Annotated in this window: 118 protein-coding genes and 11 pseudogenes (1 of these 129 running past the window's edge); 53 read left to right on the plus strand and 76 right to left on the minus strand. The window is 44.5% G+C overall.

Going from position 1 to position 111,990, the window contains the following annotated elements:
* Positions 1–823 carry the 3' portion of a methyl-accepting chemotaxis protein gene (locus tag ONZ52_RS17055; RefSeq protein WP_265219894.1) on the plus strand. The gene continues 290 nt to the left of window position 1, outside the view, so the window shows 823 of its 1,113 coding nt (coding positions 291–1,113); its start codon lies beyond the left edge, outside the window; it ends in the stop codon at positions 821–823.
* A 12-nt stretch (positions 824–835) separates the two neighbouring features.
* Here ONZ52_RS17055 and ONZ52_RS17060 read toward each other — a convergent pair whose 3' ends face one another.
* The 7 genes and pseudogenes from ONZ52_RS17060 to ONZ52_RS17090 all read right to left on the minus strand — a co-directional run bounded on the left by ONZ52_RS17060 (position 836) and on the right by ONZ52_RS17090 (position 4,815).
* On the minus strand, positions 836–1,309 hold the full coding sequence (locus tag ONZ52_RS17060; RefSeq protein ID WP_265219895.1) for a DoxX family protein: 474 nt from the start codon (positions 1,307–1,309) through the stop codon (positions 836–838).
* Positions 1,310–1,335: 26 nt separating this feature from the next.
* The gene (locus ONZ52_RS17065) at positions 1,336–2,091 is read right to left on the minus strand and encodes an HvfC/BufC N-terminal domain-containing protein (RefSeq protein ID WP_265219896.1); all 756 of its coding nucleotides are present in this window, start codon (positions 2,089–2,091) and stop codon (positions 1,336–1,338) included.
* Positions 2,084–2,971, minus strand: coding sequence for an MNIO family bufferin maturase (gene bufB / locus ONZ52_RS17070; RefSeq protein WP_265219897.1), 888 nt, complete (start codon positions 2,969–2,971; stop codon positions 2,084–2,086). The genes ONZ52_RS17065 and bufB overlap by 8 nt, the downstream gene beginning before the upstream one ends.
* 15 nt (positions 2,972–2,986) lie before the next feature.
* Positions 2,987–3,268 carry a BufA1 family periplasmic bufferin-type metallophore gene (locus ONZ52_RS17075; RefSeq protein ID WP_265219898.1) on the minus strand — a complete coding sequence of 94 codons (282 nt, stop codon included), beginning with the start codon at positions 3,266–3,268 and terminating at the stop codon, positions 2,987–2,989.
* A gap of 47 nt (positions 3,269–3,315) precedes the next feature.
* Positions 3,316–3,561: a zf-HC2 domain-containing protein gene (locus ONZ52_RS17080; protein WP_321160361.1), complete on the minus strand. Its 246-nt coding sequence runs from the start codon at positions 3,559–3,561 to the stop codon at positions 3,316–3,318.
* Positions 3,562–4,191 carry an RNA polymerase factor sigma-70 gene (locus ONZ52_RS17085; protein WP_265219899.1) on the minus strand — a complete coding sequence of 210 codons (630 nt, stop codon included), beginning with the start codon at positions 4,189–4,191 and terminating at the stop codon, positions 3,562–3,564.
* A 70-nt stretch (positions 4,192–4,261) separates the two neighbouring features.
* A pseudogene (locus ONZ52_RS17090) lies at positions 4,262–4,815 on the minus strand (gamma carbonic anhydrase family protein).
* Between the two features lie 169 nt (positions 4,816–4,984).
* On the opposite strand from ONZ52_RS17090, the gene prlC reads away from it, so the two are divergent.
* The 4 genes from prlC to ONZ52_RS17110 all read left to right on the plus strand — a co-directional run bounded on the left by prlC (position 4,985) and on the right by ONZ52_RS17110 (position 8,938).
* Positions 4,985–7,015: an oligopeptidase A gene (gene prlC, locus ONZ52_RS17095; RefSeq protein WP_265219900.1), complete on the plus strand. Its 2,031-nt coding sequence runs from the start codon at positions 4,985–4,987 to the stop codon at positions 7,013–7,015.
* Between the two features lie 105 nt (positions 7,016–7,120).
* Entirely contained in the window at positions 7,121–7,381 is a 261-nt protein-coding gene (locus ONZ52_RS17100; protein ID WP_111637275.1) for a YheV family putative zinc ribbon protein, read from the plus strand.
* Positions 7,382–7,415: 34 nt separating this feature from the next.
* Positions 7,416–8,126, plus strand: coding sequence for a HipA family kinase (locus tag ONZ52_RS17105; RefSeq protein WP_321160377.1), 711 nt, complete (start codon positions 7,416–7,418; stop codon positions 8,124–8,126).
* On the plus strand, positions 8,123–8,938 hold the full coding sequence (locus ONZ52_RS17110) for a DUF3037 domain-containing protein (RefSeq protein ID WP_265219902.1): 816 nt from the start codon (positions 8,123–8,125) through the stop codon (positions 8,936–8,938). The genes ONZ52_RS17105 and ONZ52_RS17110 overlap by 4 nt, the downstream gene beginning before the upstream one ends.
* Positions 8,939–9,035: 97 nt before the next feature.
* Here ONZ52_RS17110 and ONZ52_RS17115 read toward each other — a convergent pair whose 3' ends face one another.
* The 3 genes from ONZ52_RS17115 to ONZ52_RS17125 form a co-directional block, all read right to left on the minus strand.
* Positions 9,036–10,955 (minus strand): alpha-amylase family protein, encoded by a 1,920-nt coding sequence (locus ONZ52_RS17115; protein WP_265219903.1) that lies wholly within the window; start codon positions 10,953–10,955, stop codon positions 9,036–9,038.
* A gap of 211 nt (positions 10,956–11,166) precedes the next feature.
* Positions 11,167–11,706: a DUF3750 domain-containing protein gene (locus ONZ52_RS17120; RefSeq protein ID WP_265219904.1), complete on the minus strand. Its 540-nt coding sequence runs from the start codon at positions 11,704–11,706 to the stop codon at positions 11,167–11,169.
* Between the two features lie 177 nt (positions 11,707–11,883).
* Positions 11,884–12,522 carry an NAD(P)H-dependent oxidoreductase gene (locus ONZ52_RS17125; protein ID WP_265219905.1) on the minus strand — a complete coding sequence of 213 codons (639 nt, stop codon included), beginning with the start codon at positions 12,520–12,522 and terminating at the stop codon, positions 11,884–11,886.
* A gap of 222 nt (positions 12,523–12,744) precedes the next feature.
* Between ONZ52_RS17125 and sstT the strand changes: the two genes are divergently transcribed.
* Entirely contained in the window at positions 12,745–13,965 is a 1,221-nt protein-coding gene (gene sstT, locus ONZ52_RS17130) for a serine/threonine transporter SstT (RefSeq protein WP_265219906.1), read from the plus strand.
* 80 nt (positions 13,966–14,045) lie between these two features.
* Here the strand turns inward: sstT and ONZ52_RS17135 are convergent, their stop codons facing one another.
* A complete protein-coding gene (locus ONZ52_RS17135) occupies positions 14,046–15,695 on the minus strand; it encodes a methyl-accepting chemotaxis protein (RefSeq protein WP_265219907.1) in 1,650 nt (549 codons plus the stop codon).
* 220 nt (positions 15,696–15,915) lie between these two features.
* Between ONZ52_RS17135 and ONZ52_RS17140 the strand changes: the two genes are divergently transcribed.
* The 3 genes from ONZ52_RS17140 (at position 15,916) to ONZ52_RS17150 (ending at position 17,764) form a co-directional block, all read left to right on the plus strand.
* The gene (locus ONZ52_RS17140) at positions 15,916–17,127 is read left to right on the plus strand and encodes an MFS transporter (protein WP_265219908.1); all 1,212 of its coding nucleotides are present in this window, start codon (positions 15,916–15,918) and stop codon (positions 17,125–17,127) included.
* Positions 17,128–17,244: 117 nt separating this feature from the next.
* Entirely contained in the window at positions 17,245–17,616 is a 372-nt protein-coding gene (locus tag ONZ52_RS17145; protein WP_265219909.1) for a glycine cleavage system transcriptional repressor, read from the plus strand.
* Positions 17,617–17,638: 22 nt separating this feature from the next.
* A complete protein-coding gene (locus ONZ52_RS17150; RefSeq protein ID WP_265219910.1) occupies positions 17,639–17,764 on the plus strand; it encodes an ACT domain-containing protein in 126 nt (41 codons plus the stop codon).
* Here ONZ52_RS17150 and ONZ52_RS17155 read toward each other — a convergent pair.
* Positions 17,761–18,660, minus strand: a complete 900-nt coding sequence (locus tag ONZ52_RS17155) for a LysR family transcriptional regulator (protein WP_265219911.1) — start codon at positions 18,658–18,660, stop codon at positions 17,761–17,763. The two genes, ONZ52_RS17150 and ONZ52_RS17155, sit on opposite strands and share 4 nt — an antisense overlap.
* 98 nt (positions 18,661–18,758) lie before the next feature.
* Here ONZ52_RS17155 and ONZ52_RS17160 point away from each other — a divergent pair, with 98 nt between their 5' ends.
* Positions 18,759–19,703: a DMT family transporter gene (locus ONZ52_RS17160; protein ID WP_265219912.1), complete on the plus strand. Its 945-nt coding sequence runs from the start codon at positions 18,759–18,761 to the stop codon at positions 19,701–19,703.
* Between the two features lie 15 nt (positions 19,704–19,718).
* Here ONZ52_RS17160 and ONZ52_RS17165 read toward each other — a convergent pair whose 3' ends face one another.
* From ONZ52_RS17165 to ONZ52_RS25445, 4 genes and pseudogenes are all read right to left on the minus strand, one after another.
* Positions 19,719–21,272 (minus strand): cryptochrome/photolyase family protein, encoded by a 1,554-nt coding sequence (locus ONZ52_RS17165; protein WP_265219913.1) that lies wholly within the window; start codon positions 21,270–21,272, stop codon positions 19,719–19,721.
* Positions 21,269–22,758 (minus strand): annotated as a pseudogene (locus ONZ52_RS17175) (cryptochrome/deoxyribodipyrimidine photo-lyase family protein). The gene ONZ52_RS17165 and the pseudogene ONZ52_RS17175 overlap by 4 nt, the downstream one beginning before the upstream one ends.
* Positions 22,758–23,972: a DASH family cryptochrome gene (locus ONZ52_RS17180; protein ID WP_265219916.1), complete on the minus strand. Its 1,215-nt coding sequence runs from the start codon at positions 23,970–23,972 to the stop codon at positions 22,758–22,760. The pseudogene ONZ52_RS17175 and the gene ONZ52_RS17180 overlap by 1 nt, the downstream one beginning before the upstream one ends.
* A complete protein-coding gene (locus ONZ52_RS25445; RefSeq protein ID WP_418138506.1) occupies positions 23,959–24,078 on the minus strand; it encodes a deoxyribodipyrimidine photo-lyase in 120 nt (39 codons plus the stop codon). The genes ONZ52_RS17180 and ONZ52_RS25445 overlap by 14 nt, the downstream gene beginning before the upstream one ends.
* Positions 24,079–24,282: 204 nt before the next feature.
* Between ONZ52_RS25445 and ONZ52_RS17185 the strand changes: the two genes are divergently transcribed.
* The 3 genes from ONZ52_RS17185 (at position 24,283) to ONZ52_RS17195 (ending at position 26,521) form a co-directional block, all read left to right on the plus strand.
* Entirely contained in the window at positions 24,283–24,624 is a 342-nt protein-coding gene (locus tag ONZ52_RS17185; protein ID WP_111607451.1) for a zinc ribbon domain-containing protein YjdM, read from the plus strand.
* A gap of 263 nt (positions 24,625–24,887) precedes the next feature.
* Entirely contained in the window at positions 24,888–25,238 is a 351-nt protein-coding gene (locus ONZ52_RS17190; protein ID WP_265219917.1) for an MCP four helix bundle domain-containing protein, read from the plus strand.
* 47 nt (positions 25,239–25,285) lie between these two features.
* Positions 25,286–26,521 carry a methyl-accepting chemotaxis protein gene (locus ONZ52_RS17195; protein WP_265219918.1) on the plus strand — a complete coding sequence of 412 codons (1,236 nt, stop codon included), beginning with the start codon at positions 25,286–25,288 and terminating at the stop codon, positions 26,519–26,521.
* 86 nt (positions 26,522–26,607) lie between these two features.
* On the opposite strand, the gene ONZ52_RS17200 is transcribed toward ONZ52_RS17195, so the two are convergent.
* Both ONZ52_RS17200 and ONZ52_RS17205 read right to left on the minus strand, forming a co-directional pair.
* On the minus strand, positions 26,608–26,883 hold the full coding sequence (locus ONZ52_RS17200) for a DUF3817 domain-containing protein (protein WP_111607449.1): 276 nt from the start codon (positions 26,881–26,883) through the stop codon (positions 26,608–26,610).
* Positions 26,884–27,027: 144 nt separating this feature from the next.
* Positions 27,028–27,498 (minus strand): GNAT family N-acetyltransferase, encoded by a 471-nt coding sequence (locus tag ONZ52_RS17205; RefSeq protein WP_265219919.1) that lies wholly within the window; start codon positions 27,496–27,498, stop codon positions 27,028–27,030.
* A 363-nt stretch (positions 27,499–27,861) separates the two neighbouring features.
* Here ONZ52_RS17205 and ONZ52_RS17210 point away from each other — a divergent pair, with 363 nt between their 5' ends.
* Positions 27,862–28,620, plus strand: coding sequence for a 5'-nucleotidase, lipoprotein e(P4) family (locus ONZ52_RS17210; protein WP_265219920.1), 759 nt, complete (start codon positions 27,862–27,864; stop codon positions 28,618–28,620).
* A 57-nt stretch (positions 28,621–28,677) separates the two neighbouring features.
* Here the strand turns inward: ONZ52_RS17210 and ONZ52_RS17215 are convergent.
* From ONZ52_RS17215 to ONZ52_RS17225, 3 genes and pseudogenes are all read right to left on the minus strand, one after another.
* Positions 28,678–28,914: pseudogene (locus tag ONZ52_RS17215) on the minus strand (Txe/YoeB family addiction module toxin); the annotation flags it as partial.
* A gap of 13 nt (positions 28,915–28,927) precedes the next feature.
* Positions 28,928–29,182: a type II toxin-antitoxin system Phd/YefM family antitoxin gene (locus tag ONZ52_RS17220; RefSeq protein WP_137168958.1), complete on the minus strand. Its 255-nt coding sequence runs from the start codon at positions 29,180–29,182 to the stop codon at positions 28,928–28,930.
* Between the two features lie 73 nt (positions 29,183–29,255).
* Positions 29,256–29,717, minus strand: coding sequence for a DUF3237 domain-containing protein (locus ONZ52_RS17225; RefSeq protein ID WP_265219921.1), 462 nt, complete (start codon positions 29,715–29,717; stop codon positions 29,256–29,258).
* 99 nt (positions 29,718–29,816) lie between these two features.
* Between ONZ52_RS17225 and ONZ52_RS17230 the strand changes: the two genes are divergently transcribed.
* Positions 29,817–30,752, plus strand: a complete 936-nt coding sequence (locus ONZ52_RS17230) for a LysR substrate-binding domain-containing protein (protein WP_265219922.1) — start codon at positions 29,817–29,819, stop codon at positions 30,750–30,752.
* A gap of 11 nt (positions 30,753–30,763) precedes the next feature.
* Here the strand turns inward: ONZ52_RS17230 and ONZ52_RS17235 are convergent, their stop codons facing one another.
* The 19 genes and pseudogenes from ONZ52_RS17235 to ONZ52_RS17330 all read right to left on the minus strand — a co-directional run bounded on the left by ONZ52_RS17235 (position 30,764) and on the right by ONZ52_RS17330 (position 49,986).
* Positions 30,764–31,618 carry an alpha/beta hydrolase gene (locus tag ONZ52_RS17235; RefSeq protein ID WP_265219923.1) on the minus strand — a complete coding sequence of 285 codons (855 nt, stop codon included), beginning with the start codon at positions 31,616–31,618 and terminating at the stop codon, positions 30,764–30,766.
* Between the two features lie 62 nt (positions 31,619–31,680).
* Positions 31,681–32,475: a type 2 periplasmic-binding domain-containing protein gene (locus ONZ52_RS17240; protein ID WP_265219924.1), complete on the minus strand. Its 795-nt coding sequence runs from the start codon at positions 32,473–32,475 to the stop codon at positions 31,681–31,683.
* A gap of 31 nt (positions 32,476–32,506) precedes the next feature.
* Complete coding sequence (locus ONZ52_RS17245) at positions 32,507–32,752, minus strand: hypothetical protein (protein WP_265219925.1); 246 nt, start codon at positions 32,750–32,752, stop codon at positions 32,507–32,509.
* A gap of 14 nt (positions 32,753–32,766) precedes the next feature.
* Positions 32,767–34,283: pseudogene (locus ONZ52_RS25450) on the minus strand (tripartite tricarboxylate transporter permease).
* 7 nt (positions 34,284–34,290) lie between these two features.
* A complete protein-coding gene (locus ONZ52_RS17260; protein WP_265219928.1) occupies positions 34,291–34,710 on the minus strand; it encodes a tripartite tricarboxylate transporter permease in 420 nt (139 codons plus the stop codon).
* 272 nt (positions 34,711–34,982) lie between these two features.
* A complete protein-coding gene (gene ahpF / locus ONZ52_RS17265) occupies positions 34,983–36,530 on the minus strand; it encodes an alkyl hydroperoxide reductase subunit F (RefSeq protein WP_265219929.1) in 1,548 nt (515 codons plus the stop codon).
* Between the two features lie 189 nt (positions 36,531–36,719).
* Positions 36,720–37,277, minus strand: coding sequence for an alkyl hydroperoxide reductase subunit C (gene ahpC / locus ONZ52_RS17270; RefSeq protein WP_265219930.1), 558 nt, complete (start codon positions 37,275–37,277; stop codon positions 36,720–36,722).
* A 117-nt stretch (positions 37,278–37,394) separates the two neighbouring features.
* A complete protein-coding gene (locus ONZ52_RS17275; RefSeq protein WP_265219931.1) occupies positions 37,395–38,429 on the minus strand; it encodes a response regulator in 1,035 nt (344 codons plus the stop codon).
* A gap of 14 nt (positions 38,430–38,443) precedes the next feature.
* A complete protein-coding gene (locus ONZ52_RS17280) occupies positions 38,444–39,031 on the minus strand; it encodes an Hpt domain-containing protein (RefSeq protein ID WP_265219932.1) in 588 nt (195 codons plus the stop codon).
* Positions 38,955–42,314, minus strand: coding sequence for a hybrid sensor histidine kinase/response regulator (locus ONZ52_RS17285; protein WP_265219933.1), 3,360 nt, complete (start codon positions 42,312–42,314; stop codon positions 38,955–38,957). Before ONZ52_RS17285 ends, ONZ52_RS17280 begins: the two co-directional genes overlap by 77 nt.
* The gene (locus ONZ52_RS17290) at positions 42,311–43,531 is read right to left on the minus strand and encodes an ABC transporter substrate-binding protein (RefSeq protein ID WP_265219934.1); all 1,221 of its coding nucleotides are present in this window, start codon (positions 43,529–43,531) and stop codon (positions 42,311–42,313) included. Before ONZ52_RS17290 ends, ONZ52_RS17285 begins: the two co-directional genes overlap by 4 nt.
* Positions 43,532–43,754: 223 nt before the next feature.
* A complete protein-coding gene (locus ONZ52_RS17295) occupies positions 43,755–44,279 on the minus strand; it encodes a 5-oxoprolinase subunit C family protein (RefSeq protein ID WP_265219935.1) in 525 nt (174 codons plus the stop codon).
* Positions 44,200–44,679, minus strand: a complete 480-nt coding sequence (locus ONZ52_RS17300) for a 5-oxoprolinase subunit C family protein (protein ID WP_265219936.1) — start codon at positions 44,677–44,679, stop codon at positions 44,200–44,202. Before ONZ52_RS17300 ends, ONZ52_RS17295 begins: the two co-directional genes overlap by 80 nt.
* The gene (pxpB, locus tag ONZ52_RS17305) at positions 44,669–45,373 is read right to left on the minus strand and encodes a 5-oxoprolinase subunit PxpB (RefSeq protein WP_265219937.1); all 705 of its coding nucleotides are present in this window, start codon (positions 45,371–45,373) and stop codon (positions 44,669–44,671) included. Before pxpB ends, ONZ52_RS17300 begins: the two co-directional genes overlap by 11 nt.
* Before the next feature lie 3 nt (positions 45,374–45,376).
* On the minus strand, positions 45,377–46,144 hold the full coding sequence (locus ONZ52_RS17310) for a 5-oxoprolinase subunit PxpA (RefSeq protein ID WP_265219938.1): 768 nt from the start codon (positions 46,142–46,144) through the stop codon (positions 45,377–45,379).
* Between the two features lie 20 nt (positions 46,145–46,164).
* On the minus strand, positions 46,165–47,472 hold the full coding sequence (locus tag ONZ52_RS17315) for a TRAP transporter large permease (RefSeq protein ID WP_265219939.1): 1,308 nt from the start codon (positions 47,470–47,472) through the stop codon (positions 46,165–46,167).
* Entirely contained in the window at positions 47,472–47,990 is a 519-nt protein-coding gene (locus tag ONZ52_RS17320) for a TRAP transporter small permease (protein WP_265219940.1), read from the minus strand. The genes ONZ52_RS17315 and ONZ52_RS17320 overlap by 1 nt, the downstream gene beginning before the upstream one ends.
* A 127-nt stretch (positions 47,991–48,117) precedes the next feature.
* On the minus strand, positions 48,118–49,095 hold the full coding sequence (locus ONZ52_RS17325; RefSeq protein WP_265219941.1) for a TRAP transporter substrate-binding protein: 978 nt from the start codon (positions 49,093–49,095) through the stop codon (positions 48,118–48,120).
* A gap of 90 nt (positions 49,096–49,185) precedes the next feature.
* Positions 49,186–49,986: a putative hydro-lyase gene (locus ONZ52_RS17330; RefSeq protein WP_265219942.1), complete on the minus strand. Its 801-nt coding sequence runs from the start codon at positions 49,984–49,986 to the stop codon at positions 49,186–49,188.
* Between the two features lie 240 nt (positions 49,987–50,226).
* Between ONZ52_RS17330 and ONZ52_RS17335 the strand changes: the two genes are divergently transcribed.
* Entirely contained in the window at positions 50,227–51,444 is a 1,218-nt protein-coding gene (locus ONZ52_RS17335; protein WP_265219943.1) for an amidase family protein, read from the plus strand.
* A 55-nt stretch (positions 51,445–51,499) separates the two neighbouring features.
* Here the strand turns inward: ONZ52_RS17335 and ONZ52_RS17340 are convergent, their stop codons facing one another.
* On the minus strand, positions 51,500–51,805 hold the full coding sequence (locus tag ONZ52_RS17340; RefSeq protein ID WP_265219944.1) for a type 2 periplasmic-binding domain-containing protein: 306 nt from the start codon (positions 51,803–51,805) through the stop codon (positions 51,500–51,502).
* Positions 51,806–51,873: 68 nt separating this feature from the next.
* Positions 51,874–52,407 (minus strand): LysR family transcriptional regulator, encoded by a 534-nt coding sequence (locus ONZ52_RS17345; RefSeq protein ID WP_265219945.1) that lies wholly within the window; start codon positions 52,405–52,407, stop codon positions 51,874–51,876.
* Between the two features lie 166 nt (positions 52,408–52,573).
* Between ONZ52_RS17345 and ONZ52_RS17350 the strand changes: the two are divergent.
* Both ONZ52_RS17350 and ONZ52_RS17355 read left to right on the plus strand, forming a co-directional pair.
* Positions 52,574–53,153, plus strand: a pseudogene (locus ONZ52_RS17350) (DUF502 domain-containing protein).
* A 158-nt stretch (positions 53,154–53,311) separates the two neighbouring features.
* A pseudogene (locus tag ONZ52_RS17355) lies at positions 53,312–54,483 on the plus strand (TIGR03862 family flavoprotein).
* A 140-nt stretch (positions 54,484–54,623) separates the two neighbouring features.
* On the opposite strand, the gene ONZ52_RS17360 reads toward ONZ52_RS17355, so the two are convergent.
* The 3 genes from ONZ52_RS17360 to ONZ52_RS17370 form a co-directional block, all read right to left on the minus strand.
* Positions 54,624–55,103, minus strand: a complete 480-nt coding sequence (locus ONZ52_RS17360) for an outer membrane beta-barrel protein (protein WP_428981184.1) — start codon at positions 55,101–55,103, stop codon at positions 54,624–54,626.
* 472 nt (positions 55,104–55,575) lie between these two features.
* Positions 55,576–56,640, minus strand: a complete 1,065-nt coding sequence (locus tag ONZ52_RS17365) for an OmpA family protein (RefSeq protein ID WP_265219946.1) — start codon at positions 56,638–56,640, stop codon at positions 55,576–55,578.
* Positions 56,641–56,972: 332 nt separating this feature from the next.
* Positions 56,973–57,869 carry an NAD(P)/FAD-dependent oxidoreductase gene (locus ONZ52_RS17370; protein ID WP_265219947.1) on the minus strand — a complete coding sequence of 299 codons (897 nt, stop codon included), beginning with the start codon at positions 57,867–57,869 and terminating at the stop codon, positions 56,973–56,975.
* 146 nt (positions 57,870–58,015) lie between these two features.
* On the opposite strand from ONZ52_RS17370, the gene ONZ52_RS17375 reads away from it, so the two are divergent.
* The 4 genes from ONZ52_RS17375 to ONZ52_RS17390 all read left to right on the plus strand — a co-directional run bounded on the left by ONZ52_RS17375 (position 58,016) and on the right by ONZ52_RS17390 (position 60,703).
* Complete coding sequence (locus ONZ52_RS17375) at positions 58,016–58,462, plus strand: Rrf2 family transcriptional regulator (protein WP_265219948.1); 447 nt, start codon at positions 58,016–58,018, stop codon at positions 58,460–58,462.
* 4 nt (positions 58,463–58,466) lie between these two features.
* Positions 58,467–59,162, plus strand: coding sequence for a helix-turn-helix transcriptional regulator (locus tag ONZ52_RS17380; protein ID WP_265219950.1), 696 nt, complete (start codon positions 58,467–58,469; stop codon positions 59,160–59,162).
* 134 nt (positions 59,163–59,296) lie between these two features.
* Entirely contained in the window at positions 59,297–59,686 is a 390-nt protein-coding gene (locus tag ONZ52_RS17385) for a VOC family protein (RefSeq protein ID WP_265219951.1), read from the plus strand.
* Between the two features lie 225 nt (positions 59,687–59,911).
* Positions 59,912–60,703 (plus strand): DODA-type extradiol aromatic ring-opening family dioxygenase, encoded by a 792-nt coding sequence (locus ONZ52_RS17390; protein ID WP_265219952.1) that lies wholly within the window; start codon positions 59,912–59,914, stop codon positions 60,701–60,703.
* Here the strand turns inward: ONZ52_RS17390 and ONZ52_RS17395 are convergent.
* The 5 genes and pseudogenes from ONZ52_RS17395 to ONZ52_RS17415 all read right to left on the minus strand — a co-directional run bounded on the left by ONZ52_RS17395 (position 60,700) and on the right by ONZ52_RS17415 (position 63,427).
* The gene (locus ONZ52_RS17395) at positions 60,700–61,035 is read right to left on the minus strand and encodes a hypothetical protein (RefSeq protein WP_265219953.1); all 336 of its coding nucleotides are present in this window, start codon (positions 61,033–61,035) and stop codon (positions 60,700–60,702) included. The genes ONZ52_RS17390 and ONZ52_RS17395 overlap by 4 nt on opposite strands.
* A gap of 115 nt (positions 61,036–61,150) precedes the next feature.
* Positions 61,151–61,780: a phytanoyl-CoA dioxygenase family protein gene (locus ONZ52_RS17400; RefSeq protein ID WP_346433251.1), complete on the minus strand. Its 630-nt coding sequence runs from the start codon at positions 61,778–61,780 to the stop codon at positions 61,151–61,153.
* Positions 61,752–62,036: a hypothetical protein gene (locus ONZ52_RS17405; RefSeq protein WP_265219956.1), complete on the minus strand. Its 285-nt coding sequence runs from the start codon at positions 62,034–62,036 to the stop codon at positions 61,752–61,754. Before ONZ52_RS17405 ends, ONZ52_RS17400 begins: the two co-directional genes overlap by 29 nt.
* 138 nt (positions 62,037–62,174) lie before the next feature.
* On the minus strand, positions 62,175–62,828 hold the full coding sequence (locus ONZ52_RS17410) for a glutathione S-transferase family protein (RefSeq protein ID WP_265219957.1): 654 nt from the start codon (positions 62,826–62,828) through the stop codon (positions 62,175–62,177).
* A 75-nt stretch (positions 62,829–62,903) separates the two neighbouring features.
* Positions 62,904–63,427 (minus strand): annotated as a pseudogene (locus ONZ52_RS17415) (RBBP9/YdeN family alpha/beta hydrolase).
* A 108-nt stretch (positions 63,428–63,535) separates the two neighbouring features.
* Between ONZ52_RS17415 and ONZ52_RS17420 the strand changes: the two are divergent.
* Entirely contained in the window at positions 63,536–64,396 is an 861-nt protein-coding gene (locus tag ONZ52_RS17420; RefSeq protein ID WP_265219958.1) for a LysR family transcriptional regulator, read from the plus strand.
* Positions 64,397–64,522: 126 nt separating this feature from the next.
* Here ONZ52_RS17420 and ONZ52_RS17425 read toward each other — a convergent pair whose 3' ends face one another.
* A complete protein-coding gene (locus tag ONZ52_RS17425; protein WP_265219959.1) occupies positions 64,523–64,975 on the minus strand; it encodes a malonic semialdehyde reductase in 453 nt (150 codons plus the stop codon).
* Positions 64,972–65,112 (minus strand): nitroreductase family protein, encoded by a 141-nt coding sequence (locus ONZ52_RS17430; protein ID WP_265219960.1) that lies wholly within the window; start codon positions 65,110–65,112, stop codon positions 64,972–64,974. The genes ONZ52_RS17425 and ONZ52_RS17430 overlap by 4 nt, the downstream gene beginning before the upstream one ends.
* Before the next feature lie 322 nt (positions 65,113–65,434).
* Between ONZ52_RS17430 and ONZ52_RS17435 the strand changes: the two genes are divergently transcribed.
* Positions 65,435–65,617, plus strand: a complete 183-nt coding sequence (locus ONZ52_RS17435) for a hypothetical protein (RefSeq protein WP_111607408.1) — start codon at positions 65,435–65,437, stop codon at positions 65,615–65,617.
* A gap of 127 nt (positions 65,618–65,744) precedes the next feature.
* On the opposite strand, the gene ONZ52_RS17440 is transcribed toward ONZ52_RS17435, so the two are convergent.
* From ONZ52_RS17440 to ONZ52_RS17465, 6 genes are all read right to left on the minus strand, one after another.
* Positions 65,745–67,469: an ABC transporter substrate-binding protein gene (locus ONZ52_RS17440; RefSeq protein WP_265219961.1), complete on the minus strand. Its 1,725-nt coding sequence runs from the start codon at positions 67,467–67,469 to the stop codon at positions 65,745–65,747.
* A gap of 81 nt (positions 67,470–67,550) precedes the next feature.
* Positions 67,551–67,823 (minus strand): DUF2160 domain-containing protein, encoded by a 273-nt coding sequence (locus ONZ52_RS17445; protein WP_111607406.1) that lies wholly within the window; start codon positions 67,821–67,823, stop codon positions 67,551–67,553.
* A gap of 11 nt (positions 67,824–67,834) precedes the next feature.
* On the minus strand, positions 67,835–68,731 hold the full coding sequence (locus ONZ52_RS17450; protein WP_265219962.1) for a carbohydrate ABC transporter permease: 897 nt from the start codon (positions 68,729–68,731) through the stop codon (positions 67,835–67,837).
* Between the two features lie 9 nt (positions 68,732–68,740).
* Positions 68,741–69,610: a carbohydrate ABC transporter permease gene (locus tag ONZ52_RS17455; RefSeq protein WP_265219963.1), complete on the minus strand. Its 870-nt coding sequence runs from the start codon at positions 69,608–69,610 to the stop codon at positions 68,741–68,743.
* Positions 69,600–70,754 (minus strand): ABC transporter ATP-binding protein, encoded by a 1,155-nt coding sequence (locus ONZ52_RS17460; RefSeq protein ID WP_265219964.1) that lies wholly within the window; start codon positions 70,752–70,754, stop codon positions 69,600–69,602. The genes ONZ52_RS17455 and ONZ52_RS17460 overlap by 11 nt, the downstream gene beginning before the upstream one ends.
* 2 nt (positions 70,755–70,756) lie before the next feature.
* A complete protein-coding gene (locus ONZ52_RS17465; protein ID WP_111607403.1) occupies positions 70,757–71,845 on the minus strand; it encodes an ABC transporter ATP-binding protein in 1,089 nt (362 codons plus the stop codon).
* Between the two features lie 308 nt (positions 71,846–72,153).
* Here ONZ52_RS17465 and ONZ52_RS17470 point away from each other — a divergent pair.
* Positions 72,154–74,158, plus strand: a pseudogene (locus tag ONZ52_RS17470) (sigma-54-dependent Fis family transcriptional regulator).
* A 53-nt stretch (positions 74,159–74,211) separates the two neighbouring features.
* On the opposite strand, the gene ONZ52_RS17480 reads toward ONZ52_RS17470, so the two are convergent.
* Together ONZ52_RS17480 and ONZ52_RS17485 are read right to left on the minus strand one after the other, a co-directional pair.
* Positions 74,212–74,613, minus strand: a complete 402-nt coding sequence (locus tag ONZ52_RS17480) for a RidA family protein (protein WP_265219967.1) — start codon at positions 74,611–74,613, stop codon at positions 74,212–74,214.
* A gap of 99 nt (positions 74,614–74,712) precedes the next feature.
* Positions 74,713–75,600, minus strand: a complete 888-nt coding sequence (locus ONZ52_RS17485) for a LysR family transcriptional regulator (protein WP_265219968.1) — start codon at positions 75,598–75,600, stop codon at positions 74,713–74,715.
* 111 nt (positions 75,601–75,711) lie between these two features.
* On the opposite strand from ONZ52_RS17485, the gene ONZ52_RS17490 reads away from it, so the two are divergent.
* From ONZ52_RS17490 to ONZ52_RS17500, 3 genes and pseudogenes are all read left to right on the plus strand, one after another.
* Positions 75,712–76,254 (plus strand): DUF7482 domain-containing protein, encoded by a 543-nt coding sequence (locus tag ONZ52_RS17490; RefSeq protein ID WP_265219969.1) that lies wholly within the window; start codon positions 75,712–75,714, stop codon positions 76,252–76,254.
* 257 nt (positions 76,255–76,511) lie between these two features.
* Positions 76,512–77,486 carry a DUF1852 domain-containing protein gene (locus ONZ52_RS17495; RefSeq protein WP_265219970.1) on the plus strand — a complete coding sequence of 325 codons (975 nt, stop codon included), beginning with the start codon at positions 76,512–76,514 and terminating at the stop codon, positions 77,484–77,486.
* 57 nt (positions 77,487–77,543) lie between these two features.
* Positions 77,544–78,588 (plus strand): annotated as a pseudogene (locus tag ONZ52_RS17500) (methionine synthase).
* Positions 78,589–78,694: 106 nt separating this feature from the next.
* Here ONZ52_RS17500 and ONZ52_RS17505 read toward each other — a convergent pair.
* Positions 78,695–79,744: a zinc-binding metallopeptidase family protein gene (locus ONZ52_RS17505; RefSeq protein ID WP_265219971.1), complete on the minus strand. Its 1,050-nt coding sequence runs from the start codon at positions 79,742–79,744 to the stop codon at positions 78,695–78,697.
* An 81-nt stretch (positions 79,745–79,825) separates the two neighbouring features.
* Complete coding sequence (locus ONZ52_RS17510; protein ID WP_265219972.1) at positions 79,826–80,776, minus strand: helix-turn-helix transcriptional regulator; 951 nt, start codon at positions 80,774–80,776, stop codon at positions 79,826–79,828.
* Between the two features lie 146 nt (positions 80,777–80,922).
* Between ONZ52_RS17510 and ONZ52_RS17515 the strand changes: the two genes are divergently transcribed.
* From ONZ52_RS17515 to ONZ52_RS17545, 7 genes and pseudogenes are all read left to right on the plus strand, one after another.
* Positions 80,923–82,389, plus strand: coding sequence for a TonB-dependent receptor (locus ONZ52_RS17515; protein WP_265219973.1), 1,467 nt, complete (start codon positions 80,923–80,925; stop codon positions 82,387–82,389).
* A 31-nt stretch (positions 82,390–82,420) separates the two neighbouring features.
* The gene (locus ONZ52_RS17520) at positions 82,421–82,936 is read left to right on the plus strand and encodes a TonB-dependent receptor domain-containing protein (protein ID WP_265219974.1); all 516 of its coding nucleotides are present in this window, start codon (positions 82,421–82,423) and stop codon (positions 82,934–82,936) included.
* 13 nt (positions 82,937–82,949) lie between these two features.
* Entirely contained in the window at positions 82,950–83,978 is a 1,029-nt protein-coding gene (locus ONZ52_RS17525; protein ID WP_265219975.1) for a class I SAM-dependent methyltransferase, read from the plus strand.
* Positions 83,978–84,502: an MFS transporter gene (locus ONZ52_RS17530; RefSeq protein ID WP_346433252.1), complete on the plus strand. Its 525-nt coding sequence runs from the start codon at positions 83,978–83,980 to the stop codon at positions 84,500–84,502. The genes ONZ52_RS17525 and ONZ52_RS17530 overlap by 1 nt, the downstream gene beginning before the upstream one ends.
* Entirely contained in the window at positions 84,450–85,211 is a 762-nt protein-coding gene (locus tag ONZ52_RS17535) for an MFS transporter (protein WP_265219977.1), read from the plus strand. Before ONZ52_RS17530 ends, ONZ52_RS17535 begins: the two co-directional genes overlap by 53 nt.
* Positions 85,208–85,486, plus strand: coding sequence for a putative antibiotic biosynthesis monooxygenase (locus ONZ52_RS17540; protein ID WP_265219978.1), 279 nt, complete (start codon positions 85,208–85,210; stop codon positions 85,484–85,486). Before ONZ52_RS17535 ends, ONZ52_RS17540 begins: the two co-directional genes overlap by 4 nt.
* A gap of 163 nt (positions 85,487–85,649) precedes the next feature.
* Positions 85,650–86,967, plus strand: a pseudogene (locus ONZ52_RS17545) (methyl-accepting chemotaxis protein).
* Between the two features lie 86 nt (positions 86,968–87,053).
* Here ONZ52_RS17545 and ONZ52_RS17555 read toward each other — a convergent pair.
* Positions 87,054–88,172: a PA0069 family radical SAM protein gene (locus tag ONZ52_RS17555; protein WP_265219981.1), complete on the minus strand. Its 1,119-nt coding sequence runs from the start codon at positions 88,170–88,172 to the stop codon at positions 87,054–87,056.
* Positions 88,173–88,338: 166 nt separating this feature from the next.
* Here ONZ52_RS17555 and ONZ52_RS17560 point away from each other — a divergent pair, with 166 nt between their 5' ends.
* Together ONZ52_RS17560 and ONZ52_RS17565 are read left to right on the plus strand one after the other, a co-directional pair.
* Positions 88,339–88,812, plus strand: coding sequence for an AraC family ligand binding domain-containing protein (locus tag ONZ52_RS17560; protein WP_265219982.1), 474 nt, complete (start codon positions 88,339–88,341; stop codon positions 88,810–88,812).
* Positions 88,769–89,101, plus strand: a complete 333-nt coding sequence (locus ONZ52_RS17565) for a helix-turn-helix transcriptional regulator (RefSeq protein ID WP_265219983.1) — start codon at positions 88,769–88,771, stop codon at positions 89,099–89,101. The genes ONZ52_RS17560 and ONZ52_RS17565 overlap by 44 nt, the downstream gene beginning before the upstream one ends.
* A 23-nt stretch (positions 89,102–89,124) precedes the next feature.
* Here the strand turns inward: ONZ52_RS17565 and leuA are convergent, their stop codons facing one another.
* The 6 genes from leuA to pspF all read right to left on the minus strand — a co-directional run bounded on the left by leuA (position 89,125) and on the right by pspF (position 95,069).
* The gene (gene leuA / locus ONZ52_RS17570; protein ID WP_265219984.1) at positions 89,125–90,801 is read right to left on the minus strand and encodes a 2-isopropylmalate synthase; all 1,677 of its coding nucleotides are present in this window, start codon (positions 90,799–90,801) and stop codon (positions 89,125–89,127) included.
* A 120-nt stretch (positions 90,802–90,921) separates the two neighbouring features.
* The gene (locus ONZ52_RS17575; protein ID WP_265219985.1) at positions 90,922–91,692 is read right to left on the minus strand and encodes a FecCD family ABC transporter permease; all 771 of its coding nucleotides are present in this window, start codon (positions 91,690–91,692) and stop codon (positions 90,922–90,924) included.
* Positions 91,673–91,981: an iron ABC transporter permease gene (locus ONZ52_RS17580; protein WP_265219986.1), complete on the minus strand. Its 309-nt coding sequence runs from the start codon at positions 91,979–91,981 to the stop codon at positions 91,673–91,675. The genes ONZ52_RS17575 and ONZ52_RS17580 overlap by 20 nt, the downstream gene beginning before the upstream one ends.
* Positions 91,978–92,961, minus strand: a complete 984-nt coding sequence (locus ONZ52_RS17585) for an ABC transporter substrate-binding protein (protein ID WP_265219987.1) — start codon at positions 92,959–92,961, stop codon at positions 91,978–91,980. Before ONZ52_RS17585 ends, ONZ52_RS17580 begins: the two co-directional genes overlap by 4 nt.
* Before the next feature lie 12 nt (positions 92,962–92,973).
* Positions 92,974–93,825 (minus strand): ABC transporter ATP-binding protein, encoded by an 852-nt coding sequence (locus ONZ52_RS17590; RefSeq protein ID WP_265219988.1) that lies wholly within the window; start codon positions 93,823–93,825, stop codon positions 92,974–92,976.
* 233 nt (positions 93,826–94,058) lie between these two features.
* On the minus strand, positions 94,059–95,069 hold the full coding sequence (gene pspF, locus ONZ52_RS17595; RefSeq protein ID WP_265219989.1) for a phage shock protein operon transcriptional activator: 1,011 nt from the start codon (positions 95,067–95,069) through the stop codon (positions 94,059–94,061).
* Positions 95,070–95,284: 215 nt separating this feature from the next.
* On the opposite strand from pspF, the gene pspA reads away from it, so the two are divergent.
* The 5 genes and pseudogenes from pspA to ONZ52_RS17620 all read left to right on the plus strand — a co-directional run bounded on the left by pspA (position 95,285) and on the right by ONZ52_RS17620 (position 98,084).
* Complete coding sequence (gene pspA / locus ONZ52_RS17600) at positions 95,285–95,956, plus strand: phage shock protein PspA (protein ID WP_265219990.1); 672 nt, start codon at positions 95,285–95,287, stop codon at positions 95,954–95,956.
* Between the two features lie 37 nt (positions 95,957–95,993).
* Entirely contained in the window at positions 95,994–96,242 is a 249-nt protein-coding gene (gene pspB / locus ONZ52_RS17605; protein ID WP_265219991.1) for an envelope stress response membrane protein PspB, read from the plus strand.
* Positions 96,243–96,293: 51 nt separating this feature from the next.
* A pseudogene (locus tag ONZ52_RS17610) lies at positions 96,294–96,407 on the plus strand (PspC domain-containing protein); the annotation flags it as partial.
* Between the two features lie 7 nt (positions 96,408–96,414).
* On the plus strand, positions 96,415–96,738 hold the full coding sequence (locus ONZ52_RS17615) for a hypothetical protein (RefSeq protein WP_265220329.1): 324 nt from the start codon (positions 96,415–96,417) through the stop codon (positions 96,736–96,738).
* Positions 96,739–97,094: 356 nt separating this feature from the next.
* Positions 97,095–98,084: an MbnH family di-heme enzyme gene (locus tag ONZ52_RS17620; RefSeq protein ID WP_265219992.1), complete on the plus strand. Its 990-nt coding sequence runs from the start codon at positions 97,095–97,097 to the stop codon at positions 98,082–98,084.
* A gap of 82 nt (positions 98,085–98,166) precedes the next feature.
* Here ONZ52_RS17620 and ONZ52_RS17625 read toward each other — a convergent pair whose 3' ends face one another.
* From ONZ52_RS17625 to ONZ52_RS17635, 3 genes are all read right to left on the minus strand, one after another.
* Entirely contained in the window at positions 98,167–98,964 is a 798-nt protein-coding gene (locus ONZ52_RS17625) for a methyl-accepting chemotaxis protein (protein WP_265219993.1), read from the minus strand.
* Between the two features lie 46 nt (positions 98,965–99,010).
* Positions 99,011–99,763, minus strand: a complete 753-nt coding sequence (locus ONZ52_RS17630; RefSeq protein ID WP_265219994.1) for a methyl-accepting chemotaxis protein — start codon at positions 99,761–99,763, stop codon at positions 99,011–99,013.
* Between the two features lie 276 nt (positions 99,764–100,039).
* Entirely contained in the window at positions 100,040–100,651 is a 612-nt protein-coding gene (locus ONZ52_RS17635; protein ID WP_265219995.1) for a glutathione S-transferase family protein, read from the minus strand.
* 217 nt (positions 100,652–100,868) lie between these two features.
* On the opposite strand from ONZ52_RS17635, the gene ONZ52_RS17640 reads away from it, so the two are divergent.
* The 3 genes from ONZ52_RS17640 to ONZ52_RS25460 all read left to right on the plus strand — a co-directional run bounded on the left by ONZ52_RS17640 (position 100,869) and on the right by ONZ52_RS25460 (position 102,212).
* Positions 100,869–101,456, plus strand: coding sequence for a DJ-1/PfpI family protein (locus ONZ52_RS17640; protein WP_265219996.1), 588 nt, complete (start codon positions 100,869–100,871; stop codon positions 101,454–101,456).
* A 284-nt stretch (positions 101,457–101,740) separates the two neighbouring features.
* Positions 101,741–102,016 carry a Dps family protein gene (locus ONZ52_RS25455; RefSeq protein WP_428981185.1) on the plus strand — a complete coding sequence of 92 codons (276 nt, stop codon included), beginning with the start codon at positions 101,741–101,743 and terminating at the stop codon, positions 102,014–102,016.
* Positions 102,017–102,029: 13 nt separating this feature from the next.
* Complete coding sequence (locus ONZ52_RS25460) at positions 102,030–102,212, plus strand: ferritin-like domain-containing protein (protein ID WP_428981186.1); 183 nt, start codon at positions 102,030–102,032, stop codon at positions 102,210–102,212.
* Positions 102,213–102,300: 88 nt separating this feature from the next.
* On the opposite strand, the gene ONZ52_RS17650 is transcribed toward ONZ52_RS25460, so the two are convergent.
* Both ONZ52_RS17650 and ONZ52_RS17655 read right to left on the minus strand, forming a co-directional pair.
* The gene (locus ONZ52_RS17650) at positions 102,301–102,591 is read right to left on the minus strand and encodes a putative quinol monooxygenase (protein ID WP_265219997.1); all 291 of its coding nucleotides are present in this window, start codon (positions 102,589–102,591) and stop codon (positions 102,301–102,303) included.
* A gap of 9 nt (positions 102,592–102,600) precedes the next feature.
* Positions 102,601–103,479, minus strand: a complete 879-nt coding sequence (locus tag ONZ52_RS17655; RefSeq protein WP_265219998.1) for a DMT family transporter — start codon at positions 103,477–103,479, stop codon at positions 102,601–102,603.
* Positions 103,480–103,686: 207 nt separating this feature from the next.
* Between ONZ52_RS17655 and ONZ52_RS17660 the strand changes: the two genes are divergently transcribed.
* From ONZ52_RS17660 to ONZ52_RS17690, 7 genes are all read left to right on the plus strand, one after another.
* Complete coding sequence (locus tag ONZ52_RS17660; RefSeq protein WP_265219999.1) at positions 103,687–104,148, plus strand: Lrp/AsnC family transcriptional regulator; 462 nt, start codon at positions 103,687–103,689, stop codon at positions 104,146–104,148.
* 82 nt (positions 104,149–104,230) lie between these two features.
* A complete protein-coding gene (locus ONZ52_RS17665) occupies positions 104,231–104,665 on the plus strand; it encodes a MarR family winged helix-turn-helix transcriptional regulator (RefSeq protein ID WP_265220000.1) in 435 nt (144 codons plus the stop codon).
* Between the two features lie 138 nt (positions 104,666–104,803).
* A complete protein-coding gene (locus tag ONZ52_RS17670) occupies positions 104,804–105,226 on the plus strand; it encodes an organic hydroperoxide resistance protein (RefSeq protein WP_265220001.1) in 423 nt (140 codons plus the stop codon).
* Between the two features lie 387 nt (positions 105,227–105,613).
* Positions 105,614–107,500, plus strand: a complete 1,887-nt coding sequence (locus tag ONZ52_RS17675) for a methyl-accepting chemotaxis protein (RefSeq protein WP_265220002.1) — start codon at positions 105,614–105,616, stop codon at positions 107,498–107,500.
* A 68-nt stretch (positions 107,501–107,568) separates the two neighbouring features.
* Positions 107,569–108,513 carry an SMP-30/gluconolactonase/LRE family protein gene (locus ONZ52_RS17680; RefSeq protein ID WP_265220003.1) on the plus strand — a complete coding sequence of 315 codons (945 nt, stop codon included), beginning with the start codon at positions 107,569–107,571 and terminating at the stop codon, positions 108,511–108,513.
* The gene (locus tag ONZ52_RS17685; protein WP_265220004.1) at positions 108,503–108,664 is read left to right on the plus strand and encodes an SMP-30/gluconolactonase/LRE family protein; all 162 of its coding nucleotides are present in this window, start codon (positions 108,503–108,505) and stop codon (positions 108,662–108,664) included. The genes ONZ52_RS17680 and ONZ52_RS17685 overlap by 11 nt, the downstream gene beginning before the upstream one ends.
* 76 nt (positions 108,665–108,740) lie before the next feature.
* Positions 108,741–109,049 (plus strand): 4a-hydroxytetrahydrobiopterin dehydratase, encoded by a 309-nt coding sequence (locus ONZ52_RS17690; RefSeq protein WP_265220005.1) that lies wholly within the window; start codon positions 108,741–108,743, stop codon positions 109,047–109,049.
* Positions 109,050–109,088: 39 nt separating this feature from the next.
* Here ONZ52_RS17690 and ONZ52_RS17695 read toward each other — a convergent pair whose 3' ends face one another.
* A complete protein-coding gene (locus ONZ52_RS17695) occupies positions 109,089–109,652 on the minus strand; it encodes a helix-turn-helix transcriptional regulator (protein WP_265220006.1) in 564 nt (187 codons plus the stop codon).
* Positions 109,653–109,875: 223 nt separating this feature from the next.
* Between ONZ52_RS17695 and ONZ52_RS17700 the strand changes: the two genes are divergently transcribed.
* Positions 109,876–110,892, plus strand: a complete 1,017-nt coding sequence (locus ONZ52_RS17700) for an alpha/beta hydrolase family protein (protein ID WP_265220007.1) — start codon at positions 109,876–109,878, stop codon at positions 110,890–110,892.
* Here ONZ52_RS17700 and ONZ52_RS17705 read toward each other — a convergent pair.
* Entirely contained in the window at positions 110,889–111,938 is a 1,050-nt protein-coding gene (locus ONZ52_RS17705; RefSeq protein ID WP_265220008.1) for a helix-turn-helix domain-containing protein, read from the minus strand. The genes ONZ52_RS17700 and ONZ52_RS17705 overlap by 4 nt on opposite strands.
* Positions 111,939–111,990: the final 52 nt, after the last annotated feature.

Genomic DNA, 111,990 nt, shown 5'->3' on the forward strand with positions numbered 1-111,990 from the left:
CAGAACGGTTGTTGATGCCGTTGGTGCCATTCGTATGAATGTGGCGGATGTGAATCAGGGATCCAATACTCAGACCTCTATGGCCGGTGAGATTCAATTGTCTGTTAGCGAGCTATCGAATGCCGCGAATGTAATGGCTGATCATGTCAGTGTGTCGCGCAATCAAGCGGAAGCGGCTCATGATTTAGCCAAACATGGCAAAAAGGTGATTACTTCTGCGGCGAAAGACATTACAGCGGTTGCCGCTTATATTGAAGAGACGTCTCATGCTGTGGCGGAATTGAATAAAAGTGCAGCGACCGTCACAGAGTTTGTAAACAGCATTCGTAGTGTGGCTGAGCAAACCAATTTGTTGGCGCTGAATGCGTCTATCGAAGCGGCTCGTGCTGGGGAAAGTGGTCGAGGTTTTGCTGTGGTGGCGGACGAGGTGCGTAACTTGGCGACTAATACCGCACAAGTCACGGCGTCTATTGATAAGGTAATTACCACTATTAGCAGTTTGTCTATGCAGATTGCTAATGAAATGGTTGAAGGGCAGGAGAAGATGCGTCACGGTGTGGCGCAAATTGAAGCGGTGGTGGCGCCTCTTAGCCAATTAGAAGCCGATTCAGCCAATTCGCTGAAAAGCCTTGATGGTCTTTCACAATTGGCTCAGCAACAGGCAAGAGAAGCGCAAGATATGGCGGCGCACATTACTCGTATTGTTGACGTTACGACGAGCAATGAGCAAACATCAAAACGCTTGAGCAAGCTTACCGACGCGTTATCGGGTGCAGCCGAGCAAACCCATGACGCAACGTCTACGTTTACCTTGCCCGCGTAACGGGTGAACTTTTTATTTGTGTTTGGATAAGACATGGTCCAAAGAAAAAACACCTGCGCCACGGTACATAAGCAAAAGCGTGATGGCTAGCCATGTGGCGTGGGTTGGGTAGGCATCAGGATAGACAAACAGTTGAATCACCAATGTCATGCCCGCTAAACCAAATGCAGCGAAGCGGGTCAACAGGCCCGTTAAGATGAGGATGGGTAAAACATGTTCGGCCAACGTGGCCAATAAAGCGGCGACCATAGGAGGAATCAGCGGCAAGTTATATTCGTATTCAAACAGAAACAAGGTTGTTTCTTTGAGATGAGGCCAGCCTAATTGGGCTTGCATAGCGATAATATCTAAGGAAAAACCCTCTATTTTGGTTTGTCCTGACTGCCAAAAGACGGCCGCAATGGCGAACCGTGCGATAAACAAGACCATCGACTCGGGGATTTTGTTAAATAAGCGCTCACTGATTTGTAACATAGACGACACCATAATTTTCTCCTTGAGCCTGTTTGCTTTTAGGCATCGGCTTCCGACACGTTAGTGATTAATTTCCATTGAATGAGTTTTGCCAAACTGCTTCCAGTATCAAACGTCGCGTCATCCGGAATGGCTTGTTCAAGTGTTTTATTTTGCATAAGGCGTTGAATAAAAACCGCTTCGTTTTCACTGATAATATACACCTCACCATAAATAGAAGGCTTTGATAGAAGTAAGTACTCGCTATTATACGGCTGGATTTGGGCTAAATTTTGTTCGTGAGGTTGCTTATGGGCTAAATACAACGAACCAATTGCATAGCAAGAAGACATCACACTCGTGTTTGGTGATAAACCCAGCAACAATCTCGTTGGGTCTGAGGTGTTATTAAATGCCGCTGATATTTGCTCATGTTCAAGCGTTGGGTATTCTTGTGCATGAGTCAGTGTTAAGAGTTTGTGTTCTAGGTCAGCAAGATCGCCTAAAAATGGCACGCTTTTCGACGGTTCAAATGCACGAATGAAATCAGCAAACGTGGCCCCGTATTCTCCGATAATTGGGGTTTTAGGGAGGTTGTCTTGAAGGTATTCCCGTGCCATCGCGCGGAAAAATGCGTTTCCAACAAGCGTTTGCGAGACCGGAAAAATATCGGCTAACGCGTCGATTAAAGACACATAAACATTGTTGCGATAGACGTTGAAACGAATGGCTTTTTCCTCATCAGAATGGCCTTTGATTTCTTCATAAAAAGCCATATCTTGATGAAATAATGCGTCTCTAAAAGCCTTATTCATGACGGCTTTCCTGTCTTAAGTTTGTTCGTATGTGGTCCGCTTGTCGTGCTTCGGCCAGTAAAACCGACAGCGTGGGCAAATGGCCATCGCGTTCGATTAACGTCGGACGGTCACCCATTATAGTTAAGGTATGTTGATATAAGTCCCAAACTTCATGGGAAACTGGGGTGTCATGGCTGTCGATTTTTAGTGGTATTGTGGTGTTTTCATCCAAGCTATGACCTGCAAGGTGAATTTGCCCCACCGCGCTACTTGGAAAGCGATTAATGTAATCGAATGGGTTACTTCTATGATTAAAACAAGACACTTCGACGTTGTTAATGTCTAGCAGCAGCCCACAGCCTGTTCGATGAGCCATTTCAGCAATGAAATCAATTTCACTGCGATCACTGCGGTGGAACTCAAAATAGGTAGACGGGTTTTCAATTAAGACTTGGCGTTTTAGTGTCGATTGCAGTTGATCTATGTGTTCACATACACGGTTCAATGTGGCTTGGTTATAAGCCACGGGTAATAGATCGTTTAAAAAAACATTATCGTGGGTCGACCACGCGAGATGCTCAGAAAACACCTCGGGCTGCACCTCATCAACAAGCCGAGCGATGCGCTGTAAATGGGACGGATCTAACGGCATGTCTGCGCCAATAGACAAGCCGACACCGTGTATGGTGAACGCATAATGCTCTCTGATTTTTTGCAAATAGTAGCGTGCTGGTCCACCTAAGCTTAGATAATTTTCCGCATGGATCTCGAAAAAGCCAAGTTCTGGACGACGGTCTAAAATGTCATGGTAATAGGAAGGTTTTAGGCTGATGCCAGTGGTTTCAATAAAGCTCGAAGGCGCTGACGCGCCTTGGCTTTGTTTTGGCGTAAATACCATGGTGTACCAGTCGCCTTAGAAGGCGTTCAATTGGCCATGGCCAGTTGAAGAAGTTTTAGATTCCATCTCCACGCAAGTGCCGGCAGGGACTAATTTCCATGCATTAGATTGGTAGTCTGTTTTCGACGTGCCAGCGCAAGAAGTGCCTGGACCTGCAGCACAGTCGTTTTGACCTGCAAGCGCCACACCGTAACATTTTTCTTTACTGGCGGCTTCGGCAGGAGAGGTTACCGCCACAGCCGAAAGGGCAATCGCTGAACCAAGAGCTAGAGACAAAGATAATTTAGTACTTTTCATGGGTCGATCCTCGGTGTTGTATAAAGGGAAACGCGCATAGCTTGTTATTACATTGTCTTTGACGTGAGAGATCTTGGCTTTATTACACAAAAAATGAAAATTATTTTTCTTCGGGACTCTTTTGTTTTTGTATAAGCTTGCGACAGCGCTCGTAATGTCTCCATTTGTTGGCCAAATTGGCGACAAGGTGAGCAGATGGCGGTATGCATGGCCAAATTTATTTTTTCTTTGGTGCTGAGTGGGCGATCTAGCTTTTCAGAGAGCATTTGGGTTGCTTGTTTGCACTTCATCATTTACGACGTCTCCTTTTGAAACCAGTGATCTTCTAGGCACTCGCGTAAGCGCAGACGGGCGCGGTATAAAGTGACATTAAGACTACTGATCGATACCGCTTCGATGTGACAAATTTCTGGCGTTTCCATTTCGAGAAATTCACGCATCATAAACAGCCGACCATATTTTGCGGGTAAGACTTCCAAACACGCATCAAAAATACGCCAGAAGTCTTCATTCTCAACCTCATGGTCTGGTTGATCCCATTTTTTTGGGCGTTCATCTTTCTGCCAGTGACCATTTTCTTCAAATAGGTATTCGATCAAGGCATCACCACTTAGGTTTGGGCCTTCTTCTAGTTGACTGGCGGCGGTATGACGCTTTTCTTTGCGTAGTAGATCAATCAATTTGTTCTTTAAAATAGACAATACCCAAGTCTTAAAAGCGGCTTGGCGCGCGAAACGGTCAATGTGCTGATAAGCGGACAACATGGCTTCTTGCACAGCGTCTTCCGCTAATTGACTATCTCGCACTTGTAGCTTAGCAAACTTCAGCATCTGAACACGTAATGCTTCTATAAACGCTATATCTTGAAAGAGGCTTTCTGCCTCTGAATGGTCCCTATCAATAGAAAGATGTGCGTTAGTCATTTCAGTCTCGCGGTATTTGTCATGTTTGGACGCTGTGAGTGTGGTTTTTATTACGTTTCAAATGTGTTTTTTATGTATTTTTTGAGTCTGCTTTTGCTTCTGCTAAGTATTCATCTTTTAATTTGACGTAATTCAGTCCAGCGTACTGAAAGTATTCTATTTCTTTCTCGTTGAGTGGCCGGATTTGTTTCACTGGAGATCCCATGTACATAAAGCCTGTTTCTAAACGCTTGCCGGTGGCACCAAAGAGCCCGCACCGATGATGACTTCGTCTTCAATCACAGCGCCATCCAGAATGGTGGTTCCCATGCCAACCAAGACTCGGCTGCCAATCGTACAGCCATGTAACATGGCCATGTGACCCACTGTGACGTCGTCGCCAATGTCTAGAGGATGACCTTCTGGCTTGTAAGCGCTAGCGTGGGTAATGTGCAGACAAGAATTATCTTGGATGCTGGTGCGCGCACCAATGCGAATGCGGTGCATATCTCCGCGTATAGCGACCAACGGCCAGACAGAGCTGTCTTCGCCTATGGTGACATCGCCAATAACCACCGCGCTGTCATCGACCCAAACTCGGTCGCCTAATTGTGGTGTTTTACCACGGAAAGATTTCATCACCATAAATTCTCTCTTATAAGGGGGATTGCTAGTAAAATGTGTTAATAAATGATGGAACTATTAGCACAATAGGGTTTTATGCATTGAAAAAGTATTAAGACAACCTATCTTAGTAAGCATAGTATTGACCAATGCAATACAGCGTTCAATTAATATAAAAGGATATCATGATATGTCACAGTCTGTATGGGACGCGACCAGCTTACCGAATTTTACCGATGTCGATGTTGCTAACATTGAAGCGGATCTAGAGAAACTGCTAAAGCGCAATCAAGAAGCCATCGACGCTTGTGTTAGGGAAAATACCCATCCAACATGGGCAAGCCTGGTTTTGCCATTGGATCAATTGCACGATGACTTAAACAATTTTTGGTCGCCGATTGGTCATTTGAATTCAGTCAAAAATACGCCTGAATTGCGAGCTGCTTATAATGCCTGCTTGCCAAAACTGACTCAGTACTACACTGACCTTGGGCAAAACAAAGCCTTGTACCAAGCCTATAAAACCCTTGCCCAAAGCGATGCGGCCAAGAGTCTGACAACAGCACAAAGCGAAGCCTTAACACAAACCATTCGGGATTTTGAATTATCGGGCGTAGGTTTAGAAGGCGAGAGTAAAAAACGTTATGGCGAGATCAGCCAACGTTTGTCTGAGCTGGGTAGTCAGTTTGGTGAAAACGTGTTGGATGCGACACAAGCGTGGAGTAAGTTAATCACCGACGAAAGCGAGCTGTCTGGTCTACCTGAATCGGCCCTAGCACAAGCGAAGCAAATGGCCGAAGCCAAAGAAAAGGATGGTTGGTTATTCACTCTAGACTTCCCATCCTATATGCCAGTGATGAGTTACGCTGACAACGCCGCTTTGAGGGAAGAAATGTATCGCGCTTTCGCCACTCGCGCCTCAGACCAAGGTGGCGACATCAAATTCAATAACGCGCCTTTGATCGACGAGATTTTGGCATTGCGTCATGAGATGGCTCATATTCTCGGTTTTGAAAACTACGCTGAATTGTCCGTCGCGACAAAAATGGCAGACAACGGACAGCAAGTTATCGACTTCTTGGAAGATCTTGCTAAAAAATCAAAAAGCTCGGCAGAACAAGATCTTGCACAGCTAACAGCGTTTGCGAAAGACGAAAATGGCGTGGAAACATTAAATGCTTGGGACATGACTTACTACGCAGAAAAATTGCGTCAGCATAAGTACAGCATTTCCCAAGAAGAGCTGCGCCCTTATTTCCCAATGAACAAGGTTTTGTCTGGATTGTTTCACGTGGCACAAACCTTATTTGGTGTGGATATTCGTGAAGAAAAAGAATTTGATAGCTATAACAAGGATTTACAGCTTTTCACTATCAGCAAAGACGGTGAGGACATCGCTCGCTTTTATCTAGATCCTTACGCGCGCGAAGCAAAACGCGGTGGCGCATGGATGGATTCTTGTCGTACTCGTCGTCGCTTGAGCGACAACCGTTTACAGTTACCCATTGCGTATTTGGTATGTAACTTTACGCCACCTATCGGTAACAAACCGGCTTTGTTAACCCATGATGAAGTCACTACTTTATTCCATGAGTTTGGCCATGGCTTGCATCATATGTTGACCCAAGTCGATGTTTCATCCGTATCAGGTATTAACGGTGTCGCGTGGGATGCGGTGGAATTGCCAAGTCAATTTATGGAAAACTGGTGCTATGAGCCAGAGGCGCTTGCCCATATCGCAGGTCATTACGAAACGGGCGAACCGTTGCCACAAGACTTGTTAGACAAGATGCTGGCGGCGAAGAATTTCCAATCCGGCATGCAGATGATGCGTCAGCTTGAGTTTTCTTTGTTCGATTTCCGTTTGCACATGGAATACCAAAAAGGCATTTCTGTGCAATCCGTTATTAACGATGTGCGTCGCAAAGTGGCAGTAACCACACCGCCTGAGTTTAACCGTTTCCAAAATAGCTTCTCGCATATTTTTGCTGGTGGTTACGCGGCGGGCTACTACAGCTATAAATGGGCGGAAGTCTTGTCGGCCGATGCCTTCTCGAAATTCGAAGAGGACGGTATCTTCAATAGGGATACCGGTGCACGCTTCCGTGATACCATATTGGCCAATGGCGGCTCTCGTCCAGCCGCAGAATTATTCGCGGAATTCCGTGGTCGTGAGCCAAGTACTGATGCCTTATTGAGACACAGCGGCATCGCGGCGTAGGTTTTGTTTTTGCAAGGAAGCAGCGTCTCACTTGATGGCTATCAGGTGAGACGCTGCTTTTTTATGACGTTGTTTAGGGCGTCACTTTTTAAAGGTAGTTGGGTTATGACTGTAAAACGCTTTATCGCAGGGGCAGTGTGCCCTCGTTGTAGTGAGATGGATAAGATTCGTGCATGGCGTGATGATGAGGTTGAAAAACAGTATCGCGAATGCATAGTGTGTGGTTACACGGATGAGCAGTCGACTGTGGTGCAAGCACAGCCAACCGAGATTCCGACTCGCGTAAATAAACCGCACAGCAGTGCGCCGCAAGCGGAAGAAATGGTGATTAACTTTATACCGAATCCGGGTTCGACTAAGCACTAGATTATTACAAGCTAGAGGGATCTTTATTGTGAAAATGATAGTGGAAGTGATTGGAAAGGTTGAACAAGGTTATAGCAATCCATATGAGTGTTTAGATGAGGATGGGAATTCTTTTATTGTTAAAGGCTTGCCTCGATCCAGTCAAATTAATGAGTGGATATGTGCTAATTTAGCAACGGATTTTGGTCTTCCTATTGCAGAATACGAGCTGGTTGAAATACCTGAAGAGCTATATTTTGAATTAGATTTTAATACTCAGTTTGACCTAGGTTGCGGCCCTATTTTTGGTTCGAAGAAGATCCAGTTAGCGCAGTGGTTTGAGCCTAAAACGATGCAGCATATCGTCACTGAAGAGGAAAAGTTAAAGATTTTCCTTTTTGATTATTGGGTGAAAAATGCTGATAGAAATAGTGATAACACGAACCTTTTGGTTAGTGATAAGCGTATTAGAGTAATCGATCACAATAATGCTTTTGATAAAAAATACACGAGAAGTGATGTTTTAAATCATCTTTTTTATGATCAGATTAACAAAAAATGGCTCAATGATTTGGTGTTTAGAGCTGAGTTTATTGGACAGATTGAAGATATTTTTCTTAATTTAAATAACATTATTGGTTCTCTGCCAGAAGAGTGGCAGTATAGTGATTCACCTATCAACACCCTTAAAGCAGATATTGATCTTGTTGCAATAGAGAACACTTTAAGCCGTTATACTGACGATGATTTTTGGTTTTTTGTATGAAAAAATATGCTTGCAAATACGTTGTTCTGCGCTTTGCTCCCTACAGTGAAACTGGTGAGTTTGCCAATGTGGGCGTACTTCTTTATTCAAAAAGCCATAATTTCTTTGTATTCAAGGTAGATACATCTGATATTGGTGCTAGGGTATCAAGGTTTTTTCATATTGATGATAAGCAAGTGTTCAAGTTTGCAATGGCTTCTTATCAGAAAGAATTAGCTTTTATTCAAGAACAAGTAGCTCACCATTACATGACCGCACAAGAGGCTTTTGATTTCTTGGTGAAGCCTCGTGCAACCTTGCTGCGTTTTAGCGAAGTTCGAACCGTTATAACGGACTCAATTGACGGAACACTTGATAGTATATTTGCTCGTATGGTTAGCCACAGCTCAAGTTCTCAGGCTAAAAGTAGGCAAAAACTCAGCGGCCTTTTAAGGTCTCAATTAGACTTATTGCACCTAGAAAGACCGTTTAGGCAGCATAGGTTTGCAAAAAGTGGGTTCGAAGCAACTTATAACTTTACGCAATTAGGAGAAAAAGGCGAACCATTAAAGCTAATTCAACCTATTGAGCTAAGTGATCGACTTACTCCAAAAGAAATTTTTGAAGTGGTTGATGGTAATGAAGTACGTTTAAATCGTATGGCTAGCTTAGAATTGCTTCCCAAGAAAGTCCTTCTCCCGTTTTCTTTGAGCGAAAATAGGACGAAAGAAGCTGATGAGGCTTGGTCTATTGTTAAAAGTGAGTTGAGCAATATTGGTGAATTAGTCGATATTCAGAATAAAGCAGCTATTGAGAAATTTGCGAAGCACTGATTGCGTGATGTTGAACACAAAAAAGCGGACCCACTTCACCGTCGGTCCGTTTTTTTTGCTTTTTACATGTTAAATCAAGCTTACAGTAAATATAACGTTAAGCCTTGGTTAACCAAAGTACATCTAGTGGCTCGATAAGGTTCAGGGATGGTAAATCAATCAACGCCTTGTCGAGTAAATTAATGGCGGTGTCTTGCCCCATTAATTCGCTGAGTGATTGACCAAGAGGAAGGCGCTCCAGCGGTATTAGGTGTTCGCTCATGTTGGCGATGACGACGAGTGTTTTGTCCCCTTGTTGTCGCTTAAAAGCGAATAAATGTTCGCTGCCAAGAGAAACCAGCTCAAACTCTTGCGCAGCAAAAAGTGGATTGGCTTTGCGGATTTGAATCATTTCTCGGATTAACTGAGCAATTTTGCCCTGAGGGGTACTAGTGTCTGCAGCCAACGCGAGATCGTCGTTGGTGAGCTTCTTACGATGTACCCAGCGGCTGTCATCGACTTTCGTTGGATCATTCAAATAATCATTGTTGTTAAGCACGCCAAGGTCGTCGCCTTGGTACAACAATGGAATGCCGGGCATGGCGAAGTTAATACCGTTTAGTACTCGAATACGCTTGATGGCATGATCCAGTAGCAACGGATCGTCTGCGGCGATAGCGGTTTCTACACCAGCCAGTGACGCCAGTGTACCACACACTCGGCAGTCGCCATTGACTGGGTTTTCTTGAAAGGGGACGCCGGCCGCAAAAGAGCCTTCAAACTGTCCCGTATAGAATTGGTTTAAGAAGCGACGATGGCCGATGCCATCAATGCCAAGACGATCAGAAATGGCGTCATCCCATAACCAGCCAATATCGTCATGACAGCGAATATAGTTAATCCAAGTAGTATGCTCTGGAATTGCAAAGCTGCGCTCAAGAGATTGGTATAACAAGTTGGTTTGACGTGTCGCTAGGCTTTCCCACAATAATGCCATCATCAAGGGATTGTAAGACAGGGTGCATTCGTCGGCACCAATGTATTTGTTCACTTCGTCCGGGTGGACAATGGCTTCGGATTTAAACACCACTTGTGGTGCGGCAATGTCTAAGCAGGCTTTGAATGCTTTGATTAAATTGTGGGCCTTCGGTAAGTTCTCGCATACTGTGCCTTTTTCTTTCCAAACAAAGGCTAAGGCATCGAGTCGCAAGACATCACAGCCGTTTAAAATAAGATGCAGCATTTCTTCTACGACGGCGACAAACACCGCTGGGTTGGAATAGTTTAAATCCCATTGGAACGAGTTAAAAGTCGTCCAAACATGGCGGTCTAATTCGGGCAAATAGGTAAAACTACCGCGGCGAATTTGTGGGAAAATTTCGCGCACGGTTTGGTTGTATTCCATGGCGTCTTGTTCGCCCATGAAGTAATAATATTCTTGATACTCTTTATCGCCAGATTTGGCGGCTTCGGCCCAACGATGCTCATCGGAAGTGTGGTTGAACACAAAGTCCAACACCATGCGAATGCCTTTCTTGTGCAGCGCGGCAGCGAGATCTTTTAAGTCTTTGTTGGTGCCTAAATTAGGAGACACAGTACGATAATCTGAAATCGCATAACCGCCGTCACTGTTACCTTCTGGTGATAGATACAGTGGCATTAAATGGACATAATTGATGCCTAACGATTCAAAATACGGAATCTTGTCGATTAAGGAGCTCAGATCATCCGCTAATAGATCTACATACACGGCAATACCAACATTCTGATTCGACTCGAACCAAAATTCTGATTTGTCTTTGATTTGTGCTGGGCGTTTTTTCTTTTGAAAATCGATGAAAGACTGCAGTAATACTTTGAGATGAAAGTGCAGGTCGAAACAGTGCTGGTAGAGCGGAAAAAGTTGCTCAAACAATGGTTGAAAATTCGTTTCTAAGCGAGAGATGAAAGTGGTTTTTTGTTGCGAAGTGAGCGGACTAAAATCCAATTCGGATAACAGGCGTTGCTGTGTTTTTTGCGCTTCGAAAGAGAAATCCATGACCATATAGTTGCCTTTTGAGAGAGGCTCGCACCGTTAAGTTCGAGTTAAGTTGTTATTTTGGTTGGATCGTTGAACAGACTTGTGTTCCTCGTTTGCCACTGGAAAACGTAGCGTAAGGACTGGGGCGGGTCAATATGCGGACTTTCTAAAAACGGACTTAATTTCCGAGACAGTCAGCGCCTCGGAAATCAAAGGTGAAAATGCAGGATTACTCGTTATCGGCGTAGCCACTGCCAATGGCACTGAAAGGCATATCAAGGTCTAATTCAGGGACTTGTAATCCAATCCAAGCGGGAAAGGTATTGCTGTTTGGTCCCGGAAAAACCGTGTATTCATTGGCCCAAGGGTAGCGCTTTACCGCTTCTTCTATTTTAGGAATCAATGTTTCCGCTTTTGGGCCAATAATAGAAAGTACTTTCTCTGGTTTTGCACCAAACCAGTAACGATCCGGTGTGGCCGTTTGGTATTCGTACAGTGCTGGTAAGCCCCGTTCTACACGCCATCCGACGACTTCATGAACAGTGTATTCAGACGCGTTCTTTTCTTTGGTTGCGACCCATGTATGAACGGCAAACCAGCCGCGCCAGCTAAACGCATCGGCCGCGTAAAATTCGATGACGGCCTCTTTTTCTGTTTCTGGCGATGGCGCGATACCGGCGGGTTCGCGGCTGGCGGTACGCCAATTATCGTTTGAAGAGCAGGCGCTTAAAAATAGCGTGATAAAAAGGAGTCCTAGAAACCTTGTCATGCTTTGTCCTTGTACGGTTAAAATGTTTTGTGTGAATTAAGATACGCAATTTTGAGTGTCCTTGGGTCATTATTTTTTGCTTAGCGAGTGGATGCCACGATTTTTGCGCAGTTCAACCAAGCAATAAAAAACGCCAGTAAACTGGCGTTTTAGAGGTTATTTGAGCTGAATAACACATTAGTTCATTTCAATGATGAAGTCTTCTTTAGCTCGGCGCACTTTTTTCAGATTTTTTAGCCAGTCGCCTTCCTCGGCACGGTAACCCAAAGGAAGCAGAATCACAGAGCGCAGACCGCGTTCAGTTAGACCGAGAATTTCGTCAACTTTAGCAGGGTCGAAGCCTTCCATTGGTGTGCTGTCTACGCCTTCTTCTGCAGCAGCAATCAATGCGGTGCCAAGACCAATGTAAGCTTGACGAGCTGCGTGCTGGTAATTCACCTCTGCGTCACGTGGAGGGTAAGCGCCTAAGATCATTTGGCGATAGTTTTCCCAACCTTCGTTTTTAAAGCCTCGTTCGTCGTTTACTAAGTCGAACATCTTGTTGATGCGTTCTTCCGTGTAGTTGTCCCACGCGGCAAACACCAACAGATGAGAGCAGTCGGTGATTTGAGCTTGGTTCCAAGCATGAGGCACGATGGCTTCACGCAACGCTTTGTTTTTCACCACGATGACTTCATATGGTTGTAGACCGCTTGAGGTTGCGGTTAGGCGAATGGCCTCTAAAATTCGATCTACTTTTTCTTGCTCAACGGCTTTGCTTGAGTCCATTTTTTTGGTGGCATAACGCCAGTTTAATTTTGCTAACAAATTCGACATTTTTAATCCTTAGTAAAGCATGTTTATACCAGTAATATGAGGCCAATGTCAGTGCAGAACAAGTCTTGATTTCAGCAATTAATGAGAAAGTTGAATGATTGGTTAAAGGCTAACTTGGTTGATATAGGGCGATATTTTCTTTAAAAACGCCCTAAAATGGTTCATTTTTGTGCTGGTATGCAGTAAGGTGCGATCTCGAAAATTTCAATGGACCCCCTTCTAATGACATTTGCTCAAAAACCATCGTTGTTACAGCGTTATTTACGCGGCAGTTTGGTACTACACATTGCCATCGGTATTCTTTGTGGCGTGGTATTGGCCTACGTTTCACCCAGTACCGCCTTGTCCACCAGTTTGTTGGGCGATTTCTTTGTAAAAGCCTTAAAAGCCATTGCCCCCATTTTAGTTTTTTTATTGGTAATGGCCTCGATTGCGAATCACAAACAGGCTCAGCAAAGTCATATTCGACCTGTGCTAGTGCTTTATATTGCGGGAACATTTGTTGCCGCATTAACCGCCGTTATGTTTAGCTTTATTTTTCCGACCCATTTGAACTTGGTGTCTCCAGATTTGAGCCAGAGTGCGCCTCAAGGTATTGATGAGGTATTGCATACGCTGGTCTTCAAAATGGTTGATAACCCTGTCAATGCGCTGGTTCAAGGCAATTATGTGGGTATTTTAACCTGGGCCATTGGTTTTGGCTTGGGTTTACGCCACGCTTCTGACGCGACAAAAGCCTTGCTGCAACATCTAGCGAGCAGTGTGACAAATATTGTGTCGGTGATTATTCGCTTAGCCCCGTTTGGTATTTTTGGTCTGGTTGCCAGCACTATTGCTGCAACGGGTTTTGATGCTTTGTTTGGCTATTCGCATTTGTTAGCTGTGCTTATAGGCGCGATGTTATTTATTGCCTTTATTACTAACCCCTTATTGGTATTTTGGAAGATTCGCCGCAACCCTTACCCTTTGGTGTTTAAGTGCCTCAAAGAGAGCGGCGTTACGGCCTTTTTCACTCGCAGTTCAGCGGCCAATATTCCCGTCAATTTAGATTTATGTAAGCGTTTGGATTTGGATGAAGACACTTATTCTGTGTCGATTCCGCTGGGGGCGACGATTAACATGGCGGGCGCCGCGATTACCATCACGGTGTTAACGTTAGCGGCGGTAAACACGCTAGGTATTTCGTTGGATTTTGGAACGGCTGTGTTGTTAAGTGTTATAGCGGCCGTGTCGGCGTGTGGCGCGTCAGGCGTGGCGGGTGGTTCGTTATTATTGATTCCATTGGCGTGTAGTTTATTCAATATTCCCAATGAGATTGCCATGCAAGTGGTGGCGGTTGGTTTCATTATTGGTGTATTGCAGGACTCTGCTGAAACGGCGTTAAATAGCTCGACAGATGTGTTGTTTACGGCGGCCGCTTGTCTTGCTAATGATAAGAACTAGTTAGCTTAATATCAGCGGTAGAGCAAAAACAAGAAGGGGAAGCACTTGGCTTCCCCTTCTTGTTTCTATGGTTTTCTAGTTTAAAGCTTAAACTGGGTCACCAATTTATCCAGTTGGACAGAGAGTTTTTGTAAATTGTTGCTGGACGCTGTTAGCTCATCGGCAATTTCTGAGGTTTCCGTGGTGAGCTGATTAATCTCTTCGACGTTTTTACTCATGTCATTTACCACAAGCGCTTGCTCTTCAGTGGCTGTTGCCACCTGTATATTCATGTCACTGATTTGACCAATATGCTTGGTGATTTGCTCAAGTGAGGTGTTTGCCTCATTGGCTTGTCCTACCACGGTATTGCTTTGGTCTTGGCCGGTTTTGATCGTGGAAACGGTTTTGGCCGATTGTTCCTGTAGCTGATCGATCATTTTTTGTATTTCATCCGTAGAAGCAGCAGAACGACTGGCTAGGTTGCGTACTTCATCGGCAACCACAGCAAAACCGCGTCCTTGTTCACCGGCACGGGCGGCCTCTATGGCGGCATTTAAAGCCAATAAATTGGTTTGCTCTGAAATACTGCGGATGGTATCGAGGATGCTACCAATAGAGTCTGTTTGTGTTGCCAATGAGCCAATGTCAGAGCTGATGTGCTGAATTTCTGTGGATAGAGCAGCGACACCTTGGCGAGCACGAGCGACTAATTCAGCCCCTTGGTGCGCTTGTTTGTCCGCTTCTTGAGCGGCTTTTGCGGCTTGAGAGGCATTTTCTGCAATATTCTCAACTGTGGCGCCCATTTCATGAATCGCTGTAGCAATCTGAGTGGTTCGGTCACGTTCATTTAAACAGTTAGTATGTGTCGCCTTGGCTTTGGCTGCGACATCGTTTGCCGTACGAGCGAGCTGGCGAGAGTTTTCAGCCACATTTTCAATTGCGGCACGCACTTTGGCGATAAATTGATTGAAGTGTTGAGCGATGTCGCTCAGTTCATCTTTGCCATCCAGTGTGATGACTGTGCCAAGATCCAGCTTGTCACTAGCACTGGAAATATGTTGTTGTAAGTAGGAGACACGTTGATTAAGACGTCGTAACATTAACCAAGCTAAGACAATCGACGCCGATAAGGCAATAATGATTAATATAATCATGTTATTGCGACTTGCTTCGTAGTTAATTTGGCTCTGCGTGTAACCCTGTTTGCCTTGCTCTAATAATTCATCCAAAATTTTATTGACGGCTTTGCGCATGACACCGTAGCTATCAGCGTATTTGGTTTTGTATATTTCTTGCGCTGTGGTTAGGTCGTTATTTTCCATGGCGGTTAACATGGGAGCGAGTTCATCGCTTTTGACCTTAGCAAAAATATCGATAATCTTTTGTACTTCAGCACGCATGAGAGGGTTTACTTGCGCCTCTAGTGCTTGTTTTAAAGCCATGTCCATTTCAGGAATGTCTTCAGTACGCGTTTCTTTTATGCGAGTTAGGACACCTTTTTTATCCTGCATGGCGGGGATTTCTTGCAACAAAATAATGTCGATACCGACACGCATGCGAGGAATACGAGAGGCCACTTCGGCAAGTGAGCGCATTGGGGCGCTGGTGTTTTGAGCGAGTTGTTTGGTTTGCTCTTGCACGTTAGAAAGGCCTTGTAATCCAGCCCAACTGACGAGAAATAGAGCAAGACAAGGTAGGGCAATCACAAGAGCAAATTGCACTTTTAGAGACATTTTATTAAAAATCACGATGTATTACCTGCTATTGTTTTTTGATCATGCAATTAATGTGAAAGCTTCAATGCTTATTTTTTTAGAGAATAGAATGTACCTCTCCAATTATACAAGGAACTTCCTATAATAAATGTGTTTTTTGTATAGTGTTGTGAATCTGTGATGTTAAGACTAATAAATGACACTTTTTAGTGAGTAGGGAGACATTTTTCATGAATCATCAAAGGAGCTTATATTGAGTAAGACGTTTCGGTCTCTTGCCAATCCGAATTATCGTATTTGGTTTGGTGGCGCTGTCATTTCTAATATTGGTACTTGGTTACAGCGTACTGCTCAGGATTGGATTGTTATTGCCGAGTTATCTGATAAGAATGCCTCAGCCGTTGGGTTGGTGGTGTTTTTGCAATTCGCACCACAAATATTGCTGTTGCCTATTACGGGGTGGGCGGCGGATCGGCTGGATCGCCGTAAACTCTTGTTTACGACGCAATGTTTGATGGCCGGGTTGGCCTTGATATTAGGTTTGTTGGTCTTGAGTGGGCATGTGGTGCTTTGGCAGGTGTGCGTTTGTGCGTTTGCCTTAGGATGTGTGGCGGCCTTTGATGCTCCTGCAAGACACGCATTCGTTTCAGATATTGTCAGTGAGAAAGAGTTGTCCAATGCCGTTGGGCTTAATTCTGTGTCGTTTAATTCGGCTCGCCTCGTTGGCCCTGCTATTGCGGGTCTGTTAATTGCGTCGGTTGGCAGTGGTTGGGTATTTATGATCAATGTGCTGTCTTTTGTACCGTTGTTAATCGCGTTGCACCTGTTTAAACACCGATTGCCGAAAGTCGAAGCAGATAACAGTAAGAAAACGCCGGATGTGGCGAAGTTCTTAGACGGTTTTCGCTATATTTGGCAACATCGAGAAATGGCCGTGATTTTAGTGATGTCGTTTTTGATTTGCAGTTTGGGAATGAACTTCTCGGTGTACTTGTCCGCTATGACGGTGCATGTTTTCCAAGGGCACGCAGACCAATATGGTTTTTTGATTTCAATGATGGCAATTGGCTCTATTTCGGGCGCCATGGTGACCGCCAGTCGCCGCTCTTCACCGACTTTTCGCTTTATGATTTATGTGGCTGCTATGTTTTCTGTCAGCTGTCTTTTGGTCGCTATTAGTCCGTCGTTTTGGTCTTTTGCTGTATTGCTGATTTTCCTTGGCCTTAGTTTGCAATTGTTTACCACGTCCACCGCATCATATATGCAGGTGGCAACGCAGAAGCGTTACCGTGGTCGAGTGATGGCGGTGGTGTTGGCGACGGCATTAGGAAGTACCGCGTTGGGCGCGCCTTTGGTTGGTTGGGTGGCCGATGTATTTGGGGACTCGGTGGGCAATCGGGATGGGCAGTTTATCGGGTATGGTAGCGGCAATGTTAGGTTTTTGGTTTTTGCGTCAACAAGCTAAAGCACCATTGAAGATGGAGTCCCACGATAAATTGCAGTAGTCTAAGTAACTCAAGATGCCATTGCTAAAAACGGTATATTCTTTTGCATAAGTCTAAAAAAAACGAAGGAGAAATCTATGTCACAGCATTTGGTATTAAGTTTTATTGGTGAAGATCGTCCCGGTATTGTTGAGCGTTTGTCTGACACGATTGCTCGGCATCATGGTAACTGGTTAGAAAGCCGCATGGCGCATCTGGCAGATAAGTTTGCTGGTATTTTAACGGTGACTGTTCCCTTGGAGCACCAAGAATCACTAGTTAACGCATTGCGTAACTTTGAGCAACTGGGCTTGCGTGTCACGGTCGAAATGGCGAAACAGAACGTCACCGAAGGGTCGACTTTGTCGCTGTCTGTGGTCGGCAACGATCGTCCAGGGATTGTTAAAGAAGTATCGCAAGTGCTGCATTCCTTGATGGTCAACGTCAAAGAGTCTCACCACCACTTGTGAGCCTGCGCCGATGAGTTCCGAGATGCTGTTTAAAACCGACATGGTATTGGTTGTGCCAAAGGGGTTGCCATTATCTGAATTGGAAGCTGCTCTCGAGAAAATAAGCAGCGACTTAATCGTTGAATTATCCGTTGATCGTTTAGTTTAACGTCGGTGGGTATCAAAACGCTTGAGCATAAAGTCAATCAAGAGGCGTAGCCGAAAAGGCATATTATCTCGGTCACGGTAGAGCATCTGGCAGCCTCGAGGTTGATTGCTCCATTCAGGTAAAACTTGTCGAAGTTCTCCCGAGTCAATCAAGGGTTGCGCGTGATAATCAGGTATGAATCCGATGCCTAAGCCGTCTTGAATCGCGCGAGTGAGCAAACTCATGTCGTCTACTTTTAGGCGAATGTTGCTGTTTGGCTTGTGGTCTTGCATCTCTCCAGAGACAGTGTTTTGCAGCTTCCATGTAGACATAGGCGAACACAAGACCGTGGGAAAGCCGTCTAAGTCGTAGGGCGTTTTTATGCTAAACAGGTCTAAATTCACTGAGCCACAGATGACAAAGCGGATATTAGTTAAATGCCTGCCAATCCAATGGTCGGCATTATGATCGCCGACGCGAAATGCAATGTCGATGGCTTCTTCCTCAATATCGATAGTTTGATTCGATAGACGTAAATCTAAATGGATATCAGGGTATTGATTTAAAAAGGCATTAAAGTGCTGAGCTAAAACGTGAACACCGAAATTCACTGGTGCCGATATTCTAATGGTGCCTTTGGCTTGGGTGTTGTCCTGTAAAAGACATACGGCGACGTCGTTCAACTCTTCAAACAGAGGTAAGCTTCTTTCGTAATAGCGTTGTCCTGAGTGAGTAAGCTGTACTCTGTGTGCATCTCGATTTAATAATCTAATGGCCAAGTCTGCTTCGAGTTTGGCAATACGTCGACTCAATGTGGACAGCGGTATTTCTAACGCAATGGAAGCTTGTTTAAAGCTGCCATGTTGTGCAACCGCGCAAAAACAACGCATGTCATCAAGGGAATAATTAAATTTCATATCTGGAATTTACTATCTCATTTTTGTCTATTTATGCCGAATTTAAAATCTATACACTAAGGATCATATTTTCAAGTGTCCTTTTAGTGGAGAAAGGTATGAATCGTTCGGCGAATATGAATGCCGTCTTGTTATTATTACTGTGTACATTTTTTTGGGGAGCGTGTTTCCCTGTGGGTAAACATGCGTTGGGAGAAGTACACGCGCTTACCTTGGTTATTTGGCGTTTTGCTATCGCTGCTATTTGTCTGTTTATTTATGCTAAGTGGAAAAACATTCCAATGCCTAGTCTTACGACCAAACAATGGACGTGGGCGATTGGCATTTCTATTGTTGGGGTGGGCGGCTTAAACCTTGGTTTGTTTACTGGTTTAGCTCATACCGATGCAAGTAATGGTGCCCTTATTATGGCGCTTAGCCCATTGGCTACATCTTTGATTGGTTCTTTGTTGCAACGCAAATTGCCTGCTCGCGGCGCCGTGTTTAGTTTGGTGGTTTGTTTGTCTGGTGTCTTGCTGGTGTTAACCAATGGTGAACTAAAACGCTTGTTGGGTTTTGAGTTCAATCACGGTGATCAAATGATTTTTCTAGGCATGTTGTGCTGGAGCCTTTATACCTATTTAACTCAGGGTGTGAGCCGTTGGATGCCGATGATTCCATATACTTTAGTTGGCATGTTATCGGGATTAGGGGTGATTTCTTTGGTCACGGTGTTTAGTGCTGAGGTTCATCCTCTGCAAGAAAGTTTGGCGATCAGTGGCAATGTTTTGGGTGACTTATTGTTCATCGGTGTGTTTGGCACTGTGGGTGGTTACTTGTTGTGGATTTCTGGGGTGACGCAACTCGGTGCAGCCAACGCATCTTTGTTCTTCAATTTCGTTCCTGTTTTTGCCGCGCTTACCGCTTTTGCTTACGGACAGAATGTGACTGAACTGCAGCTGCTTGGTGTGGCGATTGTGATTGCTGGCTTGTTGCTGCCAAGACTTGCTAAATGGCAGCAACAAAGACGCGTTAATCGACAAGAGGCCACATCGATTGGTTAAGCATTACAATGAAATTCAAAGTGCTTCGATGTTTTTCAAGCACCATTCTGCTCTATGTAACACGGCGTGCTTTTGCGCGTCGTTTTGCTTATCCCAATTGCCATAAATCATGCCGATGCGTGGATTGGTTGCGAGACGTTCTCTATGCTTGACCATAAAGCGCCAATACAAACTGTTGAGTGGGCAAGATTCCTCACTGGTTTTTTCTTTCACCTTGTAATGACAATCGCTGCAGTAGTCGCTCATTTTTTGCATATAACTGCCACTGGCGGCATAGGGTTTGGACGCGATCCAGCCACCGTCAGCAAATTGACTCATGCCACGTGTGTTAGGTAGCTCTACCCATTCTAAGGCGTCTACATAAATCCCTAAATACCATTCGTCGACTTGTTGTGGTTCAATCTCTGTTAACATGCAAAAGTTCCCTGTCACCATCAGTCGCTGAATATGGTGGGCGTATGCATAATCGAGTGATTGCCCAATGGCGCTGGCAAGGCACTTCATTTTCGTCTGTCCATGCCAGAAGTAGTTGGGTAAATTTCGCTGGGCTTGTAACGCATTCTGTTCTTGATAATCTGGCATATTGATCCAATACATGCCGCGGACATATTCGCGCCAGCCGAGAATTTGCCGCACGAAACCTTCGATTTGCGCAATGTCGATGGTGTCGTTTTCTTGATAGGCCGTAATCGCGGCTTTGATGACATGCTTTGGGCTGATCAATTTCGCGTTAAGCGCAAAAGACAAACGTGAATGGTACAAGCTCCAACTATGGGGTGTTTGGTTTGTCATCGCGTCTTGAAAGCGGCCAAAGTTCGGTAGCAAGTGCTTACAGAAAAAATCGAGCAAATTCAATGCGTCTTGGCTGGTCACAGGCCAAAGTAGACGAGAGTCTATTTTTCCAAGAAACGGAATCTCGTGACGCTGAATGCGTTCAAGCAAATGTGCCACATCATGCTGAAAACACAGCGGAGCTGGAATGTCGGCGAGGTCTTTTGTTTTTAGCTTATTGCGATTGGCGTTGTCATAGTTCCATTGGCCGCCTTCTGGTTCTCTATCGCCTGTCATCAATATATTAAAGCGCTGGCGCATCTTACGGTAAAAGTGCTCCATACGAACCGTGTGTTTGGCTTGAAAAAAATCCGGTATCTCATGAAAAGGCAATAAAAAGTGTTCGCTATCGACCATGCTGACAGTCAGTTTAGCTGTGTCCGTGATCAGGGCGTGATATTGCTGCAACACACGATATTCATCGGGGCGCTGCAGCTCTATACGATCAATATTATGTTGTTTAGCGAGGCTTAAAATGACTTCTTCAAGGCTCTGGTTTTGCGTGTCATCCAAAGTGAGATAACACACGTCATGGCCGTTTTCTTTTAAGGCGCTAGCAAAGCGTTCCATGGCGAGGAAAAACGTGCAAAGCTTTTGAATATGATGTGTGACATAGGTAGCTTCTGGATGCAGCTCGGCGATGACATATAACACACCTTGATCTTGTTGTTTGAACCAAGAGTGCGCGGCGTTAAGCTGATCGCCAAGAATGAAACGTAAGGTGTGGTACTGTGTCATGGGGATCCTTTGGTTTTTTTAGACCGTTTAGAGGGTCTAACATGCGTGGCTAAGATGCGTTGCTTTTCCTGTTTCACCTCAAATTGCTGACGATACCCCCACAGTCTGTCTCTCGCCGCTTTTCCGGCCTCTACTAGCGGAACAATAGGGGCTGGGTAATCGACACCAACATGACATTGATATAAGGCTTCTTCCATGGGCGTCATTTCCCAAGGAGCATGAACAAGAGGAGCGGGGACTTCTTTTAATTCTGGCACCCAACGGTGAATAAATTCGCCATCGGGATCTTGGTCTTGGGCTTGTTTAAGTGGGTTGTAGATGCGTATTGTATTGGCGCCCGTCACGCCGGCTTGCATTTGAAATTGCGGGTAATGAATACCAGGCTCAAAGTCTAAAAATAGGCGAGCTAGATGATGCACACCTTGTCGCCAATCAATGTTCATATGATGGCATAAAAACTCACCATCATGGCTCTCATACGAAAATTCATATAGCCCGTTGCGTTGACAGCGCGCATGCACGCATCAATGATTGGATAGCCAGTCTGACCTTGTTGCCAAGCCTGTAAATCGGCATCGACTTGTGCATCTTGGCGATAAGGGAAAGCGTCGTAGGCGCGATTGACGGGTCGAAACTCCATCGCACATTCGCTTTCGAATTTCTGCATAAAATGGCAATGCCAATGTAATCGGGAACTTAAGGCGATGAGTGTTCGACGCCAGCCAGGAGTTTGCCAGCGAGACAGTAGGTCTTGGTAGACCTCTCTTAGGCTGATATTCCCCCACGCCAAATAAGGGGATAATCGAGTACAAGCGGAACGGCTGTTCAGAGGGCTTGAAATAGAGCGATAATAATCCTTACCTCGGCCGTTATAAAAGCTTTCTAGGGTACGCCAAGCCAGCGTTGGGCCGCCAGTCTGCATGCCCTTTTGAGGTGTTTTCCATGACTCCGGTAAGCTGATGTCCACATGCTCTAACGGATACCAAGAAAGATGGTTGAGTTTGATGTCGACAATGGGCGAGCGCATCACTTTTTGCCAAGCATCGTCCCATGACACTCTATTTTTGAGCGCACGAATGACCGCACCCGTTGGCGACTCTTGCCAGTGAATATGGTTGAGTCGACACCAGTGCTTTACTTTTTTATCGCGCTGAAACGTTAGATCTATACCAATTTCTTCACTGCTGAACAGTTGATCGAATTGAGTTTGCTGGTGGAGTTCTATTAGTGCCTCTAAGGCTTCTTTATAGACAATGTACAAACGTCCACCGACCTCAACCAGTTGTTGGTTAATGTCCTCTAAAGATTGCCACACAAAACGCCAATGGCGTACATCGTAATGTGGGTCTGCCACCAAGCTCGGCTCAAAAGCATACAGTACAATGAGCGGCCTATTTTGTTCGATCGCATTGGCAAGTGGCTCATGGTCTGTAAGGCGCAGATCGCGCTTTAACCAAACGACGACTGGGTTAGTAGATAACAACATTATGAATGAGGGTAAATCGGCCAGTCGGCGGCGTCGACCGAGTCCAATTGGGTGTCAAAGACTTGGCCTTGCCATTTATGAATAAAATGTTGGTTTGGGTCGTATTGTTCGGTTTGCTTTTGCAAATTGAAGTGACGGCCGCCTCTTGGATCGGCGCCAACGCCCGCTATGTATTGCCAATTCCCCCAGTTTGAGTCGACATCATAATCGATCAATTGCTGCTCAAAATAAGCCGCACCGTAACGCCAATCGATGCCTAGTTCGTAGATCAAACAACTGGCCACTATTTGACGTCCGCGGTTGCTCATAAAACCCGTCTGATTGAGCTGTTTCATACAGGCGTTCACTAAGGGATAAGGTGTATTGCCTTGACTCCATTTGCGAAAACGCTCCGCGTAATAACTGGCTTGTGTTTGCTTACCCGATAATCCGCCGGGTAAAAAAAGCTGTTTGCCGTAACGGGTGGCGTACCAGTGAAAGTACTCGCGCCAAAGCAACTCAAAGTAAATCCAATAGGTCGATTCACTGGCGCCATGGTCACGCTCGTAAGCGTCCAAACTGGCTTTGATTTGCCGTACCGATACACTGCCTTGTGCCAACCAAGGTGAAAATTTGGTGGAGTTTTCCCAGCCGTCTAATTCGTTGCGAGTTTCTTTATAAAGACTGGGCAAATTTGTCGAAAAGTAGTCACTTAATTGATCCATTGCGGCTTGCTCGCCACCTGTAAAGGCGCCGTTTTCCAAGCTTGAGACATCTTGCCAAGGACGAATTTTTTGGATATTGAAAATGGCCGCAGGCGGCAAGGTTTCCACGGACGGCAATGGAGACGCAGGGTGAATGTTTTCGACAAAGCGGCGAAATTTTGAAAAAGAGCTGGGCAGTTCGGTTATCTCAAAAGGCAGCTGAGAGGGTCTAAACAAACTCAAATCATGTCCTAAATGAACGCGAACGTCGGGGAACTGATGGATGATACGCTTAAGCGCTTGCTGTTCATCCCAGCCACCGTGGTGGTTTCGATAAAGGTGAGAGATAGGTACTTCGTTTAGCAGCAAGTTTAAGCTGGTGGCCGCATCCATAGAACTAATGAATAAGGTTTGCCCTAATGCTTGTAGCTGTTGCGCTAGGTCTTTAAGTCCTTGATTTAAAAAGCGTCTTCGATTCGCAGACATGCCCTGTGTGGCATATCGACTGGGACGATTGTTATGGGGACTCATCGCAATACAGGCAAACCAGATGATCGACCTCCTGTGCTGCTTGCCACAACATATCTTGATCAGCACAACGCAAATCATTTCCAAACCACATGACGCCCACTTTCATTATAAACTTCCTATAACATTGCTCTCTATATAAGCCTAGTACGTATTTAAGAGACAATTAGATTGTTTTAAATCGTTTTTTTGTTTTTTCAGTGAGCAAAATAGAAAAATACACGTTTATTTTACGGGGATGATAAAAACCATATCAAAAATAAGGTTATAATGGGTGAAATTTTCCTGTTAACGTCAAAGGTAGTGATAAACAATGAGTCTTCCTAATTGCCCACAATGTAACTCCTCTTATGTGTACGAAGATCAAGCCATGCTGATTTGCCCTGAGTGCGCGCACGAATGGAATCCAAATGAAGTTGTGGTGGACGAAGATGCGCTTATTATCAAGGACATGGGCGGCAACGTGTTGCAAGAAGGCGACAAGGTGACCTTGGCAAAAGACCTTAAAGTAAAAGGATCGTCTCAAGTGCTAAAAATTGGCACCAAAGCGACGATTAAACGTTTTGTAGATGGCGACCACGATATTGACTGCAAATTGGATGGTGGCGGTGAAATGATGCTGAAATCTCAATTTGTGAAAAAGTCTACAGTCTAAACAACAGACAATACGTTAGACGCCATTCAATAGTATTTGGTTAAAACGAAATGCCTTCTGATTGAGTCAGGAGGCATTTTTTTATCGCTTATGTCTACGTATTAATGTGTCTTTTGGATTGATTTTTTTAGTTTTTTTCGCTTTCTAGGGATTCTTTTTGTCTTCACAATGCATGGCTGGTTTTTATTTGCTTGGGGGCGTAAGCTGCCTTGGTTGGGTTGATATTTAGTCAATCATGATTCTTTATAAGGCGTATAGGTACTATGTTTAGCCAACTTAAAATTTCTCAGCGTTTGGGGTTAGGATTTGCTTTTATCTTTGCGCTATTGTTGCTGATTGCCTTAGTGGGAATGCAGCGCGTTAATGTGATTGATAACACATTAACGAGTGTGCGTGATGGCGCTACGTTGAAGCAACGTTATGCGATTAATTTTCGTGGCAGCGTCCATGACAGAGCTATTGCCGTTCGTGATGTTGTCTTAGCCTCGGATCCTGCGCGTCTGAATCAAGAGCTCACCTTGATTAAAGAGTTAGACTCGTTTTATCAGCAATCGGCGAAATCTATGAGTCAACTCATGTTGGCCGAAGCTTCCTCAGTTGAAAGAGCCTGTTAAAAGCTATTCAAGATATTGAAGTCACGACACAGAAGTCGACGAAAGCCTTGTTGGATTTGGCTCAACAAGGCAATACTACGCTTGCCACTGAACTGTTAATGCAAGACGTATCCCCAGCTTATACGGAATGGCTAAAACGCATAAATGCTTTTATTAATCACCAGGAAGAGGTCATTAATGAAGACATTGGCGTTGTGATGAGGGTTGCCAGTACGTTTGTTAAGTTAATGCTGATCGTTACTCTTATCGCCGCGGTCTTCAGTGTTCTAGTAGCGATTACCTTGATTCGAAGCATACAAGCGCGAATTGGCGGCGAACCTGAAGATGTTGCCGAGCTAGTGCAGCGAATCGCCGATGGGAATCTGAATGTCAAAATAGAAACGAATTATCCCAACAGCATGATTGGGAGTGTTCGCACCATGGTGTCGCGTTTACAACAAATTATCCTAGATGTGCGTAGTGCCGCCGATGAACTCGACATTGCGTCGTCTGAACTGAACACCACGGCAAATGAAAATAACCGTCGTCTTCGTCAGCAGTCTTCCGATACCACACAAATGGCGGCTGCCATCAACGAAATGTCGGCCTCGGTTTCTGAAGTCGCAGGCCACGCAGGCCACGCAGCAGAAGCAACGCAGAAAGTGGATCGCGAAGTAGAAAGTGGTAACACAAAAGTCAATTCAACCGCAGAAGCCATTATGCATCTGTCTGAGACATTAGAGTTGGCCGCAACAACAGTCGAGAAAGTGTCGGTTGATAGCGGCAATATTGAAAAAATCACCGACGTTATCAGCGCCATTGCAGAACAGACGAATTTATTGGCGTTGAACGCCGCCATTGAAGCGGCGCGAGCAGGTGAACATGGCCGAGGCTTTGCGGTTGTGGCCGATGAAGTACGTTCATTGGCGACACGTACACAGCAGTCGACCAGCGAGATTAGTAACATGATCGTTCGTCTACAAGAAGGATCAAGCAAAGCCGCTGAGATCATGAACACCAGTCGAGAGCGGGCGCAAAAAACCGTTGAACAAACTCAAGAAGCCCGTGCCGCTTTGGCGAGTATTCGTACTGAGGTTATGGCGATTAATGACATGAACACGCAAATCGCGCAAACGTCAGCGGAGCAAGAGCGCGTGGCGGAAGACATGAACTTAAATATTACCCGAGTACACGAAGCCACCATGGAAAGTGCTTCTGGCTCTGAGCAAGTGGCTCAATCGAGTGAACGCCTTGCGCAATTATCGAAGAAACTGACCACAAAAGTGAGCTTTTTCAAGGCGTAACCACGCCAGCGAAACACAATAAAAGGGCCTTTGAATGACAAAGGCCCTTTTATTTACTAACGTTATCTATCATGTATTTCTTAAACTTAGTATTTGTTTAAGACCTTCGCTTTAAAGACATAACTACCAAATGGCACTAATGACGCAACAAAACCCATCAAGGCGTGTTTTGATGAAACCCCATAGCGAGACACACTTAACGCCAGAAGAATATTAAACAAGATAAACAAGCCACCATGAATCGGGCCAATGATGCTCACATACTCAGGCATGTCCATCAGGCGCTTCAATGGCACGGCAATGAAGAGCAACAATAGTAGCGATGTGCCTTCTAAAATGGAGATAAAACGTAACATTTTCATACTATGTCTCTTGTGTTGAAGTGTGTTGAAAAACGTACCAAGCACTAATCAGACCCCAGAATAGCATTTTAATTTCATTCCAAGGTTGGTTATTTAAAGAGTGGAATCATGTAAGCAGAGTCATTCAGTGTGAACGCGTTTTTTCTATCCAAGCCTTAGTGCCATTACTGCTTTTCCGACACCGTTGTCATTTATTTTATGTACCACTTCAAAGTCATGCTTTAAATACAAATCAATATTGTGTTGTTCGCATTGCAGATACAGCGACGAAATCCCAACGCTCTTAGCGTGATGAAAAGTGTGAGGCAGGATAATGTTGGAATAACCGTGTCCACGTTTATCTGCTGGAACGAAAACACCACCGAGCCAAGCCTTGTAGTCGGGAAAATCAGGATGTTCATGGAACTTCAGCTCCGCTACAGCCAGCAAGTCGTCATTATCATGCAATACAAAAGAGATCGGCAGTGCCGCTCTACTTTCTGCCATGAGGGTCACTTTTTGGACAATATCCTCTATTGAAGTGTTGGGCGTTAAATGCCGCCATTCATTGAAATACCACTGAGCAATCGTGGGAATGAATTGTTTTTTGTCGGCGAGGAATGAGACTGTCATCATTGTCCTTAACGTTTTCAAATAAGCTCTAATTTTAGTTTTTTACCTAACGCTGTCACTGCATTATCCAAGTTATGAAACATGAAAGAAGTATTACTTGGATCAAGCCGTCTATCCAATTCAGATTTAGGTGTCTTTCGGGGTTTCTTTATAGAGGTATTGCGTAAAATTAGTTCGTTATTGAGGTATTGGAAAGAGAGCGATTTGCTAATTTATGAGTTGTTCCGATCATCATTCCATAACGATATTGAAATAGTGAGGGGTAAGAAAAATAGGTTTGAGCTGTAATTAAATTGGCATTTAATAAAAAAACATGTCATTTTATGTCGCCTTATTTGTTATGAACAAAAAGGAGACGTTTGTTTTATGAAAAAAATCACCACATCGTTACTCGTTGCCTTGCCTTTATTGAACAGTAGTGCTGTGTTTGCAGCGGATCAAGATACTGTCTGTAAGTCAAAAGAGTACAATATGGCGCTGCGTTATCAGCAACAGTCTGCCGAAGTGATGGCACTCCAACTACAGGCTTATCAGTTTGCAACACAGCGTTTTATACAGATTTTAGCGAACCATGATTCCGATAAAAAGCCTGCTGTGGTGTTGGATTTGGATGAAACTGTGATAGATAACACGCCATTATTAGTTCGTGATGTAAATAATTGTCACGATTATACATCTTGGGATACTTGGAGTGATTGGGAGAAAAAAGGCGAACCGACCTTGATTCCAGGCGCAAAAGATTTTATCGATTTTGTTACCCAGCAAGGCGTGAAAATTTACTATATCTCAGATCGTTTTCAAGAGAACAAAGCCGACACGATTAAGACTCTGAAAAAACTGAAGGTTGCTCAAGTAAGCAGTGATAATGTGTTGTTGTATACCGAGTCGAAAGAAGCACGTCGTGATATTGTTCGCAAAGAGCACGATATTCTTATGTTGATTGGCGATAGCTTGCATGATTTTGCTGCCGAGTTTAAAAATAAGGAATCGACAGAGTACCAACGCGGCTTAGTTGCCAAAGAAGCCAAGCATTTTGGTAACGATTGGATCGTTATGCCTAATGCCTCCTATGGCTCTTGGTCGAAGTCAGAGCTAAAAGCATGGGATGAAAAAGCCGCTGAATAGAGCATAAACAGCCAATACGAATTTAGGTTTGTATTGGCTGTTTATCGTGTTCGTCTTTTAGTAATGGTAACGACACTGAACAATGTACAACTGGTTATCATCGACTTTATAGACAAGTCTATGTTCTCGGTCTATACGGCGTGACCAGTAGCCAGACCAATTGTGTTTTAGTGGCTCTGGATCGCCAAGCCCTTCAAAAGGCTGACGTAAGATATCTTTGATAAGTGTATTGATGCGTTTCAGCGTCTTCTTATCTTTTTGTTGCCAGTATAGATGATCATCCCACGCATGATCGGCTTAAGAAAAATCATTCCTCGATTAGATTCCTTTCTACTGTGTTGCCAGCTTCCATTTCGGCAATGGCTTCATTTAATCGCGCTGCATTTTTCGGACTCGCCATTAGATACGCGGTTTCTTCATAGGCTTGGAAATCTTCCAAGCTAATCAGCACAGCTGGTTTCCCGCCCTGACGAGTAATGAGAACAGGCTTATGATCGTCATTCACTTTATCAAACGTGCTAGCAAGATTTGCTTTAAAAGCTGAGTAACTTAACGTATCCATAATATCTTCCTTAAAGTAAGAACTTAAAATTGTACTTGTACTTATTTTTTCTACGCAAGACTAAGGGCGTGTTTCAACACACTTCAAATAAAGTGACTTCTACCAAGTCGGGTTTGCGCACGCCAACGCCGATAAAGACGCGTTCGGTGATCCATTGGAAGCGTTCTGCGCTGGTTTCGAATTTTGGCACACAGCGGAAGTAGACGTCTTTTGGGTCAACCACTTCGCCGTTTTTTATTTTCTGGGTGACGTCCTCCGAGGCGACGCGGATGGCGTCATTGTGGATGTAGATGCGTTCCCCTTGGTCGGTTTCAATTGCGTAGCGGGCATCAAGGTGGGTCATACGTGGGGAAACAATAACTTGATAGTCGGCGCCACCGCCCAGTACCTTGCCTTGCCAACCTTCCCCGGTTACTTTTCCACCCAGAATAGGGATAATACGGCGTTCACCGTGCAGGGTGTGTCCAATCTCTTGGGGGACGGCCACTTCTACTTGCAGTGTGGCAAAGAATTTAAGTTCGGGAGCGTGTTGCATAAATCACCTCTTTGTTTTTGTTGTTGAACGGTATTTAGTTAGTATTATTGTTACTTATAGCTCGTATCGATACACGATCATTCCACAGGGCCTCTTTTTATGAAAACCGATAAAAGCACGTTGTCTCGCTTGCCCTTGCAATCCCTGCGTCACCTTGAAGCTGTCGTTCGGCTGGGTAGCTTTGAAGCGGCGGCTCGTGAACTAAGTGTGACACCGGGGGCGGTGAGTCAGCAAATTCGTCGGCTTGAGGATCGCCTTGAAGTAGCTCTGTTTCAACGCCTTGGCAATCGCTCCAAAGCCAACCACATTGCTGTGGAACTGGCTAAGGCGTTACAAGCAGCGTTCTTAATGATCGAAGAAGCCATTGAGACGAACATCGGTCATAAAGAGCGCAGTTCGGTGCAGATCCACCTTTATCAAACGTGGGCGAATCGCTGGTTGATCCCGCGTATTGAGACCTTTGCACAAAGCCATCCTGATATTTCCGTGGAGTTCGAGACGGGCGTTGTTTTACCGCAAAGCGATTATGACTTGGCGTTAAGTATGTCTTTGGAAATACCGTCCGACACGGAAAAGTCGCCGTTGTTTACTCCTCATTTGTGCCCTGTGTGTACTCCGGCGATGGCGGATCGGATTCAAACAGCCGAAGATATTTTAAGCTTGCCAAGAATCGCCTCCAGCAACCGTTTGGATGACTGGGGAACATGGTTGAAAGCCGCCAATTTGTCTTCCGACGAGCGCAAGCCGATCATGGTTTTTCCTAACTCCACTTTGGTGTATGAAGCTGCTTTATCCGGGGCTGGCGTGGCTATTGCGCAATTGGAGCTGGTCTTGGCAGATTTGGAGTCAGGACGCTTGGTGCGCCCTTCGTCCATTGTGACAAATCACATTCATCCGATTAATCTGGTGCGTCGTACTGGTTTTCGTGTGAGCCCTGCCATTGCACAATTCACCGATTGGCTGACCAAGGAAGCCACTGTTTTACGAGACAGAACAGAAGCGTATTTGCGTCAATCCCACTCTGATTTAAAGTAATAGCTACGCCGTTACTCGCTTAATAAAAGCGATAATTTCATCTGATACAGGAGCGGTCCTAAAGGCTTCTGCACCGTGACCCACACCGGGACAACTTTCACTGTGACTTCGGTGCCAGCGTCAATGAGCAGCTCGGCAAAGTTCGTGGTTTGTCGCCATGGCAAGACAATATCTTCATGGCCATGCATCAATAACATGGGCGGCAAACCTGAACGAACATAGCTTGATGGGCTGATTTTTTTCAGCAAATCTGGGCGTTGTGCTGGTGGCTCGCCAAACATTTTACCAAGTGGTGAATCGATGCTGGTGTGATCAATTTCCATTGCGTCTTGGTCTGCGATCATGTCAGCTAGATTGTAAGCGCCATAAATGCCCACGACACCACGAGGTTTTAATTCTGGCACTGGGTGGAAGTCTGCTTCGCTGGTTGCCAAACACGCCAATGATGCTAAGTGTGCACCCGCCGACGTACCTGTTAATACCATACGGTCCACATCGATTTGGTACTCTTTGGCATGTTCAATAAGGTGGCGGATACCGTCGTTTGCGTCTTGTACCTGTGCTGGGAATTGTGCGTGCTGAGCCAAACGGTAACCGATACTGACGAGCGCAAAGCCTTGTTCTAGTGCAAACATTAAACGCACGGCTTGTTTGTCTCGACGTGACCAAGCGCCAGGGTGAAAGAAGACCACCACAGGCAGTGGGCCTGTTGCTCCTTCGGGAATATACACATCATAAGCTTGGCGCTCATGAGGTCCAAAGCTTACATCGCGAATGACTCGAACCCCCTTTGGTACTTCTGGAAGTGGAATGGGGGTGCCGTTGTGCTGGCGAGGTGCGGAATGTTGTTGATCGGACTGTGTCATGAGAAGCTGCTCCTAGCGTGAAAATGAGTCTCCGTAGCGCTTAGAGCCACGGAGCAGATCTATTAACGAGAAATATTGAAATTAACTTTGTCTTTGAACCATTTCGCTAGCCAGTCATAGGCTTCTTTGTTCAAAGGCTTAACAGAACCCCAAAGTGCACGGGCATCCTCACCCACATAAAGCTCGTAGCCTCCTAAGAATTTCTCTGTTGTATGACGGAAGTCTTTATTTTTCACTACTTTTGCAAAGGCTTTGTCATAGGTAGCCAGCACTTCTGGGCTAACAGAGGAAGGCAATGTAACCACTTTGCCTGTAGTGATGGCGGCCGCCGTTAAGCCATAGTAGGCATCGTAAGCTGGGCCAGTCAGAGGCTTACCGTGTACTTCTTCGTACAGTTCTAAGAAAGTCGGAATGTTGGGGAAATTTGGATCACGAACAATTTTGCCATGAGGATCAATGATGCCAGACGCCATCAATGGAATGGCTTTACCCTGATCGACCAACGGCTGTACTGAGTTGGCATAGGCTGCGGTTGTTTGATGGTCTACAGTGAATTCACCACGTTCAAAGCCAATACGACTGGCACCACGCTCAAGTCCCCAAACAGACTTAATTTTCACACCTAATAGATCAAACATGAGCACGGTGAGAACGTCGGCTGAGTTTTGGCGGCCACCGCCAAAAGTTAACTCATCATCTAAGACTGCCTCGATGTCCCCTGGGCCTTTCGCACCAGTTTCTGGGGAAACGTACAGAATAGGTGCCATAGGCGCAATAAAAACAGGTGTTAGGTCATCTATGTCAAAGCGGATTTGGCGATCTTTCAGCGTGCTGGCGATAAACAGAGAAGACGACATAGATATAATGTCTGTACCATCTGATTTGGCGCTACGTGCAAAACGGTTCGTAGAAGGGATACCGCCACCACCGCTCGTTACGAATCAGAATCGTCGGCTTGCCCGGTAGCGCATCGCTAAGATAAGGCGTAAGCGCACGAATTAGAGTGTCACTCCCACCCCCTTCACTGAACGGCACAGTGGCATTAATACGGTCGAAATGTACATCACTTGCTAGCGCTGGCAGCGAAAAGCCAACGGTCAGTGCAGTTGCCATCACAATTGATTTTACTATCATTTTTATTCTCCAAATCAGAAGTAATCCCAAGGGTTAAGGGAAAGAACCCAACCATCCGGTAGATAAGTGCCAGCTTGGAAAGTGAGGAACAGGTAAATCCCCATAATTCCAACGATACCGAGCGCAATGGCCCAGATTCGCGCTTTGGCTTCTACGTAAAGGAAAGCAGCCATAAATAGGCTAGCGCCAGCAAAGAAGCCGAAGCACACCATTGACACAATGGCCCCAGTTACCCAGCTGGCGGTTCTAACAAAGGAAACCGAATAAGGTTCATCGGTGACCAAACTGTCATCCATGGCCGAAGGTGCACCACGGGCGACTTGTATCAAACACCAAAGCGCTGCCAGCAAGCCAATGCCTGCAACGACTTGGGGAAACATACGGCCTAAAGGCAGCATGTCAGACACCATCCATAAAGCCCCCGAAAAGGTCACGGTAAACAGCGCTGGCAAGACGATTTGAGTAGGACGGGTTCGTTTCAGTTCAGGGTTCACTTTTTGATTGCGTGAGGTGATATAGGCGCTCATAACGGATCTTACGATCACCAAAGCTACAATCAGCGACAACACCAGCACGATAGGACGCGTGAAGAAGTCCCCAATGCTGTAAAGTTGCGTCACCTGATACAAGGTTTTTTCAAGGTTTTCTTGCAGCACAAACCCAATTAGGAATGCAGGGCGAGAGAAACCAAAGCGCTTCATCGCCACACCAAGCATGCCGAACGCCAACACCATGAGAATATCGCGAGGGTCGCGGTTTACTTGTAGCGTGGCAAACGAAATAGCCACAATTAGGAAGGGGGCTAACCAAGAGAAAGGAATCTGAGTTAGTTTGGCAAGATGGCGAGCAAACAAGAAGCACATCCCCGCACCAATAATATTGGCTAGAGCTAATGCCCAGATCATTAGGTAAGTGATGTTGATGTCCGCACCAAGCATGGCTGACCCGGTTGAATGCCGATCATGATCAGTGCTGACAATAGCAAGGCCGTTGTGCCGGAACCGGGCACGCCAAATAGCATAGTCGGCACTAAGGCTCCACCTAGCACGGCGTTGTTGGAGCTTTCTACACCGATGACGCCACGTACATCGCCTTTACCGAATTGGCTTTTGTCTTTTGCTGAACGCACGGTTTGACCATAAACGATCCAGTCAACAACAGCCCCAGCAACCCCTGGCATCGCCCCGATAAGACAACCCACCGCGGCTGAGCGTAAAACAATCCACTTGTTGTTTAAAACGTCCAAAATACCTTGTTTGGTGCCGTGGCCGATGGTTGGACGTTCAGAAATACTGCGGTTGCGCTGAATCAAATCGACAATTTCTGGTACGACGAATATACCGATTACACAGGCAATCAGCGACAAGCCATCACCAAGGTAGAAAATACCGAAATCAAGACGTTGTTCACCCGTTGCAGGGGCGTAGCCAATAGAAGCGACAATCATGCCGAAAGCACAAATAACGACCCCTTTGGTGATGCTCCGACCAGACAAAGCAATGACACTGGCAACCCCGAAAATAATCATCATCAGGATTTCAGGAAGGCCAAAGTAGAGAATAAATTGACGCGCAAATTGCAGCGTAATTGTGAGAACGAGGTACCCCAAATAGACCGCCGAATACGGAGCTTAGAAAGCCTGCGGATAAAGCGCGAGCGGCTTGCCCTTTTTTAGCCATGGGAAAGCCATCTAATACGGTGGCTTGAGAAGAAGCGGAACCCGGCACGCCGAGTAACACAGAAGTGATGGTGTCGCCTGTATTCACCGTGGCCAACATGCCCATAATCATAGCGATTGCGGCATTAGGATCCATTCCGTAAATAAAGGGAATGAGCAGCGACAAACCAGCAGCACCGCCTAGCGCGGGCAGAATCCCTACAAAAAGCCCCAGTAGCGCACCGCCAAACAAATAGACGAGCGTGGACAGGGAAAAAACGTTTAATAGAGCATCATACATTATTTTTATTACTCCAAGTATTGCCTGAACTTAGGATAAAACCATGATAAGTAAAAACTAAGCATTAGTTACAGTCATCTTTTCTAACACAAGCAATAGTTTTTCTATTGCTATAGAAGATGGGGCAAAGTCATTTTGAGCCGTGTTTTAGGTTGAAAAAGCGAAAAGTATGGCGGTTAAGTGAGCCAATTAATGTCCAAAGAGAAGATACAAAAACACCCCACACAGAGGACCTGTGTAGGGCGTTGGCGTGTTGGAACGCGCTTTTTTGCTTAGTTGCGAATCAGGTAGTCGAATGCGCCTAGGGCGGCATTGGCACCAGATCCCATGGAAATGATGATTTGCTTGTACGGTGCGGTTGTTACGTCACCCGCGGCGAACACGCCCTCCATGGAGGTACGACCATGCGCATCGACAACTACCTCACCACGATTGGTTAGCTCTAGCGTATCGCGCAGGAACTCACTGTTTGGTACTAAGCCAATTTGCACGAAGATACCTGCAACATCCACAAGGTGAGATTCATCGGTTAGGCGGTCTGTGTATTTCAAACCGATAACACGTTGTCCATCACCTAATACTTCCGTGGTCATGGCGTTTTTGATGATGGTGACGTTGGGCAAAGATTGCGCTTTTTTCACCAATACATCGTCGGCACGTAAGGTGTCACTAAATTCCAGTACGGTCACGTGTTCAACGATACCAGCCAAGTCGATGGCGGCTTCGATACCAGAGTTACCACCACCGATCACGGCCGTTTTCTTGCCTTTGAATAATGGGCCGTCACAGTGTGGACAGTACGCCACGCCTTTGTTGCGGTATTCTTGCTCGCCCGGTACGTTCATTTCTCTCCAGCGTGCACCTGTTGCCAAGATAACGGATTTACTTTTCAGAATGGCGCCGTTTTCAAGCTCCACTTCAACCAAGTCTTTCTTCTCTAGGCGAACGGCTTTTTGCGTTTTCATCAGATCAACATCGTAATCGAGAACGTGTTGCTCAAGACCTGCGACCAGTTTTGGGCCGTCGGTGGCTTTTACCGAGATAAAGTTTTCAATCGCCATGGTGTCAGACACTTGGCCCCCGAAGCGTTCAGCAACCACACCAGTGCGAATGCCTTTACGCGCTGCGTAAATCGCGGCGGCTGCGCCTGCTGGGCCACCACCAACGACTAATACATCGTATGGGGCTTTTTCAGATAGCTCGGCAGCTTGTTTGTCTGCGGCGCCGGTATCGACTTTGTTTAGAATCTCATCCAATGTCATGCGACCTTGGCCGAAATGCTCACCGTTTAGGAAGACGGCGGGTACGCCCATGATATTGCGCTCGGTGATTTCGTTTTGGAATACGCCACCGTCAATCATGGTTGCCGTGATTTTAGGGTTTAGCACGGACATTAGGTTTACCGCTTGCACAACGTCTGGACAGTTATGACAAGAGAGGGAAATGTACACCTCAAAATTTAATTCGCGGTCCAGTCCTTTGATTTGCTCAAGAACGGTTTGTGCCGCTTTGGATGGGTGACCACCTGCTTGCAATAGCGCCAATACCAAAGAGGTAAATTCGTGGCCCATTGGGATGCCTGCAAAACGAACGCGTGGTGCTTGACCTTGTGGTGCAATGGCCATTTGTGGCGCACGACCTGCTGGGTTTTCGTCTACAGACAAGGAAATTTTATCGCTGCGTAACTCGATAATTTCACGAGCTAGGCTAAGTAATTCTTCAGATTTCGCTGAACCGTTTGTGGACACAGTAATCTCAATCGGATTAACGATGTTTTGTAGGTATGTGCCCAACTGTTGTTTGATGTTTGCGTCTAACATGATGTTTAACCCGTTTGTCGTTAAGTGAACAGTATTACAGTGCCGCTAAATTTCGAGCGTAAGATGTCGGACCATCTTCGTTGTGGCCTGAGGTTCCATAGCTTGAAAAGGTGTTTGGGCTGTGTTTACCTTGCACTGGAAGGCAAAGCCCAGTGTTAGGCGTGGGGCGCCTAACACATTTGAAGGCGTTTAGATTTTGCCAACTAGGTCTAGAGATGGCGCAAGAGTCGCTTCACCTTCTTTCCATTTCGCTGGGCAAACTTCACCTGGGTGAGCCGCTACGTATTGTGCTGCTTTTACTTTGCGCATTAGGTCTTCAGCGTCACGACCGATACCTTCTGCTGTGATTTCCATCGCTTGGATGGTGCCTTCTGGGTCGATCAAGAAAGTCGCACGGTCTGCAAGACCTTGGCCTTCACGCATCACACCGAAGTTGTTGGTGATGTTGCCAGTTTGGTCGCCTACCATGTAGTAGTTGATTTTGCCGATGGTTTCAGAGCTGTCGTGCCATGCTTTGTGAGTGAAGTGTGTGTCTGTAGAAACAGAGAAAACTTCTACGCCGCGAGCTTGAAGATCTGCGTAGTGGTCCGCTAGATCACCTAGTTCAGTTGGGCAAACGAAAGTGAAGTCAGCTGGGTAGAAGAAGAATACAGCCCATTTGCCTAGCACGTCTTTTTCAGAAATTTCTACGAATTCGCCGTTTTTAAAAGCTGTTGCGTTGAATGGTTTGATTTGTGTGTTGATCATTGTGTTTCTCCTAATGTGTTTGAGTGCGTTACCAACAGGACTCATATTAGGGAAAACGAGAATATTAATAAAATTGTTATTATCTAAAGTTTTAATTGCTAAAAACTATCAATCCATTTAGTCAGGGTAGGCGGTACGGATTTTTTCTATTTCAGGCAAAATGTGCGGCAGCAGCTCGATGAGTTTGGGATCAAAGTGCTTCCCAGCATTTTCATTCATGTACTGCATTGTGTCTTTGAGTGACCATGCTTCCTTATAAGGACGTTTTGATAACAAGGCATCCAATACGTCGGCGATAGCGACAATACGTCCTTCTAACGGAATACTGTCTCCTTTGAGACCATATGGATAGCCAGTTCCATCCCATTTTTCGTGATGAGTTAAGGCAATGACTTCAGCCATTTTTAGCATTGGGTCGTCATCACAATCACCTAAAATTTTGGCACCAAAAAGAGTGTGCTGTTTCATGATCTCCCACTCATCTGGATCGAGCTTTCCAGGTTTCAATAGAATGGAATCGGCAATGCCTATTTTACCTACATCGTGCATGGGAGCGGCATTAAAAAGCATTTCCACCCATTCGTTGTTACCGCCATAAACTTCAGCAAGCAGTCGGGAGTAGTGACTCATGCGAATCACATGGGCGCCCGTTTCATTGTCTTTGTATTCTACGGCACGGCCTAGATGGTGAATGATGCGTAAGCGATTACGTTCTAATGACTGCGTGCGTTCTTTGACTTTGTCTTGCAGCTGTCTATTTTGGTTATATAGGGCAATGTGAGTACGAACTCGAGCTTTGACGCGAGGGGGACTAATGGGTTTGGTAATGTAATCAACAGCACCCAATGCAAAACCTTGCTCTTCATCACAGGGGTTGGCCTTAGCGGTCACGAATAAGACGGGAATATCAGACGTAATGGGGTTGGCTTTTAATTGGCGGCAGACTTCGTAACCATCCATTTCTGGCATCATCACGTCCAATAAGATCATTTCTGGCTTGGGAAAGCTTTGGGCGATATGAAGTGCTTTTTTACCATTGGTCGCCACTTTAAGATCATAGTCGTTGCGTAGTGTCGCCGCCAATACATCAATATTATCGGGGGTATCGTCGACAATTAAAATGGTCGGTCTTTGTGGGCTATGTTCAGACATAAGGTCTCTATCAGTCATGAGTTTTGGTCGGCCATCAAGATGTTAAGTTTGTCGATTGCCGTGTCAAAGTCATAACGTGTAATGGCTTGACGGATAGCGTGGATAAGGTGACTTTTGTCTGTTCCTTCCAAGATCGCTTCTAGCTCCACAGCAACAATATCGGCATCCAGTTTATCATTTGATAAAAGCTCGTACAGCTTGGCTGTTAGTGCTTGATAATACTCAGTGGACACGGGTTGTTGTGTTATTTTTGCGAGTGTTAATGTCTCTTTTTGTGTCTCTTTTTGTGCCTTTATCGGTGGCAGGACACGCAATAGCTCAGCTTCTAAGTCGGTAAGTGCATTTGCATAATTGGCCTCAGGGTTCTGGCAGATAGTCTCTAACTCTGCGGCTTTTGTCATTACGTCCAGCATACCGATATTACCCGCATTACCTTTTAGTGTGTGTAGCAAACGAAGGGCATCCTCTCGCGTCTCTGCTCGATGCATCAAGCCTTTAAATTGAGCAATAAAGTCTTGCTGAGTGTCATAAAAACGGAATAGAAGTCGCCATAAAAACGCGACATCGTATTGTGTAACCGCGAGCCCCTGTTTTGATGTCAACGCCAACCAGCATATTTAAATTTTGTTGATCTTCCAAGCTTAATGCTTTTTTGTGCGACGTGGGCGGTAGTTGCACCATAGCTTGTGCCAGCTGACTCGGTTTGATCCATTTTTTTAATGTCTCAAACATGTCGTTGACTTGTATAGGCTTAGAAATATGGTCGTTCATGCCACATTCTAAGACTTTTTCTTTATCACCAGATAGGGCGTTGGCGGTCATAGAAATAATCGGTAAGTCACGGTACTTGGGGTCTTTTCGGATAATTCGTGTCGCTGTGTAGCCATCCATGATGGGCATTTGACAATCCATAAGAATGCCGTCGTAGGTATTTTTTTCAAGTTTGTCTAGCGCTTCTTGGCCATTATTCGCGGTGTCGACGACGAGACCGTGATTGATCATCAGCTCTTGGGCCAGCTCTTGGTTAAGGAGGTTGTCTTCTACCAATAAAATGTGCGCTCCAACCAGTGTTCGAGTGTCAATCTGAGAGATCAAAGCATGTTTGATAGGTATGCCATGATCTAAGTGTAAGGCTTGGATCATGGCATCAAATAAGGATGATGGTGTCACTGGTTTGGTTAAGAAGCCAGCAATGTCAACCCCTTGGCTGGCGCGCCTTGCTTCTTCCAAGCTGTAAGCCGTCACCATGAGTACAGTTGGAAAGTCTTCAATCTCTTGGTGTTGTGCGTGTAGGGCGCGACAGGTTTCTATACCATCCATATTGGGCATTTGCCAATCAACTAATACCAAAGAAAATGGGTCGATTGTTTTGTTGATTTCTATGATGCGTAGTGCCTCTTCACCACTGTTAACAGAAGTCGCTCTGAGTCCAAAATTGTCGACGATGTTATGTAATATTTCTCTTGCTGAGTCATTATCATCGATGATGAGAACTCGGTGTTTCAAGGGTAAATCTGGGGTATCTTGAGAGACCGTTTGGCTGCGCTCAAAGGGTAGCGTGAAATGAAATGTACTGCCCTGATTAATGTGACTTTCAACCCAAATATTGCCACCCATTAGGTCGGTAATTTTCTTCGAGATCGCTAGGCCAAGGCCGGTACCGCCAAATTTACGTGTTGTTGATGAATCCGCTTGAGAGAAAGATTGAAAGAGACGCGACTGTTGTTCTTCTGTTATGCCTATGCCCGTATCTTTGACGCAGAAATGTAACACCAGTTGCTCTTGTTTTTGTTTGAGTAGGTGCGCCGAGATGATGATTTCACCTTGATTGGTAAACTTAATGGCGTTATTTCCTAAATTAAGCAAAATTTGCCTTAATCGCATGGGATCGCCAGTTAGATAAGATGGCAAGCTTGGAGAGAGATCAAACAGCAACTCAAGGGATTTCTCTTCGGCTTTCAACGACAGTATATTCGCTACATCAGAGAATACATCATCTATTCTGAAATCGATTTGTTCTATGTTTAGCTTGCCCGCTTCAATTTTGGAAAAGTCGAGAATATCATTGATAATACCGAGCAACGAATTGGCCGAGTGACTGACTTTTTCGATATAGCCCCGTTGTTTATCATTTAGGTCTGTTAATAATGCTAAGTGAGACATTCCTATGATGGCGTTCATCGGTGTTCTGATTTCATGGCTCATGTTGGCAAGAAAATCACTTTTCGCTCGGTTTGCTTGCTCTGCTTCGTCTTTAGCGATTTCTAGCTCATGGGTTCGATTTTTCACCTCTACTTCAAGTTGCTCTTGGTGGGCAATTAAAGCATTTTCAGCCAGCTTACGTTGACGGATGTTGTGCCAAGTGCATAAGGTGGCTGGATGGTTGGAAATGGCGATACTGGCCATGGTGATTTCAGCAATGAGGGGTTGTTGATTCGCATCGGTAAACAGCCATTCGAAACGATGATAGCCTTGTTTTTCAACCTGCTCGATGATGGCTTCTAGCTTGTGAGAAGAGCGATATCCATTGGCTTGGAGCAATGGGCTGAGTTCGTCCATGGTTTTGTTTTTTATGGCTTGTTCATGGTCGAATCCAAGCTGTTCAAATGCGGCTTTATTGCATTCGACAATACGGTGTCCTGATAATATCCACACAGGATCGGGAGACAATTCAAACATTGAGCGGAAACGGTTTTCGCTGTCGACGAGATCAGACAGTTGTTTTTTGACACGTCTAGACACTAACCAAGACAAAATTAACAGCAACATAATGCCAATAAATGCCGTAGTGGTCATTTTTTTAGCAAAATCGTTGAGGCGGTTCTCAACGGCTTTATTCACTTCTTCCGATTGCTTTTGTACCTTCTCACCAATCGAATCCAACATCTTAGGTAAATCTTGAAATGCGCTGTAGAAACGTTGTTCTAAAAGAATACGATCAGACTCGAGTTGTAACTCGTTGATGCGCATTTGGTAGAGACTGAGTCCAGAGGGCACAATAATGCCACGCTGCTGGTTGATATAATAGTCTGCGCCAAACAGGCTGTAAGCCAGTAAATTGGTTAGCTTGGCGATGTCTTTGGCGGTGTCACTGAAGTCTTGGTTTAGTTGTTCTGGAAGGGCGTTAAGGCGTTCTAATAGTGGTTTTATGCCATTGTCTTTAATGTCGATGAGATTATCTTGGTTGGCTTCAGTGAGCATAAAATTAATGAGCACTCTTAAGTCCGAAAGACTTAAGAGAATTTGCTGCATTTGGTGATAAATTCGTTGATTACCCAATTCAATGTATTTTAGTGCCAGCGCGTTTTTGCTGTTTTCTGGACCGTTATTAAAACGGTGCAAAATAACCGCCTCGTCAAGACGCATGCGTCCTTCTATGCTATTGAGGTGCTCTCGAATATTCTCTAGTGCCGTTAAGGTATTTTTTTTATAAGAAACAGAATCGATATAGTTTTGTTTGAACGTATTACGTTGTTGATTCCATATTTGCGTGTCTATGGTTAATTGCAATATTTGGGTGAAGTTTTTGTTGAGCGCCATGGACAAGCTTTTTAGCTCAGAGTCTCTGCTCTCGGATTGGTTGAGTAACATGATGGCATGATCAATACGTTTGACCTGTGTCGCAGGTGGGTAAATGGCTTCTGAGTTTTCTTTTAGTGCTTGTCGCAGGCGATATTGATGGGCGGGTAATAATTCTCGTAACTCCGCTGAGGCAAATAATAGCTCATCTTGAGAGGTACGTGCTTTGTTATAGGTATTTTTTAATTCGGTTAACGCCGTTGATAGCATGATGGTAAATACTATGGTCATCGTCAGAGCAACAAAAGTCAGCAGCCATACTAAGGATCTGATGCTTGTATGTGGCCATGTGATCCATGTCTTCATTGTGCTTTTCCTGTTGCGTCTAGAGGCATTATGTCACTTAAATAAAGTGTGGGTACTTTGGTAAAAGGAATAGGGATTAATTTACCGTCTTTTAATTGCGTTAGCCATATCGAGTGGCTGGCTTGATGCTCTGCTGGTGATAACGTCAGCGGTACACCAAGGCCAATATCAAATTGATTCAGTGATTCAAGCGCGTCGATAATGGTTTCGTGGTTTATGTGTTCAGTATTAAGCAGTGCTGTTGTGAATATTCGGGCAGCAATATAGCCTTCGAGACTTAAAGGGGTTAACGGGTTCTGAGGTGAAAATCGAGTCATATCTTGATGAAAATCGACAATGATGGGTAAGCTTTTTTCTTCAAAATGCGGCACAACCTGCGAAATGATGATTTTGGCAGGCACATCTTGCAGTTCTTCTATGAATAAACGACTACTCATAAACGAAATTCCGATAAACAAAGGGTCCAGGCCATACTGGCGAGTTAAGCGAATGAATTTTGCACTGGGTGCTGCGCTCCCCACAATAAAAATCACTTTGGGTGTTGGGTGGCGTATTAATAAGTCTGCAACCGCATGTTCTACCGCGAGAGTATTGCGAGAATACTCCATTTGAAATAGACCTTCTTGGTGTTGAATACCATACTTCTGCATCAGTTTAGTTAAGTGGTTTTTACTTGTGTTGCCAAACATATCTTTTTGATTGAAAAGAGCAATGTCGCTTTCTTTTAATAAATATTTTTTCATTAAAGCATCGAAAGCGGCGGTTATTTCTTCTTCATAACTGGCACGATAGTTGATGATGTAGCGGTCTGGGGTTTTGGGACGAATGATGGATGATCCTGTGACAGGGGCAAAAAGCAGCGTTTTTGTTTCTGTCGCGATAGGGGCACTGACCGCTACGGTAGGTGTGCCAAGATTTCCAAACAAAGCGGTAACTTTTTCTTCTTTAATAAGACGCCTAGTGTTAGGCGCTGTTTGCCTTGGGTCATAAGCATCATCTAGGGTTGTTAGCTCAATAGTGTGCCCAGTTCTGTTATGAAAGCGTGCGAATCCTGCTTGCGCTCCTGCAAGAAAATCTTCTCCCATTGATGCATTATCCCCTGAAAAGGCGCTGCTCATTCCTAGGGTTATCGTTTGAGCCGAATGACTGTAGATTGAGCCACATAGAGTCATTATGCCAACTAAAAAAGGGACAATGATTTGGTGAAAGCGAATCATAATGTTGCTTTACTCCCTAAAATGGCACTAATTCTCAGAGTGCTTATTATATTTTATCGTTACTGCCTTCAGTGTAGGAGATTTTTCGAAAATAGCATGGTGGGTTGTGTGTTGAAATTGTCTTGATTTGTTATCTCGTAGAGTGCGGAGAGGGGGGATCTTGCGAGTGAAATCTCCTCTTTTGTGATTAAAGAGGAGATTTTTAGATCGTATTATTGAGAGCTTAGCGCCATTGAGCGAGTCGGGCCATTTGTAAATGACGTTCCTGCTCGGCCTGGTCTACGGTAATGGGCGTGAATTGGATAATATCGCCCGGCTTTTGTTGCGCCAAGATACTGCCGCCAACGCGGGTAACACAACCTATTTTCGGATAACCTCCGATGGTTTGTCGGTCTTGCAGCAAGACAATCGGCTGGCCGTCTTTCGGGACTTGAATCGCACCATAAGCAATACCTTCCGAAATGATCCCTGTTAAGTCGCTGTGAATGTCTTGGCCTTCCAAGCGATAGCCCATGCGGTCTGAGTTCGACGATACTTTATAATCGCTCGAGAAAAAGTTTGCCCGTTCTAAAGAGGAAAAAGACCGATATTGATAGCCTAAAATGACCGGTATTTCTTTGTTGCCATAATTTGGGATCGCCAAGCGTGGCACAGAGCGTTGCTCATGTTCATGGCAGACTTGATACCCTAATAAATCGCCTTTTTGCAGCTTGTCGCCTTTGCCTGTGAAGTCCGCCAATTTTTTCACGCATCACCGTTGCGACACTGCCTAGCGTCGGCTCGCAGTGAAAACCGCCTTTTACTGCAAGATAAGCTCGCAAGCCCCAAATTGGCTGGTGGAAGGCTAATACATCGCCTTTTTTAATGGCGTAGGTTTGCCAAGGAGTGATGCTTTTATCGTTCAGCGTCGCCGCAAGATCCGCCCCAGTGATAGCAATACTGGTATCGGCTTGCGCTTCTAACACGAACATGCCAAAGGTGACTTCGATCTGCGCACTATTGCTGTCGTTATCAAGTAGGGCGTTGGCCCAACGAAAGGCGACTTCGTCCATCGGGCCGCCCGTGGTAAGGCCGATAGATTGATGACCATGTCGTCCTAAGTCTTGAATCAGTGCTAATAAGCCGGGTTTGATTACTTTAAAAGCCATCGAGCTGCCCTCCTAACACTAAGAATTCATCTCGAGAAATAGGCTCGAATCGCACCGAATCCCCCATGGCGATAAGAGCAAGGTTTTTGCTGCCCCAGTCGATAAGATTCACGGGCGTGCGGCCAATAATTTGCCAGCCACCGGGCGTCACACTGGGATAAACCGCTGTTTGATTTTCTGCGAGCGCCACACTGCCAACGGGTACTTTTAAGCGTGGCGTGGTTTTTCTTGGCACATGCAACTCATCTGGCGTATTACCCAAGAAGGCGAACCCTGGTGTAAAACCAATGGCGTAGGCTCGATAGGTTGTTTCGTGATGGCGTTTAATTATCTCATCGATACTCAGCTTGCAATGGCTGGCAACGTCTTCGATATCAGGCCCGACTTCCTTACCGTAATACACAGGAATGACCACCTCACGCTGATCTTTGATTGAAAAATTGTTGGGATCGATGGTTTCAATAGTTTTGCGGATGGTTTTAAAAATGGCGAAACGATCAAAATGATCGTCGTCAAACACCACCAACAGTGTGGTGTAAGACGGGACCAAATCGATGACACCAGCAAGGCTTTTTAAACGTTGCGTAACCTGAGCAATGTAGTTAGATGTTGCTTCGCTAATCACCTTACTAAAGGTCAACAAGCAGGCCTGATTACTGACCATTTCTATATTCGGAAAATCGTCACGGCTCATGATTTATTTCACGTTTGCTTTGGTGGGTTGAGAAAGCTTTAAACGATCCACTAAAGAGCGAATGCGCGTAACAGCTTCCAGTGCATGAGCACCATCGCCGTGCACGCAAATGGTATCAGCATGGATTGCAAGCTGTTTGCCAGATGCCGTCGTCAGGGAGCCTGTTTCGCATAATTGTTCGACTTGTTTTTCGATCAAATCGAAACTGGCGTGAACCGCATTTGGCTCTTTGCGTGGCATGAGTCGCCCTTCGTCTGTGTATAAACGATCTGAGAAGGCTTCAAACCAAACTCGAAGGCCATATTTTTTTGCCATCTTCTGTATTTCAGGCGCTTCTGGCACGGCCATCACCATCAGTGGCATGGTAGCGTCTAGTTCGCTTACTGCTTGCATCACTGTGTCTAATACGGTGAAGTCCGCCATCATGGTGTTGTACAAGGCGCCATGGGGTTTGACGTAATCTACTTGAGTATTTTGGCTTTCGCAGAGGCCTTTTAATGCACCAATTTGATACTGAATAATGGCTTTTAGCTCCGCTGGCGCGATGTCCATATTGCGACGACCAAAGCCAACCAAATCTGGGTAAGCGGGATGTGCGCCAATAGTGACATTGTGTTGTTTTGCCAAGGCAACGGTTTTCGCCATGGTTAGCGGATCAGAAGCGTGAAAGCCGCAGGCGATGTTGGCCTGATCAACAAATGGCATGATTTTGTCGTCTAAACCCATTTTCCACGCGCCAAACGCTTCGCCCATATCGCAATTTAGTTTCATAATTGACTCCTTTCTAGTGTCTAGTTTTGAGACATGGTCGTTGGTAAGTAAGTGACTATTTCAGGAAAGATACTGATTAACAGAATAGCCAGACCGATGAGCAAAAAGAAAGGCAGTGCCGCTTTTGCCACATACAAGATGTTTTTCCCAGTCAGTGCCTGAATTACAAAGAGATTAAAGCCCACCGGCGGGGTGATTTGCGACATTTCCACCACTAACACAATGAAAATACCAAACCATAACAGATCAATATTGGCGGCTTGTACCATAGGCAATATCACTGCCACAGTGAGTACCACAACAGAAATACCGTCTAAGAAACAACCTAAAATCACAAACAATACGGTGAGGTATAAGATCAATTCCATTGGCGATAAAGACATGCCAGAAATCCATAATGCCAAGGCTTTAGGTATGCCTAAGAAGCCCATCGCAAGCGTCAAAAAGTGTGCGCCAACTAGGATGAAACCAATCATACAGGAGCTTTTTACTGCACCTAATAGGCTGTCCATAAAACTATGACGGCTAAGGGATCCAGTACAGGCTGCCAGCACCAATGCCCCTGTGACACCAATGGCCGCTGCCTCCGTTGGTGTAGTAATACCACCATAGATAGAACCCAGAACAAAACCGATTAAGCCCACCACTGGCAAAAGTTTACGCAAGCCTTTGATGCGTGCTGACCAGCTGGTTTCATGACCTGTTGTTTTGGGCAATTCATCTTTGTGTAAATAGCCCCAAATCATGGTAAAGCCCATAAATAGAGACACTAATAACAAGCCTGGCAAGGCTCCGGCGATAAACAAACGCGCAATAGACACTTCTGCCGCTACACCATACACAATCAAAATAATCGATGGTGGAATGAGCAGCCCTAGGGTTCCGGAGCCAGCTAGGGTTCCGATGGCCATACGGTCGCTGTAGCCCTGTTTGCGCAGCTCTGGCAAGGTCATGCGACCAATGGTCGCTGCGGTTGCTGCCGAAGACCCAGACACCGCGGCAAAAATGCCACAACTGAGAATATTCACATGCAGTAATTTGCCCGGCACGCCGCCTAGCCAAGGTGATAAACCTTTAAATAAATCCTCAGACAAACGCGTGCGAAATAAGACTTCCCCCATCCAAATGAAGAGTGGCAAAGCGGTCAGTGACCATGCGGTGCTAGCGCCCCAGCTAGAGGTGGCAAAAAGCAAATCCACTTGATAATTTTCAGACAAAATTAAGCCTAACCCCCCAATAGCGATAAGGGTAAACGACACCCAAACACCCAGTGACAGAAGGGCGAGCATAGCGAACGCCAATAAAATAGAGATCCACATCATGTCCATTAGATTTCCTCCAATGACAGAGCGTCTTCTTGTTCGCTGTAAGTGGGCTTTTTACCGCGGATAAGCATGACTAAGGCATCCAAAATGGCCAGTGTTAACGCAATGACGCCAACGGCAACGGGGACTTGAGGAATCCAAAGGGGGATCGGAATATAGCCATAAGAGACTTCATTATAAATATAAGACTCATACACCATGTAACCGCATGCGTAAGACAAATAGCACAGCAGCGCAAAAGATAAGGCTAAAATAATGCCTTCTTGTATCTTGCGAGGTGTGGAAGAAAATCGTTGTATGAGTAAGGTAACACGAATGTGACCACCTTCACGAAAGGTGTAAGCCAAGCCCAAAAATGTGGACGCGGCTAAGGCATAACCAGCAAAGTCTTCCGCAGAGGGCACAATAAAACCGAATAAACGACCGACGATTTGTGCTAATAAAAGTAAGGTAATAATAACGATACACAAACCGGATAACAGGCCAGAGCATTGATAAAGTTTGTCTTTGAATTGGCTCATAGTGTTCACTTTTTTGAGGAGCAATGAGAGAACCTCCACCTAGCCTCCCCCTTAACGGGGAAGGCGTATTTACTATCACTCCCCTTATGTCTTTGAAGGGGGTTAGGGTGGGGTTCGTTATAGAGACTTAGTTTTGGTAACGGGTCAGGATGTCACCAATCTCTTTTGGTGCTTCGGCTTTCCATTCTTCCGTCATCGTTTTACCAATGGCTTTTAATTCTTCAATGAGTTGCGGCGATGGGTCTGACACAGTCATACCATTTTCTACCAAGGTTGCCTTGTCTTTTTCTGCACGCGCAGCCACTTTTGTCCAGCCTGCGGCTTCCGCGTTTTTCGCTGCATCGAGTACTACTTGTTGAGTGGCTTTATCCAAACGGCGGAAAGCACGTTTGTTTACGACTATGATGTTTTTAGGAATCCATGCTTTGATGTCAGTGTAGTTGTTTACATAATCCCATGCTTGACTGTCCACACCAGTTGATGGCGACGTGATCATCGCTTGGATAATCCCCGTACTAAATGCTTGGGGAATGTCAGGCACTTGAATGGTAGTGGGCGTGGTGCCCATTAAGTCTGCAAGACGAGAGGTCGATGGGCTGTAGGCGCGCATTTTTTGGCCTTTCAGATCCGCCAGGCTTGTTACGGGATCTTTGCTGTAAAGGCTTTGTGCGGGCCAAGCAACGGTGTAAAGCAGCATCATGCCGTCTTTATCTAATTGTTGTGTAATAGCTGGTTTTGCCGCTTCCCACAGTTTCTTAGCGTCTTCAAAGGAGGTCGCTAAAAATGGGATATTATCGTGCTTATAGATAGGGTTTTCATTGCCCAAAATACCTAAAAACACCTCTCCCATTTGTACTTGTCCAGATTTTATAGAGCGGGGGATTTCAGTGTGTTTGACCAAAGAGCCACCAGAGTGAACCGTGATCTCCAGCTCACCATTGGTCTTGTCTTTGATTTCTTTGGCAAAGTCGTAGGCGATTTGAGTAGGCAAATTGCCATCACCGTACGGGGTTGGCATGTGCCATTTTTCGGCAAAGCTCGCCGTCGACGTAAGGCCGCTAATCGCGACGCCCCCTATTAATAGTGCATTGCTAAGTTTTGACATGGTTTTGTTCCTCTTCTAAGTATTATGCGTTTTTTATTGTCAATGAAGCCGTGTTATTTGTGCTTATTGCTTTACTCCGTCCAAGGAGAGCTAAAACACTGCGAGATCTGTGTCTAAAATATCCGTTATCAGCATTTTTCCGGGAGCATGAGTAATGCAAATCGGTGGTTTGGCATTACGAATCGCCACTTGAGGAGTTACACCGCATGCCCAAAAGACCGGAACTTCACCGTCTTTTACACTGACGGCATCACCATAATCTGGTTTGCCTAAATCTTTGATGCCAATGTCTTGTGGTGAACCAAAGTGTAGTGGAGAACCATGGGCCTTGGGAAAGCGAGTGGTGATTTGAATGGCACGAATGGCGTCTTTTGGTACATAAGGGCGCATGGTTACCACGGTATTACCAAAAAAACGTCCGGCTGGCACGGTGGCAATATTGGTTTCAAACATGGACACGTTGACGTCTTCTTCAATGTTTCTTGGTGTTAACCCTGCTTGTGATAACGCATGTTCAAAAGAAAAAGAACAACCCAGTACGAAAGCTACCATGTCATCTTGCCATAAATCTTCAATATCAGAGCGGCTTTCGACTTTCACGCCATTGCGGTACACATAGTATTCAGGGATATCATGGCGCATATCAATGTCGTTACCGAGTTCTGGCATGCTAAAATCACCCACTTCAGACACGCCAATCAAAGGGCAAGATACTGGATTTTTTTGACAATAGAGCAAAAAGTCATTCGCCCAATCGGCTGGCAAAATTACCACATTACCTTGCATTGCGCCCTGTGCTAAACCACTGGTAACGCCAGTATGCGCCTTACTACGAATGGCTCGGCGCAATTCAGATGTTTGTTGCAGTAAGGGTGACAGGGCTTGTTTCATTTTCGTTTTCCTTATTTTTGCCACAATGTGTTTTATTAAGAGTAGATCCAGCACCTACGAAAAGTCTAATCGTGTTTTTTTGGGTATTTTGATCAATTTTTTTATCAAGCCTGCGGTGATGATTATTCTCTCTTTGACGGAACGGATCAAGCGAGGTAATTTCCTAGACTAAATCAGGATGTTATTGCATGCGACTATCGGTCAACACACATCCCTAAACGTCTAGTAGCGAGCGAACATATGACGCAACCAACACTACCGAATTTTGCTTGGCAGGATAGAGAGCTTGTTAGCAAGTGGAATAGGGCTTTAGATATTATTGATACAAAAGGCCAAGCGGTTTTTACTGAGCTGTTTGATTATGTTGAGTCTCAGCAAGGCCCATTAAACGGGGCGATTGTCTCGATCAAAGACTTGTTTCAAGTTCGAGGCTATAAGACGCAAGCTGGATCTGTGTTTCTTGATGCCAGCCCTGCTGAGCAAGATGCTGCCGCCGTGGCGTTGCTAAGAAAAGCCGGTGCGAGTTTGTTGGGTCACACCAATATGACAGAGCTGGCGTATTCGGGATTAGGCCTAAACCCTCATTATGGCACGCCGGAAAATCCAATTCATGCGGGTCGTATCACTGGCGGATCCACCAGTGGCGGTGCGGCGTCGGTTGCTCTAGGCATCGCCGATGCAGCACTTGGCACCGATACGGGCGGTTCATTGCGAATACCGGCAGCGTTTTGTGGTTTGACTGGCTTTAAGCCCTCGCAACACACTGTTTCCAGAAAGGGGTGTTTGCCCTTGTCTGATTCACTCGATTCGGTTGGCCCAATAGCGAAAACAGTAGAAGAGTGTGAATTGCTCTGGCAGGTATTGTCTGGCACTGCGCTGTCAGCTGACATAAAGAACAGTATGAACGCGGATGGACTGCGCATTGTCGTGCCAAGCAACTTTGGTATGAATGATCTAGATGCGTTGGTTGAGGAAGGTTTTGCCGATCAATTGGCTCACCTTGAAGCAGCTGGTGTGGTGGTTGAAAGACGGTTTGTTGACGCGCTAGAAACCTACAAAACCTTACCTGTTTGGCAGTTTTCGGCTTTTGAAAGTCAGGCGTTTTATTGTCAGAACTATGATTTGGAAACAGCCGATATTGATCCGCGCGTGGCCTCTCGTATCGCTCGCGCGAAAACCATTCATGCAGAGGATTTTCAGCAGACAAAAGCGGCTAGGCAGGCTTTTATTGAGCGAATGGTCAAAGAGGAGCCACATAGCGTTTTCTTGCTACCGACGGTGGCTGTTGTTGCGCCAAAATTGTCTGATTTAGTCCAAGACTCAGAATACGATCGCTTAAACTTGCTGTGCTTACGCAATACGTCGTTGGCCAATGTGTTAAACGGTTGCAGTATTTCCTTGCCGTTTTGCTTTGAGCAAGAGCCTCATGGGATTGATGTTAACGGCTGGCAACGGTAAGGATCAGGTGCTATTGGATTTAGCGAAACAATTAGCGTCTATTATAAAAGGCTAATCATGGCGCTTGTTTCTTGTTGTACTCTTCGGCGGCGATGACGGCAATGTTGGTGGCCACTTCGGCAATAGGGTTAAAGGGTTCGTCTGAATAAGACGCAGTGAAGGTGAGATCGTTGGGTGTCCAAACCGCCCTGATTTTTCGCAGGCTTCCCGCTTCCAATTCTTTTGCAATCATGATGTTAGGCAATGTGGAAATACCCACCGCGTCAATCGCTAAGCTACGGCAGGCGGCCAATGACGTTGACGCAAAAAAGTGCGCAGGTGGCCCATCGAGTCTCGCGGAATTTTTGACTGATTTCGACATAGGGTTTGGTGGCACGAGCATAAGTAATGATGGGCCATTTGGCTAATTCTTCTAAGTATAAAAGTCGATCAGGTAGGTCTAAATTTGGGACTCGCTACCCAAGACAGGGAAAACGTACAAAGCTCTCGGTTAACGATGTTTGGCTCGGAAATTGGCCCCATTAATAATCCCAAATCCAGTGACCTGTCCTTGATGCCATTGCTTAAATTGGCGGTGATGTCGACCGTCATTTCGACGTCGAGATTGGGCATGTCTTTGTTAAGTCGAGATAGAAAATCGGGTAGCCAAGTATTCACTATGGTTTCTGAAACCCCTAAACGTAATATGCCCGAGTAGGCGGTAGAAAGACCGGCGCGTTTTCGTAATTGCTCGGTTTGGTAAAGAATTTTTTCCACATAAGGCAGTAATTCTTTGCCTTTTGAAGTCAACGTAATTGGGCTGGAGCCGCCCTCTCTGTCGAAAAGTTTAACGCCTAATTCGGTTTCTAATCCAGAAATTCGAGCGGAAATAGCGGGCTGTGTAGTATGTAAGCGTTCAGCCGCTTTGCGAAAATTTCCTAATGAGGCAACCCAAACAAAGGTTTCAAGGCGTTTGTAATTCACGTTGTGGTTACCTCCAGAGTCATGAAAAAATAAAATTGTAAGATGATTTAAAAGGGTATAAGGCTAATCCGATTTCAGCAATCTTTTCCTTAAGTTGTATTAGAGTCATAGGAGTGGCATAAAGCTTGCGGTATGCTATACGCATCTTTATAGGATCATTTTAATCATGAACAAATTGGTTGCATTATTGCTCAAAGGGTTGGTAGCGGTTTTACCGATTGGTTTGACTGTCTATTTGATCTATTGGTTGTTGGCGACGGGCGAGGCCATTGCTCAACCTGTATTGTTGTTGCTGATTCCGGATGCATTGTATTTTCCAGGATTAGGTTTATTGGCCAGTTTAGCGTTGCTGGTTCTCACTGGACTTTTAGTGAATCTATATGGCTTTCGTTATTTGGTGAAGTTAAGCCATAACATTCTTGAACGCATTCCGTTAGTAAAGTCCATTTATGGCGCCATCAAAGACATGATGATGGTGTTCAATCTCGCAGAAAAAAGAAATGAAGAGTGTCGTATCCATCGAATGGAATGGTGCGCAAGTGATTGGTTTTATCACCGGAGAACAAACCGGAAAGCGGCTCTTCAAAGAGCAAGATCTGGTTGGTGTTTACGTACCGTTAAGTTACCAAATTGGCGGTATGACTCTTTATATTTCACGGGATCGTTTGACGGAATTAGACATAGGCGTTGAAGAAGCCATGCGCCTTGCTTTGACCGCTGGAGTGCAATCCTCCAAGGCTAAATAATGCCAGTTTCTTTATAGAGATCATTGGGAATTGGCCTAAAACTCTTTATCATGCGCTTCTTTTTTTAGTAACTCCTTAGAGTGATGTTGGTTAGTATGCAAGATGCGTTGCAAACGCAGAAAACAGTCATTGTTGTTGGCGCTGGTCCTGCGGGCTTGATGTCGGCAGAGGGTATTTGTGCCGCGGGTCATCAGGTGCATGTGTACGATGCAAAACCCAGTGCCTGCCGTAAGTTCTTACTGGCGGGGGTTGGTGGTATGAATATTACGCATTCCGAAGCTTACTCAGAATTTATTCAGCGTTATTACGACAAAGCGGAATGGCTTAGCACACCAATCAGCCAATTTAATGCCGATGCCTTATGTGAATGGATTCATGACTTAGGTATCGAGACGTTTGTTGGCACATCTGGCCGAGTTTTTCCTAAAGATATGAAAGCCGCTCCTTTACTGCGCAATTGGCTCAAGCGCTTGCGTGATTCAGGTGTGCAGTTTCATATGCGTCATAAGATGGTTGGCTTGTCGGCTAATGAAGTGGTGTTTGATCATGCAGGCGACAGTGTTGTTGTTCAGGCCGATGCCATTGTCCTCGCAATGGGGGAGCCAGTTGGCCAAAGTTGAGCTCAGATGGTGCTTGGCTTCCGGTATTGACTGAAAAAGGCGTCACCGTTGCGCCATTACAAAGTGCAAATTGTGGTTTTTATTGTGAGTGGAGTGAGCATTTACAAACGAAATTTGCAGGCAGTCCATTAAAAGATGTGGCGTTTTCTTTTACATTTGAAGACGGACAAGTGGTGACGAAAAAGGGAGAATGCATTGTCACTCAGGATGGTATGGAAGGCAGTCTTATTTATGCATTTTCTAAATATTTGCGTGATGGCATTAACCATTCAGGTCAATCGTCTTTATTGATGGATCTTTTGCCTTTGCAAAGCGAAGAGCAAGTCATCAAGAAATTGCGTCATATCAAACCAAAAGAATCTTTTAGCAAGTACTTAAAACGTACGCTGAACATAACGGGTGTAAAAACGGCGTTGTTACATGAATCTTTTCCTAAAGACGCCTTTCAGACGCCAGAGACGCTCGCGCGATGCTTAAAAGCCATGCCGGTTCACTTTTATAAAACGAAACCCATTGACGAGGTTATTTCCAGTGCCGGTGGGGTGTGTGAAAGCAGTGTGAATGACATGCTCATGTTAAAAGCCATGCCCGGTGTGTTTTGTGCGGGTGAAATGCTGGATTGGGAAGCGCCAACGGGCGGTTATTTGTTAACCGCGTGCTTTGCTACGGGGCATTGGGCCGCTCAGGGTGTGAATAAATTCTTAACGTAGTGTGCGCACATTAGTGTTTTAAGTTTTGTACACATATAAAAATGCCCAATGTTGCCATTGGGCATTTTTTTAATTTGAATCTTCTAGCCTAAGAACATCGACTCATTTTCGATGATGACTGGATTGTTAATCGCCTAAGCCTAATTAGAGGCTTGTTGATTTGGCATACCAAAGTTGTACTGTACACCGACAGAAGTCACGTTATCTAAATGGTTATCTTCGATGTCTTTTACTAGACGGAAATCGGCACGAAGGTCCACATCACTGTTGATCGCATATTTAACACCACCGCCTGCGTTCACCAGTAGATTAGTTGAATCGCCATCGACATCCGTTATACCCACACCAGCTGCAACATAAGGCGTTAGGTTGACCGTGGTGAAGGCTGGTAGGCTGTATAGGCCATCCACTCGGTATTGGTCTAGATCGTTCTCGCGTCCACGTTTGCTGGCATCGGAGTGAAGATACACGGCTTCTAATGCTAGTGCGCTGTTGGTTTGATAGCCAACGCCGATAGAGTAAGACGTATCATTGCCTGCTTGACGATCACTGTCAGCGTTGTAGTAGCCGATGCTTGGTGTGACTGTGATGCCTTGTTCAGGTTGTGCTGCGTATGCCATTGTTGTAAGGGATGAAGCAATCAGAACACCGCTAAAAAGAGTACGTTTTTAAAAGATGTAGACATGTTAATTTCTCCTAATGAACATAACGTTTTGTTGTTCGCTATCCAGATTACGCTGATTTTTTCGATTGAAAACCCCTCGGAAAATGCGTAAAAAATGGGACATGAACCGCTACTGCCCAATCATGACGTAAGCTTTACTAAAGTGTGTGTATTCAAGCAATTAGCTGATCAAAAACTACCCTAAAGGGTGTAGGAAATGCGCCGTTTATTACAGTAAGTTTTCACTTTAAAAATGCACAAAAATTATTGTGATCAAAGTAAGTACGCGGTTTTCACAAAGGCTAACGGTTCAAACTTGCTATTCTACAAGAAAGCTTCAAAGCCAGAGCGACAGGCAAAAAAACGCCCGATATAAAATATCGGGCGTTGCCTTAGTCATAGGCTATTTGGGAGACTGAATCAAACGGTTAGGCTTCGCTGGTTGAAATAATAGCGACAACACGACGGTTGATCTGACGGTTTTCTTCGCTATCGTTCTCTACGAAAGGTCTTTCCTCACCATACCCAACGGAATCCACTCGTGACGCTGAAATCTGAAAGGTTTGTGTGAGCACATCGGCAATCGCTTTGGCGCGTTTTTCTGAGATCATCTGGTTGTAGCTTGCTGTCCCAGTGTCATCAGTGTGGCCTTCTATCATAACGGTGCTGCCTGGATTTTCTTTCAGGAAATCAGCGATTTTTGCGATTTCCGGATAATACTTCTGTTCTACATTCGTTTTGTTAATACCAAATTGAATGTTTATTTTACCTGGTGGTTCAGCCACAACATCGGCCTGTTTAGGTGCTTCTTCTACCACAGGGGCTGCCGCAACAGGTTCCTCTTTAACTTGTTCCACGGGTTCCTGAGCAGCTGTTTGTGTCTCAACAATCGGTTCGGGTTCTACTTGTGTGTAAGTCTGTTCAACAGGAGTGTATCCTTGGTTGTCGGAAGATGAATTGGAGGAAGAGCCACCGAATGTCATTTGCACACCAAGTGAGGTGACATTATCCAAATGATGGTCTTCAACGTCGTTGACTAGACGGAAATCCGCACGCAATGACACTGCGTCATTAATCGCGTATTTCAAACCACCACCGGCGTTGACCTGCGTGTTGTTATCCTCGCCATTGCTGAAATCGGCTGTACCCACACCGGCGGCTAAGTAGGGAGTCAGGTTAAGTGAACTTACATTCGGTAAATGATACAAACCATCTAATCGATATTGGTCTACATCTACGTCACCACCGCCAGATTGTTTAGAGTCTGCATTTAGGTAAACAAACTCGACCGCCCATGGGTTATTAAATTGGTAACCTAGACCTAATGAGTAAGTGGTATCGTCTTCAGTATTACGATCATTATCCATATTGTAATGACCAATGCTTGGTGTAACGGTAAAACCTTCCTGTTGCTGTGCAAGCGCCAATGTTGACAGTGAAGACGCTGCAATAATACTGCTGAGAAGCGTGCGTTTTGCGATGTTAAAAGACATATTTTATCTCCTGATAAAGAATGATTTGTTTCTATGTTGCTTGTTCTTTTAATCAGCATAACGCGTTTGTCTCTCGTTTTTCTACAGCGTGAAAAATGGAGGAAGGCCCATTTATCATGGTTCATTAACAATAATGACGACTTACTTCATATGGTATTGCGCAATCCTGACAGAGTGTTGACTCAGAAGGCATTTTCAGCGCTGTTTAGAGGTTAAGTCACTTCTTAAAAGCGTATAAAAGGAGATATTCATTACACGAGATTTTCACATAAAAATCAAAAATAAGAGGTGTCAGATAGAAATCCATCACCTCAAGCACAGAAAAGTAGCGTTTACTCTCGCATCAATGCTCGGTGAGCACCCACGCCCGCCATGACTCCAGAAGCCGATGCCAATGTGGCATTTTGCATTGGGTTAGACACATCACCGGCGGCAAACACGCCTTCTATCGATGTTTGTTTAAAGGCATCGGTTTTAATAACCAAACCAAGCGGTCCCTCTTCAAATTCACATCCTAATTGCTCGGCAAATGGGCTTGCCATATGCGTCTTGGGTCCAACGAATATTGCTGCTAACCGAATAGTTCGGCCATCAGCAAGATAAACTGAGGAAATTTCCGGCGCTCGCCCTAGTACTTCTAATATGGGGGTGCTTTCAATAGTGACACCGCGTTTTAATAAAAACGCACGTTCCTCATCATTTGGTTCGTATAGGCCCTGAGTAAAGTAAGTGGTGGGTCCCCAATCTGGAATCATACCTGCCTGATGAGCAAACAAAGGACTGGTTGCTAGAACGCCGAGTGCTTGATTACGCACTTCATAACCATGGCAATAAGGGCAGTGAATCACCGTCGCCCCCCAGCGTTCTTTTAAGCCAGGGATATTGGGCAACTCGTCCCTTAAGCCCGTTGCTAATATGAGCTTCTTACAATGAAGTTTAGTGTTGTCTTCAAGCGTGACGTGGAATCCCGGTGCGAGCTTTTCAACAGCAACCGCCTTACCTTTGACAAGGTCTACGGTCGGGTATTTAAGCAGTTGACGGTAGGCTTCTTGTTGAATCGTGAACGGAGATACGCCGTCCAACCCGAAAAAACCATGGGATTCATCTGCGAATCTATTTCTGGGTTCGCCAGCGTCGATTACGGTGACTTTTCTTTGTCCTCTTGCGAGCTGCATGGCGGCAGATAGCCCCGCAAAACTTCCACCAATTACAATAACGTCAAGTTGCATGAGCTGTTCCTTAGTTTAGTTAAACATAATGACATTATGAAACATCATAAGTTACATGAAATACTGAAGTCAACTCACGATACTTTTAATGTTTCATGAAAAACTGAGTTAGAATGCACGCATCGTTATTCGCTATGAGATTACTGATGAGAAAAGACAGCCGTTTATCCCGCATGTTGCACGTACTGATTCACATGGACCAGTTAGATGCACCGGCGACGTCCGAAAAAATTGCCAGCATGCTCAACACCAACCCTGTTGTAGTGCGTCGCACCATGGCGGGTTTGCGAGACAAAGGTTACGTTACCTCGGTCAAAGGCCATGGCGGCGGTTGGTCGTTGGTAGCGCCACTATCAAGCATTACCCTGCTGGATATTCATAACGCGCTTGGTGAAAGTTCCGTGTTTACTATTGGCCTGTCTGATGAACACACGTCGTGTCCAATTGAAATTGCCGTTAATCAAGCTATTAGTGACGTATTAATTGAAGCCGAAGCGTTATTGTTAGAACGCTTTCGAGATGTCACATTAGATGTATTAGCCGTTGGTTTTGCAGATTATTCACTTAATCAACAAGCTTCTAGCGGAGAGTAAAAACGTGGTTCGTTCCCAGCGTTTACTTGCATTAATTGGTTTATTGCGTAGCCATCGATATCCTGTGTCTGGGAAAATATTGGCAGAAAAACTTAATGTGAGCTTACGCACCTTGTATCGAGACATTGCGACACTGCAAGAGCAGGGCGCGAATATTGAAGGCGAAGCGGGTGTGGGGTATGTGCTTAAACCAGGTTTTCTTCTGCCACCATTAATGTTCACCGAGGAAGAAATCGAAGCCTTGGTACTGGGCGCCCGTTGGGTGGCGCAACGTACTGATAGTCAATTAAGCGATGGTGCACAAAACGCCTTGAATAAAATTGCTGCGGTACTACCAGTAGAATTGAAAGACATCCTTGATGATACGACTTTGCTGATTGGCCCGAGCAAAGAGTCGACCACTGATACCGTTGATATGGCCGAAGTTCGCCAAGCTATTCGAGATGAAAAGATTCTTTTTATTGATTATCAAGATTTGCAGGGCAAGCATTCTCAGAGACGCATCTGGCCATTCGCTTTGGGTTATTTTGATGAAGTTCGTGTGTTGGTCGCTTGGTGTGAATTGCGCCAAGATATTCGTAATTTTCGTACTGACCGAATTCTATCGAGTGAGCTAATCAATACTTGCTATGCAACGCCGCGTCATGTATTGCTCAAACGGTGGCGAGCTACCTTACATGCGTCAAAGCCTTCTCAATAAAACCTTCGTTGCTTTCTATCACTGCTGACATGATCTGACACTCGGTTTGTTTATTCTCATTTTATTGGGCCAAAGCCTGATGTGAACGACTAAACTTTTAACGTGAAATATAAACAGCGAATAGGAATGTCAGTATGGAAATTTCAAACTTCACCATCTTATATGTGGATAATGTGCAGCGTAGCGTGGATTTTTATCGTCCTTTATTTGACCGTGAACCTGTGGAATCAACCGCAGACTTTGCTTTGTTTGTCTCGGAAACAGGGGCGAAGTTTGGCTTATGGGCGCGAAAAAGTGTATTGCCAAAAGCCAATGATGTTCCAGCGGGCAGTATGGAGGTGGCATTTACCCTTGATAATCTGATTACTCTGCAAATCCATTACAGCAAATGGCAAGAGTTGGGCATTGACATCATTCAAGAGCCAATTGAATTAGATTTTGGTACGACGTTCACCGCGCTCGATCCTGATGGCCATCGTTTGCGTGTCTATACCTATGAAAAAGACCGGCATGAGAAAGCCTAATGACAAAGAAGATACCTTCATTATTTGATCTATGAAGGTATCTTCTTTAATCGAGAGGAAACTCAAGTGGTATTTTTTCTTGGATTATTAATCAAAATGAAATGATGGGTTAACTGGACGCATATTGATCAAGCAAGGTCACAAGCCTAGACTGCTGATATCAAATAAAGCCAATTCAGCTTTTAGTGAGTTGGCTAATTATTCCAGTTTTAGAGGTGAATGATGATGTTACCCACTTATTTTATTTCCCACGGCGGCGGCCCTTGGCCTTATATGTCAGACATGCGCGCCATGTTTTCGAATCTTGAAGCGTCTTTGGTTAAGATGACGCAAGATTTACCCGAAAGACCCAAAGCGATTTTGATGATTTCTGGTCATTGGGAACGCAAAACCTTTGGTGTTCAGTCTAGCCCAGCTCCAGGAATGGAATACGATTATTACGGCTTTCCCGCTCATACTTATGAGGTGAAATACCAAGCTCCAGGCTCGCCAGACGTCGCCGCTCGTGTGGCTGAACTGATGAAAAGTGCAGGCTTTGCTGTGGATCTGGATGACAAAAAAGGTTTCGACCATGGCGCATTTGCACCCATGGCTGTGATGTATCCTGAAGCGGACATGCCACTGGTTCAGTTGTCACTTAAATCAAATCTAAACCCAGAAGAACACATGGCGTTAGGCCGTGCCTTGGCGCCATTGCGTGAAGAAGGCATATTAATTGTTGGCAGCGGTTTGAGCTTTCATAATCTTGGCTTAAGAGGCCCACAAGCCATCAAGCCTTCGAATGGCTTTGATGCTTGGTTACAAGAAACATTACTGGAATCAGCACCAGCAGAGCGAAGCCGTCGATTGGTCGAGTGGGACAAAGCGCCTTATGCTCGTATTGCTCACCCAAGAGAAGATCATTTGATTCCGCTAATGGTGGCCCTTGGAGCGGCTGAAAATGCCAAGGCAACCTGTGTTTACCACGATGAAGGACTTTTCGGTGGTTGGACCGCGTCTAGCTTTCGGTTTGATTAAGCCTTATTAGGTTTTTTGGTCGTATATTTCTTGGTGGCTCTGGATCGAAAGCCTGATCTAGCGCCAACCTGTTTGATACGACCTTTCATTTCCAACATGGCGATTTTTATCTTTTTGTTCGAAGCCGCCAGCGTCTTTAATTGTTCGATTTCTTTTAGCGCCTCGGCGAACTGCTTTTTGAGCAGCAATATTTCAACCAGCTTCTGCATACTCGTGATGACTTCAGTGGGGTCAGCAGTGACGTCAGAAAGACGCATTTTAAACGCGTTTCTTGCTTCTTCTAACGCCTCATCGGATTGATCAGATTGGGTGGGTTGCGTAAATGTTGCCATGAAAACCTTATAAATAGTGAGTTGAGTCCGCACCGCATTTTACTGGTAAATAATAATGTCTGCATTTTTATTAATGGTATGAATAAAAGGCAAACAGGGTTGTTTTTTTGGTAGGTTATAATTGACGCCTAAAATCGAGTCGCAACACTTGTCGAGGACGGTCTGACACATTGGCTGAAAAAGTGTGGAGGCAGCGTGGATCAAACACAATAATATCGCCAGCGGTGCCAGTCAATGTGACAACCTTTTGTTTGATGCCATACAGCGAATTGTCTTCTTCTATGAATCGTTGAATTCTCTGGTCAGGGGAACCCTCTTCAACCAGCTCTTGGAACCAAGGGTCTTCTTGAATGAGGAGGTCTAAAACCTGATCCATGGGCAATAGGGTGACCTCTTTCGGACTCTCAAACAATCCGCTGTTCACCGATTCAAAGGCGTTTATTAAGGCTTCGTGATTCTGTGTACCGAGTGTTTTGGCAAGACGCTCCGCTCGTCGATGAGAGCCAGATACGACCGTTGTTGGCCCCATATCGACAGTGACATTGTCAAGAAATACAAAAACAAATAGGCTCCACGGCTCGGCATCTCCCACTACAGCAGGTTCATCGCAGTGCCAAGATTTATGAGGCACATTCCAAGCCGACTCTGAGCTTGGAAAACTCAATAAAGAATACCAAAGATCCAACGGGCGCCAAGTGTGAGTGCCGAATACCTGATCAATAGACGATTGTATCGCTCTTTCTATCTCGTCTAATTTCCCCGAGGCTTTGAGTCTCTCGCATTATCGACCCCATGCCGTTTAGCCGTTTTGCACCAGCGTCTCCGACAGGGTTGTGAGCATTGGAAAACCATGTACTAGGTTCGTCGATATTAATGCTAAATTTGTGTTTCACTTCTTGCCAAAGGTAGCTTTGTGCATCAAGAATTTTTTCAATATCGATGACACTGGAAAGCTTAAGGACACCCTTGTTTCGGAAGTCTTCACGGTTAGAAAATGTCATCGAGTTGGTTTCCCGTTCAGCGTTAGAGTCTTAGTGATTTTTTATCTATGGCCAATAATACCATTGGGGCTCTCGAGTAAGAAGGGCTTTCGCTCTTTTATTTGGGACAAACGCCATAGGTCTCTTAGTGGTGGAAAGTTAAACAGATTCACCTGTTTCACCAGCAGCGACGACTTCTGTTTCTGCTATTGAGTCAGCTAACCATGCTTGCATGTCTGGGTGCGCGAGCATGGTTGTGTAGTAGGCACTGGCTGCGTCTGACAGCTGGGTGCCGTAGGTCGAAAAACGAAAGACAACAGGAGCAAAGAAAACGTCAGCCAAACTAAAAGTACCGAATAAGTAGTCGCCATCTTTAGCGTGTTTGGTGCGTAAATTGGACCAGATAGTCTCTAGGGTTGAGACTTCTTGTTTTGCCTTGTCACTGAGTTCTACTCGACGTTTTGCTCGACAATTCATTGGCATTTCGTTACGAATAGCAAACAGTCCAGAGTGCATGTCGGCCACAATAGAACGAGCCACGGCGCGGTTGTTTTTGTCCGCAGGCCAGCCTTTTCCATCCAAATAGTTTTCATTGATGTATTCGCAAATGGCGAGTGAATCCCACACGCTCAAATCGCCATCCACTAAAACGGGCACTTTTCCAACGGGAGAGTATTTGGCAAGTTCAAGATGAAATTCATCACTAAACAGGCTGAGTTTTATTTCTTCAAACGGAATGTTGAAGGCTTTTAACGCCAACCAACCTCGTAAAGACCAAGATGAGTAATTTTTATTGCCAATGATGAGCTGCATTTTATTCCTTTCTTTCCAGTGACTAACGAATGGTGTTTGATATTGCCTGAGTTCATGCCAATTTAAATTTGAATGTTAGTCCATTAGCTTTTGTAAAATAGTATGTCCCTCTGACCAAGAGCCTAAGCCGCTCGCGCTATTGATATGACCTGCTTCACCTATATTCACAATATCGCTACCCCAAATAGACGCACACTCTTCGGAGTATTTTATGTTGCTGTAGGGGTCATTGATGCTAGCAACCACAATGGATTTGAACGGTAGAGGCTTCATTGGTGGCTCTTTAAATCCAATAGCTTGAGATGGGAAAATAGGAGCGTTCGGATCTGGTACTGCGACTAGCATAGCTGCGTTGATCCTTAGGTGCGTTTTTGCGGCCCAATGGGCAACGAGTAACCCCCTAAACTATGCGCCACCAATATGGTATCTGGTCCTGAAGATCGAACGCTTTCTTCTAGTGAAGCGCACCACTCTGAACAGTCTGGATGATCCCAGTTAAGCTGGTTAACTCTAGTGTAATTTTTATTTAGTTTTTCCCAGTGGCTTTGCCAGTGATCTACATCTGAATTTCCAATGCCCGGAAGAATAAGTACTTTCATATTAGTAAACCTCCTTTTCAATGAAAAGTATTGTTACAGCTTGTTTTTGTAACGACTAACGAATAATTTTGATGTTTCCTATTCCAAACTTTGATAGAAGATTTATTTATGGACATTGATGCACTCCGTAGCTTTATCGCTTTTGTTGATACGGGCAGTTTTACCCGTGCAGCAAAGCAGACGTTTCGTACGCAAAGTGCGATCAGTATGCAGATGAAAAAGCTGGAAGAAGAAACGGGGCATGTGTTGTTTGTGAAGGAAGGTCGTAATCTAGGATTGACGGAACAAGGGCAGCAGTTGGTGAGTTATGCCAGAAGACTTGTTTCTTTGCATGATGAAGCGTTAGGGCATTTTTCTACTCATCTTCGACATCCACCTTTGACCATTGGTTGTCCTGACGATTATGCCGAATCGATATTGCCTTCCATCGTAGCATTGGTGCGTGAAACCTTACCTCATCAGAGTATTCGAATCGTTTGTGATTGCAGTACCCAACTGCGCTTGATGCTAGATCAAGGCAAAATAGATGTCGCCATTTTGACCCGTTCGCCTGATGCTGAAGAAGGCTATCTTCTAAAGCACGATTCTGGTGTGTGGGTGAAAGGAGAAAATCTTCAAACGGATGAGCTAATAGAAAAGCAAAATCCCTTGTGTTTGGTGTTGTACGAACCCGACTGTAAGTTTCACAGCACGGCCATTGATGGGCTAGAGAAACAGGGGCGAGAATATCGATTGATGTGCAGTAGTTCCAGTGCAACGGCGATTAAAGGTTTGCTACGCAAAGGTCAAGGTATCAGTGCGATGGCGCGATCCAGTGTTTCCTATGGTCTCAGTATTATTGAAGATTCTACTCTTCCCGCGTTACCCACTGTCGATATCGTGCTCGCTGTTGCGCCTATTCCTCATCCTATGTTTGCTTCTCATTTGGCAGCCGACATTAGTCAGCGCTTCTTCCAGCAAAATCATTAGGTGTTATGTTTAGCTCAGTGCCACATTTTGATAAGTTATTATGCATTGCGATAAAACAAAAAAGCGAAAACTCCATGATAAATGGCATTGGGGCTTTCGCTTTTTTAATAAGACGGTAAGCGAAAATTATAGAATTTCAGCAACGTCATCAAACGCAAGGCGAGGGCCTCGTGGGTGGAAACCTTCTGGCTTGCCGTAACCTAGGTTAATGATGAAGTTGGTTTTGTATTCGCCATCAGCAAAGAATGCTTCATCAACAGCAATTGGATTAAAACCGCTCATTGCACCAACACTTAGACCTAATGCACGAGCTGCCATCATAACGTAAGCGCCTTGCAAGCTGCTGTTACGGAATGCGGTAGCGTCGGTTAAAGCTTGGTTGCTTTCAAACATAGGTTTCGCATCGTACGCTTTGAATTGCGTTGGCAAGTGATTGTAGAACTTAGTGTCAAACGCGACGATCAGAGTTAATGGCGCGTTACGCGTTTTTTCGACGTTACCTGGAGCCAAAGCTGGTAAGAGTTTTTCTTTGCTTGCTGCGCTGCTCAAGAAAACAAAGCGTGCTGGCTGTGTGTTCATTGAAGTTGGAATTCCCATTTGAAGACATCGTACAGTGCTTTAATTGTGTCTTCGCTTACCGGTGTATCTAAGAATTCGTTGTAGCTTCGTGCTTCTAAAAACAATTGATCTAATGCATTTTTGTCCAGTGATGTCATGGTAAAACCTCTGCCGTATGTGATTGATAGCAATGCTTGACGAACTAAGTTACGTCATTATCCTACTTTCATTTAAAGATTATACCGCCGCTAAGATGATTCATTTATAGTCTAATTAGAACATGATTATTTCAATAATCGATCTAATGAAAGCGTTTTGATGATTCGACAAGAATTTAATAAGCAGATGAAAATCAACGTTTTGTGTTCTAGTCCAATAAATACTTCAATTTTTTACATAACTTTTCTCATTTATGACAGAGTAAATGGAAAAAGTTGTCTATGGTTATGTAGTCACCATGCATCTACGGAGAGAACCCGCATGAACAGAAAAGATGACCGCATACAGCATTTGGTTAGTCTGCTTGAAAACTTAGAAAAAGTATCGCTTCAAGATATTGCCCAAATACCACCTTCACAGCAGCATATACTGGTGGAAAAAATCGAAAGCTTGCAGGATGAGCTGAAAGCCTTGATGGCAGATGATCAACCCATGACGCATTGATACCTTGTTTAGCCTACCTTATTGATTATTCTAAATCCTATTAGCTTCTTGTTTTTTTACCAAGCAAAAAAAGACCGGCCTAGGCCGGTCAAAGGTTCAGAGTGCTGTGGACAATAACGAAAAGATCTTATTCCCAAGAACGAAGTAGGTCGTCGTAAGAGACAGTGACGCCTTGTGGTTTTTCGTTAGCCAATTTTGGTTTTGGAGAACCAGGTTGCGCTAACCAGTAAGCTTCGTCACGTGGTTGGTTCATTTTTGGTCCGCATATTGGTTGTACGTTAGCGCGTTCCAAACGTTCCATTACCTTGTCTTGTGCTTCCGCTAGGCCGTTAAGTGCTTCTTGTGGTGTCGCTTCCCCGCTTGCGGCTTGGGAAATGTACTGCCACCAAAGTTGCGCTAGCTTAGGATAATCTGGCACGTTAATCCCAGTTGGTGACCATTGTTTACGGGCTGGTCCTTTGTAGAACTCAACCAAGCCACCCAATTTAGGCGCGGCAGCGGCCATTTCTGGAGAGTTGATATCCGACTCACGAATCGGCGTTAGACCGACCAAGGTTTTCTTCAAAGAAACGGTTTTTGCGGTGGTGAACTGAGCGTACAACCACGCGGCTAGACGACGGTCTTCTGGTGTTGAGTTCATGAAGGTCCAAGCGCCCACATCTTGATAACCTTTCTTCATGCCTTCTTCCCAGTATGGTCCCACTGGAGAAGGAGCCATGCGCCATTTTGGCGTGCCATCTTCATTCACAACAGGAAGGCCTGGCGATGTCATGTCAGCGGTAAACGCGGTATACCAGAAGATTTGCTGAGCGACACCACCTTGCGCTGGCACTGGGCCAGATTCAGAGAAGGTCATACCTTGTGCTTCAGGTGGCGCGTACTTACGTAACCATTCAACGTATTTGGTCGTCGCATATACGGCAGCTGGGCCGTTGGTTGCGCCACCACGAGAAACACTGGATCCAACTGGAGAGCAGGCGTCTTTGATACGAATGCCCCACTCATCTACAGGTAAACCGTTTGGTGTGCCTTTGTCGCCAGCACCTGCCATAGAGAACCAAGCATCGGTAAAGCGCCAGCCTAGAGAAGGATCTTTTTTACCGTAATCCATGTGGCCATAAACACGTGTACCATCGATATTTTGTACTTTATCGGTGAAGAACTCGGCAATATCTTCATAAGCGGACCAGTTAACAGGCACACCTAGCTCATAGCCGTAAATGGATTTGAATTTTTCTTTCAAATCTGGACGCGCAAACCAGTCAGCACGGAACCAATAAAGGTTAGCAAACTGTTGGGTTGGTAATTGGTAAAGCTTGCCATCTGGCCCTGTAGTGAAATCCAAACCGATAAAATCGGCAAGATCTAAGGTGGGTGATGTAAACTCTTTGCCATCGCCGGTCATCATGTCGGAAATAGGCACCACTTTACCGTAGCGGAAGTGTGTACCGATCAGGTCAGAATCGTTCACATAGGCATCGTAAATGTTACGGCCAGACTGCATTTGCGTTTGCAGTTTCTCAACGACGTCACCTTCTTGGATCAAGTCATGGTTGACTTTAATCCCCGTGATTTCTTGGAAGGCTTTGGCTAACACTTGTGACTCGTATTTGTGAGTCGTTAAGGTTTCAGACGCCACGTTGATTTCCATACCACGAAACTTTTTCGCAGCATCGGTAAACCATTGTAATTCGTCTAACTGTTGTTGCTTACTCAGCGTCGAAACTGTGAATTCCGTGTCTACCCATTTCTTGGCAGCGTCAGAATACGCGTCGGCCCATAAGCTAGCCGAGTGCATCATGACAGCAAAGGGTAAGGCGGCGAGTGCAATTTTTTTCTTATTGTAGTGCATAATTTACCTCAACAAAGTTTAGTTTTTCTATGTGGCTTCCATGCCAGATAATCCATCGTTCCTATTGATTAGGGACGCTGACTAGCCCCAGCGCATTAGAATCACCATCCAGAATGCGCACAGGACGGTTGCCACCGCGATGTTCACATCCGTTAGTGCAACGAATGCAAGGTGGATAAAGGCACTGCTTAGCAGGCCAATGAACAAACGGTCACCACGTGTCGTGGCCAGAGGCAAAAAGCCACGGCGTTCTACACAAGGTGAGATAATTTGCCATGTGGTCATGCCGACCAAGATCACAGCAATGCCGATAAAAAACAGGGCGGTCGGTAATGTCCAAGACATCCAAGCCATAATAATTCTCCTTACACTCGACCAAGGGCAAAGCCCTTCGCCACATGGTTACGAACGAAGTAAATGACCAGCATCCCCAGCAGAATAGTCAGTACACCTGCGGCGGCGAGCAACCCCCAATCCATGCCCGACGCCGAGACGGTTCGTGTCATGATGGCCGCGATAGGCTTGGCATCGACCGACGTCAACGTTCGTGCTAGCAGTAGCTCTACCCAAGAGAACATGAAGCAGAAGAAGGCCGTTACACCGATGCCTGAGCGAATCAAAGGAATGAAGATGCGCACGAAAAATTTTGGAAAGGAGTAGCCATCGATGTACGCCGTTTCGTCTATTTCACGAGGCACACCACTCATAAAGCCTTCTAGAATCCATACCGCTAATGGCACGTTGAACAAACAGTGCGCTAAGGCCACAGCAATATGGGTATCGAACAGACCGACTGAGGAATACAGTTGAAAAAAGGGTAATAGGAATACCGCTGGTGGTGCCATTCGGTTGGACAACAACCAGAAGAACATGTGCTTGTCACCAATGAACTTATAGCGACTAAACGCATAAGCGGCAGGTAGAGCCACTAATAAGCTAATCACCATGTTCATGGATACGTAGAATATGGAGTTGACGTAACCCATGTACCATGTTGGATCACCAAAGATCTTGGCGTAGTTATCTAGGGTGAAATTCTCAGGGAAAAAGGACAACCCGCTGAGAATCTCGGTATTGGTTTTGAACGACATGTTTACAAGCCAATAGATTGGCAGTAACAGCAACACAATGTACAGCGCTAGGCCAAAGCGACCACGTAGATTCGCGTTGCGGATTTTGCGTTCCGCGTGGCTATACACGGGGGCTTGTTCTTTGGTGACTTTATAAGCGTGTTCTATGGGTTTTGTTGACGATTGAGTCATGATCCGCTCCTACTTGTCTTTTTGCATGTTCATGATGGTGGTGTAGAACACCCAGCACACGAGCAAGATGATTAAGAAGTACACCAGAGAGAACGCGGCCGCAGGACCAAGGTCAAACTGGCCGATGGCTTGTTGTACTAACGACTGACTCAAGAAAGTCGTGGAGTTGCCCGGGCCGCCCCCTGTAAGCACAAAGGGTTCGGTATAAATCATGAAAGAGTCCATAAAGCGCAACAACACACCAATAATCAGCACGTTAGTGAGTTTAGGTAGTTGGATATAGCGGAATACAGCCCAGCGAGAGGCTTGGTCGATACGTGCCGCTTGGTAATACACCTCAGGAATGGCTCGCAAACCGGAGTAACATAACAGCGCGATCAAGGGAGTCCAGTGCCAGACATCCATTAATACCACGGTTAACCAAGCGTCGGTTGGGTCAGAGGCGTAGTTGTAATCGACACCGATACTACTCATAAATGCCCCAAATAACCCGATGTCGGCACGACCAAATATTTGCCAAATCGTACCGACTACGTTCCATGGAATCAGCAGGGGAATCGCAACCAAGATCAAAGCCAATGACGCACCGCGACCCTTGGTTGGCATCATTAATGCCACGCAAATACCCAACGGCACTTCAATGGCCAAAATGGTGAAAGAGTAAAGGAATTGGCGTAGTAAGGCTTCGTGCAAGCGGCTGTCCAGCATCACTTGTTTGAACCATTCTGTGCCAACAAAGTAACGTGTATAGGGGTCAAAAATATCCTGTACCGAATAATTCACCACTGTCATTAAGGGGATGATGGCCGAGAAGGCAACAATCAGGAAAACGGGCAGAACAAGGAACCATGCCTTGTTGTTTTCGACTTTAATTTGCATGCTGGATCTCCTTTGTCTTGTCGTGATCGACAGCAGAATCGGTTAAGTCAACCAAGTAATCGTCGACATAGACCTTGGTCCACTGTTCAGGAAAACTCACATAAATTTGCCCAGAAGGAACTTTCTGATCTTCACTGAGGCGGGCTTTCATCACTTGCCCATGAAACAAGAAAGACAAAATCTTGTAAGTACCTAGGTCTTCTACGTAGTCCACATCAACATGAAACGCATCGCTGTTTTTACCGTCCCAGACGTGGACAAATTCTGGGCGAATGCCCAAAGTGACTTTATTGGCTCCCATGGCTTTTAAGCGTGTCAGCATGGCATCGCTGACGGAGATTTCATGGTCGCCAAACATGAGTGCTTCTTTCCCGCCTTGATTTTTCAGTTCAGCGTCAAAAAAGTTCATGCCAGGGCTACCAATAAAGTAGCCAACGAAAGTGTGCGCTGGATTTTCGAATAACTCTCTAGGTGTGCCGAACTGGACGATTTGCCCGTTGTACATGACGGCAATTTTGTCGGCGAAGGTCGAGGCTTCTAATTGATCGTGGGTCACATACACCATGGTGATGTTAAATTGCTCATGGATTTGTTTGAGCTTACGACGTAATTTCCATTTCAACTGAGGGTCGATAACGGTGAGGGGTTCATCAAACAAAATCGCCGATACATCGTCACGTACTAAGCCGCGACCCATAGAGACTTTTTGTTTCTGATCCGCCGACAAGCCTTTGGCTTTGCGTTTTAGCTGGTCCGACAGTTCGAGAATTTCAGCCACTTCATAGACTTTTGATTTCACCTTGTATTCCGGCACGCCAATATTCCGCAGCGGAAAAGCTAAGTTATCAAACACCGTCATGGTGTCGTATACCACAGGGAACTGAAACACTTGTGCAATGTTACGTTCTTCCGGTTTTAGCTCATTGACGCGCTTGCCATCGAACAAGACCTCACCATTAGACGGTTTTAGCAGGCCAGAAATAATATTCAGCAGGGTGGATTTTCCGCAACCGGACGGACCCAATAGAGCAAAGGCACCGCCTTGTTCCCAAACGTGAGTCATTTCACGAATCGCGTAGTCTTCTGGTTTGGTTGGATTCTCTGTGTAGGTATGCGCTAAGGCATTTAGGGTAATAGAAGCCATGATTATTGATCCCTCATGCGAGCGGGGGAATGCACCATCTTGCCTTGGGCATCGAAGGCGTAAAGCTTGTGCGTTGGGAAGTAGACTTTAATTTCTTGATCCACTTGGTAGGCATGAACCCCAGATAGATGCAGTACCAAATCAAAATGCGGATTATGGACGTGCAAGAAGGTTTCCGAGCCACTAATTTCTGCCAGATCAACGCGAACGGGCAATTCCAAATCATCGTCTGAATGAGGGACGAGACCAATGTGTGAGGCACGTACACCAAACTGATATTCACCCGGTGTAAGACGACGCAAATCGCTGTTTAAACGGAAATGTACCGTATCGTCGAAGGTGACTTCTTCTTCGCTGACGCGACCAGGAACCACATTGATGGGTGGTTCAGAGAACATTTCTGCGGTAATGATGTCTTTTGGCTGATGATAAACCTCAGCGGTTGGTCCCATTTGCAGCAAACGACCTTCGTTTAAGACGGCGGTGTTGCCACCTAACGCCAATGCTTCATTCGGCTCTGTGGTGGCATATACCGCGATGCAATTACGTGCTTTGAACAAGGCGCGTAATTCTTGACGAAGCTCTTCCCGGAGCTTGTAATCAAGGTTAACTAATGGCTCATCGAAGAGGATAATTTGTGAATCTTTGACTAAGGCTCTCGCCATGGCGGTGCGTTGTTGTTGACCGCCAGAGAGTTGTAATGGAAGGCGATCAAGAAAAGGATCGATGCGCAACATCGCCGCGGTTTCACGTACACGGCGGTCGACTTCTTTTTCATCCATTTTTGCCAAACGCAAAGGTGAAGCGATGTTTTCGTACACGGTGAGGTTGGGGTAGTTGATGAACTGTTGGTACACCATGGAGATGTTACGTTCGCGCACTGGCACACCAGTGACGTCCACCCCATTCATGAGGATTTTCCCTTTGGTTGGACGGTCAAGACCGGCCATAAGGCGCATCAGCGTGGTTTTACCGGACAGCGTGCGTCCAAGTAGAACGTTGAAAGAGCCGGGTTCGAGAGACAGGTTTACCTGATCGATCCACGTCTCACCTTCAACAACGCGCGATACATTCTGCAGCGTCAGAGACATTGTGAGTACCTTTTTGTTGTTATTGTTTTTTTAAGTGCGATCGTCTTGTTGATCATTAAAAGCTCAAAAGCGAACGCACCTTGATGGATAAGTACATTACAAAAGCTGTGCCAAAAATAATTTTCCTGCATTAATTTTGTTTAAATTATTGATAAATATGATTTTTATTATATTTCCGTATTGCTTTTGGTAGTTTTCGCTTTTGAAAAAGGACTGTTCACGAGTGTTCAAAGTGTTTACAGTCTGCTCATTACAATGAACATTTCATGCACAGTTTTGATGTTTACACCGCTGTGTTGGAGTTGGAAATGCAAGATGAAAAAGAACAAAAACAACCACAAACTGCGACCATATCCACAGACATTGCGTTCACTGCGGAGGCGGGGCTGACACAGACTCACAAAGAGAGAATTCAAGCGTCTTGGTATCGTTGTGAACAGTTCGGTTTGGATCATGGTAGTCGACCAGATTTTGCGACTCTGCCAAAAGGCACCCTAAGTGACCTAATAGACCAGCATCGTAGTTTGCTAGAAACGACAGAAAACGAAGTGCTGCCGTACTATGAAAATATTCTGAGTAATTCGGCTTGCATGATTGTCTTGGCAGACCGTCAAGGTCATGTGCTGAACACATGGGGGCAGCCGCGTTTTGGTAGTGCTGCGCAACATGGTTTGGTGGGTGGCAATCAATGGAGTGAAATGGGCGCTGGGACCAATGCCATCGGTACTGCCTTGATCACGGGTGAAGCGATTCAAGTGGGTCGTGATGAACACTTTTTGCGTGCCAATCGTTTTATGGTTGGTTCAGCGTCGCCTATTTACAACACCAAAAACGATTTAGTCGGAGTGTTGGATATTTCTTCCGACGCCTATTTACCCCAAGATCATACTTTTGGCATGGTCAAACTCATGTCTTTGAGTGTGGAAAATCGTCTGATATTTTCGGCCTTTCAGCAAGAACATTTTATTCTCAGCTTTAATACCAATGTGGTCAGTTTGGACAGTCATTGGTCCGGTATTTTGGTGCTTGACGAAAACGGCACCATTGTGTCGGCAAATCGTCGCGCGGAGGTGGTGTTGGCACGAGACTTAGCCTTGTTGAACATCAATCAAGTGTTTGATATTGAAATGCGTGAAATCAAACATCATCCCTATAGTTTGCCGATGAAACTGATTGCCATGGGGCGTTATCAGTTTTATGTCAAAGTGATTCCGCCAGTACAGCAAATTATGCGTGTACCAGACTTTCGTCAGCGTGCTGATTACGTTGCCCCGCCTCAATCAGAAGCCATTGTTATGAATAAAGAAAATTCGTCACCGGAGAAGGTGAAGGATACGGAGAAACCGTCATCAATCGCTATCCCAGATAACGTTATTCCAATGGCTGAATTGCAACATGGAGATGAGCGAGTAGAGCGTTTGGTGCGTCAAGCTCATAAAATTATGGAAAAAGACATTCCAATTTTAATCCATGGGGAAACCGGGGCGGGGAAGGAGATATTCGTACGCAGTTTGCATTATCACAGCTCTCGTGCCAAAGAGATGCTGGTGGCGGTAAATTGTGCGGCCATTCCGGCTGAGTTGGTAGAGTCTGAACTTTTTGGTTATGAAAAAGGCGCTTTTACTGGCGCACAAAATCGAGGCTCAATCGGTTTGATTCGTCGTGCACATCGAGGCACGTTATTTTTGGACGAAATCGGTGAAATGCCGATGGCGGTGCAGTCGCGTTTATTGCGTGTTTTACAAGAAAGAGTGGTGACGCCATTAGGCTCAACGGAAGCCTTTCCTGTTGATATTAAACTCATTTCAGCCACTAATCGCACCTTAAAAGATGAAGTAAAAGAAGGCCGTTTCCGCCAAGATTTATACTATCGAATCTCAGGTTTGAATATCGAATTACCGGCATTACGTGAACGTACCGACAAGGCTGAATTGATTCGTTATTTACATGAACGTCTACGCAAAGAAGAGCCGGCCCTGCTTTATCGTCAGATATGCTTGAGTTATTGGTCAGACATCCTTGGCGGGGAACATGCGTCAACTTGCTCATGTACTGAAAGTTGGCATGGCCATGGCGGATGAAGAAATGCTGGAAGAATGGCACTTGCCTGATGATTTCTTTGATGATCTGGATGCTTCCGCATCATTTGATCTAACAGCGCCTGCATCGACAGAACAAGATGAGTCCTTAGAAAGACTGATTCCTCGCCTGTTAAGCGAGTTTAAAGGCAATGTTTCACAAACCGCAAAAACGGCTGGTGTCAGCCGTAATACGGTGTATAAATACGCAAAAGGGAAAGGAAATGATGTATAGACATGCAAGGTAATCCCGATTTTACCCTCTTGGTTAAAATGGGTACTAGTGTTCTATCGAGCCACTTTTGCGACCGCTTCAATTTCAATTAAGGTCTCTGGTGTTGCCAAAGAGGCGACACCAATCCCTGTTAATGCTGGCCGTGATGTGCCTAATGTACTGGCGATAATAGGGACGATGTCTTCCAAATGGTCAGCAACCTCACCGCGAACATAGACACGTAACTGTAAGATATTCTCTACCGAAGAATTTGCCTCTTTTAGTACCGTGATTAAATGTTTTGCCGCATTGGCGGTTTGCGTTTTCATGTCGTGATTATGAGTGTGAAAACCGGTGTCCCAATCGACTTGCCCTGAAATAAAAATCAACCCAGTGTCGGTATCAATTGTTGCTTGTGACATGCCAGTCGCCGTGCCGTCATACAAAGATGATGGGTTAATGCGTTTAATGGACATAATGACCTCTACATAGTGTTTAAAGTGACGATAGAGTAGAGGTGAATGACGTGGTTGACGATAAAGCTAAGCTTGTTACTCATACAAGCTGATGCTTCTTTAATGAGTAAATTTCTTCTGGACGCTATCCAGTAACCAGTTAATTAATAGGTCATGTTTTGCGCTTGGGTGATAGGCCGCAACGACTTGATAACCCGGTGGGTATTTTTCTAGTGGAAGCTCAAATAGTCCGTCGTACGGTAATAGTCTCGAAGGAATAAATCCCACCATGTTTGAATGTTTTAAGGTTTCTTTCGCCATATGAAAGGATGGGGCGGATACGGCAACCTGACGTGGAAATCCTTGTTGTTCAAACCAAGTGTCTGCAGAGCCTATAAAGCTGCCCACACCAGGCGAAGTGATGACAAAATCATGTTTGGTTAATTGTTGTAGTGATAGGTCATGAGTACGTTCAATGGTTTTATTCGCTGTCACGCATAAGTACTTTTCTATAAATAATGGCGTGGAAATCAACCCTTCGGGAACATAGGCACTGGTGGTAAAAACAATGTCTATTGAGCCTTGATGGATTTTTTTGGTTAGGTTCGCGTGTTCGATATTGGTAACGATCACTTTTATTTTAGGGGCGTACTGCCTAAGCTCTTTAATTAGCTCGGTGACGATGACTTCTTGGGTGTAGTCTGTTGCACAGATGACCAGTGTTCTTTCTACTTCCTGTGGTAAAAATGCATTTGCCAGAGGGATGTTATTTATGTGGGTTAATATTTTCTCGATGTGTTGTTCAATGTCTTTGGCGTAGGGTGTTGGAATCATTCCGTGGCCTGTTCTAACAAAGAGTTGATCACCAAGAATGGTTCTTATCTTTTTAAGTTGAAGACTGATTGCCTGTTGAGAAACGCTTAAATGTTCTGCTGCCGCCGAAATGTTGCCGAGCTGATAGAGAGCGCTTAATGTTCTTAGATGATTAATTTCAAGCTTATTTATCATGCTTATCTCGTTGGCTATTAACGACCTAAATAGGTAGAAAGTTAGTATTAATAGTCGTTAATTGGTGGTTTTCAATGTTCTTTCTATTTAAAACACTTTGGAGTGAATGATATGTTGCGTCAATGTTTCTTAGGACTTGTTAGTGTTTTTTTATTGGCTTCGTGCAGCCTTCATTCTATTCAAGATACAAGTTCTCAGCAGGCTACGATCAGTATGCCTTTGTTACACGGTTGGCATGAGGGCAAAGAAGTTCGCTACATTACGACAGATGTATCTGATCAGGCTGTGGCAAAAGCCAAAAATGCCAATTATGTGCCTCGGTTGCGTGATGCTGTGCCGAATTACCCAAAACCACCCCAAGTGAAAACTGTGCTAGAACGTGTGTATGCGTTTCCGAATCAAGAGCAAGCGCGGAGCGTGTTTGCTTCTGTCCCCGAACCATTAGGCTATGAAAGTCAAAATACCCATTACTCGCCGCTGTGGTTGATGTACGTCGTAGCGTGGAAAGACCCAAGCAAGGCAACAGAGCTAAGGTCTGAAGAAGCTATTCTTACGGCTGAAGACCAGGGCTTGGTTACTATAGAACGGACCAATATCGTGCTCAATTGTCCGGTCATTCCATTTTCTCTTGCTGATTCGCGCCCGACAAAATAACGCCCTGTTGAGGGCGTTCTTACTTCTCATTACCCATCCTATTTTTGAGTGAAAATATTCAATCAAGAGTCGTATTTATTCTTAATCATGAGCAAAATTCAATTCTATGAAATTAAATTCATTTTTGTTCATGTTTATAGTTGCGTATAACAGTACTCAAAGAATAGTTAGGCCGATCGCCAACAAGCAAAAAACGGGCAAGTGAGAATAAGGAATGGATCTCCATTTCACTTCAGAAAATAGGATACCAGATCACCATGAACAACGATTTTACCTTTACCATTAAGAGCATTTGCTTCGATGAAAGCTACCGCCCTTCAGACAATACTCGCATCACAACCAACTTTGCGAATCTGGCTAGAGGAGCGAGACGACAACAGAATTTACGTGACGCATTAAGGATGATTAACAATCGTTTTAATGCCTTGGCGCATTGGGATAACGCAAAGGGAGACCGCTATTCTGTTGAGCTTGAAATCATCTCAGTTGATGTCGATATTGAAGGGAAGGGCCAGACCTTTCCAACCATTGAAATGTTAAAGACGAATATTGTTGATCACCACACTGAGCAGCGTATCGATGGAATTGTAGGAAACAATTTCTCTTCTTATGTGCGTGATTATGACTTCAGCGTATTACTACCAAACCATAACAAAAACCAAACGCAATTTAGTATTCCTGACAACTTTGGTGATCTACATGGAAAGCTCTTTAAAAGTTTTGTGAAGTCAGACAGCTTCAAAGAAAACTTTACCAAGCCGCCAGTTATCTGTCTGAGTGTTTCAGACAACAAAACTTATCAGCGAACAGGAAATCAGCATCCTGTATTGGGCGTTGAATATGAGCCAAGTGGCCCCTCTTTGACCGAACATTATTTTCAGAAGATGAGCTTACAGGTTCGCTATTTTATGCCTGCCAACAGTGCAGCGCCGTTGGCGTTTTATTTTGTGGGTGACTTGCTGAACGATTACAGCAATCTTGAGTTGATTGGCACCATCAGTACGATGGAAACCTTCCAGAAAATCTACCGGCCAGAAATCTACAATGCTAACGCGGTCGCTGGAAAGTGCTATCAACCCAACTTAAACAACCTCGATCACTCTCTAACGCAAATTGTTTATGACCGTGAAGAACGTAGTCAATTGGCGAGTGAGCAAGGCAAATTTGCTGAACAGCACTTTATAAAACCTCACCAAAGGCTACTTGAGCAGTGGGCTGCGAATTACGCATAAACGCTAGAATCCATGACGACTTGGTCAATATTACATTTAATAGACGGTATTTTTATTATGACAACAGCGACGAATAACACACTTCTACCAACATCAACGGCAGGTAGCTTGCCTAAACCCACATGGCTTGCAGAGCCAGAAACCCTTTGGTCGCCTTGGAAATTAGAAGGTGACCAATTGCTGGACGGCAAACAGGATGCGTTGCGCATCTCGCTGCAAGAGCAACAGCAGGCGGGTATTGATATTGTCAGTGACGGTGAACAAACGCGCCAACACTTTGTGACCACCTTTATTGAGCACCTCAGCGGTGTGGATTTTGAGAATCGTCAGACGGTGAGAATTCGTGATCGTTATGATGCGAGCGTCCCGACGGTTGTTGGCCCTGTCAGTCGCATCAAGCCAGTGTTTGTTGAAGATGCTAAGTTTCTACGTCAGCAAACCAAGCAACCGATTAAATGGGCGCTGCCAGGGCCGATGACTATGATTGATACGCTTTATGATGATCATTATAAAAGCCGCGAAAAGCTCGCGTGGGAATTTGCCAAGATTCTCAATCAAGAAGCCAAAGAGTTAGAAGCCGCTGGTGTGGATATCATCCAGTTTGATGAAGTCCGCGTTTAATGTGTTTTTTGATGAGGTGAATGATTGGGGCATCGCGTGTTTAGAACGCGCCATCGAAGGCCTTAAATGCGAAACCGCAGTACATATTTGTTATGGCTACGGCATCAAAGCCAATACGGATTGGAAAAAGACGTTGGGGTCTGAATGGCGACAATATGAAGAAGCCTTTCCTAAGCTGCAACAATCTAATATCGATATCATCTCCCTTGAATGTCATAACTCTCACGTGCCAATGGAATTGCTCGAACTGATTCGCGGTAAAAAAGTCATGGTCGGCGCCATCGACGTGGCAAACCATGCCATTGAGACACCAGAAGAAGTCGCCAATACTCTGCGCAAAGCATTACAGTTTGTCGATGCTGACAAGCTTTATCCTTGTACTAACTGTGGCATGGCTCCATTGCCGCGTGAGGTGGCAAGAGGCAAGCTAAATGCCTTAACAGCGGGTGCAGAAATCGTCCGAAAAGAGCTCTCTTTGTAGTATTGATTTGTCTTAATCTATAAAAAAATCCCGCTTCGAGTTCATATATCGAAACGGGACTTTTTTATGTGCTGCTTCAGGTAGTAATAAATAGAATCTGGTGAATCTAAATATTCGACACAACTTTTAGCATATCCAGAAACGCATCCACAGATTCTACTGCCGCTGATTCATGCATAGTGTGATAGCCAATGGTGGGGATCTGAATGGTTGTGCCATCCACCAAACCATTAGATGCGGCGATAATACGCCCAAGTTCCGTACTGCCTAGAGAGCTTGGCGGCAATCCTTGCTCAGCCCGTTTGGCGTTTTCGTTTTCCACGTAACGGTTTTTGTACAAATAACTGATGTTGTTTTTGACACACAGTTCTTCGAGTAATTTGGTGCTGTCTTGGTTAAAGGTCGCGTTGGCGTCTTTTTCCCTCAACACGAGAAGCTGTTCATTGGCGGCTTCTACGTTGGGAAACGGGCTAGTATCTACCACAAATAAACGGTTGGTTGAGCCACCAAAACGGCGGAACCACTCAAGCAAATACCGCCAGCTTTTTCCGGCTTCTTCTTGTGCCGTAAAAAAGGCCGTACCTTTAAAGCCATGATCAAAAAGATGCACCAAAGCCGCGGCTGAAATCACGTTATCGAGCTGACCTTCTAAACGATGATCGACAATATGCAGTTGGTCTTTAAAGGCGATTGGCGTACCGGCAACTACCCCCTCTAAACCCTCAGTTTCAAAAATTAAGTTATTACGAAATTCACAAACATAAGAGCTTTTAATGGTGCCTTTACCACGGTAGACGCCAGACCAAGGTTCGTACGCATAGATTTCTTCGTGGTTGAAGCGCTCTGTGACCTTGGTCATCAACTCTTCAGACACCGAGTTATTCAGCAAATCCGTACGGTTTGCCGACACAAATGCCGCGTATTGGAATTCATTCGGACCCGTACACACCAACCCATGACGATCAATGTGCGCTGAAAACATGGTGCTAAATGGGTCACTGCCTTGGGCGACCAGTAAACCTTCATACCAAGTAACTTTTGCGCCTCGCTCTTCTAGCTCACGTTGTAATACACGAAAAAATGAATGCTCTGCACCCACTACACTGGGGGCGCGAATTAGCAGTTTCAGTACATCAATAAAATCATCACTAGGCATGCAAATAGGTTCCAATAAAAAGGGGGAAATCGGAATCTTGTTTATAAACGTTAATGTGTGATTTACATAACGTTTTTTTATTTATTTTGATGAAGTTATAGACTTTGGTGGGCAGCCGTAAAAACGATTAAAAGCCGCGCTGAAATTGGAGGGGTGTTCGTAACCTACAGCATAGGCTGTTTGAGCTACCTGATGGCCTGATGTGAGCAATTCCCATGCTTTGTGCATTCTGGCTTCTAATAACAATTTATACGGGCTGGTATTATAAATGGCACGAAACCCCAGTTTTAGTTTGCTTTCACTAATCCCAATTTTTTGACAGACAAAAGCAATACTCAAAGGTTGGCTCATGTGATGAATCATGAACAACCGAGCCTGCGCGATTTTATGTTCATCCCCAAGGTTAATGTCTAGATTTTGACGCTCTTTTCCTGTGTTTGTTTGAAGTCGTTCAAGCTGTTCGCTAAGTAAGTTGAGTACCAGAATATTTTTTTCTAAAGGTCGTTCGGTATGCTTGGATAATGCTATTTGCATCAGTCTATTAATATAGTGTTGGGTATTTTTAGACGTTTTTATATGCTGATGTTGGCGAGGCAAAGGGATTTTATCCGCTTGAAATTCGAAAGGGATTTGATAGCGCTTAAAGGCACTGCCGTCCACTAATATTCTTAATTGGCTAGTGGTTTTATGCGCGGCGTACAGACGTTTTCCAGAGCTGTTACCAAAGGTGGTGATGGTGGTGTAATTAGGCTCAAAAATGAAATCTTCTGTATTGTTCTGCTTTGTCTGATAACGAGAATGCCCTTCTAAACCATAAGTAAGGCTAAGCGTTGATGAGTCTTTTTCTATGGTGCTTTCTTCAATTAAATCTTGCGTTGGTGTATAGCGTGAATACGCGATCGATAGTCCAGGCTCTATAACAAATCTGTCTATATAACATTCTCCTAGCTGAGAGGAAATGGCTTGTCTCTGCCAGCCAGATTGAAGGTCAGTGACTTCTGTTAATGCATTTTTATTCACTAGAAAGGCCATGGTGTTTCCCGTTCTTTATGTGATTTGGACGTAATGAATATGAATTTGAACGAAATGAATAAGTAATTAAATGATAATCAATCTCAACTAATATTATCATCTTTCTTTATAGCGTAAAGGATTAATTACGAGAAAGAGAGAGTGAGATGAAACAAAAAAAATTATCCAGTATTGAGTTACTGATAGGGGTTTTGGCAATACTTCCTGTATCTATTCTTGCTCAAGAAGGTACAGAACAAGAACGTATGGTTTTGTTACCTGAGTTGAAGATAACAGCGGATAAGAAGCAGCAAGTTTTATCAAAAACAGCATCGCATGCCACTGTCTACGATACCGAAGTATTGCTGCAAGATGGCATAGATAGTTTAGCTAAATTGGAAGGACGAGTCGCAGGCTTGAGCTTTCAACCCTTTGGGCAGTCTGGTATTAATTCTCCGGTAATTAGGGGCTTGACGGCAAATTTTAATGCGCTATCTAGTTCTACTTTGCTCATGGTTGATGGTGTCCCTACGTTAACCGCTCAGGGGTTCGAAAATAATCTTGTTGATATCAATCGGGTTGAGGTGCTGCGTGGCCCACAATCAACAGCGTATGGTCGCAATGCTGAAGTTGGTGTGATTTCTATCTTTAGTAACGATCTAATCGGTGAAGACAAGACAATATTGGGCGTTGAAGTTGGCAGCCGAGATAAACAAAGGGTGCAGCTTTCAACTAGCCAGACCTTGGTTGAAGATGAGATCTATATCAGCTTGTCAGGGGAGTTTCTTCAACAAGATGGTTTTATTGATAACGTCACGACGGGAAGCAAGGCGGATGATAAAGAACGGCAGAACTTAAACGCAGGGTTACGTTGGTTAATCTCTGACAAAACAGATGTAATTGTTCGTTATCGCCGACAAGCCTATGACGATGGTGCGATGTTATGGGGTTCACCTAGTGGAAAACGGGCCACGGTAGCATCAGCAACGGATAGCTGGAATCATTCTGTGGGTCAAACCTTCTCGATTAATGCCAATCATGAATTGTCATCAGGTATGCGTTTTAATTCGGTTACGGCCTATAACGATTATAGAGATAAAGTACAGCAAGATACGGATTTTCAACCAGCAGAAAACACTTATATTGGTCGAGATCATCATCTTCGGACCTTATCCCAAGAGTTTCGTCTAGAGGGAAACTTAGGCGAGGCAGACTGGTTATTCGGTGCTTATTTAGAACGCCAAGATCATGATTTGCGTACACTTTCCAAAACTTTTTTAGGTTTAAGTGATTTACAAGCCCAGCAAACGGGCAATTCCTATGCGCTTTTTACTAATTGGACAATGCCGATCAGCTCGGATCTTTCTGTCGTCGCGGGTATTCGAGCTGCGCGAGATGAGGTAAAGCTTAATCCTTCTATGGCACAAGAAAAGTCTGAAAGCTGGACAGATCTAACGCCTCAGTTAACCCTAAAGTACAACATAAATACTGATCATATGTTGTACGCCAGCTATGCAGAGGGGATTCGCTCTGGTGGTTTTAATACTGTTTCTCCAGCCGTTAATTATTCATCTTATGATCCAGAAAAAAACCAAAGTTTTGAGGCTCGGGTTAAAGGGCGATCTATCAGATAAACCGCTACGTTACACCCTGTCTGCTTATCATATGGATATAAAAAATATGCAAGTTAGTCAGATGCCAACCGTCGGTTTGATCTATTTGACTAATGCGGCTGATGCCACTTCAGATGGTTTGGAAGCATCACTTGAATATTACTTCAATGAAAACTGGAGTACAGAGATTGGTGTGGCTTGGAATAAAACACGATTCGATCATTTTATTGATGGTAACAATGACTATTCAGGTAATCGAAATCCTTTTGCTCCTGAAATGAATGGCCATTTATCGCTGCGTTATGAGGATGTAGGTGGCTGGTCTGTGGCAGCTAGTTTAGTTGGAAGCAGCGCGGTCTATCTTGATGCAGCGAACAAGTATCAACAAAAGGGGTATGAAGTTGTCAATGTCTCCGCGAGTTATCCACTGACGGATAAGGCGTCTTTATCAGCGTATGTTAATAATCTGCAAGATCGTCAATTTGATGCTGTTGGTTATCAAAATGGCTATGTGACGGTTTACAGCCCGCCAAGAGAATACGGTGTGAAATTTACTTTGGAACTTTAACGGAGATAGGGATATGACTCAATTGGATTATCATGAATTACAAACGTTTTGGGATCTTGCTGGTTCTCAAGTGAAGATGAAAGCGCTTGAAGTGGCATTATCTCGATCTTTGTTTGATGTATTGCTAGAGCCTTGCTCGATAGAAGAAATAGCCCATAAATTGGCGATGCCATCCACTAATATCAAAGGATGGCTAGATCTCTTATGGAGTATGGGCTGTATTGATAAGGTCACAGATAATCAATACGTAGCGAGTGCGTTAGCAAAACGTTATATGACCAGTACATCATCAATGGATTGTTCACAAGCTTTGCAATTTCGCTTTCAAACGTTAAGGCGCTTTACTGAACAATTTGAAGCACTGCTGTATGTGTCAAAGAACAATACCGCTTTATCTTCAGCGATGGCGCCATTGTGGGCAAAAGCGGCTAAGGCACAGATTTTTCAAGAGCAGCGAGCAGTAACTGTGCCAGCACTCGATCGTATCCTTGGTCGTGTGCTAAACGTGACTATTGCTGAAGAAACACCACTGCATTTTTTAGATTTAGGTGGTGGACACGGGTTGGTTGCTCTGTCACTTGCACGACGTTTTCCTAACTCCACAGGCGTGTTATTTGATTTCCCTGAAACGGCGAACATAGCTTATCAAAATGTTATGGCAGAGGGGTTGGAGCACCGTATTGACGTTCAGTCAGGTGATTTGAATACGCAATCACCAACTGGGCGATTTGATTTGATTTGGTGTTCTTCTGTATTGCATTTCATAGAGGATGCTAATGGGGCGATAAAACGCATTTCAGCGTTACTTAAGCCCAATGGCTTTTTACTGATTCTTCATGCCGAGCAAACCGCTGAAAAGAAACAGTGTGAAGGTGTTTTACCCTTTTATTTACCTATGGTTATGAAAGGCAACTATCTACCAAAGCAAGGTGAAATTGCTGCGTTGTTAGATCAAAACGGGTTAGAGGTCATACAAACAGAAGACGTAATAGACTTCCCAATGGCCCCTGTGAGGCTTTACTGCGGGAGAAAAACATTGTGATGACATCCCCTTACTTTTATCTTCATTGGGTCATTGGGTGGTGTAATTTTACTCTGACAATGACATCAATTTATCTCTATCTTGGAGTGCCATTGATGATGAGAGAGTATGGCTGGAGTGGTACAGAAATTGGCTTGTTTCAAATTTCTGGTCTACCGGTTGTTCTGAAATTCTTAATGGCATCGCCGATCGATCTTTTCCGCTTTCGGCAATCTAACTACTTTAAGTGGAGTGTGTTACTTGGTGGGGGCTTTCTATGTTGTTTGATGGTGTTGTCTATTTTAAATATTGAAATAACAACATTTAAGACACTATTTATTGTTGCCGTGTGTACCACCTTGATAACTTCTTGGTTGGATGTCCCCATTAACGCATTTGCTATTCAGCGTTTCCCCGAAGTTGAACGCCCTAAAACGGGCGCTATACGTTCTGCTGTGACGGCATTAGCGTCGGTTGTTGGTGGTGAGACTCATGTTATTGGTGTACGCTCGTTTGGGTTGGGCGTGGCCTTTTTATATCTTTAGCCTCATGGCTTTACTTTGCGGTGTTTTGTTGTATATAGCCCATGTACGTTATCCGATGATAGACAGTGAACGTTTTCATTCAGAAAATGCCTCAATAGTTACATCATTACAGTCGCTTTTTGCCATCTGGAAAGGCTATTTTCAACGATCCGATATGGTGATGTGGAACATTATCCTTGTGCTTTACTTTCCTTTTATTGGTGCTGCTTGGCTGTATCTTAAACCGGTTATGTTAGACCTAGGGCTAAGCATAGATAACATTGCATGGATTGCTAGTTGCAGTGGTGTGTTCGCCGCGCTCTCAGGCTTTTTCTATAGCCTTTGTATTGCTGGTCTATCGCCTTATCGAGCCTTATTTATCTTCTCTGTGGTGAATGTGATTGCATTGTTAGGCATGTGCTTTGCCGTCTCTCTGGAGTGGTCCGATTGGCGTCTTATATGTGCTGTTTTTATTGTGGCAATCGCGCTTGGCCTCTCATCTGGTGTGTTGTTTGGCTTGATTATGATTCACAGCCGTCCACATTTTTCTGCCAGCGATTATGGCTTACAGACCAGCTTGTTTTCTTTATCTCGTATTTTGGTACCTATTTCTGCTGGCATAATTCTCGACCTAGTGGGGTATGTTGGTATGTTTTCCTGGCTTGTTGCTGGGGCATTGGTGGTTTGCGGCTTGTCATTTTATTGGATGTTTAAAAAGGAAAAATCATGATAAACGATAACAATAGTCAATTAGACTCATTGGTGCTTAATGAACCGACAGGGCAAGAGTTAATGAAAGTTGCCCCTAAAAAATGGAAGATGATGTTACTCGTTTGGGTATCTATCTATCCACTATTGAATATTTTTTTCCCGTTATTAACCCCTTATATAAGTGATTTTTCTTTACCTATTAGACTATTGATTATGACGATCATTATAGTACCGATTATGAGTGTTATTTTGGCAAGCTTGCAAAAACGGTTCTTTTTCTGGTTGCGTAGATAGAATAAAGGGGGGAGTTATGTACAAGCTTAATGAAAGTACATAATATTTTTGTACATATAAAGCGATGTTTTCTTTATGCTACAAAAAATTTTATCGCGTTTGGGCAAAGCATCCGCTACTCTTTTTAATAAAGTCGAATTGAGATACTTAAAGGAAGAAGCAAATGCTATTTGGCAACAACAAATTATTGACCAGAATTACTGAGTTAGAAAAAGAGCTTGCCTCTTTTCAAGAAACTCAGGCTGATCTTAGACAAGAAATGTTGTATTTCTCTATGACCCTAGAAGGAAAAATAGTAGATGCAAACTCGCTTTTCATAAAGTCCTGTGGATTTGAGAAAGCAGAATTAAAAGGCAAAAATATTAAAGACTTGATACTTAAAAAGTCTTTAGAAAAAGAGCATTGCCAAAAAATGTTGTCTGCGATTAGCGAGAAAAAGCACTGGCATGGCGCTTTACAGCTAGAGACCAAAAAAGGTCAAGAAGCATGGTATCGTTCGATTATCCAGCCAAGAAAACAAGCAGAAGATGGGCGCGTGATATTAGAAGTCTACTCTGCTGAGCTTACGCGAACGATTTCTCAATCTAAAGAAGTTGAAGACATGTTAGCTGCATTGAACCGCTCGTCTGCAGTGATCGAATTTAGTCTAGATGGCATCATCTTAAATGCTAACGACAACTTCCTTAAAAGTATGGGGTATTCAAAAAGCCAAATTATTGGTAAACATCACAAAATGTTTTGTGATTCGAAAGAAGTTGAGTCTTCAAAATATCAGGATTTTTGGCGTCAACTTAGGTCGGGTAAATTTGTTTCTGAACGTTTCAAACGTTTTGATAGCCATGGAAATGCGGTGTGGTTGGAAGCTTCATATAACCCAATACACGATGAAAGTGGCGAGTTATATAAAGTTGTTAAATTCGCGACGGTTATTACCGAGCAAATGAATCGAGAGTTCGCTATTTCGGAAACCTCTGAGATCGCCTATGACATCTCCAAGAAAAGTGATGCGGACGCTATTACAGGTAAAAAAGTCATCGAGTCGACGATTCAGACCATGGATGAACTTTCAGTGCAAATGAGTAGTGCTAGCAAAGGAATAATCGAGCCTCAATACTCAGTCATTAAAAGTGGCTGCTTTGGTAGAAAGTATCCGCGGTATTGCAGATCAGACCAACTTGCTTGCTCTGAACGCTGCAATAGAAGCGGCGCGAGCAGGCGAGCAAGGCCGAGGCTTCGCTGTGGTGGCTGATGAAGTTAGACAACTTGCTTCTAGAACAAGCTCTGCCACCGAAGAAATTATCAAGGTGGTTGGGGAAAATAAAAACCTCACAGAAAAAGCTGTATCTCTTATTGAAGAAAGCATGGATAAAGCTCATAAGGCATTAGACCTTTCTACCGAAGCGGGTAATGTGATGAATGATATTCAGATCGGTGCAAGACAAGTCGTTGATGCGGTGGGCCAATTTAACAACAAACTATAGTTGTTCTTGAAACAAAGACTCGACATTCAAATTCCCTAAGAGTTTTGCTCTTAGGGAATTTTGCGTTAAGCAGACTGCTTAAGTTACTAAAACAACGCCATCTGATCGCCTTCCTTTGGTGGAACGGCAAAATGGCGGCAATCGAGATAGCTCAGTCTGTTGTCATCCAATCCATATTTGCGTCGCGCTACGTGAAAGCGTTGGTTAATCAAATCTGCAAAGATGCCTTCACCTGTCATGCGCTTGCCAAATTGACTGTTGTAGAGTTTGCCACCACGCATGTCCATAATACGTTGTAAAACGTGTTCGGCTCGATCTGGGTAATGCTGGTGGAGCCAATCCGAAAACAAAGGCGCAACCTCGTGAGGCAAACGCAACATAATGTAATTGATGGATTGTGCGCCGACCTCAGAGCAAGCAGCGACGATTTCTTCTAGCTCGTTATCGTTGATAAAAGGAATCACGGGTGCAACCAAAACCGATACAGGAATCCCAGCATCACGTAAGGTTTTAATGACTTGTAAACGTGTTTTTCCAGACGCTGTTCTGGGTTCCAAAATACGCTTTAAATCGTTATTGAGCGTCGTCACACTGATCGCTACATGAATAAGCTTTTTTGCTGCCATTTGAGTGAGTAAATCTATATCTCTGAGTATCAAGGTGCTTTTGGTTATTAGCGAGATTGGCTGATGATGCGCCAAGGCGATTTCCAATAATTGACGAGTGATCTTGAGCTGTTTTTCAATCGGCTGATAAGCATCGGTATTAATACCTAATGCAATGGGTTCACATCGATAGTTTGGGTGCGCCAGTTCTTCTTCAAACAAAAATGCCGCATTGGTTTTGGCAACCAGCTTGGTCTCAAAATCCAACCCTGGCGACAAATCTAAATACGCATGAGTAGGGCGAGCAAAGCAATATACACAGCCATGCTCGCAGCCTTTATAAGGATTCACCGACAGGCGAAAAGGAATATCAGGAGACGAATTGCGACTAATAATGCTTTTGGCGCGTTCATGACGAACTTCCGTCTTGGGCGATGATGTTTCCAGCAAAGCAATCGCTTCGTCGTTTTCATCTACTTCTACCAGCGTAATAGCAAAGCGCCCCGCCATATTATTGGCTGTGCCGCGCCCCTTGATAGGATGATTGAAAGGAGATTTTTCGCCTTTTTGATCGCTGTTATTGATAAAAGAAGTAGACATAAAAACACCTGAAAATACTGTATGTATAAACAGTATTTTGGTCGTTAGATTTCAATAAAGCAAGCTTGTTATTGTGGAGTGTTAAGTTTGTTCGCGTAGTGTGTTGAGATCTGCTTATTGATAGGTACACTCAATTGAATGATCGATGGGTTTCTAGGAGAACTGCGTGTTGTTTCAAAACAATTATTTACCAAATAGTGTTGTGGCTTACGCACAAGATTATGAACACGGTAAATTTGAGCCTTATCATGCTCATAACTGCGCACAGCTGATTCACACACTAAGTGGTGTGATACGTGTAGAGACTCGTTTGGGTAGTTGGGTGATTCCTCCAAATCGGGGAATGTGGATTCCTGCAGGAATTGAACACAGTCTTTATATGACCGGTTTGGTAAAAGTGAGAACGCTATTTATTGACCCTCTTGCTCGGGCCGATTTGCCCCATGATTGCTCTGTCATTGACGTATCCATGTTGTTAAAGGCACTTATTATTGAAGCGTTAGAGCTTCCTAAAGAAATTGTTTCAGGAGGTCGTGATGAGCGAATTATTGAATTGATTTTGGACGAATTACGTCGATTATCGAGCGTGTCTTTCTATGTGCCATTGCCGAGTCTCTGCTGCTTTGGTTTCTTTGTGTGATCATGTCAGTCAACGCATTGCTCATGATTGGACAAATGCCGATGGTGCTCATATTTTGGGCATAAGCGAGCGTTCTGTCACTCGAAAGTTCCAGCAAGAAATGTCGCTAACATTTGCAGAATGGCTGCGTAGGAAGCGTTTATTATTGGCTCTGGAGTATCTTGCCAGCGGAAAAAGCGTCTTAGATACCGCGATTCTGATTGGTTACGATAGTCCCAGTGCTTTTAGTGCGATGTTTAAAAGTCGAGTCGGCGTTTCACCGACTGACTATTTACTGCAATCTCAATAGACGTAATGAAAGTTACCGTCTCGCTAAGCTTCTTTGTATAAAGGATGGCAAGCGTTGATTAGTGCCTGTAGCGAGGCCTTAGTCAAATCTTCATTAATAGCAACGCCAAAACTTGGTGTAACCTGATCTGACTCAATTTGAACATAGCTCACCGCTTTGCTTTTCGTCTGTTGCCCTAAAGTGTGTTCATGAAAGTCACTGATGTTTATCTGCCAGTTAAAACGCTTTCTTAACGCATCAAGCATGGCGGACAACAATCCTTTGCCTTCGCCAACCAGTTGCCATGTTTTTTCCTGGTAGCGTAAGGTAGCGCGAATTTCCTGTAATCCGTTTGAGCTATGGCTGCGATAAGTCATTAATGTCATTTGGCCTTTGTCATCTGAGTTCAGCCTGTAGGATTCTCTGAATAAACGCCAAACATCGGCTAGAGGCATTTCGTGACCAGTTTGATCCGTATGATTTTTGACTTTTTTGCTAAAGTCTATTTGTAGTTTGCGTGGTAAAAACAGTCCATGATTTTCCTGTAATAACCAAGCAGCACCGCTTTTGCCAGATTGGCTATTTACTCGAATGACTTCTTCATAAGAGCAGCCAATATCTTTCGGGTCTAATGGTAAATAAGGGATTTGCCAAACAGTCGACGAGGTTAATTTTTGTGCGGCAAAGCCTTTTTTGATCGCATCTTGGTGTGAACCTGAAAACGCCGTAAAAGCCAATGAGCCAGCATAAGGATGCCGAGGATGAACGGGAAGTTCATTGCACTCTTCGACCAACTCCACTGTGCGGCGCATGTCTGAAAAATCCAAATTAGGATGAACTCCTTGGCTATAAAGATTCATCGCTAAGGTGACGAGATCCACATTGCCAGTTCGTTCTCCATTACCAAATAAACAGCCTTCAACTCTCTCTGCACCAGCGAGTATCGCCATTTCTGCTGTGGCAACGCCTGTGCCTCTGTCGTTGTGAGGGTGCACGCTGATGGTAATGTGTTCTAGAGAAGAAAAAGACGTCATGAAATATTCAATTTGATCTGCAAACACATTGGGCGTGTTTACTTCTACCGTAGTTGGTAGGTTCAAAATCATCGGGCGTTCTTGGCTTGGCTGCCATGTTTTTTTCACTGCTTCGCACACTTCTAAGGCAAAGTCAGGTTCGGTAAAACAAAAGGTTTCTGGCGAATATTGAAGAGTCCACTGAGTATCTGGATTTTGCTCGCATAATTGGCGAATGTGTTTAACGCCTTGCACGGCTAATTCAAGGGTTGCTGTTTTGTCTTGGCAAAAGACGACTTCTCGGAAGATCGGCGCGGTAGCATTGTAAATATGCACGATGGCTCTTTTAGCTCCCACAAGAGCCTCTATGGTGCGCTCAATCAAATCCATACGAGACTGTGTCATGACTTGAATCGTCACGTTGTCAGGAATGTGATTGCCTTCAATTAATAATCGAACAAAGTCAAAATCCGTTTGCGACGCGGCAGGAAAGGCGACTTCGATTTCTTTAAAACCACATTCAATTAAATGCTTAAAGAAAGCCATTTTCTTCACGTGATCCATCGGATTAGCAAGCGCTTGATTGCCGTCGCGTAAGTCTGTTGAGCACCAACGAGGCGGAGCCTTCAACTGCTTTGAAGGCCAAGTGCGGGCTGGAAAATCGATAATTTGAGCAGGGCGATATTTTATAGAAGGCTGGGTTAGCATGATATTTTCTCTTTAGCATTAGACATTGAATCCTTATGCTAAAGAGAAGTTTTTTGTCTGTCTGAGCTGTAATTGACAACTATCGTCGCAAAATGGACAGAGCCATCTAGAAAATGCAGATTATATCGAGACGTTACGTTTTTGTCGCATCAGGAAGACAAAGGCGATACCGCCAACGAGTCCTGTGATGATGCCTATGGGCATGTCTTCAGGGGGAATAAGAACTCTGGAAGCAATGTCAGCAGTAACTAGAAAAAGAGCGCCTATCAAAGCCGACAAAGGTAAGACTTTGCGGTAATCGCCACCAACCAGTAAACGCACAATGTGCGGCACCATCAGGCCGACAAAGCCGATGACACCAGAAAACGCAACCGCCGCGCCAGTCAGTAGCGCGCAGACAACAATCACAATTAGACGGAATCGCTCGACCGGAACCCCTAATGTGCTGGCGCTTTCATCGCCAAGAGTCATGGCATTAAGATAACGAGCGTTGTAGATCAGATAGCCGGAACCGAGTAAGAGCGTTACTAGCGGAAACCAAAGCTGTCCCCATTGCGCCAGTCCTAAGCCGCCGAGCATCCAGAAAATCACCGTATGAGACGAGCGATGATCGCCCATAAAGATGAATAAATTCCCCAAGGCCGTGAGTACAAAGGCCACGGCCACGCCTGCTAGAATCAATCGACCTGCACTGTGCGCCGACGAAAAGTTCGCTACCGCCAAGACCAGAAACATGGCAAACAAAGCACCCAGAAAAGCAAAGACAGGTACGGTGACAACGCCAAGAATCATGCCTGTATGCAACAGTGCGATAATCGCGCCCAGTGCCGCGCCAGATGACACGCCTAACAAATGCGGATCCGCCAGAGGATTACGAGTGACGGATTGCAACGCGGCTCCGACAATGGCTAAGGCGGAGCTCCACCATGGCGGCTAGCAAGGTGCGCGGTAAACGCACGGCCCAGATAATATTCTCGCGTCCCATCGACCAGTTTGGCGGTGTATTGGTGATCGATAATTTGTGACCAATCACACTCCACACGGTGGACTGGTTAATAGGCACAGACCCAACACCAATCGCCACGCCCATTAATAACAACAGCAAAATGCTCAGCAAAATTAACAGTGCGGGCAGGGGAACGCGCCCCATGATGGTGAGTTGTTTATTGGTAGATTTCATAACGCCGTTCTAAAAGCCTCGGCTAAGCGTTTGATCGCATTTATGTTGCGAGGTACCGGTGTGGCCTCGACGTATTCTAATACCACGAAGTGATTGTTTTTCACTGCTGGAATGTTTTTAAAAGCTGGGTTGCTGCGCAAGAAGTTGATCTTTTGCTCTGCGGTAACGTCGCCATAATTAACGATAATAATAAACTCTGGTGCTCGGTCAATAACGGCTTCCCAGCCAATTTGAGTCCAGCTTTTTTGCACGTCGTCGACGATGTTTTTGCCGCCTGCGGCTTCGATCAAGGCGGTCGGCATACCGAAGCGACCGGAGGTAAAGGGTTGTTCTTCACCGGAATCGTAAACAAAGACTTTCGGTGCTGTTTTTAATGGCGCTAGATCAGCTTGGAAATTCTCAAGGTCTTGTTGATAACCTTTTACCAAGGATTGGGCTTGCTCTTCTTTACCAAAAATACGACCTAGGTTGAGCAAATCTACATAAAGGTCATTCATGGAGACTTTCGGTTTGTCCATGATATGAATGCAGCTTTCAGTCAATTCGTATACCTTGATGCCAAGGGGCGCCAAGGTATCAGGCGTAACGCCACCACCCACTCGCATACCGTAGTTCCAGCCCGCAAAATAAAAGTCCGCATCAGCACCCAAAAGCACTTCTTTACTGGGGTATTTAGGTGACAGTTCAGGTAATTCGCCGATGCCATTACGCAATGTTGGATCTAAGGTTTTCCAGCCAGATACGCCAGTAAAGCCGACCATATGATCTTGCAGGCCAAGGGCCAGCATCATCTCGGTTAAGTTGACGTCGTTTGATACGGCCGCTTTTGGTGCTTGATTAAAGGTAACTTGGCGGTCACAGCTTTGTACGGTGACAGGGTACTCAGAGGCACTCGCTAAGCCTGTGTGTAAAAAACCTAACAATGCGCCACTAACGAGTAATGATGTGTGTTTGATGTTTGTAGTAACACTCGTTGTCATGAATTTGTCCTGTTAATCATTGATATAAAAAGAGAATCTTGGGCGTTGTGTAATGGGATGCTCATCAATGATGGTGTCCACATCAAATACTTGTTTTATGCGTTGCTGGGTAAAAACGTCATTAGCCGGTGCACAGGCCTGCATTTCACCATTTTGCATCACTAGTACTCGATCAGCATAAGCGGAGGCGAGGGCTAAATCGTGTAAAGAAACAATAATGGTACAAGGCAGTTTTGACAGTAAAGTGAGGACATCAAGTTGGTGGCGAATGTCTAGATGATTGGTTGGCTCGTCGAGAACCAATACATCAGGGCGTTGTGCTAGGGCTCTGGCGATCATCACTCGTTGACGCTCGCCGCCGGACAAAGAACCAAAAGAGCGTTCAGCTAAATGCGCGGCATCAACCAAAGTTAGTGCGCTTTCGACGATCTGGAAATCTTGGTCGGAGCGGCCCCACACAAGGGACTTTGGCGTTAGGCCGATTTCCACCATTTCAAAAACGCTTAGGCCAAATTCGCCGCCAGTGTCTTGTAAAACCGTCGCGATACGTTGAGCGCATTGGCGTGGCGACAAAGACCAAATGTCTTTGTCATCGAGTAAAACCGTTCCGCTACTTGGTTTATTAGTGCGGTAAAGACAGCGCAATAGACTGGTTTTTCCTGATCCGTTAGGTCCGACAATGGCCAGAAACTCACCTGCATGAACTTCGATCGTGATGGGTTTTAGCAATGGCTTGTTACGGTAAGGAGACCACGCAACGTCCTTCAGCTGTATGCTGGCAGGCTGGCAGTCGGCAAAAAACGAGTAAGATGAATCGTCTTTATGATCGTGGTTCTTGGCCGTTAAGGCGGTTGGGTTAATCAAGGTGAATCAATGTCCGTCATTGGTTTGTTATAATGTAACATTATATCGCATTTTCATCACTTACTCTTTCTCTGCAATGGCGAAAAAACCACAGAGTAGAATTTTGATGGGATAAAGCACGAACTATACGGAAGCACGTCGAGCGCAACAAGGCTTGTTGACTGGTGAATTTTCATCTTCACATGTGTGAATTGAATACAGTGAAACAAGATTTTTTTCAAATAACTAAGAGGTTATTTGAGCTTTTTGAACAAACCTCTAAATTGATCATAAGTGAGTCCCAATGATTGCGCGGCGAGTCGTTGGTTGTGTTGATTTTCATTAAGAGCTTGCAGAATTAAGTATTGTTGCAGTTGAAAGGTCTGCTCTTTCAAGCCCAAAGAAGAATTAAGGGAAAAGCCAGTCGACTTTGATTCTATGGTTTCTGTCTGTACGGCGTGTTTATTGATGAGGCTGTCGCTTGCTTCTTCATTTGCACGAGTAAAAGGATTGATTACGATTTTATCGACAGGGTCGGCTTGGAAGCCGCAGCGATAAACCGAGCGTTCAATGACGTTTTTTAGTTCTCGGATGTTGCCCGGCCAATCATAATTTTTTAATGACGTTAGGGCTTCAGGACTAAACCCTTGGAAATATTCCCAGCCCAGCTCTGTGCTAAGTTTCATGGCAAAAAAATTGGCTAACTCTTCTATGTCTTCTTTTCTATCCCGTAATGGCGGGACTTGAATGACATCAAAGGTAAGGCGGTCGAGTAGGTCTGCGCGAAATACACCTTGTTCACTCAGATCCTGCAAATCGGCGTTTGTTGCCGCGACAATGCGAACGTCAACTCGTTGAGTTTTTGCACTGCCAAGGCGTTCAAACTCACCATATTCAATTAGCCGTAACAGTTTCTCTTGTACTCGTAATGACATGGTGCCAAGTTCGTCGAGGAATAAGGTGCCGCCGTCTGCACGTTCGAAGCGACCTTGATATCCTTTGGTAGCGCCAGTAAAAGCCCCTGCTTCATGACCAAACAATTCACTTTCCATCAAGCTGTTACTAATAGCGGCGCAGTTGACGCTAATAAAAGGTTGGTCCCAACGCGGTGATAAATAATGTAATCGTTCTGCAATGAGTTCTTTGCCGCTGCCTCGTTCACCACAAATTAAGATAGGTCGATTAATTTCCGCTAGAACTGAGGCATGATCAAGTGCATCAGCCAGTGCTTGAGAGCTACCAATGACTCTTTGGTTATTTTTCATAAGCGTATCGATTGTTCTTAATGTGGTTGGTTTAATTTGCCAAAATTGTGTGGTTTAAAATACCAATAAATAGTTTTTTTCGCCACTAAAGGTTGGGGTGATAGCGCTATAAAATAAATAATATCTTAATAATCATTGGCTTACTGATTTTGGCACGAATGCTGTAGTAGCAAGAGAGGAAAGTCATTAATTGCATAGGAAACAGGAGATAAATTATGGGTATTTTTTCAAGAATGACGGACATTATTAATAGCAACTTAACCTCGTTGTTGGATAAAGCCGAAGACCCCAAAAAAATGATCCGAATGATGATTCAAGAGATGGAAGAAACATTAGTGGAAGTACGTTCTAGTTCTGCTCGTGTGATTGCCGATCGTAAAACCACAGGGCGACGTTTGGAGCGTATGCGCAGCGAAGCCACAGAGTGGGAAAGCAAAGCCATGTTGGCAATCAATAAAGGGCGTGAAGACCTAGCTAGAGCAGCGTTGTCAGAAAAACAACAGATAGAAAAAGATGCGGATGCGATTGAGGAAGAATTGTCTGCTTTGGATGAACACCTTGAGCATTTGAATGAAGAAGTCGGGCAGCTACAAATCAAATTGAATGATGCCAAAGCCAAACAAAAAGCCATGCTGTTACGCCAATCCAGTGTAGAAAGCCGTATACGCGTAAAACGCCAGAATCATAAAGAAGCGCTAGATGATGCTTTTGAGAAATTTGAACGCTTTGAACGTCGTGTTGATAGCTTAGAAGGTCAACTTGAATCTATGGATATCGGCATGCAACCAAAAGCAGATTTGAAGTCACAAATTGACGCTTTGGCAGAAAATGACGATATCAATGATGAGTTGGCTCGTTTGAAAGAGAAAATGATTAAGACCAACTAAGCTGAATTTGTGTCAGTGTGTAAAAAGGAATTGTGCTATGAGTATGGCTGTATTTTTGTTTGTTCCCACCATCATTTTTATGTCGATAGTGGCGCCTATCTGGTTGCTATTGCATTACCGAAGTAAGAACCGTGCTGTAAAAGGGTTGGGTGAAGGTGATAAGCGCGAATTAGAGTCTTTATTAATGCAGGCGGATAAATTGACCGATCGCGTACAAGCATTAGAAAAAATTTTAGATGTGGAAAGTCCTGATTGGCGTAATAGAGATAATGATGAATACCGATGATCTTCGGGTGGTTTGTTCACAAAAGATTAGCTCGGTAAGAGGAATGCAATGATGAAAGATAAAATAAAGGAAAGTATCAGAGCCAAAAAGTCTCATGGTTGGGATTTGAATTTATATCGTAATAAAGAAAAAGGTTATTTTGGGGGCGTGTGTGCCGGCCTAGCAGACCATTTTGATGTGGATACATGGGTCGTTCGCCTTTTTACCTTTGGCGGTTTTATTTCTCGGCAGCTTTGTAGTGATTGCTTATATCGCGCTGTGGTGGTTTTTGGATGTTCGACCAAGTGGCGAGAACGGGTACGAATATGAATACGATGAGCGTCAACAAAGTTACCGACCAAAGAAAATGTTCAAGTACGCTGATAGTGCTAACTTAAGATTGCGTCGTGCTAAAGAAAAATTGGATGATGCAACAAGGCGAGTGTCCGAAATAGAACGACATGTTACATCTAAAAAATTCGATCTAGATCGTGAATTCTCAAAACTTAGGGACTAATCTTTAATTTATGACATAGGGAGGATTTGCCATGCAGATAAACGTTTCTTTTTTTCTCTTGTTGTTGGGAAATGTATGCCTATATTTGGATGCGGTCTTCGCTTTTGTATTGGCTGTGGCGATGGATTGCCTGCTAGTTTTGTTATTGAATATTCCTGTTGCTGTTAGTTTATATAGCCTAGGGCGCTTATTATCAAAGCGGCTTTATATTTGAAACAAAAATTCTTAGGAGATGTGGTGAAGGTTAAATGTGGCTATTTCTCATTCCACGTTGAGCATCTTGCTTTGGGATTGATATTGTTGACTTGTATTTCTTGGAGTCATGCTGGTGAGTACACCGGAGACTGCCTGAATGGATGGTCCCTCCACCAGTACCTGCTGAGAACCCTATGACGGCTGAGAAAGTCACACTCGGCCAGCGTCTCTTTTATGATGCCAATTTGTCTGGGCCGGGCTATATGTCTTGCTCTACTTGTCATATGCCTGAACATTCATTTTCAGAGCAAAGACCTGTTTCTGTTGGTGTTACAGGACAGTTTCATAGCCGGAATGCCATGGCGATTGTGAATGTGGCCTATATGAAAACGCTGACTTGGGCAAACCCTCATGAAGTTCGTTTAGAAGATCAAGCAAAGGTTCCTATCTTTGGTACTCATCCTATTGAAATGGATACCAAGGGCCAAGAAGGTAAAGTAATTTTGTTTTTACAGCGAGATCCTATTTATCCAGATTTATTTCAAAAAGCATTTCCTAATCAAAATCCCCCAATTAGCTTCGATACCATTACTAAAGCGTTAGCTTCCTTTGAACGCACTTTAATAAGCTATCAATCCCCTTACGATGACTACAAGTACAATCACAATGACAGCGCCATGAGTGAGGAGGCGAAACAAGGGGAAGCGTTGTTTATGAGTGACAGAGTTGGGTGTTCTGCTTGTCATTCGGGGGTACATTTTTCCGACGCGACGCAAGCTCCTGTTTTTCATAATACCGGGCTTTATAATCTAGACGGACAAGGTGCGTATCCAGAAGGTAATCAAGGTTTGTATGAACACACAGGAAATGCATTAGATCGAGGACGGTTTAGAACGCCAACCTTGCGCAATATCGCGAAAACCGCCCCTTACATGCATGATGGTTCTATCGCAACATTAGAAGATGTGCTGGATCATTACGCTGCTGGTGGGCGTGCTGCACAGCAAGGTAAAGCGTCTCCTTTGATCTCTGAAAAATTACACCCCTTTGTGTTAACAGAGATTGAAAAACGCCAGTTAATTGCTTTTTTGAATAGCCTGACAGATACGATGTTTATTGAAAATCCGCACTATACGACGCCTTTTAGATAGCGTGAAAAATATAAAGAACCATCGAAATGATGAAGTTGATCGTCATATTTCGATGGTTTTAATATTTCAATTTTCATAAGTATTATACAGTGAAACGCTTTACTTGTCCGGCTAGCTCATTTGAATTGGTTAGGGTCTCATGAACAGAATGGCTGATACGTTTGGATATATTCATTACCTCTTTAGACATTGCAGATAGATTGGATAGGTTTTCATTGATTTCATCCGTCACCTTACTTTGCTCTTCCGTGGCGCTGGCGGTTTGGGCTGTAAAATCATAAATGCGCCCTGCTGATGTTTTTACAATCGCGATAGAATTCATGGTTTTGTGGGATAGCTCCACACTGACTTGTGTCATCTCGACACTTTCTTTAATGGAGGAAACCGCGTTGCGAACCCCAGATTGTAGATCGTTTATCATGAATTGAATGTCTTCGGTTGACGCTTGGGTTTTACTGGCGAGGTTGCGCACCTCATCGGCGACAACAGCAAATCCACGACCCTGTTCGCCCGCTCTTGCGGCTTCTATTGCCGCGTTTAGGGCCAATAAATTGGTTTGTTCCGAAATGCTTAGAATGACATCTAAGACTGAAGCGATACGATCTGAGCGGTCAGATAGTTGATTGATGACTATGGCAGCTTGCTGGATTTGTGTTGAAAGGCGGTCTAACTGTGCAATGCCATTATCCAGTTGCATGACGCCCTTGTCGGCTGAGCGGTTTAATTCTTCCACTTCAGCTACTGTATTAGCGGCATTTTGCGCGACTTCTCGAGTGGCGCCGCCCATTTCCTCAACTGCCGTGACGATGAATTCAAGTGCTTGGTTTTGCCGTTCGCTAAGGTTTGCAGATGATGAAGCCGACTCACCTAAGTGAGACATTTCTTGACGTATGTGCTCACAGCCATAACGTACTTGCCCAATTAAACTACCAAGACGGGCGACAAAACTGTCGAGTCTCGCGGCTTAATTCACCTGTTTCATCTAGTTTGGTGCTGTTAATACGGCGGGTTAAATCGCCGTCGCCAGAGCTTATTTGTCGAACTCCAAAGGTGACTTGTTTAATGGCTCTGGAAATATTGCGTGGCGCAAACCAAGCCAGCGAGATGCTGAGCAGTAGAACGCCTATAGCCAATACACCAACTATGAGCTTGAAGCGATTGGTGTATTCGTTGATTGTCTGTCTTTCAAGGGTGGCATATTTGCCAATAAGACCTTCAGATTCATCATACAAGCTGCGTAAGTTGATGAAAGCGGTTTGGTTCTCATCGATAAACCGCATCATGGCGACATCATTATTTTGGTCCATTATCTCTGTCGTGTTGGAGAACCAATGCTGGTAAGTGGCTTCAAACTTTGCCAATAAGTTGGTGATTTCAGTGATATCCCCTGTGAGCAGTCTAAATTGCTGCATTCGATCAAAGGCTTGCTGTGCATTGAGTAATACGTCCTCTTTTGACTGCGCTTCATGAGCAAAAAGAAACGTCGATAGCGCTAAGCGTGACTGGTACAAATCCCTATCAGCGTTCTGAATTAACGACGCGCCAGAAGCGTACTTGCCCATGCTATTTTGTAAATAATGAACCAATGCCTCGGTTGAGATCACAACCACTAAAAAGATCAGTGCTAAACCGCCAAACGCGAGAGTATAGCGGCCTCGAATGGTACGAAATATCTTCATGAAATAATCCTTGATAAAACAATGTTTGATAATCAAATATTGATAACTTCTTCCGTGCTATACAGCGGTCTTTATATCTAGGAACTACATGGATAAGACAATAGCGTCGTTTATAAAAATGGCACTCAGGGTTGAAATGTGCAAGTAGTTAGGAAAACAATTTGAAGTGTTTTTTTTAAGCAAAATATAATGGGAAAAAACAAGGTTTAACTAGGTGGCATCCACACGTTTAGACGTCATACGTGTTGTGCATAAGCGTATGGATGTAACGTGGCATCAGCTGTGTGTAATCGGAATAAACCAATCCACCGCTTCAATCTGTTTAATCCAGCGTTGAATATTAGGATACTCAGACAATTGATAAGCGCCGCCTTCTTCCGCCACATGGGTGTAAGGAAACAAGCAAATATCCGCTAGCGTGATGGTGTCTCCGACTAAGTACGTTTGCGTGGCTAACGTCTCTTCCATTTGTTTTAACGCCGCGCAACCTTGTTGAATGCGATCTGGCAACATTAGTTGTTTTAGCTCTGTCATAGCGTTGTGAGTTAACCAAAAACGCGGCGAAGCAATGTTAGGTTCATGGCTGTATTGTTCCCAGAATAACCATTTATAGACTTTAGCTCTCAGGATTGGGTCGATCGGTAACAAGGCAGATTTGTGTTGTTCTGCAAGATACAGAAGTACTGCGTTGCTCTCGCTCAAGCATTGTCCATCATCTAATTCCAATACCGGAATTTTACCGTTTGGATTCATCGCCAAGAAGGATTCTGTGTGCGTTTCTCCTTTGGTAATGTCATATTGTTTCAATGTTATTTTCTGGCCTAAACAAGCGCATAACAAACGGATTTTATAGCCGTTTCCAGAGGGTAAAAAATCGTGCAGAATCATAAATCTTTCCTTTTTAGTTGATAGTCTGATATTGCGCCAAGCAAGCAGCAGAAAAAAGCCAATTAAATTGATGGCAGGCATAACGAATTTTGATAAATGGAAGAAGGTTAGAGAAGCCCAGATGGAAGCGGTGATTGGGTGATAATGGCGTATAGTGTGTTTTAATGAGAAAAATTTGCCTATACATTGAGTGTGTCTTTTCAAAGGAGTCTAACGTATGAATGTCGGTATTTATCTTTATGATAAAGCGGAAGTATTGGATTTCTCCGGCCCATTTGAGGTGTTTACAACCGCTTCACGTGTTTGCCAAAACGATACACCGTTTAATGTGTTTCTAATCGGTGAGTCGGGTGACACCATTGTCGCTAGGGCGGGGTATAAAGTGATGCCGGATTATGGTTTTCACAATCATCCTCAGATTGATGTCTTTATCGTCGTGGGTGGTGATCACACTGAAGAAATTCACAAACCTAAGGTGATCAGCTGGATTCATCAACAAGCTCAACAAGCCAGTTTGGTTGCGTCTGTTTGCACGGGGGCATTTTTACTTGCAAAAGCGGAGTTATTTCAAGGGCAACAAGTGACTACCCATTGGGAGGACATTGCGGATTTAAGGGCGCAATTTCCAACGTTGGATGTGGTGGACGGTGTGCGTTGGGTGGATGCTGGTGATGTGGTCATGTCTGCGGGTATTTCGGCAGGCATCGATATGAGTTTGCATCTTGTGAGTCGGCTTCATAGCCTTTCACTCGCTGAAAAAACCGCGCGACAGATGGATTTTGATTGGACAAAAAATGCTGTTTAGGCGCTTGTGTATGGTAAGAAAAATACCGCCTTTGGCTTCATATATGAACATTTTATTCTAAGAGAATAATCATTTTCTTCCCTTATTATCTCCTTGTTTCCTAGAAATTCGTGGGTTTCGAAGCGGATTGTTTTACTGTAATAATATAAATACGCCAGCACAGGTGATCATCCCAGCATCGTGTGCAATACTGGCAAAGCTTGAAATAAATGATGCACTGCAGTTCGTTGTATTCTGCAGTGGTCATGAAGGAGTTATCACAATTTTAAATATGAGGTAATAACATGACCGACATCGATATAGGAATAAGCAAAAGAAATAGAGCGGAGATTTCTGATGGGCTCAAGCGTCTTTTAGCGGATACTTATACTTTGTATCTGCAAACACATAATTTTCATTGGAACATTACGGGTCCTCAATTTCGCGAATTGCATTTAATGTTTGAAGAGCACTATCAAGAGCTAGCGCTTGCTGTTGATGATATTGCAGAACGTATTCGCACTTTGGACGTTGCGGCGCCAGGTACCTACAAAGCCTTTGCTGAATTGAGACTCCATTAAGGAAGTCGATGGGGTGCCAACTTCGGCTGAGATGGTAAAATATTTAACCAAAGGGCATGAGCAAGTTGTCAAAACCGCACGAAAAGTATTGAAAGTAGCGCAAGAGGCTGATGACGAATCTACCGCGTCTTTGGTCTCTGATCGTATGCGAGTGCATGAAAAAACGGCATGGATGCTAAGAGCGACCCAAGCTTAGCATTCATTAAGTGATTAAGCCTTGAGGCTTAAAGCGATAGATTTACAACTCATCTTTAAAACCAGCGTTGTTACTCGGCGCTGGTTTTTTATTGCTCAACGGAATGATCTGTGATGCTATAAAATCGTTCAATATTTTTTGTCACTTCACCCCAATAAGATGCTTTCACTCTGGTTTGATGCCTCTCAAATGCGGCTCTGTCAGTGAATTCTTCATACACCTCAAAGCGCTGTGGATTGCCGCTGTCCTGAGTGACCTTAAACGTCATACAGCCCGCCTCGGCTTGGGTCAGCGCAATGTGGTTTGGCAGTTCTGCTAACACTGAATCGAGATCTTCTGTTGGCACTTCAATATGGCCGCTGAGGGTTACTTTTGACATGATTTTTTCCTATTTTACTTTTTCGCTCTTATGTCGTGAAAAGGCCCAATTAAATTTCACCGCACTCGCTGCCAGTAATATCAGTATGACACCAAGTATTTGCGTTAGGCTAACGTGTGTAGAAAAGGCAAAGTGGTCGACGAACAAAGCCGTGATCGGATAAATAAACGACAGCAAGGCAATCAAGCTGGTGGGTAATTTTTGAAAGCTGTCGTACATAATAATGTACATAAACCCTGTGAGAACGGCACCGAGAATCAAGAGATCGATCCACTGACTGGTTTGCGTCGGTAAATTGTCAAAATCGGCAAAGGGTAGGAGCATAAAAACACCCACGATAACCTGTATCAACGCCACAAAAGTGGAGGGCACTTGGCTGACTTTTTTCGTCACAAGCGTGGTCACGGTATAAAGTAGTGCGGCTCCCAAAGCGAGTAATAAGCCAAATAATGCAGAAGAGCCGTCGCTGCTTGCTTCACCTGAGAAGAGTGCGCTTATCTCGTTCAGATCCAGTTCTACGATTAAAAACAGTCCGATAAACGCCAAGGCGAGCCAAAACAATAAGCTGCCAGACAGCTTCTCTTTGGTGATTAACGCACCTGTTAGTACTAAAAATAACGGCTGCATATGGTAAGCCACAGTGGCGATAGAGAAGGGAATGTAATTGAACGAGGCAAACAGAAATATCCAGTTACCTACTAAAGTAATGCCGCCCAAAATAATCATCAACAAGACGCTAGGCTGGAAGTATTCTCGACGAATGAATCCCGCATAATAAGCATAGCCACCTAGAACAATCGCCCCGATGACGCAGCGGAAAAACACCACATTCCAAAAAGCTTGACCTGAACTGATAACAAAATAGCCGATGGTGCCAGACAGTATCATGGCTAGAATGAGCTTCGATACTGCCGATAGTATTGCTGGAACGATTCATTGCCGACTCCTCGTAGTGTCCTCTGATTTAAAGCGCTCCGGTGAGTACCTTTTAAAGAGGAAGTGTTCTATGGTGGATAGAATAAAGCTGAAAGCCTGACTTTGGCAGATACAAAAAGAGATAAATACAGCAAAGTACTGTATGTATCGGAGGTGAAAATGCGAAATAACCTTAAAAAAGAAGAATGTGTTTTAGATGGCATTGATACAAAGTTAATTGAACTGCTTTACGCGAATGCACGAACACCAGTAAGCGAGTTGGCTCGTACTGTTGGAATGACCGCCCCCAGCGTTAATGAACGACTCAAGCGATTAGAAGAAAGTGGCGTGATTTCTGGCTATCGAGTGGAAGTGAACCCTAAAGTGCTTGGATATAGTTTAATGGCGATTGTGCGTATGCGTCAGCTCCCTGGTAAATTAAAAGCCTTAGAGGCCTTGATTCGCTCGATTCCTGAGTTTGTCGAATGTGACAAAGTCACAGGGGAAGACTGCTACGTGGCACGCTTGTATTTAAAGAATATCAGTGAGCTTGACCCAATTCTAGACCGAGTATCTGAGTTGGCGGACACCAATACCGCGATTGTGAAATCTACGCCAGTGACTCGACGTTTGTTGGTGTGAGGTGTGTTGTTAGTGTACAAAAAAAGGTAGAATTCCGAATTATTATCGCTATAACTGTTCGCGTAACTATCAATGAGAGCTTATGAATTCTGACAATCCCTTATTACTCGATAACCAATTGTGCTTTGCGCTGTACTCCACTTCTTTAGCGATGACTCAGTTCTACAAAGAGCCGTTGTCTGCCATTGGTTTAACCTACCCGCAATACACGGTGATGCTGATTCTGTGGGAACAGGATGGTGTGAGTTTGAAGCACATTAGTGATGCGTTGGGACAAAAGTCTGGCGCATTAACACCAGTGATTAAGCGTATGGAAGCGGATGGTCTGGTTCAGCGATTGCGTGGAGTGGACGATGATCGTAGCTTGAGTATTTGTCTCACAGAGAAGGGCGAGCAGCTACGTGAACAAGGTTTGCAAGTGAACCGTTGTGTGGCAGAAGCCTGCGGAATTGGTATGGATGAAGTAGTGGCTTTACGTGAGCAGCTGGTGGCGCTGCGTAAGAAATTGACAAAATAGGGGTTGCGTAATAATAGTTATTGCAATAACATAAATCCATAGGCTCATTTTACAGAGCCTTTATTTTTAATATTATTGTTATCGCGATAACTATTAAATAAATAATGTTTATCAATGATGTCATTAAGGAGCAATATTATGAAACCTATTTATAGCGCAACAGCAACATCAACTGGTGGCCGTGATGGTCGTTCTATCTCATCTGATAATAAATTGGATCTTGCTCTAAGCACGCCAAAAGAATTGGGTGGTGCGGGCGGTGAAGGTACTAACCCAGAGCAGTTGTTTGCCGCAGGTTACTCTGCTTGCTTTATTGGCGCTTTCAAATTGGTGGCGTCTAAGCAAAAAGTTAAAATTCCAAACGACGTGAGTGTGACAGCGACCATCGGCATTGGTGAAAACACCAAAGGCGAAGGGTTTACCATCAGTGCGGATTTGGAAGTAGACGCACCAGGACTTGAAAAAGACGTGGTTGAACAGTTGATTGAAGCCGCTCACAAAGTATGCCCATACTCCAATGCAACACGTGGCAACATCGATGTGAACTTCACGATCAAGTAAAATACGTCAAAGATAGAGATAGATCAGTATTTGTTAAAATGTACTCAAAATGCCTGTAAAACCTACTATGAAGACTATGTAAAGTAATGTAATCTCCATAAAGGTTAGGCTAAGGAAGCATCTTCAAAACGGACTTTTGAGTACATATTCATGGCTCGTTTTTCTGAGAGTAAATTTCATTCTCTCTGCCCTGATGGCGCGAATTATATTCCTTTTGTGTGTTTCGTTACTCTACCTTAACTCTTTTCTTTTTTATGACGCGTGGCAAATTCACTTTATTGTCACGCTTAATACATAAGATTTGAATGATTGAGTGCCTGTTATTTTCTTACTGTCAGAAAATAATGATGAGTGTCTAAAGACAATTAACATATAAGGATATGGTCTATGAAATTTACCTTAAAAAATAGAATTCTATTTTTTACTTTGTGTCTTATTCTTATCATTTCAGGGATTTTAACTTGGAATGGATACAGCCGGTTCAGTTCATTCAATAGTCAATATGCTCTAGAAAATCAAAAAGTGGAAACCATTCTGGTTGCCGCTGCTTTAGAGCAAAATATCAATTCCTACTTTGGGGCTTTGCAAAGCTTCCATGTCGATTTTAACGACGACTTGACTTTTGCCAATGAAAAACAAGTAACGGAAGCTCTGGCGTTATTAAAAAGCACCAACCCTGCTATTCAGGCCGCTTTTGTGGCGCTAAAAAGTGGCCTGTCTTTTGAAGGTGATCGTTTCTTTCCTGGGTTTAATGCCAAAGAACTAAAAAAAGAATGGTATGTGAGGGCTTTTTCTGGTGAAAAAAACATCATAACGAAAGCGTACTTTGGTGAGGGCGAGCAAGCTGACGTTTTTGCGTTAGCGTCGCCTATCTATCGAGACGGTAATGTTATTGCCGTTGTTTGTGTCACTCTCAAGGTGTCTGAGTTAACCACTTTCATTGAAAATTTGACGGAGAAGAATCAGCTCTTCGTGTTTGATGACAGTGGTTATGTTGTATCTGCTCCTGACAAGGATTTGCTAGGTAAAAATATTTTTCAAATACGTCCTGATTATTCTAAGTTTAATAACAATAACCCTGTACTGCATTACAGCGTCAATGATCGTGATGTGACGGCGTTTGAAGGCCGCTTGCAGAACCGAGATTGGAAAGTGGTTTCCTTTAATTGGGATGACGAGATTTCAGCACCCAGTAAAAGCATGCTGCTTGGCTCTATTTCTATTTTTATTGCCTTGGTGATCGCCTCTCTTTGCATTGTTTACTACGGTGTGGTTAATCTCGTCTACAAACCTATTGGGGGTGAGCCTGAAGAAATATCCGACATTATTTCTCGTATTGCGAAAGGGGATTTGTCGCAAAAATTACAAAATAACGGTCATGAAACCGGTATTTATGCATCGATCATTATTCTGAATCAGAAACTCTCTGAGATCATTCGCGGAAGTTTGTCTATTTCAGACAATGTGGCTTCGGCTTCTGAAGAGTTGACCTTGGTGATGAAGAGCACAGCCGATAATTCTGCAGAAGAATTAAAAGAAGTCGAGTCGATTGCCAATGCGGTAAATGAATTGTCCAATGCTTCTGAAGAAGTCAGTGCGAATGCTGTTCAGGCGGAAGACAAAGCGAATAAGGCGATTGAAAGCGTGACAAAAGGCCATCAGGGTCTGCAAAAATCCATTGATTTAACTCATAACATTAATAAGACCTTTAATGATACGGCCGCTATGATCGCCAAATTAAGGGATGAAACACTGAACATTGGCGAAGTGACGAATGTCATTAGTGCCATTTCTGAACAGACTAATTTGCTGGCTCTTAATGCGGCAATTGAAGCCGCACGAGCCGGAGAGCAGGGGCGAGGCTTTGCGGTTGTGGCAGACGAAGTTCGTAGTCTTGCGGCGAAAACACAAGCGTCTACAGCCACCATTCAGGCAATTATCGCGACCTTGCAAGAGCAATCCAAGAAAGCCAATGACAACATGGTTGAAAACGTTAAGGCAATTCAATCATCGGTTGAGTTATCAGAAAATGTTAAGCGTTCTTTTGATGAGCTTTCTACTTATGTCCGCGCTATTTCAGATATTAATACCCTGGTAGCCGCCGCTTCTCAGGAACAGTTTAATGTCACCGCTGATATCAATAAAAATACCGCAAATACGGTTGGTTTGGTGAATCAGAATGTGTCTGCGATTAATCAAACACAACAGGCCGCCAAGGAGCTTGCTCAGTTGGCCCTGAGTCAAAAAGAGACGCTGTCATTCTTTAAGCATTAAAAAGATGGTCTGACTATATGTCTATTTTTGTGTGATGTCACAATGGATTGAATAGGGAGTTAGGGTGAATGGAAAGTAAAGATGAAACCGTATTTGGGAAAGATGAAACATCTCATTGTCGTCGTGATTTTTTTAAAAAAAGTGCAATGTTGTCAGGCATTGCGTTAAGTGGTTTTTCGAGTAAGTTGTTCGCTGAGCCGCTAAGTCTTCAGTATCCTGATGAGCATGTAGAGATACTCGACGAGAGCTTTTCAAAATACCGCCTTTTTAACGCCAGTGTTGAGCGGTTAGCGACGGGAATGCGTTGGGCGGAAGGCCCAGTTTGGAGTGGTGATGGTCGTTATTTACTGGTCAGCGATATTGCCAATAACTGCATCATGCGTTGGGACGAAATCACCAATCAATTTAATGTTTATCGCCACCAATCCAATTATTCGAATGGCTTGTGTCGAGATCTTGAAGGGCGATTGATTGTTTGTGAGGGGTCCACAACGGAGACTGAAGGCCGTCGTGTGACTCGAACGGAACACAACGGAACGATAAAGGTATTGGCCGATAATTTTCAAGGGAAGCGTTTTAACTCGCCCAACGATGTGGTGGTGAAGCGGGATGCTTCTATTTGGTTTACGGATCCACCATTTCAGGCTGGTAGTATGTATGAAGGTCATATTGTCCAGACGGAGCTCCCCGATGCGGTATACCGTATTGATGGTAAAACGGGAGAGTTAACTCAAGTCATTAATAATTTGGCTGGGCCAAATGGGTTGTGCTTTTCGCCAGATGAATCTGTTTTATACGTGGTTGAATGCTTGTCACAACCTAGAAAAGTATGGGCTTATGATGTGATGCCCGATGGTACATTAGGCCGCCGTAAAGCCATTATTGCGGATATTCCTCATGCTGCGTTTGATGGCATTAAATGTGATCAAGACGGTAATCTGTGGTGTGGTTGGGGGAGTGACGGATCTAAAGGTCAACATCCCGACGAGCCTCAATGGTGTCATGGTCTTTAATAAAGACGGTAAGCCGATTGGTCATATTAAGCTGCCTGAATATTGTGCCAATATTTGCTTTGGAGGCACAAAAGGCAATCGTTTGTTTATGGCATCTTCCCACTCTATTTATGCTTTGTACGTTAATACACGAGGAGCTACCTTCGTTTAATATCAATTTAGCCATCAAGCCGCTACACTGATGTTTCGAATCATACTATTTTTACTTGATATAGAGGTGTAGAAGCATGGCACATCGAAAGCTTGAACCGCATGAGATAGAGCAGGCGCTTAGCCAATTAAATGCAGAAACGTCACAGGACTGGGTGGTAGAAAACGAAAAACTCAGTAAAACCTTCAAATTCAAAGACTTTCAGCATGCTTTTGGTTTTATGACCATGTGTGCGATCTACGCTGAAAAGCAAGATCATCATCCTGAATGGTTTAATGTTTACAATAAAGTCAGTATTCAACTCACGTCCCACGATGTGTCAGGCATTTCCCAAAAAGATTTCGACCTTGCTAAGAAAATGGCAGCCTTTGCATTGTCGGTGTAACCGATAACTCACGACGATACGTAGGCTTGCCGTTATGATTTAATGCGTCAGGATGGCGGCCAATAGCTGGCTTGACGTGGGTACGAGACCAAGCTTGATATCGAAAGGTTTGAACACCTTGTTGATAATCTCTGCAGTGTAATTGCCTTTATCGTTTTCGATCTCAGACAATGTCTTACGAGAAACGCCTGACAGTTTAGTATAGGCGTCTTGTCTCAGTCCCAGCACATCCACTCGTAACTCGCGCAGAGCTTCGCCTTGCGTCATTTCATCTAATAACAAACGTTTGATGATCTGGTTAATGGCGATCAGTTGATCTTCTTTACTCATCGGCTGTAGATTTTTTGACACACGCTGTCTTGTTAATGTGTTTGACGATTTTGCTTCCTCTGTTTTTGTAACAACAGAGTCGATCTTGTACTGTTTTTTCGGCAAATTGGCGGATGATGTTTTTTTAGACGTGTTTTCTTTGTGGTGTTTTTGTTCTTTACTTTCTTTTTTAGTATCCAACTTTGCTTGCTTCTTTTTGTGCTCACTTTTTTTCGTTTTGGTCTTATGCTTTTTTAGGGGTTGAGCACTGTCTAATTGTTCTTTCATCTTCATTTTATTGTCTCCATCTGCCTTAGGTAAGCGAGTTTGAATACCTCGGATAAAATGAGCTTACAGAGTTAATATGACAGATAAGTAACAATAATGCTAAAAACCACTTTGTTTTATAAGAGTGAGTATTTAACAGGTGTTACAACGTCCTCAATCCTGTTCGAGGACGCTTCGTGTATGTCTTTCTTACATAGTGACGTTTTTAACGTGCTCTAAGGAAGACATCATGAAGCGATTAACTATTTTTATTTTATGGGCGGCCTGCGGGACAGCGAACACTTTTGCGTATTCGGTAGGGTTTGATCAGATTCAGTTATACATGGACAGTGATAGGCCGTTAACAGCCAGTGTGTGGTATCCATCACAGACACCACTTCTTTTGGAAAGAATCGCAGAAAACGCAGCATTTTTGGGAACCGACGTGGTTCGAGTGGGAACGCCGCTGGCGGGTCAGTTTCCATTAGTTGTGATTTCTCATGGTTATCGTGGCAACTGGCGTAACCAAAATTGGCTAGCAACGAAATTAGCGCAAGATGGTTATATCGTGGCGTCGCTTGATCATCCTGGGACCACGTCTTTTGATCATTCTGCACAAGCGGCAGCTCAGTGGTGGCTGCGTGCTGGGGATTTGTCGCGTTTGTTGGATTGGTTATTGAACGAGTCTTACCTATTGCCAAATATCGATGCTAACAATGTCACCGCGATTGGCCATTCATTGGGTGGTTGGACTGTCATGTTGTTAGCCGGCGCGCAATTTGATCGTGACCAACTAAAGCACGAATGCGTGCTTAAAAATAATCCTCGAATGTGTGGTTTGATGCCTGAACTGGGCTTGGATCAACCACAAATTGGCGAGCAGACTGGCAGTTTAAAAGATGCGCGAATCAAGCGAGTTATTTCCTTGGATTTGGGCTTGGCGAGAAGCTTTTCCCGTCAGAGTTTACGGGTTCTAACTACACCCACATTGATCCTAGCCGCAGGCGTTGATATTGGCGATTTACCACAAGCGGAAGAGTCTGGTTTTCTCGCACAGTATATCCCTTCGAATAATCGTCAATACATTGTCTATCCAGACGCGGCGCACTTTAGTTTTATGCAACTCTGCAAGCCCGGCGCCATTGAGATGATAGAAGAGGAAGAACCGGGCGATGGTATTGTTTGCCAAGACGGTAATGGACAATCTCGGGATGACCTTCATCAAGTGATGTATCAAGACATCATTCGATTTATCCAAGCATTCTAGCTTTTCATATTTGCGCGCCGAAAGGCGCTCGGCGTCTGTTGTGTCACCCGAGAAAACTCTCGATGAAAGTTAGATTTCGTCTGAAAGCCAGAATCCATATAAATTTGGGTGATGGCTTTGTCGGTCGTCAGTAGCAGTGTTTTGGCCCGTTCAATACGATGTTCGTTCACCACTTGTGAGATATTGCGTCCGTAAACTTGGTTGATGGCAGCAGATATCTGACGGGCTGGAATACAGGCTTTTCTAGCGAGTCTATCGAGGGTTAAATCAGGATCGAGAAACACTTCTTTGGTGCTAAGCAGTACTTCTATTTTGTGTACTATGTCTTTTACTTCATCGTCGGTTAATGGATGCGGATTTTTGTCTTTTGATTCTTCTACGGGCGTTTGTTTTTCATGCTGATCAGACGTTTCGTTAACACTGGGTGCGATACTGAGGCTCATCATAATGACAGCGGTCGCCAGCACTGGCAGCAATACCGCATGACCAATAGAGAGGATGATCAGCGCATGTTCGCCAGCAAAAAAAGAAAAATCGACCGCCAAAGCACCATCAATCATAGCGGACATTAACAACATGATGCCTGCAATCCGCTCGGCTTTTAGAGCATTGTCGATATCCGATAAGCGTACTTGTTCAGGAAGGTTTGACGCTTTGAAAGACGCTCGAATCAGCGCAACGCCATAACCCACATAAAGCAGCGTTAACACTGGGTCCAAAGGCGGCCGCCAAAACGGATAGGTAAAAGACGCCAAGGTGACAAAAACAGGCGGCAATAAATGCCAAACTTTCAGTTTATGGCGTTGGTGGGCATTTGAAAAACAGTACCAAGCCGTAACGGGAATACACGATGCCAAGATGGGTTGAATAAGACGAAAGAGTGAATAATCAAACGTCCAACGTAATCCTACCACGGTCGTTGTAAGCGCACATAAGGCGATAAAAACAAACGCCGATTGCGTCGTTTCTTCTCGGCGAATGAACAACAAAATCGCCAAGATAGACAACAATAGGGCAATCACAAAAGGTAAGGGAATAGCGATCATTTTGGCTCCATTTTTTTACCGCTCAGATCTGTATTATGTCCTAGATCCTTAT

Source organism: Marinomonas rhodophyticola, from assembly GCF_026113935.1.
GTDB classification, from domain to species: Bacteria; Pseudomonadota; Gammaproteobacteria; order Pseudomonadales; family Marinomonadaceae; genus Marinomonas; species Marinomonas rhodophyticola.

Excerpts from the sequence above, each read along its gene's own strand:
- ONZ52_RS17060 (WP_265219895.1), bottom strand. The coding sequence starts at position 1,309 with ATGGTGTCGTCTATGTTACAAATCAGTGAGCGCTTATTTAACAAAATC.
- ONZ52_RS17065 (WP_265219896.1), bottom strand. The coding sequence starts at position 2,091 with ATGAATAAGGCTTTTAGAGACGCATTATTTCATCAAGATATGGCTTTT.
- bufB (WP_265219897.1), bottom strand. The coding sequence starts at position 2,971 with ATGGTATTTACGCCAAAACAAAGCCAAGGCGCGTCAGCGCCTTCGAGC.
- ONZ52_RS17075 (WP_265219898.1), bottom strand. The coding sequence starts at position 3,268 with ATGAAAAGTACTAAATTATCTTTGTCTCTAGCTCTTGGTTCAGCGATT.
- ONZ52_RS17080 (WP_321160361.1), bottom strand. The coding sequence starts at position 3,561 with ATGATGAAGTGCAAACAAGCAACCCAAATGCTCTCTGAAAAGCTAGAT.
- ONZ52_RS17085 (WP_265219899.1), bottom strand. The coding sequence starts at position 4,191 with ATGACTAACGCACATCTTTCTATTGATAGGGACCATTCAGAGGCAGAA.
- prlC (WP_265219900.1), top strand. The coding sequence starts at position 4,985 with ATGTCACAGTCTGTATGGGACGCGACCAGCTTACCGAATTTTACCGAT.
- ONZ52_RS17100 (WP_111637275.1), top strand. The coding sequence starts at position 7,121 with ATGACTGTAAAACGCTTTATCGCAGGGGCAGTGTGCCCTCGTTGTAGT.
- ONZ52_RS17105 (WP_321160377.1), top strand. The coding sequence starts at position 7,416 with ATGATAGTGGAAGTGATTGGAAAGGTTGAACAAGGTTATAGCAATCCA.
- ONZ52_RS17110 (WP_265219902.1), top strand. The coding sequence starts at position 8,123 with ATGAAAAAATATGCTTGCAAATACGTTGTTCTGCGCTTTGCTCCCTAC.
- ONZ52_RS17115 (WP_265219903.1), bottom strand. The coding sequence starts at position 10,955 with ATGGATTTCTCTTTCGAAGCGCAAAAAACACAGCAACGCCTGTTATCC.
- ONZ52_RS17120 (WP_265219904.1), bottom strand. The coding sequence starts at position 11,706 with ATGACAAGGTTTCTAGGACTCCTTTTTATCACGCTATTTTTAAGCGCC.
- ONZ52_RS17125 (WP_265219905.1), bottom strand. The coding sequence starts at position 12,522 with ATGTCGAATTTGTTAGCAAAATTAAACTGGCGTTATGCCACCAAAAAA.
- sstT (WP_265219906.1), top strand. The coding sequence starts at position 12,745 with ATGACATTTGCTCAAAAACCATCGTTGTTACAGCGTTATTTACGCGGC.
- ONZ52_RS17145 (WP_265219909.1), top strand. The coding sequence starts at position 17,245 with ATGTCACAGCATTTGGTATTAAGTTTTATTGGTGAAGATCGTCCCGGT.
- ONZ52_RS17150 (WP_265219910.1), top strand. The coding sequence starts at position 17,639 with ATGCTGTTTAAAACCGACATGGTATTGGTTGTGCCAAAGGGGTTGCCA.
- ONZ52_RS17155 (WP_265219911.1), bottom strand. The coding sequence starts at position 18,660 with ATGAAATTTAATTATTCCCTTGATGACATGCGTTGTTTTTGCGCGGTT.
- ONZ52_RS17160 (WP_265219912.1), top strand. The coding sequence starts at position 18,759 with ATGAATCGTTCGGCGAATATGAATGCCGTCTTGTTATTATTACTGTGT.
- ONZ52_RS17165 (WP_265219913.1), bottom strand. The coding sequence starts at position 21,272 with ATGACACAGTACCACACCTTACGTTTCATTCTTGGCGATCAGCTTAAC.
- ONZ52_RS17180 (WP_265219916.1), bottom strand. The coding sequence starts at position 23,972 with ATGAGTCCCCATAACAATCGTCCCAGTCGATATGCCACACAGGGCATG.
- ONZ52_RS25445 (WP_418138506.1), bottom strand. The coding sequence starts at position 24,078 with ATGAAAGTGGGCGTCATGTGGTTTGGAAATGATTTGCGTTGTGCTGAT.
- ONZ52_RS17185 (WP_111607451.1), top strand. The coding sequence starts at position 24,283 with ATGAGTCTTCCTAATTGCCCACAATGTAACTCCTCTTATGTGTACGAA.
- ONZ52_RS17190 (WP_265219917.1), top strand. The coding sequence starts at position 24,888 with ATGTTTAGCCAACTTAAAATTTCTCAGCGTTTGGGGTTAGGATTTGCT.
- ONZ52_RS17200 (WP_111607449.1), bottom strand. The coding sequence starts at position 26,883 with ATGAAAATGTTACGTTTTATCTCCATTTTAGAAGGCACATCGCTACTA.
- ONZ52_RS17205 (WP_265219919.1), bottom strand. The coding sequence starts at position 27,498 with ATGATGACAGTCTCATTCCTCGCCGACAAAAAACAATTCATTCCCACG.
- ONZ52_RS17210 (WP_265219920.1), top strand. The coding sequence starts at position 27,862 with ATGAAAAAAATCACCACATCGTTACTCGTTGCCTTGCCTTTATTGAAC.
- ONZ52_RS17220 (WP_137168958.1), bottom strand. The coding sequence starts at position 29,182 with ATGGATACGTTAAGTTACTCAGCTTTTAAAGCAAATCTTGCTAGCACG.
- ONZ52_RS17225 (WP_265219921.1), bottom strand. The coding sequence starts at position 29,717 with ATGCAACACGCTCCCGAACTTAAATTCTTTGCCACACTGCAAGTAGAA.
- ONZ52_RS17230 (WP_265219922.1), top strand. The coding sequence starts at position 29,817 with ATGAAAACCGATAAAAGCACGTTGTCTCGCTTGCCCTTGCAATCCCTG.
- ONZ52_RS17235 (WP_265219923.1), bottom strand. The coding sequence starts at position 31,618 with ATGACACAGTCCGATCAACAACATTCCGCACCTCGCCAGCACAACGGC.
- ONZ52_RS17240 (WP_265219924.1), bottom strand. The coding sequence starts at position 32,475 with ATGTCGTCTTCTCTGTTTATCGCCAGCACGCTGAAAGATCGCCAAATC.
- ONZ52_RS17245 (WP_265219925.1), bottom strand. The coding sequence starts at position 32,752 with ATGATAGTAAAATCAATTGTGATGGCAACTGCACTGACCGTTGGCTTT.
- ONZ52_RS17260 (WP_265219928.1), bottom strand. The coding sequence starts at position 34,710 with ATGTATGATGCTCTATTAAACGTTTTTTCCCTGTCCACGCTCGTCTAT.
- ahpF (WP_265219929.1), bottom strand. The coding sequence starts at position 36,530 with ATGTTAGACGCAAACATCAAACAACAGTTGGGCACATACCTACAAAAC.
- ahpC (WP_265219930.1), bottom strand. The coding sequence starts at position 37,277 with ATGATCAACACACAAATCAAACCATTCAACGCAACAGCTTTTAAAAAC.
- ONZ52_RS17275 (WP_265219931.1), bottom strand. The coding sequence starts at position 38,429 with ATGTCTGAACATAGCCCACAAAGACCGACCATTTTAATTGTCGACGAT.
- ONZ52_RS17285 (WP_265219933.1), bottom strand. The coding sequence starts at position 42,314 with ATGAAGACATGGATCACATGGCCACATACAAGCATCAGATCCTTAGTA.
- ONZ52_RS17290 (WP_265219934.1), bottom strand. The coding sequence starts at position 43,531 with ATGATTCGCTTTCACCAAATCATTGTCCCTTTTTTAGTTGGCATAATG.
- ONZ52_RS17300 (WP_265219936.1), bottom strand. The coding sequence starts at position 44,679 with ATGGCTTTTAAAGTAATCAAACCCGGCTTATTAGCACTGATTCAAGAC.
- pxpB (WP_265219937.1), bottom strand. The coding sequence starts at position 45,373 with ATGAGCCGTGACGATTTTCCGAATATAGAAATGGTCAGTAATCAGGCC.
- ONZ52_RS17310 (WP_265219938.1), bottom strand. The coding sequence starts at position 46,144 with ATGAAACTAAATTGCGATATGGGCGAAGCGTTTGGCGCGTGGAAAATG.
- ONZ52_RS17315 (WP_265219939.1), bottom strand. The coding sequence starts at position 47,472 with ATGGACATGATGTGGATCTCTATTTTATTGGCGTTCGCTATGCTCGCC.
- ONZ52_RS17320 (WP_265219940.1), bottom strand. The coding sequence starts at position 47,990 with ATGAGCCAATTCAAAGACAAACTTTATCAATGCTCTGGCCTGTTATCC.
- ONZ52_RS17325 (WP_265219941.1), bottom strand. The coding sequence starts at position 49,095 with ATGTCAAAACTTAGCAATGCACTATTAATAGGGGGCGTCGCGATTAGC.
- ONZ52_RS17330 (WP_265219942.1), bottom strand. The coding sequence starts at position 49,986 with ATGAAACAAGCCCTGTCACCCTTACTGCAACAAACATCTGAATTGCGC.
- ONZ52_RS17335 (WP_265219943.1), top strand. The coding sequence starts at position 50,227 with ATGACGCAACCAACACTACCGAATTTTGCTTGGCAGGATAGAGAGCTT.
- ONZ52_RS17340 (WP_265219944.1), bottom strand. The coding sequence starts at position 51,805 with ATGTCGAAATCAGTCAAAAATTCCGCGAGACTCGATGGGCCACCTGCG.
- ONZ52_RS17360 (WP_428981184.1), bottom strand. The coding sequence starts at position 55,103 with ATGGCATACGCAGCACAACCTGAACAAGGCATCACAGTCACACCAAGC.
- ONZ52_RS17365 (WP_265219946.1), bottom strand. The coding sequence starts at position 56,640 with ATGTCTTTTAACATCGCAAAACGCACGCTTCTCAGCAGTATTATTGCA.
- ONZ52_RS17370 (WP_265219947.1), bottom strand. The coding sequence starts at position 57,869 with ATGCAACTTGACGTTATTGTAATTGGTGGAAGTTTTGCGGGGCTATCT.
- ONZ52_RS17375 (WP_265219948.1), top strand. The coding sequence starts at position 58,016 with ATGAGAAAAGACAGCCGTTTATCCCGCATGTTGCACGTACTGATTCAC.
- ONZ52_RS17385 (WP_265219951.1), top strand. The coding sequence starts at position 59,297 with ATGGAAATTTCAAACTTCACCATCTTATATGTGGATAATGTGCAGCGT.
- ONZ52_RS17390 (WP_265219952.1), top strand. The coding sequence starts at position 59,912 with ATGTTACCCACTTATTTTATTTCCCACGGCGGCGGCCCTTGGCCTTAT.
- ONZ52_RS17395 (WP_265219953.1), bottom strand. The coding sequence starts at position 61,035 with ATGGCAACATTTACGCAACCCACCCAATCTGATCAATCCGATGAGGCG.
- ONZ52_RS17405 (WP_265219956.1), bottom strand. The coding sequence starts at position 62,036 with ATGACATTTTCTAACCGTGAAGACTTCCGAAACAAGGGTGTCCTTAAG.
- ONZ52_RS17410 (WP_265219957.1), bottom strand. The coding sequence starts at position 62,828 with ATGCAGCTCATCATTGGCAATAAAAATTACTCATCTTGGTCTTTACGA.
- ONZ52_RS17420 (WP_265219958.1), top strand. The coding sequence starts at position 63,536 with ATGGACATTGATGCACTCCGTAGCTTTATCGCTTTTGTTGATACGGGC.
- ONZ52_RS17425 (WP_265219959.1), bottom strand. The coding sequence starts at position 64,975 with ATGAACACACAGCCAGCACGCTTTGTTTTCTTGAGCAGCGCAGCAAGC.
- ONZ52_RS17430 (WP_265219960.1), bottom strand. The coding sequence starts at position 65,112 with ATGACATCACTGGACAAAAATGCATTAGATCAATTGTTTTTAGAAGCA.
- ONZ52_RS17435 (WP_111607408.1), top strand. The coding sequence starts at position 65,435 with ATGAACAGAAAAGATGACCGCATACAGCATTTGGTTAGTCTGCTTGAA.
- ONZ52_RS17440 (WP_265219961.1), bottom strand. The coding sequence starts at position 67,469 with ATGCACTACAATAAGAAAAAAATTGCACTCGCCGCCTTACCCTTTGCT.
- ONZ52_RS17445 (WP_111607406.1), bottom strand. The coding sequence starts at position 67,823 with ATGGCTTGGATGTCTTGGACATTACCGACCGCCCTGTTTTTTATCGGC.
- ONZ52_RS17450 (WP_265219962.1), bottom strand. The coding sequence starts at position 68,731 with ATGACTCAATCGTCAACAAAACCCATAGAACACGCTTATAAAGTCACC.
- ONZ52_RS17455 (WP_265219963.1), bottom strand. The coding sequence starts at position 69,610 with ATGCAAATTAAAGTCGAAAACAACAAGGCATGGTTCCTTGTTCTGCCC.
- ONZ52_RS17460 (WP_265219964.1), bottom strand. The coding sequence starts at position 70,754 with ATGGCTTCTATTACCCTAAATGCCTTAGCGCATACCTACACAGAGAAT.
- ONZ52_RS17465 (WP_111607403.1), bottom strand. The coding sequence starts at position 71,845 with ATGTCTCTGACGCTGCAGAATGTATCGCGCGTTGTTGAAGGTGAGACG.
- ONZ52_RS17480 (WP_265219967.1), bottom strand. The coding sequence starts at position 74,613 with ATGTCCATTAAACGCATTAACCCATCATCTTTGTATGACGGCACGGCG.
- ONZ52_RS17485 (WP_265219968.1), bottom strand. The coding sequence starts at position 75,600 with ATGATAAATAAGCTTGAAATTAATCATCTAAGAACATTAAGCGCTCTC.
- ONZ52_RS17490 (WP_265219969.1), top strand. The coding sequence starts at position 75,712 with ATGTTGCGTCAATGTTTCTTAGGACTTGTTAGTGTTTTTTTATTGGCT.
- ONZ52_RS17495 (WP_265219970.1), top strand. The coding sequence starts at position 76,512 with ATGAACAACGATTTTACCTTTACCATTAAGAGCATTTGCTTCGATGAA.
- ONZ52_RS17505 (WP_265219971.1), bottom strand. The coding sequence starts at position 79,744 with ATGCCTAGTGATGATTTTATTGATGTACTGAAACTGCTAATTCGCGCC.
- ONZ52_RS17510 (WP_265219972.1), bottom strand. The coding sequence starts at position 80,776 with ATGGCCTTTCTAGTGAATAAAAATGCATTAACAGAAGTCACTGACCTT.
- ONZ52_RS17515 (WP_265219973.1), top strand. The coding sequence starts at position 80,923 with ATGAAACAAAAAAAATTATCCAGTATTGAGTTACTGATAGGGGTTTTG.
- ONZ52_RS17520 (WP_265219974.1), top strand. The coding sequence starts at position 82,421 with ATGGATATAAAAAATATGCAAGTTAGTCAGATGCCAACCGTCGGTTTG.
- ONZ52_RS17525 (WP_265219975.1), top strand. The coding sequence starts at position 82,950 with ATGACTCAATTGGATTATCATGAATTACAAACGTTTTGGGATCTTGCT.
- ONZ52_RS17530 (WP_346433252.1), top strand. The coding sequence starts at position 83,978 with ATGACATCCCCTTACTTTTATCTTCATTGGGTCATTGGGTGGTGTAAT.
- ONZ52_RS17535 (WP_265219977.1), top strand. The coding sequence starts at position 84,450 with ATGTTATTGGTGTACGCTCGTTTGGGTTGGGCGTGGCCTTTTTATATC.
- ONZ52_RS17540 (WP_265219978.1), top strand. The coding sequence starts at position 85,208 with ATGATAAACGATAACAATAGTCAATTAGACTCATTGGTGCTTAATGAA.
- ONZ52_RS17555 (WP_265219981.1), bottom strand. The coding sequence starts at position 88,172 with ATGTCTACTTCTTTTATCAATAACAGCGATCAAAAAGGCGAAAAATCT.
- ONZ52_RS17565 (WP_265219983.1), top strand. The coding sequence starts at position 88,769 with ATGTGCCATTGCCGAGTCTCTGCTGCTTTGGTTTCTTTGTGTGATCAT.
- leuA (WP_265219984.1), bottom strand. The coding sequence starts at position 90,801 with ATGCTAACCCAGCCTTCTATAAAATATCGCCCTGCTCAAATTATCGAT.
- ONZ52_RS17580 (WP_265219986.1), bottom strand. The coding sequence starts at position 91,981 with ATGAAATCTACCAATAAACAACTCACCATCATGGGGCGCGTTCCCCTG.
- ONZ52_RS17585 (WP_265219987.1), bottom strand. The coding sequence starts at position 92,961 with ATGACAACGAGTGTTACTACAAACATCAAACACACATCATTACTCGTT.
- pspF (WP_265219989.1), bottom strand. The coding sequence starts at position 95,069 with ATGAAAAATAACCAAAGAGTCATTGGTAGCTCTCAAGCACTGGCTGAT.
- pspA (WP_265219990.1), top strand. The coding sequence starts at position 95,285 with ATGGGTATTTTTTCAAGAATGACGGACATTATTAATAGCAACTTAACC.
- pspB (WP_265219991.1), top strand. The coding sequence starts at position 95,994 with ATGAGTATGGCTGTATTTTTGTTTGTTCCCACCATCATTTTTATGTCG.
- ONZ52_RS17620 (WP_265219992.1), top strand. The coding sequence starts at position 97,095 with ATGGTCCCTCCACCAGTACCTGCTGAGAACCCTATGACGGCTGAGAAA.
- ONZ52_RS17625 (WP_265219993.1), bottom strand. The coding sequence starts at position 98,964 with ATGTCTCACTTAGGTGAGTCGGCTTCATCATCTGCAAACCTTAGCGAA.
- ONZ52_RS17630 (WP_265219994.1), bottom strand. The coding sequence starts at position 99,763 with ATGAAGATATTTCGTACCATTCGAGGCCGCTATACTCTCGCGTTTGGC.
- ONZ52_RS17635 (WP_265219995.1), bottom strand. The coding sequence starts at position 100,651 with ATGATTCTGCACGATTTTTTACCCTCTGGAAACGGCTATAAAATCCGT.
- ONZ52_RS17640 (WP_265219996.1), top strand. The coding sequence starts at position 100,869 with ATGAATGTCGGTATTTATCTTTATGATAAAGCGGAAGTATTGGATTTC.
- ONZ52_RS25455 (WP_428981185.1), top strand. The coding sequence starts at position 101,741 with ATGACCGACATCGATATAGGAATAAGCAAAAGAAATAGAGCGGAGATT.
- ONZ52_RS17650 (WP_265219997.1), bottom strand. The coding sequence starts at position 102,591 with ATGTCAAAAGTAACCCTCAGCGGCCATATTGAAGTGCCAACAGAAGAT.
- ONZ52_RS17655 (WP_265219998.1), bottom strand. The coding sequence starts at position 103,479 with ATGATACTGTCTGGCACCATCGGCTATTTTGTTATCAGTTCAGGTCAA.
- ONZ52_RS17660 (WP_265219999.1), top strand. The coding sequence starts at position 103,687 with ATGCGAAATAACCTTAAAAAAGAAGAATGTGTTTTAGATGGCATTGAT.
- ONZ52_RS17665 (WP_265220000.1), top strand. The coding sequence starts at position 104,231 with ATGAATTCTGACAATCCCTTATTACTCGATAACCAATTGTGCTTTGCG.
- ONZ52_RS17670 (WP_265220001.1), top strand. The coding sequence starts at position 104,804 with ATGAAACCTATTTATAGCGCAACAGCAACATCAACTGGTGGCCGTGAT.
- ONZ52_RS17675 (WP_265220002.1), top strand. The coding sequence starts at position 105,614 with ATGAAATTTACCTTAAAAAATAGAATTCTATTTTTTACTTTGTGTCTT.
- ONZ52_RS17680 (WP_265220003.1), top strand. The coding sequence starts at position 107,569 with ATGGAAAGTAAAGATGAAACCGTATTTGGGAAAGATGAAACATCTCAT.
- ONZ52_RS17685 (WP_265220004.1), top strand. The coding sequence starts at position 108,503 with ATGGTCTTTAATAAAGACGGTAAGCCGATTGGTCATATTAAGCTGCCT.
- ONZ52_RS17690 (WP_265220005.1), top strand. The coding sequence starts at position 108,741 with ATGGCACATCGAAAGCTTGAACCGCATGAGATAGAGCAGGCGCTTAGC.
- ONZ52_RS17695 (WP_265220006.1), bottom strand. The coding sequence starts at position 109,652 with ATGAAGATGAAAGAACAATTAGACAGTGCTCAACCCCTAAAAAAGCAT.
- ONZ52_RS17700 (WP_265220007.1), top strand. The coding sequence starts at position 109,876 with ATGAAGCGATTAACTATTTTTATTTTATGGGCGGCCTGCGGGACAGCG.
- ONZ52_RS17705 (WP_265220008.1), bottom strand. The coding sequence starts at position 111,938 with ATGATCGCTATTCCCTTACCTTTTGTGATTGCCCTATTGTTGTCTATC.